Source organism: Hymenobacter terricola (genome assembly GCF_017921975.2).
Taxonomy (GTDB): Bacteria; Bacteroidota; Bacteroidia; order Cytophagales; family Hymenobacteraceae; genus Hymenobacter; species Hymenobacter terricola.
This window is the reverse complement of sequence record NZ_JAGEMO020000001.1, coordinates 457772-573114: the sequence shown is the minus strand read 5'-3', so window position 1 is coordinate 573114 and position 115343 is coordinate 457772. Positions and strand designations below refer to the sequence as shown.

Genomic DNA, 115343 nt, shown 5'->3' with positions numbered 1-115343 from the left:
GGTATCGTGCGGCGTGTAAGTGCCGGCCACGATAAGGTCAACGCTATCGGAGGCAAAGGCGGGAGCAGCGGCAAAAACAGCGCGGGTCGCGGCGATGGCCATGGTATTGGCATTCTCGTCAGGGCCCGCTTTGCGACGCTCCTGAATGCCGGTTCGCTCAATTATCCACTCGTTGGCCAGGCCGTTGAGGCGGGTGAAATGAGCGTTGGTCACGACTGCCTCCGGAAGGTAAGCAGCCACATGATGAAGATACACAGGTTGGTGTTGGGTGGGAAATTCTAACGCACCTTTCGGCCGGGCAAAGGTACGTTGCCCGGCCCGCGGCGGCCGGGGTGCCCGCCCAATATGCCCGAATTTTATACCGGAGGGCACTTGGTTGGTGGGTGGTAGTGGGTAGTTGTCAGTGGTCAGTGGTTGCTCGAAGCGCTAAAAACTACCAACTGACAACTAACAACCAGTTACTCCTTCTGAATGCGGCCGCTGCCGTGCACCACGCTGCTCAGCTGCGCGCCCCCGGCCACAAACACGCTGCCCGAGCCGGAAATAGTGGCTTCTGCCGTGCGGCTGGCGTACACATGGGCATCGCCCGAGCCGCTGATGCGCGCCTTGCACGTCTCCGTGTGCAGCTCATGCGCCTTCACCTTGCCCGAGCCGCTGATGCGGACTTCCTGCTGCCCGCAGCTGCCGCCCACTACCACGTCGCCCGAGCCCGATACGGCCGTTTCGACGCTGCTGGCTGTGAGCTGCGGCACCTGCAGGTTGCCCGAGCCCGACACGGCCAGGCTCAGGGCCTCGGTTTTCAGGTGCCCCTCCACTTCGAGCTTGCCCGAGCCGCCCACGCGCAGGGCCGTCAGGCTGGGCGCGGTGATGTACACGGTCACCGGGCCGTGGTCTTTGTGGTTGAACATATTGCCGTTGTCGCTGCGGTAGCCCAGGCGCAGCTGCTTGTCCTTCACAGCCGTCTCAAAATCGGCCAGGTCTTCTTTGCTGGCTTCTACCACCACGCTTTGGGGGCTGCCCTGCTTCACCACCACATGGGCCGAGCCGCCCAGGCTGATTTCGGTGAATGTGCCTACCGAGCGGGTTTCGCGGTCGGCCGTGGGACCGGCGTTGGTGAAGGACGAAAGCACGCCCACGGCCAGCACCATCAGGCTGGCCCACATCGATTTATTACGCAACTTGCTCATCAGAAAAAAGGGGAAAGGTGAATGATTTAAACCTGACATTTCAAAGATGCAGCTGCCGCCCCGGGGGTTGCCCGGCCGCTTTCTCCTTTCTTCTGCTGGCCAGCTGCGCAGTCGCAACCGCAACTTAATCGCCCTGCTTAAAACTCGACGTGCAGCCGCACGGCCACCACGTGCACCGGCCCGCTACGGTCGCGGTTATACGCCGGATTCACCACAAACTGGTAATCGGGGCTGATGCTGGCGTGGTATTTCGGCAAAGCAATGCTGTAGTACACCTCGCCAATCTGCTCGAGGCCGTAGTTCAGCGCGCCATCGCCCACAATGAAGCCGTAGCCCCCCGCCGCCAGGTAGGCCCGGTGCTCGGTGCTGATGCCGTTCACCACCACGGCCACGCCAAGGCGGTCGTCGGGCCGCTGCCAGCGGGTGCCGGTGCTCACCACGCCGAGGCTGGCGCTCTGGTCGATTTCGGTGAAGGCCCAGGTTTCGTTCTTGCCGTCGTTGTAGCTCACGCGGGCAAACAGGCCCACGTTTTTGCTGATTTCCTGCTCCGCGTTCAGGCCGAACCCTACTTTGGTGTGGCCGTCGCGGCGCACGTTCACCACATCGGGCTGCTCGCCGGTGGCCTGGGCCAGGGCCACGGCGCTGCGGTAGGTGGCCATGGCCGCTACGTTGCGGAAGCCCAGCACCCGCAAGGTGCCCTGCCGCCCGCCCAGGTGGTAGGTTTTGGTCAGCTCCAGCGTTTCGGCGTGGGCCGTGCCGTAGTGGAAGTCCAGCACTGGGCCGTTGGCCAGGGTGGGCATCAGGGTAGAGGCGAAGCGCAGGGCGAAGTCGGGCGTCACGTATTCGAGCACGCCGCCCACGGTGTAGCCGCGGGTGTTGGCGGCATAGTCCCAGCCGCCGGCGCTCATCAGGCTCCAGTTCAGGAACTGCGTGCGCGGGTCGTGCGAGTAGCTGTTCTGGTCAAAAAAATCGGCGGTACTGAACTTGCCCAGGTTGATAGCGAAGTAGTGCGTAGGGCGCGGGCCGGCCAGCTGGTTGAAATCGTCTTCGTCCACATCGGTGCCGCTGCCCAAGGCAAATACCTGCCGCAGGTACAGCCGGGCCAGGTACAGGTTCGGGGCCGGGTCGCCGATGCGGAACGTTTCGCCGTTGGTGAAGCCCGCAATGCCCCGCGCCCCGCTCAGGCCACTGCCGCCGGCCACCTCGGGGTTGAAATAAAGGGCCGCGCCCTTCCACAGCCGCCGCCCGATAAAGAGCGTGGTGGTGAGCGAGAGCTTCGCCGATTCGCGGTCGGCCAGGCTGTATTCCCCCGAATACGGCGTGGTCAGGTTGTTGTGCCACTGGTCGATGAGCGTCTGCTGAAAGTGCAGGCTCCAGTTGCGGGGCTTTTCGGGCGTGTCGTTGGGCTGGTGAATGGGCTCCTGGGCAGGAGCCGCGTTAGGTGGCGTAGCCGGCGGCGTGGTGCCGGGCGGAGTGACCTGGGCCAGAGTAGCAAGCGGCAACGCCGCGAGCAGCAACGAAAGTAAGGATGAGCGCAAAGTGAGCTAATAGAGTGAAAAACAAAGACAACCACGAAATGTAAGGCCTTGCACTACACTCGAAGATAAAAACAAACCCCAAAGCAAGAGCTATGGACATGACAAATGTATGAATTTTTAGATTAGTCTAAAAATTAATTTAGATTACACGAAAAGCAAATCCCGAATTGTTGTTGTCCGTTTATTGAGGCGTGATGTTCCTGCCTTTCCGGCCCGGCCAGAAAGGCATTCGCTATTTTTGCCCCATGCCTTTGCTCCATTACCTCGACCAAGGCCAGGGCCCGCCCTTGGTTATCCTCCACGGCCTGTTCGGCACCCTCGACAACTGGCAGACCCTGGCGCGACGCTGGGCCACCGAAGCCGGCCTGCGCGTCATCAGCGTCGATTTGCGCAACCACGGCCGCTCGTTTCACAGCCCCGAGCATACCTACGCCCTTATGGCTCAGGATGTACTGGCCCTCTTCGACCACCTGCAACTGGGCCCGGAAACCACCCTGATGGGCCACAGCATGGGCGGCAAAGTGGCCATGCGCCTCGCCCTCGACCACCCCGAGCGCCTGGCCCGGCTCATTATTATAGATATTGCCCCGCGCTTCTCCAATATGGAGCATCAGGACAATATTCTGGCGGGCCTGCGCGCGGTGAACCTGGCCACCCTCACCAATCGGCAGGAAGCCGATGCCGCCCTTGCCCAATACATTGACAACGTGGGCACCCGGCAGTTCCTGCTGAAAAACCTGTACCGGCAGGAGGATAACAGCTTCGCCTGGCGCATCAACCTGCCGGTCCTGGCCGAGGACCTGGCCGCCGTTGGCGAAGCCACCACCAGCGCCACTCCGTTTCTGAAACCAACCTTATTCATCCGGGGCGGCCTGTCGGACTACATCACGGCCGATGACAAGTTGACCGGCATTCCGGCACTGTTTCCTAACTCGGAAGTAGCCACGATGGTCGACGCCGGCCACTGGGTGCACGCCGAAAAGCCCGAGGAAGTATTTGGACTGGTGCAGGCTTTTGTGCAGCAGTAAGGCGGCGTTCCTGCTTGGTTCAATCGCCCCGCACGATATAAGAAAGCGCGGCTATTTTTCAGATATAATACGCTTATTTTCTGCATATTACTCAGATAATTTACTTTATTTTTTTGGCTTTAGTTTCTGGCTGATGCCTGACCAAATCACCGGCAAGGCCTGCAGTTACGAAGAATATTTGACTATACAAAACGGACCCAGTCTATAAAATAATTTATAAATAAAATTGAAATATTTATTTTGTGATAAAACAACAATTATCATAATAAAAAATATTCATTATACAAAATATTGAAATCGGTTTTAAAACTTAAATTTTAACGAAATTTCATAAAATTGCTCAAAAAATTAAAAACAACGCAGCCCAAACAGTAGTTATTTTAATATGATTAAACCAACAATAAATAATAAGGTGACGTCATAAAAATAAATCTCGCTTAGGATTGAGCTGGATTAAAGAAATAATATTGTGCCCTTCTACGGAAGGATTCATATTCATTCTTTTTTCAACCCTTTTTTCAATTCCTGAATGAGAACTCAACTACCTCTTGGATTTCTGTTGAGGCTTGCATCCGTTGGGGTGATTATGTCGATTCCCATGTTGGGCCACGCCCAGACAGGAATTGGCACACGCACCCCCGACCCATCAGCCGCGCTCGATATATCGAGCAGCAATCGGGGCCTGCTCATCCCACGAGTGGCCCTAAAATCAGCTACCGACAACACCACGGTAGAAAACCCGGCCACCGGGCTCATGATTTTCAACACCAGCCCTGATTTGCTTGGCGGGCCGGGGCTTTACTACAATGCCGGGGGAGCCACGGGCGCCAAAGGAAGCAGCCCAACCAGCTGGGTTCGGGTTGTGACCACCGGAGCGCCCGTCGGGGTGGATTCCTGGAGTACCGTCGGAGTGGTTAAGATTCCCCAAACAGGTAGTACCCCAAATACGATAGGCAACAACAGTTCGTCATCGGCCCAGGCAGCCTACATTCTTAATCAAACTTCCGTACAGAACACCGCAGATTTTAATATCTCAGGAAACGGTACCCTTGGCAGCAATTTGCAGGTTGGCGGCAGTGCCACGGTTGGTTCGCTAGGACGAGGAACTGGAACGACCAGCAAAATAATATCCAACGCTGTGGGCAAGCTAATCGCCCAGCCGCTCGATGTACTGAGTGTAAGCGGACAACAGCTTACTATTGGCAATGGCGTAATAAACAGCACGGTAACGCTACCAACCACGACCATATCCGTTGGCTCAACCGCGACCGGAGCACCTGGCACGAATGCGTCTGTTGTCAATAGCGGAACCGCCACGGCCGCCGTTCTCAGATTTACAATTCCGGCCGGAGCAGCCGGAGCAACCGGGGTCCAAGGGGCCACGGGCCTGACCGGGGCCACCGGCTCGCAGGGCCCGATTGGCCTGACCGGCGCCCAAGGCCCAGTTGGTGCAATCGGCGCCCAAGGCGCAGCTGGCGCAGCTGGTCCTCAGGGGGCAGTTGGCTTAACCGGGGCCGCTGGCGCGGCTGGCGCGCAAGGCACAACAGGCTTAACCGGTGCCACTGGCGCGCAAGGCCCGATTGGCCTGACTGGCGCCCAGGGCCCAACCGGCCTGAATGGCGCGCAGGGCCCAAGTGGCTCAACAGGTGCTACCGGCGCACAAGGCCCGATTGGCTTGACCGGCGCGCAAGGCCCAACGGGCCTGACCGGGGCCACCGGCTCGCAGGGCCCGATTGGTTTGACCGGCGCGCAAGGGCCGATTGGCCTGACCGGGGCGCAAGGCCCCACCGGCGCTACTGGCGCCCGGGGCCTGACCGGCAGCACCGGCGCACAAGGCCCGATTGGCTTGACCGGCGCGCAAGGCCCAACGGGCCTGACCGGGGCCACCGGCTCGCAGGGCCCGATTGGTTTGACCGGCGCGCAAGGGCCGATTGGCCTGACCGGGGCGCAAGGCCCCACCGGCGCTACTGGCGCCCGGGGCCTGACCGGCAGCACCGGCGCACAAGGCCCGATTGGCTTGACCGGCGCGCAAGGCCCAACGGGCCTGACCGGGGCCACCGGCTCGCAGGGCCCGATTGGTTTGACCGGCGCGCAAGGGCCGATTGGCCTGACCGGGGCGCAAGGCCCCACCGGCGCTACTGGCGCCCGGGGCCTGACCGGCAGCACCGGCGCACAAGGCCCGATTGGCTTGACCGGCGCGCAAGGCCCAACGGGCCTGACCGGGGCCACCGGCTCGCAGGGCCCGATTGGTTTGACCGGCGCGCAAGGGCCGATTGGCCTGACCGGGGCGCAAGGCCCCACCGGCGCTACTGGCGCCCGGGGCCTGACCGGCAGCACCGGCGCACAAGGCCCGATTGGCTTGACCGGCGCGCAAGGCCCAACGGGCCTGACCGGGGCCACCGGCTCGCAGGGCCCGATTGGTTTGACCGGCGCGCAAGGGCCGATTGGCCTGACCGGGGCGCAAGGCCCCACCGGCGCTACTGGCGCCCGGGGCCTGACCGGCAGCACCGGCGCACAAGGCCCGATTGGCTTGACCGGCGCGCAAGGCCCAACGGGCCTGACCGGGGCCACCGGCTCGCAGGGCCCGATTGGTTTGACCGGCGCACAAGGCGCTACTGGCTCAACTGGCCCAATAGGGTTGACCGGCGCCAGTGGCGCCAAAGGCGACACCGGTGCAGCTGGGCCGATGGGCCCGATAGGCTTGACCGGTGCCACCGGGGTGAAAGGCGACACGGGTGCCACTGGCCTTGCGGGCACCAATGGCACTAATGGTGCCGTTGGTGCCACCGGGCCGATGGGCCCGAAAGGCGACACGGGCGCTAACGGTGCAGTTGGTGCAACTGGTCCGATGGGCGCTACCGGTGCCACCGGCGCGGCTGGCACCAACGGCACCAACGGCACCAACGGCGTTGACGGTGCGGTTGGCGCTACCGGTGCCACCGGCGCGGCGGGCACCACCGGCACCAACGGCCCCAACGGCGTGGACGGTGCAGTTGGCGCTACGGGCGCGGCTGGTCCGATGGGCGCTACCGGTGCCACCGGCGCGGCTGGCACCAACGGCACCAACGGCACCAACGGCGTTGACGGTGCGGTTGGCGCTACCGGTGCCACCGGCGCGGCTGGCACCAACGGCGTTGACGGTGCGGTTGGCGCTACCGGCGCGGCTGGCACCAACGGCACCAACGGCGTTGACGGTGCGGTTGGCGCTACCGGCGCGGCTGGGCCGATGGGCGCTACCGGTGCCCCCGGCGCGGCTGGCACCAACGGCACCACCGGCACCAACGGCGTTGACGGTGCGGTGGGCGCTACCGGCGCGGCTGGTCCGTTGGGCGCTACCGGTGCCACCGGCGCGGCTGGCACCAACGGCACCAACGGCACCAACGGCGTTGACGGTGCGGTTGGCGCTACCGGCGCGGCTGGCACCAACGGCGTTGACGGCGCCAAAGGCGACACCGGTGCGGCTGGCGCCGATGGCGTTGACGGAGCAACTGGTGCCACAGGCGCAACCGGCGACCAAGGTTTCAAAGGTGACAAGGGCGATACCGGCCTGACCGGTGCTCAGGGCGACCAGGGCGAGAAGGGCGATAAAGGCGACACGGGTGCCACGGGCCCCCAGGGCGGCCAAGGCATTCAGGGCATAGCGGGCGACGTTGGCGCAACTGGCGCAACCGGAGCCGCCGGTGCAACTGGCAGCCAAGGCATTCAGGGGACCAAGGGCGATATCGGCCTCACCGGTGACAAGGGCGATAAAGGCGACACGGGTGCCACGGGCCCCCAGGGCGGCCAAGGCATTCAGGGCATAGCGGGCGACGTTGGCGCAACTGGCGCAACCGGAGCCGCCGGTGCAACTGGCAGCCAAGGCATTCAGGGGACCAAGGGCGATATCGGCCTCACCGGTGACAAGGGCGATAAAGGCGACACGGGTGCCACGGGCCCCCAGGGCGGCCAAGGCATTCAGGGCATAGCGGGCGACGTTGGCGCAACTGGCGCAACCGGAGCCGCCGGTGCAACTGGCAGCCAAGGCATTCAGGGGACCAAGGGCGATATCGGCCTCACCGGTGACAAGGGCGATAAAGGCGACACGGGTGCCACGGGCCCCCAGGGCGGCCAAGGCATTCAGGGCATAGCGGGCGACGTTGGCGCAACTGGCGCAACCGGAGCCACTGGGCCACAAGGCATTCAGGGACTTAAAGGGGACCAGGGCGACAAGGGGGACACCGGCGCCATCGGATTGACCGGTGCTGCCGGCGCACAAGGCAACCAGGGCATTCAAGGCATTACGGGTGATATTGGCGCCACGGGGTCAGTTGGCGCTACAGGTCCTCAGGGCGCCCAAGGCCTCCAAGGGGCCCAAGGCCCTCAAGGCGACCAAGGTGAGAAGGGCAACCAAGGCGATATCGGAAACACCGGTGCGCAGGGCATTGCCGGGCCTCAAGGCATTCAGGGCATTCAGGGCGACATTGGCGCCACGGGGGCCACGGGCGCTACCGGACCACAGGGCAGCCAGGGCATCCAAGGTGACCAAGGTGACACCGGCGATACCGGCCCCCAGGGCCTTCAAGGTATTCAGGGCATCAAGGGAGACATTGGCGCGACCGGCCCTCAGGGAGCCAATGGATTGGATGGCTCCAATGGAGCAGTCGGTGCAACTGGTCCGATGGGCTTGACCGGCTTAACTGGTGCTAATGGTGCTGATGGCGCCGTGGGCGCTACCGGTCCAGCAGGTGCTAAAGGTGACACCGGCGTAGCTGGTGCCAATGGCGTTGACGGTGCGGTTGGCGCTACTGGCCCAATGGGTGCCACCGGCACCAAAGGCGACACGGGTGCCACTGGCCTCGCGGGCAGCAACGGCACCAATGGTGCTGACGGCGCAGTTGGCGCCACCGGGCCGATGGGCTTGACGGGTGCCACCGGCCCTAAGGGCGACACCGGCACTGCTGGTGCCACCGGAGCCACCGGCGCGGCTGGGGCCAACGGCACCAACGGCACCAACGGAATTGACGGCTCAGTTGGCGCCACCGGCGCCATGGGTCCTAAAGGTGACACAGGCATTGACGGCGCCACGGGTGCCACCGGTCCAATGGGTGCCACCGGCGCGAAAGGCGACACTGGCGCGGCTGGGGCCGCGGGCACTGACGGAGCAGTTGGTGCCACCGGCGCCACTGGCGCCACTGGTCCAATGGGGCCGATGGGTGCCACTGGCGTTAAAGGAGACACGGGCGCAACCGGCACCACCGGTGCTGACGGCGCGCAAGGTCCTACTGGCCTGACCGGCGCAACTGGGGCTACTGGCGCAACCGGCACGGCCGGTCCCCAAGGCCTTCAGGGTGCCACTGGGGCTACGGGTGACCAAGGTATTCAAGGCGTAGCCGGTGCTGCTGGTCCAATTGGACCTCAGGGCGCAACCGGCGCGGCTGGCGCCGCTGGGGCCAAGGGCGACCAAGGTATTCAGGGGATAAAGGGCGATACCGGCGCATCTGGCGCGAACGGGGTAGCGGCCACAATAGCAGTAGGCAGCACCACCACGGGCGCTGCCGGTTCGCAGGCCTCGGTGACTAACACCGGTACTGCTTCGGCGGCTGTGTTTGCTTTTGCTGTTCCAGCTGGTGCTACTGGCCCGCAAGGCCCAATTGGCGCAACTCCTGTTTTGAGCATAGGCACCACAACGACTGGACCTGCTGCCGTAAGCATCAACAATACGAATGCGGCCGCTCCCGTCCTGAGCTTTACCGTTCCTCAGGGCGCGACTGGTGCTACCGGTGCTACCGGCGCAGCCGGTGCAACTGGCACTACCGGTGCAGTTGGCGCTACTGGCCCAGCCGGACCAGTGGCCGTCACCGTCAATGCCACAAAATATGATGGCGGTCCATCTACCGGTGGCTCACTTGACTTAACGACTGCCATCGGGGCCGGCAATTATGTAGAGTTGAATCCCTCCTCGACCAATAAGGTAAATTATGTTTTGACTACCGGTAGCGGTACTACCGGGCGGTTGATTTACCTGCATAATTATAGTGCCGTTGCTGGGGCTACTATTTACCTGAATTCTACAGCCGGTATCACTGCCACTATCGGTATTGGCCTGACGCGCTTGTTCATCTTCGACGGAAGCTCTTGGTTTGCCCTTTAATCAGCACGTCATGACTCAGTCCTCTAAAATTCTTGAACTCCCCAAGGTCGCGCTTGCCTTGCTGCTGGTGTGCGGTGCTGCGGCACCACACACCAGCCAGGGCCAGGGCCTCTACAACGGGGCCGGCGGCCTCGTCGCCATCACTGACTCGGTGCGCTACGTGCGTGGCGATGTGGAGAACGCCGGCGAGCTCGACCTGACCACCGCAGCTGGTAGCTTATCCAACCGGCTCTTTATCGACGAAGGCAACCTGCTGAACACCGCCACCGGCAAGTGGGTGGCCAGCAAAAGCACGGTCGTGCTGATGGGCATGGCCCCCCACCTGCTCAGCATGAACGGCGCTTCGCTCTACACCCTGCGCCTCGACAACCCGGCCGGCACCACGCTCGGCTCGGATGCCACGGTAGCGGCGAGCCTGCGCCTGGCCGCCGGCAACCTGCTCACCACGCCGGCCTACAGCCTGCACCTGGGGCCCGATGCCACCGTGCGGGGCGCGGGCCCGGCCGGGGCCGAAGATGGCAGCCATTACGTGCAGGGCAGCCTCGTGCAAGCGAAAGCCGTGCACGGTACCGAAGCCGTCAGCTTTGGCAACATGGGCGTGGTGCTGAACCCGAACGGCCAGAGCCTGACCGTGACCGTGGACCGGCGCAGCGGCCTGCACCAGGTAAATTACTCGTACGGGCAAAGCCCGGAGTTCGCGGGCCGGCACGGCATCGACCGCATCTGGCAGCTGAGCACGGCCGCCGGGCAGAAGCCGACCGGAAACGTGGCCATTTCGCTGGCCTGGCTGGCGGCCAATGACTACGGCCTGGACTTTGGCAGCAACCTGGCCCAGGTGTGGCAGTCTACCACCCAGGGCCAGAGCTGGACCAAAGTAGGCGAGCCGCAAAGTGCCGGGGGCCGCGCCGTAACCGTGGCTACTACCGAGCTTAATGCCTGGTACACGGTGAGCCTGAGCAGCACCAAGGCCACCGGCCCCCTTGCCCAAACGCTGTTTGCCGGTACTGCCCGCCGGGCCGACGCCGTGCTGACCTGGTCGACGGCCACGAAGCCCGGCAATGGCTGGTACGTTATCGAGCGGTCGGTGGACCAGCAGCAGTGGCGGGAAATCAGCCGGCAGCCCATCGCCGACCAGCGGTGGTCGCCGGCCGCTTCCACCGCCGTTGATAAGGATGCCGGCGACCTTGCCTCCACGCTTTATTACCGGCTCCGGCAGCTCGATATCAATGGCAACAGCCAGTTTAGCAAAGTGATAACGATGGCCTTTACCGGGCCGGCGGTATTCAAGCTAGAGGCGTATCCGGTGCCGCTGCAGGAATACCTGACCCTCGACCTCGTGACGACCGAAACGGGCCTGGTGCAGATTGAGCTGTACGACATCGCCGGGCGCCTCATGATTAGCCGGAAGGAAACCGTTTCGGCGGGCGCGAGCCGGTTTCAGCTTGACGTTCGTGACCTGGCCAGTGGCGTGTACTCCCTGCGAGCCCGCCAAGGCGACCGGTACTTTACCCGCATGCTGAAAAGAGACTGATAGCTCCTGCGCAGCCAGCCGGCTGGCCCACCCAGGCTTATTGCTCCGCTTCCATTTTGGGAGCGGAGCTTTTTTTTGAGCCAGCGCGGCCGCTGGCTTATCCCGCATCCGGGCTCGCGGCACGGTCCCTGAACCGGTCAGGCCACTATTTTTTTTATGTCAATTCCAGCTCGGAAACGCCACTTAACAAAAATTAACAGTTGGCTTAGACAACGATTTATAGAAAAATACATCTTTGTGCATGTCTGGCCTAGGAGACGAAATTCTTTCTCATTTCTTTTCTGTGAAGCATCATGCAATTCAATGCAATTCCCCTGTGGGGCGGGCTGTGCCTGCTCTTCAGCGCCGGAGCGGCCACGGCTCAGGCCCCAGCTAATACATTTGCAGCCAGCACCAACCACTCCGCCTGTATTCGTCCCGATGGCAGCCTTTGGACCTGGGGCATGAACCTGCAAGGCCAGTTGGGCAATGGCACCACCACCGGCAGCCCGGCACCTGTGCAGGTGCTGCCGGACGCGCCGGACACGCACTGGGCCCAGGTGGCCGCCGGAATATCCCACACCCTGGCCATTACCACCGATGGCCGCCTCTACGCCTGGGGCTGCAACCACGAGGGCCAATTGGGCGATGGCACCACTACTTCCCACGAAAGCCCGGTAGCCATTGAGGTGCCCGGCACGGCGCACACCAGCTGGAAACAGGTAGCTGCCGGCTCGTCGCACTCCCTCGCCCTCACGGCCGATGGCCGGCTCTACACCTGGGGAATCAACACCAATGGCCAGCTGGGCAACGGCCTGGCCCGCGACTGCACCACTCCTATAGAAGTACCGCTGCCGGCCAGCGCCGCTACCACCACCTGGGCCCAGGTGGCGGCCGGCAACGACCACACGCTGGCCCTCACAGCCGACGGCCGCTTGTTTGCCTGGGGCGGCAACCTGCACGGCCAGCTGGGCAATGGCACCAACAATTCTACCCCGCAGCCGGTGGCCGTGGCATTGCCGCGAGGGCGGGGCGGCGCGCACTGGGCCCAGGTGGCGGCCGGCCGCTACCACACCCTGGCCGTGACCACCGACGGCCGCCTGTATACCTGGGGCTCCAATCGGTTCGGCCAGCTGGGCGAAACCCGCGATACGGGCCACAACGCGCCCGAGATGCTCGCCATGCCCGCCCGCCTGGCTCATATGGCCTGGGCGCAGGTGGCTGCCGGCGATGCCCATTCGCTGGCCCTGAGCGCCGACGGCCAGTTGGCGGCCTGGGGTAATAACTGCGCCGGCCAGCTGGGCAACGGCACTACTACTGCGCGGTTTCGCCCGGTGGCCGTGGCCCGGCCTCAAGCTTCGGCGGCCTGGACCGGCATTGCGAGCGGCGGCTTTCACACCCTGGCCCTCACCAAGGATGGCCAGCTATGCACCTGGGGCTGCAATTGTTTCGGGCAGCTGGGCAACGGCACCACCACCAACCACAACCGCCCGCAAAACCCGGAAACGCCAACCAGCTCGCGGGTGCAGCCCAATGCAGCGGACGGCCTCAGCCTGGCACCTACCGGTAGGGTAAGTTTACCGCACAAATCCCGGTATTAACGGCCTGGGCGCATGGCGCGGACTTGCCCACCCCAGGCAAACGGGCGGCTGGCCGCCAGGCATTATTTTCAACGGACCGTCCGGGGCAGGGCGGCCCGTTTTTTTGTGCGCTTCAGCGTATCTTTTTCCGAAGAACCAACCCGTAGAGCCGCCCACCGAGAAAAAGCCAAAGCTCCGCAGCCACTGGCTACGCCGTTCCTTTGTGCATCAATCGCAATGCCCATGCCCGGAACCCTGTACCTCATCCCCACCCCCCTCGCCGACGACACGGCCCCGCAGGTGCTGCCGCCACAGGTGGTGGCCGCCGTGGCCGCCCTCCCCTATTTCCTGGTGGAGAATGCCCGAACGGCCCGGCGCTTCGTGAAAAGCGTGGCCCCGTCCCGCGTGATTGAGGATATCCGCTTCACCGTCATCGACAAAGACAGCTCCGACGCGGAAGTGCGAGCGGCTTTGGTGCCGCTGGTGAAAGAGAGCATCGACGGCGGCATTCTCAGCGAGGCGGGCTGCCCGGGCATTGCCGACCCCGGCGCGGCACTGGTGCGCGAGGCTCACCGACAGGGCATCAAAGTAGTGCCGCTGGTGGGGCCGTCCTCCCTCCTGCTGGCGCTCATGGCCTCGGGGCTGAACGGGCAGCAGTTTGCGTTTCACGGGTACCTGCCCATTGAGAAAGCCCCCCGCATTGCCGCCATCAAACAGCTGGAAAAAGAGGCCTATCAACGGCAGCAGTCGCAATTGTTCATCGAGACGCCGTACCGCAACGGGGCGCTGTTTGCCGATTTGGTGGCGCACCTGCAGCCCGGCACCCGCCTGTGCGTGGCCGCCGATGTGACCGGTTCGGGCGAGTTCATCAAGACGCTGGCGGTATCGGACTGGCGCCGCCTGCCCGCCCCGGAGCTGCACAAGATTCCGACGGTATTCGTACTGGGCACCTGACCCAGCACGAAACTTTAGGCCTTGGCGAAATGCAGCGCAGTTGAAGGCATTGCCTCGGATTCGGGCGCCATGGGCAGCACCGTTTCGCCGTGCTGGCTCATGTCGAGGCCGTCGGCTTCGTGCACGGCATTCACCCGAATGGGAATGAGCAGGTTGGTGAGCTTGTAGAGCAGGAACGAGCCACCGAAAGTAAATACCGAGATGAAGGCCAGCGCCCCGAGATGGTGCAGCAGCAGCGTCCAGGAGCCGGTGGTGGCCAGGCCGCCTTCCTTGGCAAAAATGGCCGTCAGAATCATGCCCACGATGCCGCCCACGCCGTGGCAGGGGAATACGTCGAGGGTATCGTCCAGGGTGGTGCGGTTTTTCAGGTCGACCGCGCCGGCGCTGATGGCCGCGGAGATGACGCCGATAAACAGGGCCGGGCCGTAGCTCACGTAGCCCGCCGCCGGCGTGATGGCCACCAGCCCGACTACTGCGCCGATGGCTGCGCCGGCCGCCGAGGGCCGCTGCCCGCGCACGGCCTCAATCAGCATCCAGGTGAGCATGGCGGCGGCCGAGGCCAGGTGCGTGGTCATGAAGGCCTGCACGGCTACCGCATTGGCCGCCAGGGCCGAACCGGCGTTGAAGCCGAACCAGCCGAACCACAGCAGGCCCATGCCGATGAGAATGAACGGCACGTTGGGCGGCACGTGGGTGTGGCCTTCCTTGTGCACGTTGCGGCGGCCCAGGGCCAGCGCGCCGGCCAGCGCCGCGAAACCCGCCGAGATGTGCACCACCGTGCCGCCCGCGAAATCGAGCACGCCCCACTTCAGCAGGAAACCGTCGGGGTGCCAGGTCCAGTGGGCCAGCGGGCAATAGATGAGCAGGCTAAACAGGCTCATAAACAGCAGGTAGCCCCAGAACCGAATCCGCTCGGCGAAAGCGCCGCTGATGAGGGCCGGCGTGATGATGGCGAACTTCAGCTGGAAGGCGGCGAAGAGTACCAGCGGCAGGTTGGGGGCAATGCGCGGGTGCGGGGCCGTGCCCACGTGGTTGAACATGAAGAAGGTGAGCGGATTGCCGATGAGGCCGTGGATGCTGTCGCCGAAAGCCAGCGAAAAGCCCACCACGTACCACAGTATCGAAATCACGCCCAGGGCAATGAAGCTTTGCAGCATCGTGGAAATCACGTTGCGCTTGCTCACCATGCCGCCGTAGAAGAAGGCCAGGCCGGGGGTCATCAGCAGCACGAGGCCGGAGGCAGACAGCATCCAGGCAATATCGGCGGGCTCGAAGGCTTTGGGTTGGGCGTCGGGGTGGTCCTGCGGCAGGAAAGCGGCGAGGCAGGCCAGTAATAACATCAGGCCCAGAAAGGCAGTGGCTAAATATTGCTTACGATTCATAGTGGGGTAAATTTAAGGCTGGTTTGCGAAATTAATCAACAAATTCCAGCAAACCCCTCTATTAAATCGGGCCTTCTCATTCTGACTCTATATAATTTATCCATCCCGCCCATTCTTGCCAACACCACCCTAAACTCAGAATTCAATAACGAAGGCTGTGCGCCCGGCCTCATTCGTGGCCAGCCGGAACCGGAAGCCGTGGGCCAGCAGAATGTCGCGCACCAGCGTGAGGCCGATGCCCTGCCCGTCGCGCTTGGTGCTGAAGAAAGGCGTGAATAGCTGTTGGCTGACGGCGGGCGTGAGGCCGGGGCCGTCGTTTTCGATTACGAGGGTGGGCGGCTGGGCCGTGGTGCGCACCCAAATGTTGCCATCGTGCCCAATGGCTTCGAGGGCATTTTTGGTGACATTGAGCAGGGCCTGCTCCAGCTGCTGGGCATCAAAGGCAGCTACCAGAGGTATCGGGGGCAGCTCCAGGTGCCATTTCACCCCGCGCTCCTCGCTCTGGGGCTGGAGCAGCCGGCAGATGCCGCGCAGCAGGGCGTGCAAATCCGTGGGCTGGGGCGTGGGCGGCGGCAGCCGGACGAGGTGGGCGAAGTTGGCAATGAAATTGGCCAGCTGGGTATTGCGGGCAATGCTCACGTCGAGGGCCTGGGTGTAATCGGGCTGGTCGGCGGGCGTGAGCTGGGGGGCGTAGTGCTGGAAGCTGTGCAGAATGGAGTTGATGGCCCCAATGGAGTTGTTGATTTCGTGCGACATCATCCGAATCAGCTTGCCGTAGGCCTCTTTTTCCTGCTTCATCAGTTCCTGCGTCAGCTCTTCGAGCAGGATGAAGCGGCGGGTGAAGCCCCGGTCCAGGAAGGGCGTGGCGTGGGCCCGGTAGGTTTGCAGGCCGGAGAGGCGCAGGGCTTGTGGCTGGCCCTCCACGAGGCCGGCCAGGGCCGGGCCCCAGGCCGCGGGCAGTTGGGCCGGGGTTTGGCCCAGCAGCGCGGCGGCCGGTTGGGCCAGCATGCGCTCGGCTGCGGCGTTCACGCCTTCGATGCGGCCGTCGAAATTGAGGATGAGGATGCCGGCGGGCGAGGCTTGGATGAGGCGTTCGAGCAGGAAGCTTTTCTCGTGCTGGCTCACCCGCTCGCGGCGCAGGGCGTCAATCATCTCGTTGTAGACGTGGATGAGCTGGTCCATTTCCCGCTGGCCCACGGGCACGAATTTCATGCTGAAATCCTTGGCCTGGATGGCCGCCGTGCCCGCCGCGATGAGCTGGAACGGCCGCACGAAACCCCGGTACAGCTGCACGGCAATGGCACTGCTGATGAGCAGGAGGATTTCGCTCCCAAAGAACAACGGCAGATTGGTGGTGCGCAGCTGCCACGCCAGCGCAATGAGCACGGCGTGGATAATGGTGACGAAAAGCAGGTACTGGAGGCGGAGGGACATGCTATTGATGGCGCAGGGCTGTGCCCCGTGCCGGCTATTTGTGGGCCTCTGGCCCGCAATTGTTGAACAACTGGCGTTGAATGGCGACCGGCAAGCGGCTCAATGTACACCGCTCTGGCGGGCAGGCCAGAGGCCCGCGAATAATCGGCACGGGGCACAGCCCCGCGCCATCGGCCACCTACTCGTCGTACGGGATGCCGTGCTTTTCGAACCTGCGGTACAGCGCGCCCCGGCTCAGGCCCAAGGCCTTGGCTACGCGGCTGATGTTGCCTTCGTAATGCGCCAGGCTCTGCCGAATCATCTGGGCTTCCAGCTCATCCAGGGTCATGGTGCCGGGCGTGGGCAGCTCGCCGGGGGTGGGCATGTGGGCGGGCAGGCGCAGGGCCGTACCCGGCAGGGCATTGGCCTGGAAATCTTCGGGGCCCAGCTCTTCTTTGCCGCTGACGAGGACGGCGCGCTCCACCATGTTTTTCAGCTCGCGGATGTTGCCGGGCAAGGGCTGCTCGCGGAGCCAGTGCAGGGCGCGGGTGCTCACCTTGAGCGACGGGCGCTGGTAGGTGGCGCGCAGCTTGTCCACGAAGTGCTGGGTGAGGAGCGGGATGTCCTGGGGGCGTTCGCGCAGGGCGGGCAGGCGCACCGATATCAGGTTGATGCGGTAGAACAGGTCTTCGCGGAAGCGGCCCTGGCTTACCAGCTCGGCCAGGTTGCGGTTGGTGGCGGCGATGACGCGGATATCGAGCCGGCGGGGCTTTGAGTCGCCCAGCACTTCGTAGGTGCGGTCTTGCAGCACGCGCAGGAGCTTCACTTGTGACGCCAGCTCCAGCTCCCCGATTTCATCAAGAAAAATGGTGCCGCCGTTGGCCAGCTCGAAGCGGCCCACGCGGTCGGTTTTGGCGTCGGTGAAGGCGCCCCGGCGGTGGCCGAACATCTCGCTTTCGAACAAGCTGCTGGAAATGCCGCCCAGGTTCACCTTCACGAACGCCTGGTTTTTCCGTTGGCTGTTGCGGTGGATGGCTTCGGCGATGAGCTCTTTACCGGTGCCGCTTTCGCCTTCGATGAGCACGGCGGCATCGGTGGCCGCTACCTGGCCCACCTGGCGCAGCACGTGCAGCAATTGCGCATCCTGCCCGATAATGTCCTTAAACTGAAACTGCTGGTCGAGCTGGCGGCGCTGGCGGGCGGGCGCGTCAGCGGGCTCGGTTTCGGGCGGAGTTTCGCGCACGGCCAGCACCGTGCGAATGGTCTGGAGCAGGGCCTCGTTGTGCCAGGGCTTGGTCACAAACTCGGCCGCGCCGGCCTTCATGCCTTCCACGGCCAGCGCGATGCTGCCCCAGCCGGTGATGAGAATGACGGGCACCTCGGGGGCCAATGCCTTCACCTGGCGCAACAGGGTCAGGCCGTCGTACCCGCTGGTGTCGAGCGAGAAATTCATGTCCATCAGCACCAGCCGGGGCGGGGTGTCGCACACCACAGCCAGCGCTTCGGCGGGCCCGGCCGCAGCCTGCGCGGGGTAGCCGGCCTGCTTCAGCAGCAGCTTGAGCGACGTGCGGATGGCCAGGTCGTCATCGACAATGAGTACCATGATTGCAGAAAAAAAGCAGGTGCGAAGAACGGGATAAATCAGGAGGTACAGGATGGCAGCCAATCAGCCGGGAATGCCTTCCTTTTTTGCGGGAATGCCTTCCTTTTTCAGAGGACGGCCTTTCTGGTTCACTAGCCGGCCCTTCTGATTAACCGGCCAGCCTTTCCGGTTTACAAGACGGCCCTTCCGATTAACCGGCCGGCCTTTCCGGTTTACAAGGCGGCCCTTCCGATTAACTGGTCGGCTTTTCTGGTTTATGAGCCGGCCCTTCTGGTTCATGAAATGGCCTTTCTAATCCATCAGCCGGCCTTTCTACTTGTAAAGCAGAGCGCCCTAATCTTCCCGCAGGGCCACGGCCGGATGAATGCGGGCGGCCAGCCGACTGGGCTGCCAGGCACAGAGCGCCGTGATGACGTACACCGCCACCGTGGCCGCGCCAATAGCCGCCGCATACAAGCCCGTCGGCATCCCGAAGGCTCCGAGCAGCGGAAACTGTGCCGCCAGCAGCACCCCCAGCAGCACGCCCAGGGTGGTCACCACCATCATTTCGCCCAGAAACTGCGCGCTGATGGCACCAGCCGAAGCCCCCATGGCCCGGCGCAGCCCAATCTCGGCCCGGCGCTGGCTGATGTTGTACCACAGCACCCCAAACAGGCCCAGCGCCACGTTCACAATCAGAAACAGGCTCACCAGCGACAGCGCTATCACCGGCACCAGGGTGTAGCGGCGCTTGCTGAGGCGCTCGTCCTCCAGGGTGCGCACTTCGGTGGACCACTGGCGGGTGACACCGGCCACGGTGCGAGCTATTTTTTCCTGGAGTGCGCCCCCCTGGCCGGCGGCCACGCGCACCATCACATTGGCCGTTTCCCAATGGGTGGTATCGAAGGGTTCCAGGCGCTTCCACAGGGCGGGCTCAGGGGCGGCGAAATCGTGGTCCATCCGCACGGCATCGACCACGCCTACCACGCGGTACTGGTCGGTTTTGGGGTCCACGGCCGGGTTTCCCCCGGTGATGGCCCGGCCCACGGCCGGTCCTTTTCCGAACATAATTTCCCGAAAATCCTGGCTGATGACGATGGGGCGGGCTTTCGAAGCATCATCTATCGGCTGAAACCAACGGCCCTCGCGCAGGCGCAGGCCCATCACGCGGGCATAGGCATCGTCGGCGTCGTAGTTGTTGGTGATGGGCGATTGCAGGCCGTGGTTGTAGTAGCGGGTATTGTTGTTGTTGAAGGAAAACGGCGTGTTGTCGCTGGTAAGGGCCACCGCCTGCACACCCGGCAGGGCCTGCACCTGGCGCAGCACGTCATCGAGCTCGGCGCGGGGCATTTTCTGGCCCTGCCCCGCCCGGATGGCCAGCCGCCACACCGGTCCGGAGTCGAACCCGAACGGCAGCCGGTAGTTCCGCCCGAAGTTGATGAGCAGCGTGCCCACCCCAAAGAGCACGACGAAGGAGAAGAAGATTTCGGAAATCAGCAGCAGGTTGGCCCGCTTGCGGTTCCAGATGAGTTTGAAGAGGTGGCGGAGCATAATGATTGAAGAAAAAAGGGTACTACTGAACGTCATGCTGAGCTTGCCGAAGCATCTCTGCCGCTTCGTTGTCTCGATTGAATGACTCACCCGGTAGAGATGCTTCGACTGCGCTCAGCATGACGTTCTCTTATCCCGGCTTGCGCTATTTCTGCTCGCCGCTGCCGCGCAGGGCGGCCACGGGGTTGAGGCGCGACATTTTCCAGGCCGGGTACACGCCGCTCATCAGCCCAAAGGCCAGGGCCAGCACCAGCGCCCAGCCAAATACGCTGCCGCTGAGCGCAAAATTGGCGTAGGCCAGCACATGGCTCTCGTTCACCAGGGCCAGCGCCCCGGCCGCCAGGCCCAGGCCCAGCAGCCCGCCCACCACGGCCAGTACCACGTTCTCGACCAAAAACTGGCTTACCAGATGCGTGCCCGTGGCCCCAAAGGCCTTGCGCACCCCAATCTCGGCCGAGCGCTCCAGGATGCGCGTCACGTTCAGGTTCACCAGGTTCAGGGCCGGCAGCAGCATAAAGAGCAGCGCCAGGGCGGTGCAGATGAGATAGAACTGGGCCAGCCCGTCGCCATCCAGGCCGTGCTTCATGGGCATCAGCTCGCGCGAGATGCTGGCCATTATCGGGTCGGCGTTGGAGTAAAGGTTGGTGATGTGCTTGGGGTCGGAAATGGGCACGCGGGCCATTACCTGCTGGTACTCGTCGCGCACGGCCTGCACCTGGCCCGCCGAGGGCGCCAGCAGAATGGGAATGAAGCTCCCTTCGAGGCGGCCGGCCCCGCCGTAGTCCTTGCTCAGCGTGCAGGGCAGCCACACATCGGCGTAGGAGAACAGGTGCGCGGCAGCCACATTGGCCACCACGCCCGCCACCCGGTAGCGCTTCAGGTCGATTTCGATTTCGCGGCCCACCACATCGGTCGTGGTGCCAAAATAGGTCAGGGCCGTGGCCTCATTGAGCACGCACACGGGCGCGGCCTGCTTCACCTCGGCCCCCGTGAGGCCGCGCCCGCTCCGAAAGTCAAACTCCATAATTTGCCAGAAGTTGCCATCGGTGTAGCGCACATCCAGCGGCAGCAGCTTGTTGCTGGTGAAGGCCGTGGCATTGCTCACGATGGACGTGAGGCCCACCAGCGCGGGCGTGTGCATGGGCCGCACATACGTGTCCGTGAAGTAGCTGCTCACCGGGTTCATCATCCAGCCGTCTTCGCCGCGCATCTTCTCCGTGATGCGGCTGATGAACAGCATGCGGTCGTTGCGCTTTTCGGGCGCGTGGTTGCCCGTCAGCTGGTCGAACATGGCCATCACCACCAGCAAAATCATCAGCGTGAAGCTGACGCCAAACAGGTTGATGAAGGTGAAGAACTTGCGGCGCATCAGCACCTTCCAGGCAATTTTGAGATAGCTAAGTAGCATGGCTTTGCGTAATTTGATTGATGAGAACGTCATGCTGAGCGCAGCCGAAGCATCTCGCGTGCAGCAGTAATCCAATCGTAAAAGCGTCATTGATTAGTGAGCCGAGCGAGATGCTTCGGCTGCGCTCAGCATGACGTTCTACCGATTTTCATACCCCTCAGCCGACCTGGCTGCCGTCGAAGAACCGGATAACCCGCTCCGTTTTCAGCGCCTGGTGTTCGTCGTGGGTCACCATCACCACGGTCACGCCCTCCTGCCGGTTCAGGTCCAGCAGCAGGCCCATAATCTCCTCCCCCATCACTGAGTCGAGGTTGCCGGTCGGCTCATCGGCCAGAATGATTTCGGGCCCGCCGGCCAGCGCCCGCGCAATGGCCACCCGCTGCCGCTGCCCCCCCGAGAGCTGGCTGGGGAAGTGGCCGGTGCGGGCGCTCAGGCCCACTTTGTCCAGGGCGTCGACGGCGCGCTTGCGGCGCTCCTTGCTGCCCATGCCGGGCCGGTACAGCAGCGGCACCTCCACGTTGTCCACCACCGACAGGTCGTTGATGAGGTGGTAGCTCTGGAACACGAAGCCAATTTTCAGGTTGCGCAGCCCCGCCAGCTCCCGGTCGGAGAACGAGGTCACGGCGCGGCCATCCACCTCAATCACGCCGCTGGTGGGCTCGTCGAGCAAGCCCATCAGGCTGAGCAAAGTCGACTTCCCGCACCCGCTCGGCCCCATAATGGACACGAACTCGCCGCGATTGATGGTCAGGTTCACCCGGTTCAGCGCCACCGTCTCGATGGTTTTGGTCTGGTACACCTTTTCAATATCGGTGAGCCGCAGCACGGCACCGTGCAGTGCCACCGGCTGCGTACGGGGTTCGGAGGAGTTGGCAAGTAGGTTTTCCATAAGAAAAGCGGGAATGATGGATTGGCGATTAAAACTCCCCTCCTCAGCTGAGGAGGGGACGCTGCCGCGAAGCGGCAGCTGGAGTGGTTGAAGTCGTTGAACGACTAGCGGCAGAACTATGAGGAGGATATCGTTCGGGTGTCGTTCAACGAGTTCACCCCCCCCCGTTCGCGCCTCTTCGGCGCTCGCATCCCCTCCTCATCTAAGGAGGGGAGTTTGTCGTTCAAAGTCATATAAAGTCAACGCCCGCAGGCGGTAATAAGCCACCCAGCAGGCGCGCAGGGCAAAGATGTAGCCGCGCTTGGCCCCGTCCTTGGCCACCGAGGCCAGCGTCAAATCGGTGAGGCTGATGCGGCCCAGCAGGTAGGTGGCGCGGGCAATGTCGTAGCGCCGCTGGGCCAGCGAGTCGGCCCGGCCGGCGAGGGCCAGCTGCTCGCTCAGCGCCGCCACCTGGCTGGCCTGGGCCACCACCATCTGCTCGAAGCTGCGCTCTTCCTGGGCCACGGCGTGCTGGGTTTGGTCGCGGTTCAGCTCAGCAGTTTTGATGATGGCCTGGCGGCGGCCCCAGTCCACCAGCGGCAGGCTAAAGGCCAGGCGCACCTGCTGCTGATTCTGGAGGTTCAGGTAGGTATTGCCCAGGCTTTCCGCCTGGTTTACGTAGCCCAGGTTGGCCGTGAGCGCCGCCTGGAGGCCGGTGGTGCCGTGGGCTTGCGCCACGTCGCGCTCGGCCAGCAGCAGCCGGCGGCGAAAGGCCAGCGTGGCGCTGCGGTTCTGGCGGGCCTGCTCCAGCGCCACGGCGGGCAGCACGGGGGGTTGCGGGGCGGGCACGGGCACGGCCAGGGCGGGCGCTTCGGTGCCGGGCAGGCCGGTGTAGGCCTGCAGGTTCACGGCCGCGTTCTGGGCATCAAGCCGGGCCTGGGTCTGGGCCTGCCGGGCGTCCAGCAGGTTCAATTCCAACTGTAATAAGTCGCTTTGCGAGAGCCGGCCCAGCCGGTACCGCTCCTGGCCGATGCGCAGCAGCTCGGCGGTGGCCTGGGCATTCTGGCGGGCCACGTCGGCGTTCACCTGTTGCAGCAGCACATCAAAATACAGCTCCGTGACGCGCTGGGCGATGGTTTCCCGGTCTTCCACAAACTGGCGCTGGCTTTCCTGGTAGCGCAGCGGCTCGATGCGCCGCGCCCACAGCAGGCCGTTGAACTGGCCCAGTGGCTGCGTAAATCCTATCGTGAACGGCTGGTTGTTGTAGCGCTTCAGGTTGCCGTTAAAATCATCGAACCGCTGCACCACCGAGCTCACGTACACCTGCCCGCCGGTCAGGCCCAGGTTCTGGCTTAGCGTCAGCCCCAAATCAGAGTTATTGATGCGGACCGACTCGAAGCTGGTGGTGCCATCGGGCTGCACCACGGGCGTAATCACGCGGTTGAAATTGGGCAGCGTGCCTTGCAGGCCCAGCTGCGGCCGGTAGTTGGCCTGGTAGCCGCGCCAGGCCCAGTAGCTGGTTTCGCGGGTGGTGACGGCTTGCTGGCCAATGGCCGAGTGGCTGAGGGCCTGGGCAATAACCTCAGCCAGCGTGAGAGCGGGAGCCTGCGCGGCCACGGGCTGCCACAGCAACCCCAGCAGCGGGAGCAACGAAAGGGTACGGAGTTTCATAGTCGGGCCGCGTTAGTCGTGAAGAGTAAGCTCCGGCGTGTCCACATGGTCCTTCATGTCCGACACCACAATTTCCTCCCCGGCCCGCAGGCCGCTCACAATCTGCACGTAGTCGAAGTTGCTGTCGCCGAAGCGCACCGCGCGGCGCACTGCCCGGCCATTCTGCACCACAAACACCGGCTGCTCCTTACCGCCCGAGTAGTACGGCCCGTTTTTTACGCGCAGCACGCCGTGGTGAGCGCGGGTTATCACAAATACATCGGCCCGCAGGTTGGGCCGCAACGCCGGGTGGTGCGGGTTGTTGAGCTGGGCATAGAACGTCACCACGCCCTTTTCCACCGCCGGGCTGATGCTGGCCACCGTGCCGCGCAAGTCGATGTCATTAATACGCACCACCACCGAATCCCCCTGATGCAGCTGGTCAGCGTAGCTGTCCGAAATCGTGGCCCGCACCCGGAAGCTGTTCAAATCGGCCACCCGCGCCAAGGCGTCGCCGGCCTGCACGGTGGTGCCCAGGTTGTCGTTCACCCAGGTCAGCACGCCCGGCTGCTGGCTGCTGATGTTGGCCTGCCGCAACTTGTTGGCCAGCTCCGAAATGCTGCGCTGCTGCATCGAAACCGTGTAGCCCAGCTCGCGCACATCGGCCGCGTTGGAGCGCTGCTGGGTCTGAATCTGGCGGGCCAGGCGGCTGGCTTCCAGCCGGGCCACGGTCAGGTTCAGCTCGGCCTGGCGCACGTTTTCAGCCGTACCGCCGCCTATTTTCAGCAGCTGCTGTTCGTCGCGTAGGGCCGATTGCAGGCTGCGCACTTTCACGGCCTGCACCTGGGCCTGGGCGCGCAGGTCGTTCAGGCTGCGCTCCAGGTTCAGCTGCAGCTGCGAGTTCTTGTTCCGGTTGCGCAGCTGCTCGTCGTCCAGCTTGGCCAGGGCCGAGTTGGTCAGGTCCTTGTCCAGCTCCAGAATGGTTTCGCCGGCTTTCACCCGCGCCCCCACCACCACCGGCACCCGCCGGATGGTGCTCTGAATGGGGCTGGTAATCACCGCCTCACGGCCCGGAATAATGGTGCCGGCCGCCGTCAGCGACGCTTCCACATTCCCCGTTTCCACCGTGGCCGTCAGGATATCGCTGTGGCGCAAGCCAGGTTTCAATGCCGTCCGGAAAGCCAGAATCCCCGCCAGCAGCAGCCCCAGCAGGCCAGCCGCCAGGAGCCAGCGCCGGCGCTGGCGGTGGGCTTGAATAGAATCGGCAATAGCTCTGTCCATTTTCGTGCAGAAATCAGGGAGGTTTCTACACAGAAGGCCAAGCCGTGTGCCAGATTAATAATGCATTGATTTTTAATAAATTATCTTCAAAACCCGATTTGAGCGATGGCAAAAACTGTCCGGTTCCGGACGTCTTGCCCCAAACCGGACAACTCATGCCCAGAAACGACACACCGTTAAACTGGCCTTGCCAGTCCGTTGGGGCACAATGGCGGCACGGGGCCTTAACTACCGCCAAAGACTACTCAGCCACCTGAGTTGCGGCCACAACGCGCCCAGCCCTTGCCTCCCCGCGAAGCAATTATCAACTCTGCTTTCATCACAAAATAATATGCATATATTTCACATACCATTCACATAACCTTTTCACTTATGCACGCCACCACTACCGACGTCACGGCCGAAATCCGGCGCGTCAACGACCAATTTGAAGCCAATTTTGAGCGGGGTGACGCCGCCGCGATGGCCAGCCTGTACACGCCGGGGGCAGTGCTGCTTCCCACGGGAATGGAATCCATCCAAGGTACGGAGGGCATTCAGGCCTTCTGGCAGGGGGCCATGCAAATGGGCATTAAGCATGTGAAGCTGCAAACCCAGGAGGTGGAGCAACTGGCCGACACGGCCATCGAGCTGGGTCATTACACGCTACTTGGCCCCGATTTGCAGCCCGTAGACCAAGGTAAGTACCTCGTGGTCTGGAAAGAGCAACAAGGACAGTGGCACCTGCATCAGGACATCTGGAACAGCAGCTTGCCCACGCCCGCCCCTTGACCGCCCCACTGGCCGATGCCGACCCGTGGCCGGAACCTGTTCCGACGCGGGACGGCCCGCGCTACGCCAGCACCTGGTACACCACAAAAGCGGCCACATACGCCAGCCCCGTCATGTAGAGCAGCTGCCCCAGCGGCCATTTCCAGCTTTTGGTTTCGCGATAAGTCACGGCCAATGTGCTCATGCACTGCATGGCAAACACGTAGAACACCAGCAGCGAAAACGACCGCGCCGGCGTGAAGAACGGCTGGCCATTCGCGTCCTTCTCGGCCTTCAGCTTCTGTTGCAGCGTGCCCATATCAGCATCCTGCCCCACGCTGTAGATGGTGGAAATAGTGCCCACAAACACTTCCCGCGCCGCAAATGAGGTGAGCAGCGCGATGCCAATCTTCCAGTCGTACCCCAGCGGCCGGATGGCCGGTTCCAGCGCGTGCCCAAACGAGCCCGCGTAGGAATTCTCCAACCGGGCCGAAGCCACGCGGCGGCTGATTTCCGGCGCGTCCCAGTTCTGAGCGGTGGCTTCCTGCCGTACCTGTGCTTCGGCCGCCTCCTGCTTTTGGCCCGGCCCGTAGCTGGCCAGCACCCACAGCAACACCGAAATAGCCACAATTACCCGGCCGGCCTGCAAAACAAACGCCTGCACCTTCTGGTAAATCGTCAGGCCCACGTTCTTCCAGCGCGGCCACTGGTACACAGGGAATTCCATAATGAAATAGCTCCGCTCGCGCGCCTTCAGCACCTTTTTCAGCACCCAGGCCGAGCCCAGCGCCGAGAACAAGCCCAGCAGGTACAGCGACATCAGGGCCACGCCGCGCAGGTTGAAGATGCCCCACGCCGCCTGGTCGGGCACCACCAGCGCCACCAGCACCGTGTACACCGGAATGCGCGCCGAGCAGGACATGAGCGGCGTCACAAAAATCGTAATCATCCGGTCCTTCCAGCTCTCAATTGTGCGCGCCCCCATAATAGCCGGCACCGCGCAGGCCAACCCCGAAATCAGCGGCACCACGCTCTTTCCGCTCAGCCCAAATGGCCGCATTAACTTGTCCATCAAGAAAGTAACGCGAGCCATATAGCCCGTTTCCTCCAGCACCGCCAGGAAGCCGAAGAGTAAGGCAATCTGCGGAATGAATATCAGCACCCCGCCCAGGCCGGCCAGGACGCCCTCCGTGAGCAGCCGCACCAGCGGCCCCGAAAAGTTGGCCTGAATGGCCGCACTCAGCGCCGAAATCCCCTGGTCAATCCAGTCCATGGGGTACTGTGCCCAGGCAAAAATGGCCTGAAACAACAGGAACAGAATGGCCAGAAAAATGAGGTAGCCGCCCACCCGGTGGGTCAGCACTTTATCAATGCGGTTGGAAACCGGCTCGCGGGTTTCGGTGCGCACCACCGTCACCGTTTCCAGCAGAATTTCGTTGATGCGGTCGTAGCGGCCAATGGTTTCGGCCGCTTGCTGGGCCGTGGCATCGAAGCCGTATTGCTGGGTCAGTTCCTGCAAATGCGCTTTGTCATCGGCACTCAGAAAACTAATGTGGCGGTACTGCTGGGCGTAGTGCAGCGCCAGGTAGTCGTTGTGCAGGTCGAAGTAGTAGCGAATTTGCCGCACCAGCGGCAGCAGCTTTTCGTCGGGTTGCCAGAAGCGCACGGGCGGCGCATCCAGTCGTTGCGCCATCACAATTTTAAGGGCGGCGATGCCAATGCCATTGCGGGCATTCATTGGAATAATGGGCACGCCCAGTTCCCGCTCCAGCGCCGGCAGGTCAATATTGACGCCGTGGCGCTCGGCCACGTCCATCATGTTCAGGGCCAGCACGGCGGGCAGCCCCAAGTCGCCCAGCTGAGTAAACAGCAGCAGGCTGCGCCGCAGGTTGCTGGCATCCACGGTCACCACCACAAAATCGGGGTAGCTGGGGGCGGCCCGGTCGTAGAGCAAGTCCGTTATTACTTTCTCATCCAGGCTTTTAGGGTAGAGCGAGTACGTACCCGGCAAATCCACGATTTCGGCTCGTTGCGCTGGCGTCAGCTGCGCAAACCCCGACTTGCGGTCCACGGTCACCCCCGGGAAGTTTCCAACCTTTTGGTTGAGCCCGGTCAGTTGATTAAATAATGAAGTTTTGCCGCTGTTGGGGTTACCAATCAGGGCAATGCGCAAGGGCCGGGGGCCGGTCGCCGGGCCAGTTTGCGGTGCGAGAGGCACCGCCGTCGCCGAATTACTCACGATTGCCGCCATCAGTTGCGCCTATTCTTTCAGCAAAATGGTGGCCGCTTCGCTGGCCCGTACCGACAGCGTGTATTCCTGGTCGCCGAGCACCAGCATCAGCGGGTCGCCGAAGGGCGCCCGGCCGCTCAGCCGCACCTTCACCCCCGGTACACAGCCCATTTCCAGCAGCTTAAGCGCCATTTCGGGGTCTTCCAGGCAGCAGATGGTGCCGGTTTCGCCCACGCGCAAGTCCTTGGCCGAGCGTCGGGCGGCAACCCCAGCGGCAATAATTTGCGAAGAACGGCGGAATAAAGACACGAGTTGGAAGGGGTGAGAAGCTTATTTAGAAAGAATACAAACAAAGGTACACTACCAAAAGCTTTTCGGCCATCGCTCTTTTTTCTTGTGCGGCCCAGGCCGCCTCAAGGCGCTTGCGCAGGGAATCCGCACCGGCCCTTGAGGCCGAAGATTGTATCTGCTAATATTTTCTAATAACTTTCCGTCCGGGAATTTGTAATTTTGTTCGTTCTATCCCTCTTCCTATGTGTACACGTCTACTTTCCATAGCATTATTTATAGTTGCCACAGCAACTTCCGGTTGGGCCCAGCAGGTTCAAATCAAGGGAGTTATTGTTGACAAAGACACCAAAGAGCCGCTCCCTTTCACCTCCATTGGCCTAAAAAACGAGCAAATTGGCGCGCTTAGCAACGAGCATGGCCAGTTTATTGTGCCCGCGCCCACCAAAAATGCCGATGACTCGCTCGTCGTCGTCGCCCTCGGCTACGCGCGCCGGGCCGTGCTGGTAAAGCGCGGTACCGCGGTGCCCAATCTCACCATTGAAGTACCCAAGCGGGCCGTCGAGTTGGGCAATGTGGTGGTAAAAGCTGGAAAAATTAAAAACCTCGGTCTTGGCGCGCGTTCCAACGCCCCCGGCGAAGGCATGATTCAGGGCTTGCCCGGCAGTCAATATGCTTTTTTCGTCAAAAACGACAAGAATAAGCGCCTCGGCAACGTGCGCACCGTGTCGTTCTACATCGGCGAAAACGGCTTTCCCCGCGAGCCCTTCCGCGTGCGCCTCTACAAAGCCGACGGCAACTACAACGCGCCGAACACCGACTTGCTCACCGAAAACGTCGTCGTGTCGGCGCCACAAGGCGGCCAGTGGTACACCGTCGACCTCACGCCGTACAACATCGTCGCGCCGGAGGAAGGCTTCTTCGTGGCTATGGAATGGGTAGTGAGCGGCGACAAGTTTTTCGCCACCAACTTCATGGACGACTACACGCCCTACGGCCAGATTATGCGCCCCACCTTCGAATTCAAGGAAAGCCGCACCTGGAACTACTCCATTGGCAAGGGCTGGAGCCTCATCACGGCCGCCAACAGCCAGGGCCTGCGCTACAACGCCATGATTAAGGCCGAGGTAGACATGATTAAATAAATCGCCGGTTATCGCGGAGTATTTTTCACCCACAGCCCGGTAATCCATTCCCGAATGGTTTCCTGAGCAACCGGCGAAATCAACGGCTTCATCTCGCCATTCATCAGCGTCCACTCCGTTTTAGGCGGCTGCAATAAGTGGTTAACGCCGGGCAGTCGCCGGGCCGTCGTGCTGTGGTTGACGCTTCTTAGCTCCTTTTCCAGGGCCGTCTGGTGCAAATCTATCGGGGCCTCCGTGTCTTCGGTGCCGCTAAGCAGGAGCACCGGGCAACGCACCTGGTCGAGGTCAGCCAAAGGGTCGAAAGTCAGAAAATAGCGCCGCCAGGGCGTGAGCAGTTGGATGGCCGCCGCTTGGGCCGCTTGCGGGTCGAGGCCCGGCTGGTCCTGACGCAACATGTTACTCACAATGGCCTGGGCCTGGGGCGGATTGGTCTGGCGAATGATGTCGTACATGGTGCGCTGGCGCTCGTATGCGGCCTGCACCACCACGGGGTCCTCCTTCCTGGCCCGCTGCTGCGCCACTTGCTGCTGCAAAAGCGTTTGCTCACCCGTCAGGCCATAGCCTGCCAGCGAAACCACAAAAGCGGGCGGCAGTGGCTGGCCCGCCGCCAGCAAGGCCACGTTGGCACCCTCGCCGTGGCCTATTACGCCGATGTGGCCAATGTTGATTTCAAGCCGGGCCCGCAGAAAATTCAGCGCCGCCTGCACGTCGCTCACCAGCACGGCGGTGGTGGCCGAGGCCGTGCTGCCGCCCGACTGGCCCACGCCGCGGTCGTCGTACCGGAGCACGGCAATGCCGCGGCGGGTGAGATAGTCGGCCAGGGAGCCCATCAAATGGAAGTCGCCCACGGTGCCGTCGCGGTCCTGCGCGCCCAGGTCGCTCACCAGCACCACGGCGGGAAATGGCCCCGGGCCGGCGGGCACGGTCAGGGTACCGCCCAAATTCAGCCGTGAAGTAGGGTTATTGAACACAACTTCTTCTTCGCGATAAGGGGGCGCCAGGCGCGTGCCGGGCCCGCTCGCGGCGGGCATGGGCGAATACCGCAACAGCACCGGCGATTTCACCCCGGCCTGGGTCCATATGCCACTTAACTCGTGCTTGGCGGCATCGAAATGCGCCGCATAGTGGCTACCAGCCGCTGGCATCCACAGCAGCACTGAGTCGCCGCGCACGGTAACTTCTGTCGGCATGCGGCTGACCTTCTGGGCCGGCACGTCAAGCGCCGCGAAATATTTCCCATCCGCCAGTAGCACCACGCTGATGGTCAGGTCCAACTGCCCGCCCAATACGGTCAATTCCCCTTTCCATAACCCTCCCAGCGGCAGCACCTCCTCAGTCGATGAGCAGGCACCCGCCCAAACGTTATCATTGCTGAACAGGTACGACAGCAGAAGAACCCAAAGTACACATCTCCTCATCATGCCGGTAATTAAATTCCATTTATGGGACCCGAAAGATAAGTATTTGCAGGCCGCATATAGTAAATTGACAATAATTTCTTTAGCAGGGCAATTGTCCAGTAGTAGCGCTAAGTTGCAGATAACCAATCATGACACAGGCCTGATTATTATATTATCACTTACTGGCAATCGCTCACCCCAAAGCACCTTTGGTTTTCGAAGCCCACACCTTGGGCAAACTGAAGCCACAAGGAAGCCGATGCAATGGGGCAAAAAGAAACCCCTGCAACCATGGGCAGGGGTTCTTTTTGTCATTCGTATCAGCACCAGCCCGGAACAGTTCCAACCGCGGGCTGTGGGGGTCCGCTCCTTTACTTGGTGCGCACCGCGATTTCTACCCGCCGGTTTTCCTGGCGGCCAGCCGCGGTCGCGTTTGACGCCACGGGCATGGCTTCGCCCATTGGTTCCACGCTTACGCGGGCAGCCGCGATGTTTCCATTGGCTACCAAATAGTTTTTTACGGCTTCGGCGCGCTTCCCGCTGAGGTCTTTATTATACCCTTTATCACCGCGCGAATCGGCAAAGCCCATCACCCGCACCTGGTTGGCAGCATAGCGTTGGCCAATAGAACTGGTAATCTGCTTCAGCGTTTCGGCGGCGCTGGGCTTGATGTCGGCCTTGTCGGTGTCGAACAACACGGCTTCGTCGATGCTGTACACGTTGTAGGTGCTGTCGCCGCGCACGCGCACCCCTGGCAGGGTGATTTCCTTAAATTTCACATCGGCCAGTTTGGCTTTGGTCAGGTCCCAGGCATCGGCGGCGGCGGTAGCGGCCTGGTCAGCAGCGGCGCCAACTGTTTTACCATCGCGGTATACTACGGCCGTATCGGCGGTTGCTTCCTGGGGCTGGTCTTTGGTTTCAGGCTTCTTCAGGTTGTCGCAGCTGGCAAGCATAGAGGCGGCAGCCAAAAGTGAAAAAATGGATTTTTTCATGAATATGAGAGGTTAGTACAAGAATTGTAATCTGCTCTGATACGTAAAATCGCCAGCTATGTTATTTTTTTTAGAATCGGATATTTTTATAAATAGCGCCCAAACGACCCGGCCAAAGCAGCCCGGAACCTATTTTAACAGCAATAAACCCACTTCGGCCACGTTACGCGGCCGAAATTAATTTGCATTAAGCCGGCTCGATATTGCGCTCACTAGATAACAATAACGATTGTATGACTCGGAATTTGTAAATTTGCCAGTCAACCATCCATTATATTATTTTTGGCGATGATGAAACGCTTACCTTTTCTCGCTCTATGGGTTATGTTGCTGTTGCCGGCGCTAAGCTGGGCGCAGGAAAACCGCATTACCGGCCGCGTCGTGGATGCTAAAACCAAGGACCCGGTGCCGTTTGCCTCTATTGGCTTACGGGAAGAAGGCACTGGTGCCCTCACAAATGAATATGGTTATTTTCAGCTAGCTGGCCTGGAAAAGACAAGCCAGGACTCCCTGATTGTCATGACATTAGGCTACGAACGCAGCGCCGTATTTATCAAGCGCGGCAGCACGGAAGACCTGATTGTCGAACTGAAAAAACGGGTGATTGAACTGGGCAATGTGACAGTTAAAGGCGGCAAGCTCAAGAACCTGGAGCTAGGGTCGAAGTCCAATAACCCTGGCGAAGGCATGATTCAGGGCTTGCCCGGCAGTCAATATGCTTTTTTCGTGAAAAACGATAAACAAAAAAAGCTCGGCAACGTGCGCACCGTGTCTTTCTACATCGGTGAAAACGGCTTTCCCCGCGAGCCCTTCCGCGTCCGGATTTATAAGGCTGACGGCAATTACAACGCGCCGAACACCGACTTGCTCACCGAAAACGTCGTCGTGTCGGCCTCGCGTGGCGGCGAATGGTACACCATCGATTTGAGCACGTACAACATTCCCGCACCGGAAGAAGGCTTCTTCGTGGCCATGGAATGGATTGTGGGCGGCGACAAGTTCTACACCACCAACTTCATGGACAACTACACGCCCTACGGCCAGATTATGCGTCCCACCTTTGAATACAAGGAAAGCCGCACCTGGAGCTACACCATCGGGAAGGGCTGGAACCTCCTCACGTTGGCCAACGGCCAGGGACGGCGCTACAATGCCATGATTAAGGCCGAAGTAGACATGATTAAATAAATCGCCAACTGCCGCAGATTAACCGTGGTTTCCTGAATTAAGAAAAGGCCCCGACTTGCCAGTCGGGGCCTTTTCTTTGTCGGTTTCAGGGGCGGCGGTTATTGAGTTACACAGTGCATTCTGGCAACCTGTATTGACTGAAAACCGCGACACCACCCTGGCCAACTGGCTGCCGATGGCAGCGGACTGGATTATGCAAAAAAAGCCCCGGCTGGTGAGCCGGGGCCTTCTGACAATCAGCAATACCATTGCGGTCAGACTGCTTTAAGCAGCGAGTTATTTCTTGGCCTGCGCCATAATCCACTCGCGGATGGTTTCCTGGGCTTCGGGCGAAAAGTTGGGCTGCTGCTGGCCGTTGATGATGGGCCACTTGGTGGGGTCGGGCTGGAAGAGGTGGTTAACCCCAATCAGCTTCTTGACAACGACGTTTTTGTTCAGGTTCAGGCCTTTTTTCAGGGCGTTGAGGTTGGCGTCGGCGTTGATGGTGAGGTCGGAAGTACCATTGAGCAGCAACACGGGGCAGTTGACGCCAGTGAGCTTTTCGACGGGGTTGAAGGCCAGGAAGTAGCGGTAGCGGGGCGACGTCATCTCGGCGGCGCTGGACTGAGCCGTAGCGTTGTCGATGGCCGCGTTGTTCTGCTTCAGCATGTTGGCCACGATGGCCTGAGCCTGGGAATTATCGGTAGTTTGCCGGATGATTTCGAGCATGGCCTGCTGGCGCTTGGTGGCGGCTTCGATTTGAGCCGTTTCGGTGCCCAGCGTGCGCAGCGTGGTGGCCTGCTGCTGCACCACAATGTCGCGGCCCGGCAGGCCGTAGGCCGCCAGCGTTACCACAAAAGCCGGAGGCAGGGGTTGCGCGGCGGCCAGCAGGGCCACGTTGCCGCCTTCGCCGTGGCCTACAAGGCCCAGGTGCGATAAATCGATTTCGGGGCGGGTACGCAGGTAATTCAGGCCCGCCTGAGCGTCGCTGACGAGGTCGGCGGTGGTAACGGCGGGAGTGCCGCCGGACTTGCCCACGCCCCGGTCGTCGAAGCGCAGCACGGCCACGCCGCGACGGGTGAGGTAATCGGCCAGGAGGCCCAGCGGGGCAAAGTCGCCCACGGTGCCGTCGCGGTCCTGCGGGCCGCTGTCGCTGAGCAGCACCACGGCCGGGAAGGGGCCGGGACCGGCCGGAATGGTGAGCATTCCACTCAGCCGGGCGTTGACGGTGAGGTTGCTGAACGTGGCTTCTTCTTCGCGGTAAGGCGGCGTGAGGCGCACGTTTTTGGCATTCATTGCCGGCAGAGCGCTGAATGTGAGCGTCATCGGCACCTTGAAGCCGGGCGACTGCCAGGTGCCGGCCATCTGCTTGCCATCGGCTGAAACGCGGCCCACGAAGCGGGTGGCGGCTTCCTCGGCGTACAGGCGCACGGTGTCGCCGCTCACTTCGGTTTTCACGTTCATGCGGCTCACCTTTTGCAGGGGCACGTCGAGGGTGCAGAAATATTCGCCTCCGGTGAGCTTTACAAACCGGAAAATAACTTCGAGCTGGCCGCCGGGCACCTTCAATGGGCCTTTCCATAAGCCGTCGAGGGGCGGGGCATCCACCACGGCCACTACGTGCGCAGGATTGGCCATTGCCGAAGCAGCCAAAGCCAGGCAAAGAAAGAGTCCGCTCACGAAGCGGGATAAATAGAACGTATTGATTTTCATACTAAAAAAGAGCGTCACAGGGCACTTCGGCACCCCAAAGTTATTCGGGACGAATTACACCAACTGTAAAGTAGCAAAATAAATACCTTGCCAACATTACGCGAATGCGCGAACGCACAAAAAAAGCCCTCGTTTCGGCGTCGAAATGAGGACTTAGCCGGACAAAATGGATGATTTACAGAGCGAAGCTATACGAAGCCTTCAGGTAAAAGAAGGCGTCTTAGCTCCTACTATGCACCATTTGGTAGGGCAGGATGTCGTGGTCGTGGGGTCCGAAGACCTTAGAAAGCAGCTAAGCTGCCCGCACGCAGCTTCGGCGGCGAACCACTCCGACGGAATTTCATTCGCTTACGAATACCCGCTTCACTCTTTCGCTCACGTTGGTGAGCAATTCGTAGGCAATGGTGCCAATGCGGGCGGCCAGCCCGGCCAGCGGCAGTCCCTCGCCGAAGAGCAGGGCCACGTTGCCGGCCCGGGCCTCCGGAATATCGGTCACGTCGACCATGCACATATCCATGCACACCGAGCCCACCAGCGGCGCCGGCCGGCCGTGGATGAGCACCGTGCCCACACCGTTGCCAAAGCGGCGGTCGTAGCCGTCGGCGTAGCCAATGGCCAGGGTGGCAATGCGGCGCTCGGCCGGCGCGGCCACGCCCCGGCGGCCGTAGCCCACGGTGTAGCCGGCGGGCAGGGTTTTGATTTGGGAAATGGTGGTGCGCAGCTGGCTCACCGGGAGCAGGTCGGTGGGGCTGGCGGTGTTGCTGGCATCCACGCCGTAGAGGCCGATGCCGAGGCGCACCATGTCGAGCTGCGCCTCCGGGAAGCGCAGGATGCCGGCCGAGTTGAGGGCGTGCTTGAGCACGGAGTGGCCGAGGGCGGCCTCCAGAGTAGCGGCCATGCGGCGGAAAACGGCCAGCTGCTGCTGCGTGAAGTCGTCGTGGGCGGAGTCGTCGGCGGCGGCGAGGTGGGTCATGATGCTGGCCACCGGCAGGTGGGCGGCGTGCTCGCGCAGCAGCGCCGCGAGGGCGGGCAGGTCGGCTTCGTCGAAGCCGAGGCGGCGCATGCCAGTGTCCAGCTTGAGGTGGATTTTGGGGGCGGGAAGCGGGGTATCGGCTGCAATATCGAACGTGGCGAGGTACTCGCGTAGCATGTCGAAGGAGTAGATTTCGGGCTCCAGGCGGTAGTGGCGCAGGGCATCGAAGGCATCGGGGGCGGTATTCATCACCATGATAGGCAGGCTGATGCCGGCTTCGCGCAGGGCCACGCCTTCGTCGGCATAAGCCACGGCGAGGTAGTCGGCCCGCTGGAATTCGAGCAGGCTGGCCACTTCGTAGGAGCCCGCGCCGTAGGCGAAGGCCTTCACCATCACCATGAGCCTGGTGCCGGGGCGCAGCTGGCGGCGGTAGTGCTGCAGGTTGTGGCCGAGGGCGTCGAGGTTGACTTCGAGCACCGTGCCGTGCTGCTGGGCCTGCAGGGCGGCCACAACGCGCTCGAACCCAAAGCGGCGGGCGCCTTTGATGAGGATGGTTTCGTGGGCGAAATCGGCGGGGTCGAGCTGGGCGAGGAAGGCCTCGGTGCTGGGAAAGAATTCAGTGAGCAGTGAGCAGTGAGCGGTGAGCGACGAGCCGGCTTCTTGCCTCGCATCATTCTCAGCTTCCCAAACTGCTGATTGTTCACTGCTCACTGTTAACTGCTCACTGATTTCCGGTCCGATGCCGACCAGGCGGCTGACGCCGGCGGCGGGCAGCAGGGCGGCCACGCGGGTGTAAAGCTCCAGACTGCTCAGGCCCGATTCGAGCACATCGCTGAGAATGAGGGTGCGGCGACCGGGGCGCGACTGCCGGCCCAACGACTCCAGGGCCAGGGCCAGGCCGGCCAGGTCGTTGTTGTAGGTGTCGTCGAGCAGGTAGCTGCCGTGGCGGCCCTGCTTCATTTCCATGCGCATGGCCACCGGGTGCAGGCGGGCGAGGCGGCGCTGGATTTCGGCCGCTTCCACGCCGCGGGAAAGCAGCACGGCCACGCAATGCAGCACGTTCTGGCGGGTGGCCTCGTCGGGCAGCACGGCGCTGAATGGGTGGACGCGGCCTTGATAGTGCGCTTCGATGAGGGCGCTTTCGCTGGGCACCAGGCCGGGCAGGGTGAATTGAATGTCGGCCTCGGGGTGGCCCTGGCACGTCCAGCCGAAGCCCGGCAGGCCCAGCTCGGCCACGGCGGCGCGCACCGGCACGGCGTCGTAGCAATAAAACAGCCGCTCGAAACCAGGCTGCTGAAACAGCTTAAGTTTTTCGAGCAGCTTGGCTTTCGGCGAGGCAAAGCCGGCATCGTGCGCCGAGCCGAGGGTGGTGAAAATGCCTGCGGTGGGCCGGATGATTTTGGCCAGCCGGGCCATTTCGCCCACCTCCGAAATGCCGGCTTCGAAGATGCCGAGGGTGTGACGCGCGGGGTTCAGCTCCCACACGCTGAGCGGCACGCCGACCTGCGAATTGTAGGAGCGCGGCGAGCGGCAGATGTCTTCATCGGGGCTCAAAAGCTGGGCCAGCCACTCTTTCACGATGGTTTTGCCGTTGGAGCCGGTGATGGCGATGACCGGGCCGGTGAACGCGGCGCGGTGGGCGGCGGCCAGGGCTTGCAGGGCCGCCAGGGGGCTGGCTACTTCGATGATGCCGGCTTCCGGGTAGGCGGCGAGGGTGCCGGGCAGGGCGGTATTTTCTTCGACGATGAAGAGGCGCACGCCCTGGGCGTAGAGGTCGGGCAGGTAGCGGTGGCCGTCGTGGCTGGGGCCGCGCAGGGCGAAGAAGGCCGCCCCGGCGGGCAGGTCGGCCCGGCGGCTGTCGAGCAGCAGGTGGCGGACTTCGGCCGTGGCGTCGGCGGGGGCCTGGAGCAGGCGGCCGGCCAGCAGCGCCGGCAGGGAGAGGAAGCGGGGGAAGGGCATGACGCGGCAAAGGTCCGGCAAAAAATGGCGCGGGCGGGCTCCGCGACTGGACGGCTTTGGGCGGCGTAGCCCCGAAAGTGCAAGCTGGGCGGACCGGCAGCGTGTATCTCCGCGCTAGGGCGGCTGGTGGAGTGCAACCCCGAAAGAGCAATACGGTACTCGGGCTGAAATATATCCTGCTCGGGCTGAAATAATTTATAGTAACTGTGGCTGAAAAGGAACCCGGGGTTGAATATATCCTACTCGGGCTGAAATAATTTATGCTCTGCATGAAATAATCTTATCCTGGCCCCGCAGATATCCTACTTGGGGCGGCAGCAGGCGGGGCGGCAGGCGAAAGGAATGGGCCGGCGGCGTACCTTCCCGGCTCACTTCATTTTCCCATCCAACTTTACCTATATGACGGCCGAAGAAATCAATTTCCAGGGCATGGCCCTGAACACGCTGGGGCTGCTAACCACCTGGCGGGCGGAATGGGAGGCGCTGTACAAGAAGCTGCTGCCCGACTACACGGCGCTGCAAACGGCGCTGGGCCAGGTGGACGAGAAGGCGCAGCTGCGCGGCGGCCTGGGCAGCGCGGGCTACACGCAGGCCAAGGACCTGGCGGAGGTGAAGGCGCTGGACGCGGCCATGACCGTGCTGAACGGCATAAAGGCGCTGTATATGGACGGGGAGCACCCCGGCCTGGCCACGCTGGCGCGGCACACCCGCTCCAGCCTCGACGAGATGCGGGGCCTGCCCCAGGTGGCCGCGCTGGAAGAGCTGCACAAGCAGGCCCTGCCCCTGGCGGCGGCCCTGGCCGAGGAGCTGGTGACGGCCGACGACCTGCTGGCCCTGCACGACGCGACGGCGGCATTCAAGCCCCTGCTGGGGACGCCGCGCCAGCAAACGGTGGCCGGCTCGCTGCTGCGCGAAGACGCGGTGCTGCACCTGGGCGATGCCCGCAAGGCCCTGCACCGCCTGGATGTGCGGGTGCCGAACCTGGGCGGCCAGCTGCCGGATTTGGTGAAGGAATATTTCCGCCTGCGGGAGATTGTGGACGCCGGGCACGGGCACGGGGCCGCGCTGCCGGGCCTGCCGCCAAAGGCGTAGCGGGCGGCGGTCAGGCCGGTTGTTGGGAGCACGTTCCGGTAAACAACGACGACCGGTCGGACCGCCTAGGGCGGTCGGACCGGGACAACGCGGAGAAGGCCCGGCCACGGTGGTGGACGGGCCTTCTTTTTGGCGGCGAGGGGTGATGGGCCGGCGGCTACCGGACCACCAGCTTTTTGGTGAAGGTGGCCCCGGCGGGCAGGCACACTTGCACGGCGTAGAGGCCCGGCGGCAAGCCGGGGAGCCCGAGCCGCGCCGCGCCGGTGCCATCGGCGGCGATGGGCACCGGCAGCGCGGGCCCCACGGCCTGGCCCAGGGCGTCGCGCAGCTGCACCGTGACGGCCGCGTGGGGCGGCAGGCCAGCCAGGGCCAGCGTGGCCTGCCCGCCGGGGGCGGGGTTGGGGAACACAGTGGCCTGGGCGGCCAGGGCGCGGGCCTGCTGGGCGGCCGTGGGCGTGCCGAAGGGGTAGAGCGTGAGCGTGGCCGAGCAGCCCAGGTTGTTGGTGACGGTGAGCGTAACGGCGGCCCCGACACCGGGCAGGGCGGCGAAGCGGTGCGGAGGCGGGGCGGGCCCGTCGTAGAAGGTGCCGTCGGGGAAGTGCCAGCGCCAGCGCACGAGCTGGGCGAAGCGCGGGCCGGGGGCGGAGAAGTCGACCAGGCGCAGCGTGTCGCGGCCGGGGCTCAGGGCGAAGCCGGCCAGGGCCGTGGGCGGGCGGGCGCAGTAGGCCGGGGCGTAGGGCGCGCCCAGCCCGGCGAAGCGGGTGAGCAGGCCGGCCGGGTCCTGGCTGGTGACCCCGCCCACGGTGTGGGGGATGAGGCGCTGCTCACCTATTGCCAATGTGCCATTAGCTTGCAGGGCCGTTTGCTGTTGGAGCCCATAGACTGAGGTGGCAAAGTATGTTTCCCATATCGCCGCCCCCGTATTATTGGGTGCATATGAAGCTAAATAACTGGTATTTGGGTCGCTGAGAGACGCTCGGGTGCGCCCCCCAGTCACTAGGTACTGCCCGTTAGTAAGTACCTGCACATGGTTCAGACTAGCGCTGGGGTATTGCGTATTCAGGCCGCTCAGACGCTGCTCCCATTGCATCACGCCCAGGCTGTCGAATTTTGCCAGGAAGCCCCGCGGGTTGGGGCAGCAGTTGAAGACGGGTAGGTAGTTGTCGGGATATACCCTCCCTACCACCACATACCCTCCGTCGGCTGTGGCCTGCACGTCGGCAGGGTAATACTGTTCGGAGATAGTGCCGAAAAACTCATTAGCCAAGCGGACGGTGTCGCCATTGGCTTTAAGCCGCTGCGCCCAGCCGCTGCCCACCACAATGGGCGTGCTGGCGTAGGGGGGCTGGAAGCCCCGCCCCTTCTGGCCCACCAGCACGTAGGAGCCGTCGAGCAGCACGGTCGCCGCAGTCAGGGAGGTGCCGGCCACGTTGGGCGTAGGGCCGGGGTAGCGCCGCTGCCAGACCACGTGCTGGGCCGAGTCGAAGCGCACGACCTGGGCCTCGCCTATCTCAGCCGTAAACTGGCCTGGCACAAACGGACGCAGGTTGACGGCGTGGGCCCATAGAGCTGCTCCGCCTGGCAGGGGAAGCAGCGCCGTGGGGGTGCTTGCGGCCCCATAACCGGACAGGTAGTGCACCCGGCTGCGCCGGGTCCCCAGCGAATCCGTACGCACGTAGAACAACGTGGGATTGGACGTACCGGGCACGTACACCGAGTCGGCGGCCCCGGTCAGCAGCAGGTCGCCCCCTGGCACGGGCAGCACGTTGGTGTACCCGCCCAACATGGGGTAGGGGCGGGTCAGTACCGTGTCGCCGGCGTTGTTGAACAGCCAGAACCCGGCCTGGCCGTCATAGGGAAGCGTGCTGGTGAAATGCACCGTACTGCCCACCACCGCCAGCCGGCTCGGCCGCACCTGGCGCATCCGGATGGGGTTCGCGCTGGTCGAAAACGCGTCCCCGAAGGTGCGTTGCCACACCAAGGCAGGCTGGGCCATGGCGGGGGCACCGAGGGCTACCCCCAGCACCACCAATAAAAAAAGTCGCATAGACAGAAAATAAAAGCGTCCTATTCTACTACCAACCGGCGGGTGGCGACGGGCAGCCCGTCGACGACCAATGTATAGAAATACGTCCCGGCCGGGTAGCCGGCCAGCTTCATCTCACAATGCGAGGCCGCCACTCCCACGGGCAAGGAGGTCATTAGTCGCCCGTCCAGCCCACGGCGCACGAGCAAGGACGCGGTTTGCGCCCCTTTGGGAACGTGGTACGCAATGCTGGCCGTGCCCTGCGTCGGGTTGGGGGCGTTTTGCTCCAGCTGCGGGGCATCGGCCGTTGCGGGCGAGCCGGTTGTTGGGACGGCTGTACGTTGCAGGCCGTTGAGGCTGATGCCCACGCACGCCGTGCCGTTCACATAGTTTGGGGCAGGACCAATGCCCGATAGTTGCACCCGTGGCGCGTTGGTGAGGGGCAAAAGTTGTTGACTGTAGTTGTTATAGCTGTAGTAAGTCAAGGAGGTACTGCTATTGGCATTGTAGAGCGCATAAAAACCCGCGGTCCCAGTCCCCATGTCATCAAATAGGTTCTTGAGGATAAGGTCACCCCCAGGAGCCGGATTAGCCAGGGTGACCTTGGAATAGCTCTCGTTGTAGATGCCGTAGCTCACGCCGCTGCGGGTGGCCGCGTTCACGCCGCGCACGAAGCTGTTGCAGCTCAGGTAGGCCGTGCCCGTGGGCGTGGCCGGGTTGCTGGCCGGCTCCACCGGCACCAGGTCGTAGCCTTTTTCGCAGGCCGTGAACCCGTTGCCCCGCACTTCGGTGTTGGTGTCGCCGTCGCGCAGGCGGTGGGCAATGCCGATGGCCAGGCCCTGGAAGGTGTTGTCGAAGGCCTGGGTCAGCTTGTGGCTGGCGATGCCGACCTGCCGGGGGCGGTAGTCGGTGTAGTGAAACGTATTGTAGAGAGCAGTGCTGGGCTGCTCAAAGACGGTGTTGGTCACGACGGTGGGCATGAATAGTGGGGCCAGGCCCACGGTTTCGTTGGTGTTTAGCGTGAAGCTGCTGCCCACCGTGAGGGCCACCTGTGAGGTGGGGGGCAGGGCCGTGCCCGCCGGAAAGGTAAAATGGCTGTTCTGCACGGTGAGGCGGGCATTGGGGTCGGGGTGATAATCGTCGTTGAAGACGATGCCCGCCAGGTACAGCTCCCCAAATTGGCAGCTGTCGACCTTCAGCACCGGCAGGCCGTCCTTCAGCAGCGCGATGCCCAGCATGGCGTGCTGCAAGGAATTGGCCGCGAAGGTGAGCAGCCCCGCGTCACCGCGCAGGCTCACGTGCTGCTGGCTGAACCAGTAGTCGGAGCCGGTGGCTTTATAGGGCGCTTTCAGCAGGGCCGGGTCCGAGTCGAACCGGCAGTTCTTGACGAAATCAGTGTTGTGGGCCGGCACCGTCACGAAGTTCATCGCCAGGCTCTGGTAGTTGTGCATAAAATCCATTTAGCTGAGCTGGAGCCGGCTGCTGTTAAGCAGCTTGTCTTCCTGCACCAGCCCGCCCAGGCTGTGCATCAGGCGGGGGCGCAGGGCTTGCACGGGGCCGGCCACGATGCCGTGGCCGTTGTTGAGCTCGTGCACGCGGCCCCACATCTCGTCGCAGGCGGCCGTGATGGTGACCCCGTTCAGCACCAGCCGGGCGTCGGTGAGGACGAGGTCGGCCCCCGCGTCCATCAGCAGCACGCTGCCCGTGGGCGGCTGAAACATATTGTTGTCGAGCGTGACGGTACCCGCCGCCAGGTGGAAGTACGTACCGGGCGGGTAATCCCGGAACGGGTCGCCGGTGTTGGGCAGGCTGGGGTTGTAGCCGTAGTAGTTACTCGTCAGCTCCACAATGTTTTTGGCAGTGGTTTGCTGGCAGCAATGAGCCTCTACCGTGACAGTGACGCTTTTCTGAAACGCCGGCCCGCTCGGGGGCGTCACGGTAACCGTGTAGGTGGTGGCCTGGCTGGCCAATAAGCTGGCCTGGCAGGGGTCGACCGGGGGCCCGCTCCGAGAGAGAAGCTGCGCGTGCGCCGGACCGAAGGATAGCACCCCAATGAAGAGCAGGGTAAAAAAGTGTTCCATAAGCCCGGATAAGAAGGGTTTGGGAAGTGAGAAAAACGGGAATGTGACAACCGGTAAAGGCAGCCGCACCAATGGGCACGGGCAAACGGGCCGGTTTGGAATGGCCGGCACACGGGAAAGCAGCTGGCGAAAAACGTGACGGAAGAAATGCGGGGAAATGCATTCGCTCGGCGGGACACCGGCCCGGCGGGTGGCGGGAGCGGCAGTGGGGGCTTGGGAGGAAGCCCCGGTGGGGTGGTGGAAAGGAGGAGCTTAAATGTACGGGCTGCCAGTGCCGGTTACCAACTATCGGCTATATAAATAAATTGCTGCCTGTTAGCGTCTTTTTCAGGTTGGTTACCTGTAGCGCGGATGCTGCAGTCCGCGCTACTGCGCCGCCAGGGTGGTCCAACTGGCGCGCGCGGGGCGTTAGCCCTGGTCGTTTTCACGTCGCGCAAGGGCTAAAGCCCCTGAAAACAGAACCAACCATCCCAATCCCGGCGCTAAAGCGCCGGGCAAAATCAAGTAGCCCTTTTGGTGCGCAAGCCCTGCACTGATGAGGGTGGCAGCGGTGGTGCGGGCCCGACCAGAAAACCAACAAGCTGGCCCAGAGCGGCATCAGCCAGGCCACGCTGGATTTGGCAATGGTGAAAATTCGCTCGGCGTTTTACGACCAGGTGAGCGGGGCGACCAATTTTGGGCGGGCCGATTTGCTGGCCGCGTTCGCGCTGTTCGACAACGACCCGGCGCGCATCAACCGGCTCGAAAGCGAGTTCCGCAAGGTGACGCCGGAGCTGATGCAGAAAACCATCCGCGAGTACCTGCGGCCGACCAACCGCACCACCATCATTACTGTCAACCCGCTGGCCAGGAGCTAGCCTTCCCTCCTATCGCCAGGAACAAGCTAGTTATCGGGCTGCTCAGCGCCGCCCTGGTTGCCACGGCCACGAGAGCATCAATAAGTGTGGGGCAGTCGCGGTCACCAAGCTTTTGACCATTGTCGACCGAAGTCGTGCCGATAACTGCTTAACCCAACTGCCCCACACTTATTGATGCTCTCCAATACGCATCAAGCCGACGGGTCCGATTTTGTCGCAGCGCGGTAAGGCTGCGGCAAAATCGGACCCGTCGGCTTATTGGCCGGGCGCCTTTGGCGCTACTTTTGCCTCGGCAGCCAGCATCTAACCCGGCCTCCTGCCTCTTCTGCTTTTTATGAAAACCTTCACCCGCACCCTCCTCCTCGCGGCCCTCACTACCGCTACCGGATTCTTCGCCGCCTGTTCGCAAGACGCGCCCGCCCCGGACCTCTCGCCCGCCTTCGAAATGACCAGCCGCTTTGAGTTCGCCGTCCCGGTTACCACGGGCGGCACTTCGCCCGGCAGCCGGGTCCTCGACTTCACCCCTGCCGCTATAAAAGGGCAGGCCTTGCTTACGGCCCCGCTACTGTCGCTGGATTTTGCGTGCTCAGGGAATACTGTCCACTTTGAGGTCGACCGCAACCAACTGCCAGCCAAGTGGCTGGGCACGTATGCAATGCGCTGCCAGGCCCGGCCCACCGCCCCGGTTGGGCTGTCCTTCGTGCACAATTGGGCTGGCGACGTGGTTGCTTTCCGTTTCAGCGACACTGTTCCGCAGTTGGCTGGCAACCTCGTTATTACGGCTTATGATTCCAAGCGGCAGCTTGTGAGCGGCCGTTACGAAGTGACCGCCCCCGACCAGCTGGCCCCGTCGCAAATCGCCAGGCCCGGCATTCCCCGGTGCGACGTCATTCTCACCGGCCGGTTCACCAACCTAAACGTGGCAGTGCAGTAAATACCCTTGGTCAGCCAACAGAAAAGCCCGTTTCGATTGCTCGAAACGGGCTTTTCTATTCAAAACAACAAGCTGATTACACGGCCAGCGAGGGCTCGGGCAGGTGCTGAGCGGGCATCTCCACTTCCACGCCCAGGCCCTTGGCCACGGCCATGCCCAGGCGGATATCGGCGCGGAACCAGTGGCACAGCTGGCGCTGGGTGATGAGGTCCTTCTTGGGGCCTTCGATGCCGGACATGGCACCCACGATGTTGTGGATGAGGTCGCGCTGGGCCTCGGGCTTCATCAGGCGGAACAGGTTGCCGGGCTGAGTGTAGTGGTCGTCATTGCCGGGGCCTTCGTTGCGGTCGTAGCGGTCGGCAAAGCCGTCGAGGGCCTCGTGGGGCTCCCCTTGGGTTTTGTCCTCCACGGGACCGTCGAACGAGTTGGGGAAGTAGTTCGGGCCGGGGCCGCCGTTGTCGCCGAGGGCCATGCGGCCGTCGCGCTGGTAGTTGGAGAAGCCGAAGGGGCAGGCGTTCACGGGCAGGTGCTCGTAGTTGGCCCCGAGGCGGTAGCGCTGGGCATCGGGGTAGCTCAGGATACGGCCCTGCAGCATTTTATCGGGCGAGTAGCCGACGCCGTCCACGACGTGGGCCGGGGCGAAAGCGGCCTGCTCGACGTGGGCGTGGTAGTTTTCGGGCACCGCGTTCAGCTCCATCGTGCCTACTTCCTGGAGCGGGAATTCGCCCTGGGGCCACACTTTGGTCAGGTCGAAGGGGTTCCAGCGGAAGTCGCGGGCTTGCTCCTCGGTCATGGTCTGGATGAACATCGTCCACTTCGGAAAGTCGCCCTTGTCGATGGCATCCACCAGGTCGTGCTGGGCAAAGTCGGCATCCTGCGCCTTCATGTGCTTGGCGTCCTCGTCGGTGAAGTTTTTCACGCCCTGCTGGGTGCGGAAGTGGAATTTCACCCATGTCCGCTCGTTGGCGGCGTTAATCAGCGAGAAAGTGTGCGAGCCGTAGCCGTGCATGTGGCGGTAGCCGTAGGGCGTGCCCCGGTCGCTCATCAGGATGGTGACCTGGTGCAGGCTTTCGGGGTTCAGGCTCCAGTAGTCCCACATCATGGTCGGGGACTTGCGGTTGCTGCGCGCCTCCCGCTTCTGGGTGTGGATGAAGTCCATGAACTTAATCGGGTCCTTGATGAAGAACACCGGCGTGTTGTTGCCCACCAGGTCCCAGTTGCCGTCCTCGGTGTAGAATTTCAGGGCGAAGCCGCGGGGGTCGCGCTCGGTATCGGCCGAGCCTTTTTCGCCGCCCACCGTGCTGAAACGGGCAAACATCCTGCACTCGTTGCCCACCTTGGCAAACAGCTTGGCGCGGGTGAGGTGCGTGATGTCGTGCGTGACGGTGAAGGTGCCGTAGGCGCCGCTGCCCTTGGCGTGCACCACGCGCTCGGGGATGCGCTCGCGGTTGAAATGGGCCGACTTCTCGTGAAAGAAGTAGTCTTGCAGCAAAAGCGGGCCACGCTCGCCGGCCGATTGCGTGTTCTGATTGTCAAAAATCGGGCGCCCCGAAGCGGTGGTCAGCTTCTTCGGTTGGGTTGATTCTTCCATGATACGGGTTGAGATTGGGGGATGGAACAAGCCCGGAAAACCGGGCTTAGAACAAAGGTCCCACTTACCGATTCATAATCAAAATTGATTTAGTTGATAATTTTATAAGCACAGGTTATATTTGAGTTATGAACCTGCAACAGCTCACTTACCTCGTGGCCCTGGACACGCACCGCCAGTTCGGCCTCGCCGCCGAGAAAAGCTGCGTGAGCCAGCCCGCCCTCAGCGTGCAGGTGCAGAAGCTGGAAGAAGAGTTGGGCGTGCTGCTCTTCGACCGCAGCCAGCGCGGCGCCGAGCCCACGGCCGTGGGCGTGAAAGTCATTGCCCAGGCCCGGCGCGTGCTGCGCGAAGCCCAGCAATTGCGCGAATTGGTGCAGGTAGAAAAAGGCGAAGTGGTGGGCGACCTACGCCTGGGCGTCATTCCCACGCTGGCGCCGTACTTGGTGCCGCGCTTTTTGGTGGGCCTCACCACGGCCTACCCCAACCTACGCGTGCACATTGAGGAGCTGCGCTCGGAGGAAATCATGCAGCAGCTCAAAGACCACCGGCTGGACGTGGGCCTGCTGGTAACGCCCCTCGACGACCGGCAGCTGCACGAGGTGCCCTTGCTGGATGAGCCCTTCCTGCTGCTGGCCTCCGAAAGCCATCCCCTGGCGGCCCAGCCCACCGTGCGCCCCGCCGACCTGCAACAGCCCGGCCTGTGGCTGATGCAGCAGGGCCATTGCTTTCGCAACCAGGTAATTAATTTATGTGGGGCAGCCTCCCCCACCGGCGCCATCACTTACGAAAGCGGCTCGATTGAAACGCTAAAAGAATTGGTGCGGCGGCAAAACGGCTATACCCTTGTGCCCGAATTAGCCGTATTGGAGGAAGTGGAAACCAATCCGCTGCTAAAGCGGTTCGTGGCCCCGGAACCGGTGCGTGAGGTGAGTCTGGTCGTGCATCACGGCTTCGTGCGCACCACGCTGCTGGGTGCCCTGCGCGACTTGATTCTGGCCAGCGTGCCCGCCCGGCTGCACGCCGGCAAAGCCGGCGAAAAGGTGCGCTGGCGCTAATTCCGGCCGCTGCCACCCACCACCTAAACCGCTCGGGCCCGCAAGGCCCGGCACCTACTGCCTACCCACCTCAAGTTGAATAATCGACCCGTACCATTCGTTGGGTGGTGGTTTTCCCTGGTATTGCCCACTACCTGCTACTCGCCAAGAATCGAACCCCAGCATCTCCTTTCCATTCCACGCCCAACCATGCCCGCCGCTGCCATGCGACTGTTGCTGCTCGTGTGGCTGCTGAGTGGCGGGGCAAATGCCGGTGCCCAGAACCCGGCCACCGATAGCCTGCGGCACGCGCTGGCCCGCACGCCGGCCGACTCCAGTCGGGTGTTGCTGTTGCTCGAGCTGGCGCGCACCTACCGCGCCTCCAAGCCCGATTCGACGATGTACCTGGCCCAGCGCGCCTGGCAGCTGGCCCGCCGGGTCGAATTTGACAAAGGCCGGGGCCGCGCTCAGAGCATGGTGGGCATGGTGCTGCGCGAGCGGGGCGAGCTCCCCAAAGCATTCGCCAACCAGCTGATTGCCCGCCAGGTAACCCGCCAGAGCCACGATTTAGAGGGGGAAGCTTACTGCCTGAACGCATTAGGAAATATCAGCCTCGACCTGCGCCAGTACCCGCAGGCCATCACCTACTACCGGCAATCGGAAGCCATTTATAAGCACCTCGGCCTGCCGCACTGGGTAGCGGGCTCGCTGACCAACATTGGCAGCTGCTATGAGAAGATGAACGTGCTCGACTCGGCCCTGGCACTGCAGTGCCGGGCCGAAATCGTTATCGCGCAACACCCGCGGCCCCGGGTGGCGGCGGCACTGGCGCTGCGCAACATGGGCATGGTGCAGGCCCGGCTGGGCCATTACCCCACGGCCTTTGCCTACTACCGGCGGGCGCTGCAGGAAACGCGCACCAGCAACGACCTGCGCAACCGGGCCATGGCGCAGTTCCACCTGGCCATGCTGTTCAACACCTTGCACCAGCCCGATTCCAGCCTGCGGTATGCGCGCCAGGCGCTGCGCACGGCCCAGGCAGTGTCGTACCGCCTGACGGTGATGGAAGCCGGCGGCCTGTTGGCGCGCCTGCACCGGGCGCGCCACAACGTGGACAGTGCTTTCCGCTACCAGGCCTTAGCGGTGGCGGCGCAGGACAGCCTGTTTGGACCCGAGAAATTCCGGCAATTGCAGCTGCTGGCCTTCACGGAGCAGCAGCGGCTGTCGCAGCAGCGCGAGGAACACAAGCTGCAAGCCGCTCATTACCAACAATTGGCCTTGCTGGTGGCCCTGGGCTTTATCCTGATTATTGCCTTGCTGCTTTGGCGCCTCACGCGCCAGCAGCGCCGGGCCAATCGGACCCTGAACCAGCGCAACGCCCAAATTGAAACCCAGCGCAACGAGCTCAACACAACGCTCACGGAGCTGCGCGCGGCCCAGGCCCAGCTGGTGGCCGCCGAAAAGTGGGCGTTTGTGGGGGAGCTGTCGGCGGGCATTGCCCACGAGCTGCAAAACCCGCTGGCGTTCATGCAGAATTTTGCCGAAGTGAGCGTGGCGCTGCTCAACCAGGACGGCGCGGGCACCCCCCAGCCCGCCAACCTGGAGCAAAAGATTATGGCCGGCCTGAAGCAGAACCTGCGGGAAATAAGCCACCACGGCCAGCGCGCTTCGTCCATTATCAGCGACATGCTGGCCCACGCCCGCACCGGCACCGGCCAGCACCAGCCCACCGACCTCAACGCCTTGGTTGAGGAAAGCCTGCGCCTTGCCAACCGCGCCGCGCCAGCCCAGAACGGCGCCCTGGCCGTGGCGCTGCGCACCGATTTTGCCCCCGACCTGGGCCTTGTCACGGCAATGCCCAGCGAGCTGGGCCGGGTATTTCTGAACCTGTTTACCAACGCCTTATATGCGATAAAGCGCCGCCAGCAGAACGACAAGAGCAGCTACCAGCCCGTGATGAGCGTGCGCACCCGACGCGTGGGCGAGACGGTGGAAATCCGGGTGCGCGACAACGGCACGGGCATGTCCGAAGCCGTGGCCGCGCAGGTGTTCCAGCCCTTCTTCACCACCAAGCCCGCCAACGAAGGCACCGGCCTGGGCCTGTCGCTCGCGCACGACATCATTACCAAAGGCCACCGCGGCACCCTGACCGTCGAGACGCGGGAGGGCGAGTTCACGGAGTTCACGGTAATCATCCCCGCATAACTTTGCCGCTGGCAGCTCGCCTTTACTTCCCGCATGAAATTACGCCTACTTCTCTTCGGCCTGAGCACGGCCGCGCTGCTCACCAACTGCGCTCGCCGGCCCACCAAGCTAAAGATATACGACGTGGTTATCAACCACGTAACCGTGGTGGACGTGGAAAGCGGGCAGCTTCGGCCCAACCAGGTAGTGACCGTGTCGCGGGGCAAGATTGTGGAAATTGAGCCCGCCGACCAGGACAGCTACGCCGCCAAGCAGTACGTGAACGGCAACGGCCGCTACCTCATCCCCGGCCTGTGGGACATGCATGTGCATTTCCGGGGCGGCGACAGCCTCATCGCGGCCAACAAAAAAAGCCTGACGCTTTTCCTGGCGCACGGCATCACCACGGTGCGCGACGCCGGGGGCGACCTCACCCCCAGCGTGTTCCGCTGGCGGCAGGAGATGGACGCGGGCCTGTACGCCGGCCCGCGCATCTTCACCTCCGGCCCCAAGATTGACGGCCCCGGCGCCTACTGGCCCGGCTCGCTGGAAGTAGAAACGCCCGCCCAAATCAGCAAGGCGCTGGACTCGCTGCAGCGGCTGCGGGTGGACTACGTGAAGATTTACGACAGCAGGATTTCGGGCGCGGCCTACCTCGAAACCATCCGGCAGGCCCAGCGGCGCGGCCTGAAAACCACCGGCCACATGCCCTATTCCGTGACGCTGGGCGAGGCCGTGAAGCGTGGCCTCGATGCCACTGAGCACCTGTACTACGTGTTCAAGGCCTGCTCCGGCAAGGAAGACAGCCTCACTGCCCTGGTGCGCAACAGCCTGGGCACCAGCAAGCCGCTGGGCCTGTTTGCCGTGCTGCCGGCCGTGTACGACACCTACAGCCCGGCAGCGGCGGCCCGCATCTTTAAGCTGATGGCCAAGCACCACACGGCCGCCGTGCCCACGCTCTACATCCAGAAAACGCTGGCTGAGCTGCCCGAAAACGACCACGCCCAGGACACCCTGCGCGCCTACATCGACCCCAAAATTCAGGCAACCTACGCCCGGCGGCTGGCCAGCGCCCGCCAGCTGTCGCCCGCTGCCAGTGCCTTCGGCCAGAAACTGAATACCAAATTCATGAGCCTGGTGCCGCAGATGCAGGCCGCCGGCGTGATGCTGCTGGCCGGCTCCGACAGCGGGCCGTTCAACTCCTTCATCTACCCCGGCGCCTCGTTGCAGGAAGAGCTGATTATGTTGGTGCAAGCCGGCCTCACTCCGCTGCAGGCGCTCCAGGCCGCCACCATTAGCGGCGCCAAATTTATGGGTGTGGCCAGCCGCACCGGCACCATCGCCCCAGGCAAATACGCTGACCTTGTGCTGCTTACGGGCAATCCACTGGAGGACATTGCCAATATTAAGAAGATTGACGCCGTGATTTCGAGGGGCAAAGCCTACCCGGCCGCCTCGCTGGCCAATCTGATGCGGGCCGTTCGGAACCGGTGATTCCGGCTTCTTGCGCTCCCTAAAAACCACCACCGGAGCAGCGGCATAACCGCCTCCTGCCTTTACATGTACGGCCTTGGGCCCCGTCGTTCCTGAGCAGCGTCAGGCACGGCGGGGCTTTTCTATGCCCGGCAAGCCTCACACGGCGGAGGGGTTGAATCGCAATATTAAAAAATATTATTTGCGAAACATACAAACATTTGTTTAATATTTAATGTCTAAAGATTAAACAATTCCCATCCCAAAAACCCTAGAAACCCATGACCACATTACTCACCAACATCGTCGACATTCGGGTTGATGACCCCATTGCCTTCACCTTCTTCACCGGGTACATGGCCATGCTGGCCGCCTCGGTGTTCTTTTTCGCCGAGCGGGGCGTAGTGGAAGGCAAATGGAAACTCTCCCTGCTGGTATCGGCCCTGATTACGGGCATCGCGGCCGTGCACTATTACTACATGCGCGACTACTACCTGGCCACGCACCACACGCCCACCGCCCTGCGCTACATCGACTGGACGCTGACCGTGCCGCTGATGTGCGTGGAGTTCTACTTGCTCACCAAAGCGGCCGGCGCTAAAATCGGCTTGCTCTGGAAACTGATTGCCGCGGCGGTGCTGATGCTCGTGGCCGGCTACATCGGCGAAGCCTTCGCCGACGGCTCAACCAGCCATTCCGTGCTGTGGGGCACCATTTCCACAGTGGGCTACGTCTACATTCTGTACACCGCCTGGGCGGGTGAGGTGGCACAGCTGGCCCGCGCCTCGGGCGATGCGGCGGTTATCAAGGGCATTCGGGCGCTGGGTTGGTTCGTGCTGGTGGGCTGGGCCATTTACCCCATCGGCTACATGTGCATGAAAGGCGGCTGGCTGAACACCGGCCTGGGCTGGCAGGCCTCGAGCGTCGACTTGTTCTACAACATTGCCGATGCCATCAATAAAATTGGCTTCGGTCTGGTCGTGTACGGCATTGCCGTATCGGGCAAGAGTGCCGCCGCAGTGCACGAAACCATGCCCACGGCCGACCGGACGGCGGTACCCGCGTAAGTCCCGGGCCCGGCCGCGGCCGGGCCCACGAGTCCATTCTACTTATTCCCGCTCTCCATTGGCACTTGGCGGGGCGGGAATACGCGTTTTGGCGGTACCGGACCGGCCGGGTTGCTGCTTTGGTTATGCGCCTGGGAATGCTCCCACCACTGCTATGCTACCGCTTACTTCTTTTGTTGCCGATACCTGGCGCGCTGCGGCGGAGCCCCGGCACTACGCCTACGCGGCAGTGCTGGGCGCGGTGGCCATCGGCTGGCTGGCCCCCGGCACCGTGGCCTGGCTGCTGGGGCCGGCGCTGCTGGGCGGCATGGTGCTGCTGGGCGTAGCCCACGGCGCTTGCGACCAGTTTGTGGTGCCGGCCACGCACCCCGCGCTGGCACGGGGCAAGGGCCGGTACTGGGCGGGGTTTCTGGCCGGCTACCTGGGGCTGGCGGCGGCCGTGGCCGGGCTGTGGTGGTGGCAGCCCACGGCGGCCGTTGCGTTGTTTTTTGGGCTCACGGCCTGGCACTGGGGCTCAGCCGATGCGCCCGCCCAAACGCTGCACCGCAGCCAATGGCTGGCGCATAGCCTGTTGCGCGGGGGGTTGCTGTTTGCGGTGCCGCTGTGGCACTGGCCCACCAAAACCCAGGGCATCGTGAGTGGCCTGCTGGCCCTGACCGGGGGCGCGCCCATGCGCGCGGCCACCGTGACGCAGGCGGCCAGCCTGCTGCTGCCGATAGTTGCCGGAGGCCTGATATTACTCTGGCTCAGCTACCTGTGGCAGCAGCAGGCCGCCCTGGCCCGCACCGATGCCCTGGAAACGCTGCTGCTTATGGCCTTGCTGCTGGTGCTGCCGCCAGTGCTCTCGGCGGGGGTGTATTTCGTGTTCTGGCACAGCCTGCGGCACGTATTGCGGATGAACCAACTGATGGACCGCCGGGCTACTGCCCCGCGCGGACTCGGGCACGAGCTGCGCTTTTTCCTGCGGCGCTCGGCCCCGCTGTTGCTCATCAGCGTGGGTGGGCTGGCGGTGTTGTTCGGCCTGGCCTGGGCGCGGGCAGCGAGTGGCCCGGTCCTGGTGAGTCTGGCGTTGCTGGCCGCCTCGGTTGTGACCCTGCCGCACGCCCTGCTCGTTACCCTGGGCATGGACGCCGCCCGTTGGCGACGGAAGAGTGAGCAGTGAGCAGTGAGCAGTGAGCAAAAAACGGTGGTTTTGAACTAGTGAGTTCACTAAAAGCCCACGCCTACCCGGAAGCCCGTGCCCAGCCGCTGCCCGCTTTGCAGGGCGGTGTAGAAATCAACTCGGATTACCTTGAAGATGTGCTCCACCCCCGCGCCCAGCTCCACGTAGTGGCCGGCCTGGGCGGTGGTGAGGTAGTTGAGCGAGACAACTTCCTGCCACTTCAGCTGGCGAAAGAGCGGGACTTTGTTGAAGATGAAGCCGTTGAAGTGGTGGTCGTAGTGGGCTTCGAGGTAGGTATTGTCGGTGCTGAAGCGGTAGTAGTCCAGCAGCTGGAAGTTGCTGAAGTTGCCGGAAAGCAGGGTCTGGTTGCCCGAAAAGTGGCGGTAATCGATGAAAGTCACGCCTTCCTGCTTGCCCACGAAGCCACCCACGTTTACCCGGAAACTACTGGTACCCAAGAGGCCCAGCGAAATATTGTCGCGCACGCCGGCTTGCAGCAGCAGGTAGCGCACATCGGCCCCAAACAGGTGCGGAATGGCCAGCCGGCCCTGCACATTGAAGGTGGGCCACTTTGAGCCGAGGTTGAATTTGCCGTCGGGCCGGCTGATGTAGCGGGTGCCCGGCCGGTAGTCGAGCGACAGTCCCACGGTGGCCACCCGGCTGCGGCCGAAGCCGGTATCGGCCAGCTCGTCGCTCACGGGCTGGTTGGGGGTGAAGGCGCGGCCGGGCACGTCGTGCAGCAGCTTGTCAGTTGCGTTGTACAGCTGCCGGCGGTCGAAGTAGCCAGCGGTGGCGCGAAGGTTCAGGCCGTTCACCGGCTCGGTGAGGTAGGTGAATTCGGCCCCGTCGCGCCGGTAAAGCTTGGCGTAGTTGCGGTTGTCGAACAGCGTATAAATGGTGTTGATGGCCGGCGTGAGCTGCGAGTTCTTGTCGAAATTCTCAATAGTCCGGCCGGCCACCACGCTGATTTGCTGGCGCTTGGCCGGGTGCAGCTGCCAGGTAGCCTCCAGGCTGGGGTTCAATTCCTGGCGGCTGAAGCCGTAGCGCAGCGTGGGCGTGATGGTGAAAAAGCGCCGGTCGTCGGTGCGCTTGCTGAAGATGGCCTGGGCATTGAGCACGACCCCCTCCACGGTGTTGTACTGAAAAATCTGGGACACGGGCAGCACCGTCACCGAGCGTTTGCGGAAGGTATTGAGGTGCGTGTAGCCGCCCAGCACCAGGTTGATGGGCTCAAACGCGTTGCGCTTGCGGTCCATCGAGTCCTGATAGGGGCGCGAGCGGCGGATGACTTCGGTGCTGTCTTTGACGTGGTAGTCCTTCTTTTCTTCCGCCGACAGCGGCACCGGGCGGATGGCGTCCCAGTAGGCCGAGTCGCGCTCGTTCACGCCTTTTTCCACCAGCTGCACCTCGCCACGCGGCATCCGGGCGAAGGGGTCGTTTTTGAGCGAGTCACGCTGAGCCCGCTTCACCTGCTTGCGGACCTGGGCGTTGAGACCGCGCAGGTCGGGCTTGCGCTTGCGGATTTGGGCGGCGGTTTCCTGGCCCACGGGGGGGGCGTCCTTGCCCTCGGCCACCACGGGCGGCGCGGCTTTGGCCACGGGCGGCGTGGGGTAGGTGGGCACCACGTTGGCGTAGTTCGAGAGCAGGGCCGTGATGTAGCCGGAGCCTTTGAAACCCAGGCCCGATAAATTGGCCGTAACCTGCTGCGACTGAATGAGCCAGACGTTGGGATTGCCCGGTGCGGGCGCGTATTGCTGGGCCAGGTGCAGGTTGTCGACGTAGTCGAGCTGCGCGTCTTTGTCGAGGGTTAAATCGACGGAGTGAATGCGCCAGGAACCGTCCACGATGTAGATGTAGCCGGCGAAAACGGGGTCGGTGCGGCGGCGCGGCAGCACCCTTATTTTGTGCACCAGCACGCCGCCCTGCGGGGAGCTGCCCACCAGCTCGTACTTGTAGAACAGCATGGCGTTGGCCGCGATGGGCGACACGAAACCACGTTCCGAAAAGCCGGGATTTATCAGGTTTTCGTAGAAGCTCAGGTTGCGCCCCGCGCTGGCCCGGTTGAAGCTGATGCCCCGCGAGTCGCCACTTATCCGGCTCGAAATCATGTGCTCCTTCACGATGTTGGGCTGGGTGAAGCTGAAATCGGACAGGCTTTCAGACAGGTAAAAAATACCTTTCTTGATGTCCGGGCCCAGCTTGAAGAGGCCCATGATTTTGGCCGGCGTGTCGGTGATGCGGCCCAGGGCTTTGATGTAGATGCGGGCCCGGTAGGCGGCCACTTCGCGCTTGTGGTAGGCCCGCCATTGCTGCGCCTGCTGGATGATGGCGTAGGCCGGGTCGCGGTCGGTGGATTTTACCAGCACTTCGCCCAGGTTGTAGGCCTCGGGCTGCAGGGTCACGTTCACGGTCAGAAGCGAGTCGCCGCCGGGCACGCGCACCGGTTCGATGTGCGGCCGGTAGCCCACGTATTGAAACACCAGCTCGTATTGCCCGGCCGGCAACCGCAGCTGAAACTGGCCCTGCTCGTTGGCGCCGGTGCTGGTGGCGGCGCCGCGCACGGCCACGTTGGCAAAGGCCAGCCCCGCCTTATCCGCCCCGCTCACCGTGCCTTTGATGACGCCGGCGCGGCTGAGCATCGGCAGCAAGCTCAGCAGTAGGCCCAGACCGAACAGGCGAAATGAAATCAATGACATAAAATAGCAAAACGCAGAAAAGGGCCATGCCAAGTTACGGCCCCATTCTAACTGATGCCAGTGGGCAGGCAAATAGTTGCCTGCGGCCGTAGCGGCACGGCGCGAAAGCCCCGCAAAAAATGCGCCTCGGAGGTGGTAATGAACTACCCGGCGCGTTGTTCAGTGTTACTTGCCTTTCGAAACCCCCATCTCATGTTCAAAAGCCCCGACAAAACGCCCAGGCAGTACACGCCCGGCGAAGCCCTGCAAAAAATCGGCGCCTTCTGCGCCTACCAGGAACGCACCCAGAAAGACGTCGAGCAGAAGCTGAAATCCTACGGCCTGGACGAGGACGAAGCCGGCGAAATCATCATCCGCCTCAGCCGCGAAAAGCTGCTGGACGAGGAGCGGTTTGCCCAGGCTTTCGTGCGCGGCCACTACCGCCAGAAGAAGTGGGGGCGTCGCCGCATCGTGCAGGACCTCAAGCAGAAAGGCATCAGCGAATACTGCATCAAATCGGGCCTGAAGGAGATTGACGGCGAGGAGTATTACCAAAACCTGGTCGACATCATGGAGAAAAAAGACCGCCAGGAAAAGGAGAAGAACCCGCGCGTGCGCCGCATGAAAATATCCCAGTACCTCACGGGGAAAGGCTACGAGCAGGACCTGATAAAAATCGCACTCGATGACCTGGGCAAGGTTCCGGAGGACGAGGATTAACTCCTCCAGCCCGTCATGCTTATCTGGCGTCCGCGCAGCCGAAGCATCTACTGTTTCGGGCCCACCTTCGGCATCAGCAGCTGCTGGCCCACTACTACGCGGCGGCCGGTGAGGGTGCGCAGCATGGGCACAAGAATCTGCTCGGCGTTGCGCTGGGTTTCGGCCAGGATGCCGGACTGCAGGGCCGCGTTGCGCACCTGCTTTTCGGCGTACTTGTACCCTTCATCCACGAGGTCGGCATCCTGAAAAAACCCGTTTTCGGTGCTGAAAACACGGCTTTGGTCGTGGTTTACCTGGAAGGAGCACAGCTCGGGCGCGGGCAGGAACACGCGCACCACGGTGTCGCCTTCAAATACCACGTCTTGGGGGCGGATTTTGCGCAGGTCGAGGCAGCCCACGGCTTCGCCGCCCACCACGAGGGCCACCTTGGCATCGGGCAGCAGCGGGTAGCGGCTGGCCCGGCGGTATTCCACCACGTCTTTGAAGCGGTAGCGCACCAGCTCCAGCTTGCCCAGGGCCTCAACCTGGGTGAGCACGGTATTGTGCGTGACGGTGACTCTGGGCTCGGCGTTCAGCGGGTTGAGTCCGGCGAGCGTGGGGCCTATCTTCCGCCACAGAAACCAGCCCAGCCCCACTAAAAACAACAGTGGCAACAAGCGACGCAACAGGCGGACTACATTCATATGCGGTAAAGTACGGGCCCGGAGCCGCAGCGTTGGGCCGGGCTACGGCCTAGCTTTGCAGCCGATGCGCATCCCGCCCTTATTTTATTCCTTCGGCCAACGCCTCTGGCGGCACCATCCGGCACTGCTGGCGGGGCTGTGGGTGCTGCTGCAACTGGCGTACCTGCGCAAGTTTCACGGGCCGCACTTTGCCAACGACAGCGCCCGCTACCTGCTCTACGCCGCCGGCATTGCCGAGCGCGGCTACTTTGAGCCCGGCCACAACCTGCGCTACGTGCTCTACCCGGTTTTTATGAGCCTCTGGCTGCGGCTGGGCCTGGGCTGGTGGGGCATCGTGGCGGGTCAGGTGGCGGTTTCGGCGCTGGCCACGCGGGCCCTTTACCGAGGCACGCGGCGCCTGACTGACGGCCGGCGCGGCGCGGCGGCGCTGGCCACGCTGCTCTTCATCGCCTGGCCCGATATCCAGCAGTTCAACGTTTTTCTACTTACCGAGTCGTTGTTCATCAGCCTCACGGCCTTGTCGTTCGGTGCTTTCACCCGCGTGCGGGGGGGGCAAACGACTGATTGGTCCTGGTTGATTGTGGTGCTGATATTGACGGCCCTGGCCCGGCCCAATGGCTTTATGGTGGGCCTCGCCGCCGGGCTGGCGGGCCTCGATGCGCTGCGCCGCCGGCCCGGCCGCCGGGCGTGGCGGGCGGCGCTGCTGGCGCTGGCGCTGCTTTCGCCGCTGCTGTGGGCGGCCCTCAACCACCAGCTCGCCACCTATTACCTGATGGATACCTACCAGCGCGGCGAGCTGATTTTCCGCTACCAGCTCTGGGCTGTGCATCAGGCCGCGCCGCTGAATATGCCGCCGCCCGGCACCGGGCCGGCGGCGCGGGTACTCTATTTCGGTGTGCACAACCCCGTTTATCTGGGCCGTTTGATGCTGGGAAAGCTGTTTGTTTTCGTCAGCTACCTCAAACCGCATTATTCGCTGGCGCACCGCCTGCTGGGGGCGTCGGTGCTGTGGCCGGCCTACTGGCTGGCGGCGCGGGCCACGCGGCGGCACAGTGTCTGGCGGCCGGCGCGGGTGTTTCTGGCGGCCATTTTCCTGCTCCAAACCGCCATCATCATGCTCACGGTTGATGATTGGGACGTGCGGTTTCTGGCCCCGGTACTGGCCGCCGTATTTGTGCTGGCGGCGCTGGAGCTGACTGCCTGGCTGGCTCCCCGCGCCGCCTCATGGCTGCGGCCACACCAGTCCCCGGTCCTCGCCGAACCGCTGTCGCCAGCCCGCCCACGCCTGTAAGCCGCCCGTGTGGACGGCCACCACGGTGCTGCCCTGCGGGAAATGTCCCTGGCCAATCAAGTCCCGCACCCCGAATAGCAGCTTACCGGTATAAACCGGGTCGAGCAAAACCCCGTGCCGCTCCCGAAACTCCCGAATAAATGCCAGCAGCTCGGCCGAATACTTGGCGTAGCCGCCGAAGTGATGAGTGGTTTGCAGCGAATAGTTACGGAATATTTGTCCCCGCGCCTGCTGCGTCAACTCATCGATTTCGGCCCGCAGGAAGCCGCCGTTTTTCAACGCAGCCACGCCCACAGCTTGCTCCTGGCTGGCCAGGCCGGTCAGGAGCCCTGCCAAAGTGCCGCCCGTGCCCACGGCCACGGCCACCGCATTAAAAGCCACTTGCTGCCGGATTTCGGCTGCCAGCTCAGCACAGCCGGGCAGGGCCAGGGCATTGGTGCCACCCTCGGGCAGCACGTAGGCCGGGCCGAAACGGGCCAGCAGTCCGGCAATAAACTCCGGCTCGGAGCGGCGGCGGTAGGCGCTGCGGTCCAGGTAATGCAGGGCCATGCCGTCGGCCGCCGCTTGGGCCAGCGTGGGGTTGAGTGGAGTGCCAGCCGTCGGCGCATCGCCCCGAATCAGGCCAATGGTGTTGAAGCCGAACAGCCGGCCGGCGGTGGCCACGGCCGCAATGTGGTTGGAATAGGCCCCGCCAAAGGTGAGCAGCGTGCGGTGGCCCTGCTGCCGGGCGGCTTCCAGGTTGTATTTGAGCTTGCGGGCCTTGTTGCCAGGCAGGTCGGGGTTGGCCAAATCATCGCGCCACAGCAGCAGGCGCACGCCGCGAGCGGTAGCCACGGGCTCGAATAGCTCCTGTAGAAGAGTAGCGGAAGGCATGGAGAGTGCAGTTAACGCGAGTACCCCGAAATTTCATTTCGGCCCGTCGGAACAACCTTCGTTCAACGGCCGAAATGAAATTTCGGGGTACTCGCCTGGTTGGCTCAAGTTGCTTTTACGCCAGGGCTGGCTCGGCCAGCTCGTAGCCGCCGGGCTTGCGGCGGGCCACGTACACGCCCGTGCCTATCAGCGCCAGCAACAGCGCAATGCTGGCTGCCAGCGACACGCCGTTGCCCACGGCGTAGGCCTTGGGCTCAAACTTGAACTCGATGGTATGCGCGCCGGCCGGCACTTGCAGAGCCCGCAGCACGTAGTCGGCCCGGAGGTGCGGGGCCGGCTTGCCGTCGATAAAGGCCTGCCAGCCATCGGCGTAATAGATTTCGGAGAAGACCACCAGCCCGGCCTGGGTGGCGTTGTAGCGGTACTTCAGCTCGTCGGGGCTGTAGTTGGTGAGGGCGATGCTGGAGCCGGCGATGTCGTAGGTCGCGGCTTTTTGCTGCGGGAACTTGCTGGCGTCCACCACGGCCACGGTGGCGGGGCTGAGGGTGCCGAGGGCCGCCATCTCCTCGTCGGGACTCTGCACGGTTTTCACCTCGCTCACAAACCAGGCATTGCCCAGGGCGCCGGGGTTACGCTGCACCGGCTGCTTGGCGTCGCCGGTGATGAGGTAACGGGTGTTCAGCATGTTGAGCACCTGCTGGTTGTTGTTGGAAATCTGGCGCTCGATGAGGTCCTGGTAGCGGCGCAGCTTGGCGCCGTGGTAGCCGCCAATGCTCTTGTGGAAGTAGGATGTCTGCGCCTCATTGAAGGGGTTTTGCATGTTGAGCACGCGGTAGCTCAGGTCTTTATCCTGCAAAATCAGCTGGTCGGCCGGGGTGGGCTGGAACTCCTCGGCGATGGTTTCGCGCTGGAATTTATTCTCGCCGAGGTAGCGCTTGTCCACGCCCCACAGGTCCACCAGCACCAGCAGCACCATGATGGCCGCCGCCGGCAGCACCTTCAGCTGGCCTTTGAGGTGGAAATACAGCACGCCCAGCGCCGCCCCAATGAACAGCAGCCCGCGCCACACGTCGTTGCGCAGCAAATCAGCTCGGTCGGCGCGCAGGGCGCCCAGCAGCTGCGGCGTAAAGCCCTGTTTGGTCAGCTCTCCATCAATTGGAGCTGAGAAATCGAAGCTGAAGCTGGCCAGGTAAGCCAGCACGCAAATGCCCGCCGCAATGGCCCCGGCGTACAGCACCTTGGGCAGCAGTTGCATGGCATCGGCGGTCAGGGCCGGCTTGGTGCCGGGCAGCACCGGCGCGGCAGGCCCCACGGCGCGGGGCCGCAGCACCCGGCTCAGGGCCAGCGCGCCCAGAATGGGCATGGCCAGCTGCGCGATAACCAGCGCCATGCTCACCGCCCGGAACTTGTTGTAGCCCGGCAGCAGGTCGAAAATCAGGTAGTTAAACGTCTCGAAGTTCTTGCCCCAGGCCAGCAGAATCGACAGCACCGTGCCGGCCAGCAGCCAGTAGCGCGTGCGCTTCTCCACCACAAACAGCCCCAGAATGAACAGGAAGCACACCACCGCGCCCATGTACACCGGGCCGGCCGTGTAGCTCTGCTGCCCCCAATAGGTGGGCATGGCCGATAGATATTCGGCCGGCAGCCCGGCTTTGGCCAGGTTAGAATCAGTGCTAAGCGGCATCTGGCTGGCCCCGCCGTAGAAGTTGGGAATCAGCAGGGTAATGGTTTCGCCCACGCCGTAGCTGTACTGGAAAGCGTAGTCGCGGTCGACGCCCGAGCCTCCTTCTTCAGCGTTAGCAGCAGCCGGGGCCTGGCCGGGAGCCGTCGGAGCGGCCGACTTCAGCTCGCTCGGGCCGCGGTTGCTGTACTTGCTGTATTGGGCTGTGGTGTAGAGGCGGCCGAAGCTTACGCCCACCGCCAGCGCCGCGCCCAGGGCCAGCAGCGCCGTGCGCTTGGCAAACTCCGGCAGCCGCCCGGCGCGGGCCGCCGAAACCAGCTCGATAACGCCAAAAATGGCCACCAGCAGCAGCAGGTAATAGGTAATCTGGAGGTGGTTGACGTGCACGTTCAGCGTGAGGCCGACGGCGAACAGGGCCGCCCCCAGCCACTTATCGCGGCGGTACGTCACCAGCAGGCCGCCCAGCACAAGGGGCGCGTAGGCCAGGGCCAGGCTCTTGGTGTTGTGGCCGGCCGCCAGAATGGCGAGGTTGTAGCTCGAAAAGCCCAGCGCCACGGCACCGGCCACGGCTATCAGGGGCCGCACGCCCAGCGCCACCAGCAGAATGTAGCCGCAGAGCAGCGCCAGAAATAGGTTGGCCACCACGGCGGGCAGGCCCAGGGTCATGGCCTTCTGCAAATACCCCGACCAGTCGCCCGGAAAGTGCAGGCTGATGAGGTAAGTAGGCATGCCCGAGAACATAGAGTTGGTCCACAGCGCCTCTTTGCCCATGGTGGCTGCGTATTGCTGCGCCTCGTGCGCGCCGCCCTGAAACTGGGTGATATCGTGCTGGGCCAGGGTTTTGCCCTCGAACATGATGGGCGAAAAATACACGCAGGCCAGCACCACGAAAAACAGCACCGCCAATACGTGCGGCAAGGCCCGTTGCCACCACGGCGCGGACGAAACAGGGGCAACAGAAGCAACAGCAGCCATCAGGGCAATTTTGGGGAAAATGAAAATGGCCCCGAAGGTACTGTAGAACCGCGCGAAGGTGCGAGCTACCGGTAACAGAACCTCATGCTGAGCGGAGCCGAAGCAGCTCTACCGCACAAGTGACTCATTTACTTCTGCGGTAGAGCTGCTTCGGCTCCGCTCAGCACGACGACCACGCTTCGTTTGCGGCCCTTGCGTTCTTATTCTTATTTCACCTCTTCAAAGTCAACGTATTCGCCACCCTTAAAACCCTGCGGCTTCTCCCGCTCCGGAGCCACGGGCGGCACGTAATCGACGCGCACCTGGCCGGGCGCGGGCGGCGGGCCACCCGGCCCCTGCGGCGGCACCACGAAGCCGCCGTTACGCATCTGCTTGCGCACGAAGCCGCTCAGTGCCAGGCGCAACACGATGGGCAGCACGTAGCGCACCGCAAAAAAGATAAGAATGAAGATGAGCCAGAAACGCATAAAGTCAATAACGTAAATGCCGCCGCAAGGTACAACCCGCCTCCGTTGACGGCTGAGCGGCGCGTTTATTTCAGGCAAACGATGCGGCGGTTGCTATCGTTTCCGCCGGACCCGGACGGCGGCGCGGATTGGGCTAATTTTCACCGGCTACAGGCATTAGCCCGCCTGCAAATGCAGGCCGGGCGGCGGGGCTGCTAAATTTTTCTGAGGCGGTGGTTGTGCCACTTCCGGCGCATTGCCTATCTTTGCAGCCCTTCCAAAACCGTTGGTTGGGCACAAGCCGCTTTAGCTCAGTTGGTAGAGCAGCTCATTCGTAATGAGCAGGTCGTTGGTTCGAGTCCAATAAGCGGCTCCATTCTTACGCCCGAAAAGTTACTTCTCGTTGAATGGAAGCAGCTTTTCGGGTTTTTTTATGTCCCAGTTGGCCGAACTTCCCGCTCTTTCCATGCACGTACCCGGCATTATCATTGGTGGAGGCATTGCCGGGCTCACGGCGGCCGTGGCCCTGCAACAGCGGGGCATCGCCGTGAAAGTGTGCGAATCGGCCCCGGAAATTCTGCCGCTCGGCGCGGGTATCTGGATGGCTCCCAACGCCATGCAGGTATTTCAGCGCCTGGGCCTGGCCGAAAAAATCAACGCCGCGGGCGTGCCCTTGCACAACATTCAGATTGTGGACGGGCAAATGCGGCCCATCCTGCGCACCAGCCAGGAGCGCATCCGGCAGCGGTTTGGCCACACCACCACCGCCATCAAGCGGGCCCGGCTGCAGGCCCTGTTGCTGGCCGAAATTGCCCCGGCCGACGTGCTGCTTGCCAAAACCTGCGTCTCGCTGCGCGAAGTACCTCAGGGAGTGAACGTCGCGTTTGCGGATGGCACCACCATCACCGCCGGCTTCGTCATCGCCGCCGATGGCATCCACTCGGCCGTGCGAGCGCAGCTTTTTCCAAGCGTGCGGTTTGCCGGGACCGGGCACGTCGTGTGGCGGGGCATGACGGAAATTCAGCTGGCCCCGGTTTATAAAAGGTCCATTACGGAGGCGTGGGCCGGGGGCGTGCGCTTCGGGTTTTCGGAAGTGGCCGATGGGTTGGTCGACTGGTTTGTGGTGGTGAAGGCCACCCCGGCCGATGCCGACCATCACGGGTTGAAATCCCGCTTACATACTATTTTCCAGGGCTTTGCCTATCCTATTCCGGCCATTTTGGAAGCCACGGACGAAACCCGGATTATTCGCAATGAAATAGCCGACTTCGACCCCATTCCGCAGTGGAGCCGCGGCAGGGTTTGCCTCATTGGCGATGCCGCGCACGCTTCCACGCCTTACATGGGCCAGGGCGGCTGCCAGGCCGTGGAAGATGCTTATGCCATTGCCCAGTGCCTGCACCACGAGCCCACGCCGGAGCTGGCCTTTGCCGCCATGCAGCGGCTGCGCCGCCCAAAGGCCACCAGCATCGTAAAAAAATCTCGCCTGATGGGGCAAATTGGCTATTGGACCGGAGCGGCGGGCGCCCTGCGCAACGGCCTGATGCGGGCGGCCCCGGCCCGGCTGGTGGAGCAGCAGTTTTACCAGGTGTACCGGCTCAATTATTAAGCAGCTGGGTTGTTAGCTATTGGTTTTTGGTTGTTAGTTGTTAGTTGTCAATCAGGAAGTTGTCAGTACACTAACAACTGACAACGAACAACTAGCAACTGACAACTAGCAACTACTGGCCAACAACTGACAACTTAGATTATCCGGTAGAAGGCCTGGATTCGGCGCTGCACTTCGGTGGGTTGCGCAACCACCATCCAATGGCCGGCGTGGGGAATGATTTCCAGCTGCGCCTGAGGAATCTGGGCCTGCAAATCGTGGGCGTGGGCGACGGGAAAATGCTTGTCCTCGGCTCCCCACAAAATCAGGACCGGGCACTTTACCTGCTGGTACCAGGCGGGCAGGCGCGGCAGCTGGGCTTCGTAGCCCGCGCACATCCGCACGATGAACTGCCGCACCCGCGGCTGCCGAAACGTGGCCCACATATCCCGGTGCACGGCGGGTTCGAGCCCCTCCCCGGCCGGCAGAAACGTATGCAGCGCCCGCCAGAAGATAAGCCGCGGAAAATGCCGCAACAGCAGCCGGTTCACCCCAAAGCGGCGCAGCCAGTTTATTTCCCACGACGTTTTCGCGGTGCCGCTCACCAGCGAATTCATCACCACCACACTGCGCACGCGCTCGGGGTACACGGCCGCGAACACCAGGGCGGGCTGCCCACCCATGTCCTGGCCCACGAGGTGCGCCCGGTCAATCTGCCACGCGTCCAGGAGCTGCAGCAAGTGCCTGGCTACCAGCAGCGGCGTGGCCCCGCCCGGCCATTCTTCGCTGTGGCCCATGCCGGGCCAGTCGAAAGCAATGACCTGCTTATCAGCCGCCAGTCCGGGCGCGAGGCGGGCAAATACCTGAAGGTTTTCGGGGTAGCCGTGCAGCAGAATCACGGCTTCGCCGTGGCCGAGCCGGGCCACGCGCACCCGCTGGCCCCGGTACGATTCAAAGGTGGTATCAAGCATGGGCCGGGTAATCCTGGGCCAGGCAATCGGCGGCCAGTACGCCCGAGATGGCGCAGAAGCTGACCCACTGGCCCGGATGCGTGGAGCTGCCGGTGAGGTAGAGCCCGCGCACAAACGGGCTGCGGTGGGCAATGCGGCCCTTAATCATGAATTTCGCCGTCATCACCGGGTTCATGCTGTCGTGGTACAGCGTGTATTCGCGGCCCCACTCGAAGGTGGTGCGCCGGTGCAGCACCCGGTAGGCGCTGATATTTTCCCGCCACCACGGGTCGGCCAGCAGCTCGTCCATCAGCCGGTGCTGCCCGGCTTCTCCCAGCGCGGCGGCCGTGGCGTGGTCGAGCGGGGCAATGAGCCGGGCGGGGTACCACCCGGCCTGCTCTAAACCGGGCTCCAGCAGCCCCGGCTGCACAAAAGCGGTGCAGCCCGTGCCATTCAGCTTAAAGCGAATGTAGTACGGCGGGTTGCGGCCCTGCACCGCCAGGTACACGCACACGCCCGGCGACTGCAGCGGCAGCCGCTCCAGCTTGGCTTTTTCGGGCGCCGGGAAGTTCTCCACCAGCTCCGTGTACGTCCCGATGCCGTTGGAATTGGAAATAACCGCCTCGGCCGCAATGAATTCGCCGGTGGCGGTTTGCACCCCCGTCACCGCCTTACCAGCCGTGCGAATGGCGGCTACCCTGGTGCCGTAGCGAATGCTGACGCCCGCTGCCAGCGCCGTGGTTTCCAGCAGGGCGGCCACGGCCCGCATGCCGCCTTCGGGATAATACGCGCCAATGTGGTGGAACAGGCCGGGCACAAACGCCATCGGGCTGGGCGCCTGGGCCACCGGCTGCCCGGCCACATGCGTCCAGATGCTGATGCCCTTGCGCAGCGGCAGCGGCAGGCCGGAGCTTTTCAGCACCGAATCGAGGGAGCTGAGCAGGAAGGGCACGTACCGCAGCGAGCCGTTGCGCAGCACGTCCCACACGTTGGGGTGGGTTTTGAACGTAAACGGCTTCAGGTTTTGATGAATCCGGAACGTCTTTACCACCAGGGCTTTGTACTGCCTTCCGCTGCCGGGGTGCGCGGCTTCGAACCGGGCCGCCGTGGCATCCAGGCTCCGGTCGAAGGCGGTGGTGGTACCGTCTTCGTGCAGCACGTGGTATACCGATTCGATGGGCGTCAGCCGCAGGGCATCGGGGGCAATGCGCAATTGCTGAAAAGCCCAATCCAGCCCCGGCTTGTCGAGGAGAATATACGGGCCCGCATCGAACGCAAACTCCGCCGCCGCCACCCCCGAAGCCAGGCCGCCCGCGCTGGCCCGCGCTTCCAGCACCTGCACCCGATACCCCAGGCGGGCCAGGCGAATGCTGGCGCTCAAGCCGCCTATGCCGGCGCCGATGATGAGAACAGAAGGTGGTTGCAAGGGTTAAATAGTCGGGTTGCTCGTTATTAGTTGCTCGTTGTTAGTTGTCAGGCAAATGCTTATCAACCAACGAGCAACTGACAACTTAACGGCGGATATTTCCAGTGTACATCGTTATTCGGGCGGCGCAATTACTCGTTTCAGCCTGCACGTAATGAACGCATTGCCCGGCTCAGCCGGCCAGCTCCCGCGCGTGGGCCAGCTGGTTGAACGATGCCACCACGCCCACCACTTCGGCCAGGAATTCCGGTGCGGCTTCGATGTGGTTACCCACCACGATGACATCGGCCCCGGCGGCCAGGGCGGCGTATACTTTCTCACCCGAGTTCAGCCCGCCGCCCACGATAATGGGCGTGCTCACGGCCTCACGCACGGCCGCAATCATGGCGCCGGACACCGGGTTCTGGGCCCCGCTGCCGCCGTCGAGGTACATTAGCTTGAGGCCCAGCTGCTCGCCGGCCAGGGCGGTGCAGGCGGCAATGCCGGGCTTGTCGTGCGGCATGGGCGTGGTGCCGCTCATGTACGAAGCCGTAGTGGGCCGGCCCGAATCGACCAGCATATAGCCAGTCGATAGCAGTTGCAGGCCGCTGGCCTTGAGGCGCGGCGCAGCCACCACATGCTGCCCAATCAGAAAATCAGGGTTGCGGCCCGAAATGAGCGAGAGCAGCAGCACGCCATCGGCCGGCCCATCGAGATGCAGGCTGTGGCTCGGAAACAGCAGCACGGGCACGTCGGAGTGCTCCTTTATCAACGCAATGAGGGCAGCCTGGTGCGAGCTTAGCACCAAACTGCCCCCCACGAAAAAGTAGTCGACCGGATGCGCCTGGCTCAGGCGCAACAGGTGCAACAGGCTGGTTTCATCTAAGTTATCGGGGTCGAGCAACACGGCCAGCGCCTTGCGGCCGTGCTGCTGACGGGTGCGCAGCGCGTCATAGAGACTGGGGGGGGTAAGACGCATCCGAGGGAACAGGAGAAGCAGACGAGGCGACGGGAGAAAACCCGTATTCGGCCGAAGCCGGAGCGGGGGAAGCCGCAAGGTCGGAATTTTTGGTGGCCGGGAAAAACTCACTCACCTTTTTTGTCACCAGAGCCAGGGCCACGGCGGCCGTTTGGGCCACCAGCATCTTGCCGGTATCGGACTGCAGGAAGGCTTGCAGCACGGAGCCAATCATGCGCGAGCGCGAGCTGGCGGCCGGGGCCCGCACGTTGTCGTCGAACGCGTGCGAGGTGGGCAGGCGCCGGCTGTCGTCGTAGGGAAGGTCCTGAAATGGGTCGTCCTCAAACTCTTCCGGGTCGTAGCCCGATTGCTCGTGCTGGTCCGCCGGCTCAGGCGAGTAGCTCTTAATGTACGCTTCGGGATGTTCCGCCACGGGCGTGGCGGCCGTGGAGCCAAAACCCAGGTCGTCGGCTTCGTGGGTGTGCTCGTGGTGCTCGTTGAACACCCGGGCCGAATCGGCGGCCGACTTGTAGGAAGCCGCGCTGTCGTATGGCTTGCCGCTGCTGAAGTACCCGGTGCCAAACTCGTAGTCGTGGTCCGATTCGCGCTCGTCGTGGTCGGCGGCGTGTCGGGGGTCGTATTTACCGGCTTTGCCTTTGGCGGCGCGCTTGTGTTTTTTGCCGCCTAATGCCTTAGCAATGAGCCAGATACTGCCAATTAAGCCCGCGCCCACCATCGCCACTTTGCCCACCATCACCGACTGGTCTTTGATGTGCTCGACGTCGCCGCGCAGGGCGCGTTCGTATTCCAGTTTTTTGCGCTCGAGAAATTCTTTTTCTTCGTCGAACAGGGGGTTTTGCAAGTCACTCATAGCAGGCTACGCTTGGCGTTTGTCAGATTTGTAAATGGTGTCCTTGAGCACCTTGTTGGCAAGGCCCTGGAAAGCGGCTTTGTCCACGCCCACCAGCACCAGCACCAGCAGCACCAGGTAGACGCCGGCCACAATACCGAAGCCCCAGAAAGGGCTATCCAAGGCCGAATTAAGGGCCAGACCGGCAAATATGCTGACAAAGATGATAAACAGCAGCCCCAGCGTGGCCAGGGTAGCGCCGTGAATCGTGCCGACGAGCATCGTGGATGCTTTCTGTTGGATTTCCAACCGCACCAGGTCGATGCGCGTGTCGAGGTAGCCAGTTAAATTGCCAATCAGGCTGTCGTTGCGAGGGGTTTTGGAGGTGTCGTCGTCGGTGACCATACGGCGCGAAAAAGGAGTGGCAAGAAAGAAAAAGAATAGTGGCGGGCCGGTTTCTTATTAAAAAGAGCAGCGGACCGCGCCGGTTCTACGGAAAATTTCGGCGCGTGGCTGACTTTTGTAAGGTCCTTTGTGTTTGCTGCCCAGCGTGAGTCAAAATCATTATCAAGTCCTTGGAGTGGCCACCGATGCCCCGGCGGCCGACATTAAGCGGGCCTACCGCCAATTGGTGGTACGCTACCATCCGGATAAGCACGGCGGCGACGTGCGCTACGAGGACCAGTTCAAGGCCGTGGCTACGGCCTACCGCATTCTGAGCGACCCCGAACGCCGCGCCGGCTACGATTTCCAGCTGGCCCAGGCCGCCCGGCGGGCCGAGGAAGCGCGGCGGCTCCAGCAGAACCGGCCGGCCACGCAGCACGTCTACGGCGTGCCCATGCCGCCCGCTGCCCCGCTCCGCACCCGCCCGCCCGCCGGCAGCACCGAGCGGCACTACCAGCGCATTCCGCGCCAGCCCACCCGTTTCAATCGCCGCGACTGGACGCTCACCGTGCTGCTCCTGCTGGGCATCGCCCTGTTCACGATGGCCGTGAAAGTGACCATGGACCGCGTCACGGCCAACAGCAACTACGCCGATGGCCTGCGCGCCTACACCCGTGGGCAGTGGGCGGCCGCCTACAGCTTTCTGGACGAAACCCTGCACTTCCGGCCCGACTACGCCCCGGCCCTGCGCCGCCACGGCGAGCTGGAGCAGCTGATAAACCACGACCCACGGGCTGCCCGTGCCGATTTTCAGGCGGCGCTGTTGCAGCCGCAGTCCCGCCGCGTGGCGGCCGACATTCTCTACCACCTCGGCCGCTGCGAAGCCGACCTGGGCCACCCCCACGCCGCCGAGCTCAGCTTCAACCGCGCCCTGCTGCTCGACAGCACGCTCAGCGCCGCCTACCTGGCGCGGGGCGAAGCCCGCCTGCTCGACCTGCACCAGCCCAACGAAGCCCTAACCGACCTCAGCACCGGCCTTGCCCAGCGCCGCCGGGCCGAGGCGGCCACGCCGTGGCATTACGTGCAGGTGCGCGGCGTGGCCCTAACGGCCCTGGGCCGCTACCAAGAGGCCCGCGCCGACTACTTCCACGTGCTGCAGGCCCACCCCAAAGACGGCCGCACGCACTTCCTGCTCGGCCGCCTGGCTGCGCACACCGGCGACTCCACGGCCGCCTGCGAGTTCTACCGCCGCGCCCTCCGGCTGGGCTACGAGTACGCCCGCACGGCCCGGGAGGCCTGCAAATAGGCTGGCGCTATTTCACCAGCAGCTCGGTGGGAGGGCTTTTGCGGCCGTTTGGGGCAATGGTGACGGCGCGCACGGTGAGGTGGCGGTTCAGGGGCACGGCCAGGGACTTGGAGTAGCGCTCGGTGGTTTCGTCGGGCAGCAGGCCGTCGAGGGTGTAGTGGATTTGGGCGCCGGGCACCAGGGTGCGGAGCGTGAACACGGCTTTGCCGCCCTGCCGGGTCATGCTGAGGCTGTCGAGGCCCAGCGGCTCGGGCACGCGGTAGTTAATGTTGTGGGCATCGAGGCGGGCAAACTGCTGGCTCATGCGGGGCAGGAATTCGGCGTAGTTCTTTTGGGCAGCGGGCGTCCAGGCCACTTCCGAAATGGCCAGCAGGCGAGGGAATAGCATATACTCCACCTTTTCGGGCGTGGTGATGTACTCGGTCCACATGTTGGCCTGGGGGCCGAGAATGTGCTTCTGCTGCTCCGGATTCAGTTCTTTGGGAAGCGGGTTGTAGTTGTAGATTTTGTCGAGCGGCAGGTAGCAGCATATCATCAGCGGCTCGTTGGGGCTGTGGGGCGTGGGGTTCTGGCCGGCGTCGATGTAGAGGAAGCCGCTGGGCGCCATTACCACGTCGTTGCCGTGCCGGGCGGCTTCGATACCGGCTTTTTCGCCGCGCCAGCTCATAATGGTGGCATTGGCATCGATGCCGCCTTCCAGAATCTCGTCCCAGCCAATGAGCTTCTTGCCTTTGCTCCGGAGGAATTTCTCGATGCGGTTGTTGAACCAGCCCTGCACTTTTTCCACGTCACTGATGCCTTCCTTTTTCATGATGTCCTGCACGGCGGCGCTTTCTTTCCAGCGCACTTTCGGCGCTTCATCGCCCCCGATGTGGATGTATTTGCCCGGAAACAGGGCGCTCACCTCGGTCAGCACGTCTTCGAAAAAGCGGAAGGTTTGCTCCGTGGGACAGACCAGGTCCTCGGTCACGCCCCATTGCGTCCAGGTTTGGTAGGGGCCGGGCTTGCAGGCCAGCTCCGGATAAGCGGCCAGCACGGCCACCGAATGGCCCGGCATCTCAATTTCGGGCACGATGGTGACGTAGCGCTTTTGGGCATAGGCCACCACGTCGCGGATTTCTGCCTGGGTATAAAAGCCGCCGTAGGGCGTGGCGTCAAACTTGAACTCGGCGGGCGTTTTGAACAGCTGCTGGGCCCCAATGAGCGTCTCCTTGCGAAAGGCGCTAACCTGCGTCAGCTTGGGGTATTTCTTAATTTCGATGCGCCAGCCCTGGTCGTCGGTGAGGTGCCAGTGGAAGGTGTTGAGCTTGTAGGTGGCGAGGCAGTCGATGTACTTCTTCACGAAGGAAACCGGGAAAAAGTGGCGGCTTACATCAAGCATCGCGCCCCGCCAGCGGAACGCCGGCTCGTCGGTGATGCGCACGTAGGGCACGCGGGCGGGGGCCGCCGCCCGCGCCGGCAGCAGTTGCACCAACGTCTGGCTGCCATAAAAAAGCCCCGCGCCGCTGGCCGCCGTAATGCGCACACCGGCCTTGTCGACCACCAGCTGGTAGCCCTCGGGATTGGGCGTGGCGGCCGTGAGCAGCGTAATCTGGGCAGCGGGGCGGCTGGTGGTCAGCGTCACGGTTTTGCCCAGGGCGGTGAGCAGTTCTTTCAGCAAGCCGGCCACGTTGCGCTCATCCGCGCTGGCGGCGTAGATGCTGATTTTCTGGGGCAGGGCGTAGGTGGCGGCGTAGGTTTTCACCTCGCGGGGCAGCGGCACGAGGCCCAGGCGCTGGGCCGGAATTTCGGGAAGCTGCGCCAGCGCCGGGCCGGTGGCCAGCAGGCCGGCAGCCAGCAGGGTGGAAAGCCGGAATTTGAAAGAAAGGAAGAAGGGCATAAGGGGTTTCGGAATGGGAGGGAGTTGTAAGGGGAAGTGAGCCTGACGGTCCTTCGCCCGAAAACCAAAAGAAGCTTCCACTTTGCAGCGAAGCCCCTTTTGGTTCTCAAGCTCAGAAAGGAAGGACAATTAAGTTGTCAGTCATTAGTTGTCTGTTGTTAGTACCCTGACAATCACCTGACTGACTACTAACAACGAGCAACTGACAACCCGTTTACTTTTGAACGGCTACTTAGGTTAAATATCCCACCACACGCGGCCGCTCAGGTTGTCGCCGCCGGGCACGGTGGAGCTGGCCGAGCGGTAGTTCTCCGGGTTGCTGGTGATTTCCGACGTGGGATAGGGGAAACGGCGCGGAATCTGGCCGTTGGTGGCGTTGTTGGGGTACACCACGGGCGTGAGAACGGGGAAGCCGCTGCGGCGCCAGTTGGCCCACGATTCGTAGAAATCGAGCATCGTGTTGGTCAGCACCCAGTACTGCGTGTTAATCTGCTGCAGGCCGGTGCCGGCGTTGTAGGGGTTGGCCGTGAGGTAAGTGGCCACGTCGGCCGGGGCCACGGTGAGGGCCGCGTCGTATTGGCTGAGGTAGGTGCTGGCGGCCGTGACGCCGGCGGCGTAGTGCTGCGAAGCGCTGCCCAGGCTCCAGCGCTGGGCGGCCTCGGCCAGCAGCAGCTCCGACTCGGCGTAGGTGAGCACGAAGGTGGGGCCGTCGCGCTTAATCAGGCCGGGGCTGGGCGAGGAGTAGGCGGGGAACGTGGTGTAGTTGGAGGCCGTCGAAATGTCGTAGGCGGCCCGGCCGCTCAGGTCGCGGCCGTTGGGCATGCCCTTTTGCGCGGCGGCGGCGGAGATGGCGGCCGGGTTCTGGGCCTTGGTCACATCCGTCAGGTAGAGCTGCGTGACGGCGATTTTGGAAAGGCGCGGGTCGTTGGTCGCTTGCAGGTAGTCGATGAAAGTCTTCGACCATTTCACGTAGTAGTTTTCCTGGCCGCCGTCGCCGAGCAGCACCTGGCTGTTGCGGTTTTGGGTGACGCGGGCGCCGGAAACATCGTGCGTCACCAAGGCGTTATCGGCGTTGTTCTGCATGGTTTTGCCCTGCACTTTGGTGGCGTAGGCCTGGGCCTTGGCGGCGTCCACCTTGGTGAGGCGCATGGCCATGCGCAGCATCAGGGTGTTGCCGAAGCGCTGCCACTGCGCAATGTTGCCGTGGTAGTACACGTCGCCGGTGGGGATGTCGGCGGCCGGGTCCAGGGCGTTGGTGGCTTCTTCCACTTCCTTCAGCAGGTCGTTGTAGATGTCCTGCTGCCGGTCATACTTCGGCGTGATGATGCCCTTGTAGTAGCCCATGCCGGCCTCGGAATAGGGCACGTCGCCGTACAAATCCGTAATCCGCTCCATAATCAGGGCGCGCATGATGCGGCCAATCTGGTGCAGGTTCTTGTAGCGGTCCTTGCCGGCGGTCGATTCCACGAGGTCGGTGATGGGCTTCACCTGCTCCACGTAGGCGCCCACGGTGGTGCCGCCCCAGTAAGCGGCCGTGTAGGCCTCGTTGAGCAGGTATTTGTCGCCGGCCCAGTAGCTCACCACCGTCGACAGGCCCTGGATGAGGGTGGAGCTGTAAATCAGGTTGGCGCGCCAGGTGTCGTAGGCGAAGTCCGAGCTGCCGGTGTAGCCCAGCTGGGCGGTGGTCAGCAGGTAGTTGGCGTCGAAGGTGGCCTGGCTGTAGGTCGACGGGTTGGTGTTGATGTCGTCGAATTCCTTGGTGCAGCCGCTGGCCAGGAGCAGGCCCATCACGGCCAGGGCGCGGTATTTGTTGAGGACGGTTTTCATGGAGAGGCAGGTTGAAAATAACCGGGTGGAAAGCATTAGAATTTGGCGCTCAGGTTGAGGCCGTAGGTGCGCACCGGCGGCACGCCGCCCAGCTCCAGGCCCTGGGCGAAAGCGTTGTAGCTGCCCTCGGGGTCGATGTTATCGGTTTTGCGCGAGATGAAAAACAGGTTCCGGGCCACCAGGCTCAGGTTGAGGCGCTGGATTTTGTTGTTGAACAGCGCGCTGGCGAAGGAATAGCCCAGCGTCACCTGCCGCAGCTTGATGAAGCTGGCGTTCTGCACAAAGTCCTTCGAGACGTTGTTGGCCAGGGTGCTGTAGTAGGTGGCGGCGTCCACTTTGTCGGCCCCGAAAGTGCCTTCGCGGTTCACCAGGGTTTCTTTGCGCAGCCCGAACACCGTGCCGTAATAGTCGGTGGCCGAGAAGATTTTGGCCCCGAACTTCCCGTCAATCAGCACGCCCAGCGTGAGGCGCTTGTAGTTGAAATCGTTGTTCCAGCCGCCGGTCCAGGGGTGGAAGGCGGTGCCGAACGAGGTGAGGTCGCCGCGCACCGGCACGCCGTTGGTCGTCGTCGCGATGCTGCCGTCGGCGTTGTACTTGTAGTCGTACGCCAGCACCTGCCCGAAGGGCTTGCCCACAATCTGGCCCACAAAACCCACGCCGGAGCGCGAGGTGGCATACACCGATTGGGTTTGGCCGGCAGCCAGCGAGAGCACCGTGTTCTTGTTGTAGGCCGCGTTGAAGGACGACGTCCAGGTGAAATCGTTGGTTTTCACGGGTACGAACGTGAGCAGCATTTCCACGCCTTTGTTCTCCATTTCGCCGGAGTTCAGCACTGCGCCCTGGTAACCCGAGCTGATGGAAGCCGGCGCGTACACAATCTCGCCCGACGACTTTTTCTTGTACACCGTCAGGTCCAGGCGCACGCGGTTTTGGGCAAAGGCCAGCTCCGTACCAATCTCGAACTCGGTGGCTTTCGAGGCCATCAGGCTGCTGTTCGGGATGTTCACGTTGTCGGGGCTGATGGTGCCCAGCGGCAGGCCGTTGAGCGTGGTGGGCAGGAAGGCGTAACTCAGCTGCGTCTGGTAGGGGTTGGTGGCCTGGCCCACTTTCGAGTAGCCCGCCCGGATTTTGCCGAACGACAGGAAGTCCGGCTTCCACAACTCAGAGAAGACAAACGAGCCACTCACGGCCGGGTAAGTCACGCTTAGGTCGTTGGTTTTGCCGGGCGAGGCCAGCGTCGAAAACCAGTCGCGGCGGGTTGTGGCCGTCAGAAACAGGAACTCCTTATAAGACAAATCCAGCGAACCGTAAATCGACTGAATTTCCTGGTCGCTCACGAAGGACTGCGCCGACTTGTTCTTGGCGTTGCCAATGGTGTTGACGCCAAATACGGCCAAATCAGAACCGATATTCTGGAACGCCTCCGACTTGGTGCGGCGGTAGCTGGTGCCCAGGTTCGGGGTGATGGCGAAATCGTTGCCCACCTTGAAGGTTTTGCCCACCAGCCCGTCCGCGTTCAGGTCCGTAACCTGGGTGGTCACCTCCGTCACCTTGCCCGCCGGCAAATAGGCCGTGCCCGAAGGCGTGACGGCCGTAAACCGGTCGGTGTAGCCGTCGCGCCCCACGCGGCCCTGCAAAAACAAGCCGTTATCCAGCGTGTAGCGGGCGCTTACCGACGAAAGCAGCCGCTCGCGTTTCGTGTTGTTGACGAAGTTGTTGGCCGCGAAATAGGGGTTCGTGTTGTACGGGTTGCCCGTGTTGTACTGCAGCTCGGTGCCGTCAGCTTTCGTGCCCGGCTGCAAGGTGCGCACGTCGAGGCTGGTGGGCAGGAAAGCCACGTTGAAGTTGGCATTGCCTGCGCCGTCGGCCAGGATGGGTCGGTTTTTGGCCTGCTCCAGGATGTAGTTGGCCCGCGCGTCAATGGTGAGGTGCTTGAACGGGTCGAACGTGCCAGCGAAGTTAAACGTCTGACGGTCGAGGCCCGAATTGGGCACCACCGCGTTGTTGTTCAGGTTGCTGGCCGACAGGCGCACCGAGCCGCCGGTGAAGCTCTTGTTGAAGGCAACGGTATTGGTCCAGCTGCTGCCCGTGCGGTAGAAGTTCTTCAGGTTGTCTTTCTGGGCCACGTAGGGCCGCGTGGTGCCGTCGAACTGGATGACGTTGGAGCCGTCGAGCTTGCCGCCCCAGCTGGAGTTGCCCACCTGCGCCGCTCCCACCGCCGTGGTCGGCTTGAGGGTGTTGGCGCCCTGGCCGTACTCGTACTGCCAGTCGGTGAGGTTGTAGATTTTCTCGGCCACGTAGTTGCTGTTGAAATCCACGCCGTCGTTGCCTTTGGCGCTTTTGGTCGTAATCAGAATCACGCCGGCCTTGGCGCGGTAGCCGTACAGGGCCGAGGCCGCGGCGCCCTTCAGCACCGAAATGGTTTCGATATCGTCGGGGTTGATGTTCGAGATGGCGTCGCCTAAATCGGGCGAGTTGTCGTACTGCCCGCCCGTATTCGACACGCTGGGCTGGCTCTCCACCGGAATGCCGTTGATGACGTACAGCGGCTGGTTGGTTTGGTTCAGGCTCGACACGCCCCGGATAATGACGTTGCTGGAAGCCCCCGGCCCGCCCGAAGTCGAGTTCACATTCAGGCCCGCCACCTTGCCCACCAGCGAGTTGGTCACGTTGGTTTCCCGCGCCTGCGTCAGCGACTCGCCCTTGATTTCCGTCACCGAGTAGCCCAGCGTTTTCCGCTCTCTTGATACGTTCAGGGCCGTTATCACCACCTCGTTCAGTGCCTGCGAGCTTTCGCGCAGCGTCACGTTGATGACGGATTCCGAACGCACCGAAACGGTTTGCGCCTCAAAGCCCACCGACGAAAACACCAGCGTGGCCGTGTCGCCCACAGCCACGGAATAGGTGCCCTCGGCATTGGTACTGATGCCCTGATTAGTGCCTCTCACGAGGACCGTAACGCCTGGCAGCGCGCTGCCTTTGGCGTCGGTGACTTTGCCAGTCACCGACTTGGTTTGCGCTTGTGCCAGGCCCTGCAAGCCCAGTAAAAGCATGATAGTGAGCCAGGTAAATGTTTTCATGGGCTTCAGGTGATTGGTTAGGGGATGAAAAAAACACGGCAAGGCCACGGCAATAGCAAAATCCCACAAAGGATTTCGGCTATTCTTGATGATAAAACAGGCTAAAAATCCTGAAAATCAAGGTACTGTGAGATGGCTGAGGCGGTGCTGGAGACGGTGGACTATCAGCGGCGGGTCGGCAACAGAAGTGGGCGGCTTTCGCGGCCGGAGCCGGGCGGCAGCGGCCAGGCCGCACCACCCAGAGGAGATACTCAAGGGTAAATCACACCACGAATTTTAGGCCTGAACGATGTCGTGGCAGGATAAAACCGTGGAAGTCCTGGCCGTGCCGGGGGCACTGCGCCATCAGGCCAGGCCTGGTTGAACGCGTCATTCACAAGCTTACTGTTTGGCCTTGCAAAGGCTAACAAATAAGACTATTCGAACAGAAAGCAACTTATATAACCCAAACATACCTACCTGAAATATGTAAAGCAAGAAATTCGAGAAAAAAATGTGTGCGCACACGCAAAACATTCCAATGAGAGTGCCCGCACACGCAATTATTTTTTAGCCACTTCTGGGCATTGGTTGCTACGCGATGAGTCAAAATAAATAATTCAGTATTCAGTTTGAGCGGATATAACTTTTAGCAACTACTTAACCTGTGAAATAAGACGCGCCGCGGGACTGCTGCGCGGCCACCATACCTGGAAGTAGGCACTCGCCGCTAGCGCGCCGGTAGGGCGGCAGCCGCCCGCTGCGCCACCACCCGGCTAATAGCAGCGAGCAGGGAATTGGCCCCGGTAGCATCCTGCGTCAGTTCCCAAATCATCAGGCCACTGGCCTGGTCAAGCGCAAGGGTGGCTTTGCGCTCGATGGTGGCCAGCCCATTGTAGCCCACGCCGCCAAATTGGTCAGCTCCGGGCGGGGCACCCCGCGCCAGCAGCGTGGCAAAGGCTTCGCCGCCCGGCTGGCCGTAGAACGGCACCCCCAGCACGGCCTTGCTGGCGGGCAGGCCCCGCCCCTTCCAGTAAGCCAGCGATTGCGCCGCACCCGTATAGGTGGAGTGCGCCGGCGGGGCCGCATCGTAGGCCATAATATTCAGAAAATCAACGTTATCAAATACGCTGCGCTGGATGCCCGGCCCGGCCCAGGTGCCGCCGGCGATTGCGGCCGTCAGGAGCTTGCCCGCGCCATGCAGCCGGGCGGCGAGTTGCTGCACCAGGCCCGCGTAGCGGCTGGCTGTGCAAGTGTCGGGGTGTTCCCAGTCGAGGTCCACGCCATCAAGATGGTACTCGGCCACAAAATGCAGTAGATTGGCCGTAAATGCGTTGGTGTAGCCCGCGTTGGCGCCAATTGCATCGAAGGCACGGTGGTCGCCATCGTGCCAGCCGCCCACCGACACCAGCACCCGCACTCCCGCGGCATGAGCGGCCGCCACCAAGCGCCGTAGTTTTGCGGGGTTCTCGAGGGGCTGCAGGCCACCGGTGTCCGTGGGCAGCAGGAAGGCGTAGTTGACGTGCGTAAGCTGGGCGAGTTGGGCCGCGCTCACGTCGCCGCGCCAGGCCGGCAGGTAGCCCACCACCCGGAACTGGCACCACCCCGCGCCCGATGCCAGCAGCAGGACAAGCAACGTCAGACTCAGTAACCGCGGGGTTTTCATGAGGGCTGTTTTGAGATGACGGGCACGGCGTATTTCAGCTGCGCATTTGCGTGGTAAGCGTGGCCTTTCAAGGCAAAAAACAGGATATACAAATAGCAGGGCACCAAGATGATATAGGCATGCTGCAAGCCCAGCAGCTCGCCGGTTTTTCCGTATAGAAATGGCAACACGGCCCCACCCCCAATGCCCATTATCAGCAGCGCCGAGCCCTGCTCCGTGAACCCACCCAGCCCTTTGATACTCAGGGGAAAAATGGCCGGCCACATCAGCGAATTGGCCAGGCCCAGCAAGGCCACGCACAGCACCGACACGTAGCCATGCGTGAGCACAATGCCCCCGGCGAACCCCACGCCCACCACGGCGCAGATGCCCAGCGCCGCCTGCTGCGTCAGGTAGCGGGGAATGGTGACGGCTCCAATAAAATAGCCTGCCAGCATGGCAATCAACGTGAAGGAGGTGAAGTTTTTGGCAATGTCCAGGCTGATTCCCTGCAACCGGCCGTACTGAATGATGGTATCGCCGGCGATGACTTCCACGCCCACACAGCAGAAAATGGCCGCTATTCCCAGCAGCAAGTGCGGGAACTGCCAGATGCTTTTGGCGGGCTCGTTCGAACCGGTTTTCACGGCCTCCTGGTTGGCATCAATTTCCGGCAGGCCGGACAGCTTGATGAGCCCCGCCAGCACCACCAGCGCCCCCGCCATGATGAGGTAAGGCAGCACCACCCGGCGCGCCAGCTCGTTGAGCAAGGCTTCTTTCCCGGCCCGCGAAATGGTGCCGCCCAGCTGTTTTTCCAAAGCCGTAGCGCCTTTCAGCACCACCGCCCCGATGATGACCGGGCTCAGGGCGCCGGCTATCTTGCTGCAAATGCCCATGATGCTGATGCGCTGGGCGGCGCTCTCGATGGGCCCCAGAATGCTGGCGTAAGGGTTGGATGCCGTTTGCAGCAAGGCCAGCCCGGCCCCCTGCACAAACAGCCCCGTCAGAAACAGGCCGTAGGAGCGGGCTAGCGCCGCCGGCACAAACACCAGCGCCCCGGCCGCCATCACCACCAAACCCAGGGCCATGCCGTTCTTAAAGCCGGTTTTTTGCAAAATCAGCGACGAGGGAATGGCCAGGAAAACGTAGGCGATGTAGAACGCAAACGTGACCAGCAAGGCCTGCGAATACGTCAGCTCACACGCGATTTTCAGGAACGGAATCAGCGTCCCGTTGAGCCAGGTGATGAACCCAAAAATGAAAAACAGCGCCCCAATAATGGCCAGGGGCGGAACGACGCTTGCTCGGTTTCTGGCCATTTTCAATACGAGGATTTAGACGTTGACTGGTCCTGCTCATCTAGCGTCCGCACCGCCGAAGCATCTGCACGGCGGCCTTATTATATGGTTGAACCGGTGCTAAAACCGGTAGCGCACAAACGCTTCCATGGCCTCGTACTCCGTGAGGCCCAGCTGGTCGTAGAGCTTGGCGGTGGCGTGGTTGCGGTCTTCGGAGCGCTGCCAGAACTCGCGCTTGTCGTTGCCCGGAAACACCGCGCTGTCTTTCTGCGATTGGTGCTTGAAAATGGCTTTGCGCTTGCGCATCAGCTCCTCGGGGCTGATGGGCACGGCCATTTCGATTTCCTCCACGTCCCATTCCTGCCAGGCCCCGCGATAGAGCCACAGGTAGCAGTCTTCTACCCATTCTTCCTGGCCCTTTAGGCGCGCCAGGGCCGCAAAAATAGCGTCCAGGCACACGCGGTGGGTACCGTGCGGGTCGCGCAGGTCGCCAGCCGCGAAAATCTGGTGCGGCTGGATGGCCCGCAAAATGTCCACCGTTTCCTGGATGTCGGCCTCGCCCAAGGGCTTCTTTTTCACTTGGCCGGTTTCGTAAAACGGCATGTTCATGAAGTGCACGTTCGGCTCCTTCACGCCGCAGAAGCGACAGGCCGCCGCCGCCTCGCCCTTGCGAATCAGCGCCTTAATGTCCTGCACCAGCGCGCTGTCTTCCTCGCCCAGCTTTTTGTGCTTCAGAAACTCCACCACGTCGGCATGCTCCCGCCGCGTGCTTTCTACGCCAACGTTCAGCTTCTCGGCAAAATCCAGGGCAAAATCCGCGTAGCGACGGGCATCGTCGTCAAACACGGCGATGTTGCCCGACGTCTGGTAGGCCACGTGCACGTCGTGGCCCTGGTCGACGAGGCGCAGCAGGGTGCCGCCCATCGAAATCACGTCGTCGTCGGGGTGCGGGCTAAAAATCAGCGAGCGTTTCAGGGCGGGCACGGCGCGCTCGGGGCGCTGGGCGTCGTTCGAGTTGGGCTTGCCGCCCGGCCAGCCCGTGATGGTGTGCTGGATGGTGTTGAACACCTTGATGTTCAGGCTATACGCGCTGCCCGCTTCGGCCAGCAAGTCGCTCAGACTGCCGTCTTTGTAGTCTTCATCGGTCAGCTTCAGGATGGGCTTTTGCGTTTTCAGGCTCAGCCAGATTACTGCCCGCCGAATCAGGGCGTCGTCCCACACGCACATGCCCACCAGCCAGGGCGTTTTGATGCGCGTCAGCTCCAGGGCGGCCCATTGGTCCACCACCACTTCCGTGTGGGGATGCTGTTGCAGGAAAGAGGCCGGCACCTCGTCCGAAATGCGGCCCTCCACCGTTTCCTGAAGGATTTTGGCCTTGCCTTCGCCCCAGGCCATGAGAATGATTTTGCGGGCTTTCATGATGGTGCCCACGCCCATGGTCAGGGCCCGCAGCGGCACGTATTCTTCCTTGATAAAGTCCTTGGCGGCGTCGGTAATCGTGAGCGGGTCGAGCTTCACCAGCCGGGTGGCCGAGGCGATGGACGAGCCCGGCTCGTTGAAGCCAATGTGCCCGGTGCGGCCAATGCCCAGCAGCTGCAAATCGAGCCCGCCGCAGTCTTCAATCAGTTTTTCGTAGGCCTGGCAGTACTCCTTCACTTTCTCGATGGGCAGCGTGCCGTCGGGAATGTGGATGTTTTCGGGCAGAATATCGACGTGGTCGAACAGCTGCTCGTGCATGAAGTAGACGTAGCTCTGCAGCTCGTCCGGCGGCATGGGGTAATACTCGTCAAGGTTGAACGTAACCACGTTTTTAAAGCTCAGCCCGGCTTCCCGGTGCAAACGAATCAATTCTTTGTACACTCCGATGGGAGACGAGCCGGTGGCCAGGCCCAGCACGGCTTTCTTACCCTTTTTCTGCTTGTGGCGAATCAGCTCCGCAATCTCATAGGCGATGCTGATAACGGCCTCCCGGGATTCATCGAAAATCGTGACCGGCAGCTTCTCGAAGGTGGTTTCGGAGTAATTCAAGACTTCCATAGCGGGCTTTCGGAGGTAAAAGTTTGCGGAATGAGCGAGCGAGGCAGACGATTCAATTTGCAAGGCCTGCCGGGTACAGGAATCTTAAGATATACTTGATGATATTCTGCTACATTTTTATGAATTATTGCTCCTATGTAAATCTTTTCACTACTATTCTTTTGCCAATAAAATCACCCGTTTTGAAATAGGACTCTCCGGACAGCTGCTCATCCGATAGAATCAAACTTACAGACTCAATTCGGACAAAGCAAGCGAATTTGGAAAAAAATGTGTGCGCACACGCAAAAATATTCCTGCCAAGTGTGCGCACACGCAGAAGATTTATACGTTCGGGGCTCATACTCCCTAACCCGGCCGCCAAATATGAAAATGAACAGATAGGTCCCTGCCTTCACCCCAAAGAATGAAGAGCGCGCAACAGCTAACTTCGGTGCATTGATTCCAATTTACTTCCATAAACGAATCGGCTTCGGGAGGAAGTCGCAGTAAATAGTGAGTGACCGGGCAGGGCTTCCAGCGGGCCCGAACCGGGCTTTTCCCTGCTTCTTTCGGTCATACCTTTGAATGAATCTTCAAGCAGGCACTAAGGATAGTATTATGGCAAAAAGTGCGGTGCGCATCAAGGACATCGCGGCCAAGGCCAACGTTTCGGTAGGAACCGTTGACCGGGTGCTGCACAACCGGGGCCGGGTATCGGAGGACGTGCGGCAGAAAGTGCTGCTCATGATGCAGGAGCTTGACTATGAGCCCAACATGATTGCGCGCGCCCTGGGCTCGAACCGCACCTACGAGCTGGCCGTGCTCCAGCCCGACCATACCCTGGACCCCTACTGGCAGGCCCCCTGGAACGGCCTGGAGAAAGCCGCCCGCGAGCTGAAGCAGTACGGGGTGCACGTTACCATCCATTCCTACAACCTGACGGAGGTCGACTCTTTCCTGAAGCAGGCGGAAGCCGCTACGCTCTCTCAGCCCGACGGCATTCTGATTGCGCCGCTGTTCTACCGCGAGTCGCTGGCATTTTTTGAGCGTTGGCAGCAGCAGGGGATTCCCTATGTGCTGTTCAACACCTACATCGCCGAGTTGCAGTCGCTGAGCTACGTGGGGCAGGACTCGTACCAGAGCGGCTTTCTGGCGGGCAAGCTGGTGCACTTCGGGCAGTCGCAGCCGGGCACGTTCGTCATCGCGCACATTGCCGAGGACATTGCCAACTCGGTCCATATTTCCCAAAAGGAACGGGGTTTCCGCGACTACTTTGCCCAGTTGGCGCCCGCGCCGGATGGCCCCCCACCCCCCCCCTTCAACATCATCAGCATCGACCTGCCCCAGCCCACCGACCCGGCATTTGCCCGGCAGCTGAACCGGCTGCTCGACGACGAGCACACCCACCTCAAGGGGATTTTTGTGAGCACCTCCAAGGCCTACGAAATCGCGCCTTATCTGCAAGCCAACCACCGCGAAGACATTCGCCTGGTGGGCTACGATTTGCTGGAAAAAAACATTCACTTCCTGAACGAGAACGTCATTGATTTTCTCATCAATCAAAACCCGAAAAAACAGGGCTACTGGGGCATCTCCGCACTGGCCGACCTGTTGGTTTTCAAGAAGAAGGTCCCCGCGCTGAAGTATCTCCCGCTTGATATTATCACCAAGGAAAACCTGCAGTATTACGTCGATAAGTAAGAAGCCGGCCAGCACCTTCCTCAATAACCTATAAACGCAAACAACCGCCGCCGGCTCAGGGCCGACGGCGGTTGTTTGCGTTTAAGTAGCCGTTCAAAAGTAAACGGGTTGTCAGTTGCTCGTTGTTAGTAGTCAGTCAGATGATTGTCAAAATACTAACAACAGACAACTAATAACTGACAACTTAAGTGCGCAGAAAGCCTTACTTGGGCATCAGCACGGTGTTGACGACGTGGATAACGCCGTTGCTCTGCATCACGTCGGCGATGGTCACGGTCGAAATGCCGCCTTTCTCGTCTTTCAGCTCAATGGCTTTGCCTTTCATCATGGCCGTCAGGGTGCCGCCGCTCACGGTTTTGAGGGTAGCCGTGCCTTTGCCATCCTTGATGGCTTTCATGAGGTCAGCCGAGGTCATGCGGCCAGCTACGACGTGGTAGGTCAGGATTTTGGTGAGGGTAGCCTTATTCTCGGGCTTCACCAGGGTTTCTACCGTGCCGGCGGGTAGCTTGTTGAAGGCTTCGTTGGTAGGGGCAAATACGGTGAAAGGGCCAGCGCTTTCCAGCGTCTCAACCAGGCCGGCGGCTTTCACAGCGGCCACCAGGGTGGTGTGGTCTTTCGAGTTAACGGCATTTTCCACGATGTTTTTCGTAGGGTACATGGCCGCACCGCCCACCATTACGGTGCCGAGCATCTTCTTGGTCTGGGCCGAAACCGTGGTGGTAGCGGCAACGCTGAAGAGGGCTACGAAGGCGAGGGAGAACAAAGACTTTTTCATTGGTATAGAGGAATGGTTTGATGTTTTGAATGATGACCCACCTACGCCACTGGTTCGGCAGCCGGATTGCATCGGCAGTAAGTTTTCTGGAATAGCCCCGCTGGCCGGGCTCGCTAAGCGGCCGCTCAAGATGCCCTCGAAGGCCCCGAGTCGCTGATTATGAGCGAGTGCCGACGCCACCGCAGAAGTATTTACTCTGCGGCGCCAATCATCAGACTTTATCCGGTTGCGGTCGGGCTGGGAGGCAGCCCGGATAACTAATTGGAATGCGACCAAATCATGACCCAAGTATTAGGATTTAATTACCTAAAATACGGTTTGTAACGCATTGATTATCATTTCATGTAGTTAATATAAAATCAAGATAACAGCCTTACCTGGCGGGTACTTTTGGCCACTGTTAACCTGTTGGCTATGCTTCCTCTGTACCGTTCTTTTATCTATTGTGCGCTACTGCTGCTTTCGCTGCTGGCCTTGCCGGCGGCGGCGCAAAGTGGTGGCAGCACTACCCCGGCCACCCTGCGCGGCACGGTGCGCGACGCTGCTACCGGCGAGGTGCTCATCGGGGCCACGGTGCTGGTGCCGGCCACCCAGCAGGGCACGGCCACGCTGCTCGACGGCACCTTTTCGCTGAAAGGGCTGAAGCCCGGCGCGGCCGTGGCGGTGCAGGCCCAAACCCTGGGCTACGCCCCGCAGCTGCTCACGGTGGCGCTGCCGGCGGGCACCACGCAAACGCTGGAATTCAAGCTGGCCGCCACGGGCCGCGAGCTGACCGAGGTGCTGGTGGCCGGGCACATGGACCGCGAATCGGCGGAGCAGGCGCGGCGCTCGGAGCAGAAGGCCGACAACGTGGTGAACATCATCGCGGCCCGCACCATTGAGCTCTCGCCCGATGTGACGGTGGGCAACGTGGTGCAGCGGGCCTCGGGCGTGTCGGTGGTGCGCAATTCGGGCGGCGACGGGCAGTACGCCATCATCCGGGGCATGGACCGGCGCTACAACTACACGCTGGTCAACGGCATCAAAATCCCCAGCCCCGACCCCAAAAACCGCTACGTGCCGCTCGACATCTTCCCCGCCGAGCTGCTGGAACGGCTGGAAGTGGTGAAGGCCCTAACGCCGAACATGGAAGGCGACGCCATCGGCGGGGCCATGAACATGGTGATGAAATCGGCCCCCGACCATTTGGTGGTGGCGGCCACGGCGGCCGGCGGCTTCAGCGATTTGTTCGCCAGCCGCACGTTTGCGGGCTTTAGTACCAGCGGGCAGGCCCGGCAGTCGCCCAGCGAAACGCACCCGGCCGGCTACCAGGCCCAGCCGGGCGACTTCTCGAACAAGGCCCTGAACTACTCCAGCCTCAAACTGCCAGTGAACTCGCTGTTTGGCCTCACGCTGGGCAACCGCACCAAGGACGGCAAGCTGGGCCTGCTGGTGGCGGGCAGCTTCCAGAACACCTACCGCGGCTCGGACCGGCTTTTTTACCAGCCGCTGGGCCAGCCCAAGCCCGACCCGCAGCCTAACACCTTCACCTTCGATGAGATTCAGCGACGCGAGTATTCGCTGCTGCAAACCCGCGTGGGGCTGCACGCCAAGCTCGATTACGTCCTCAATGCCCGTAACCGCATCAGCTTGTATTCGCTGCTGGTGCGGCTCGATGATGCCCAGCACCGCCACATCGTGACCAACGATTTGGGCACCGGCGGCGATGTGCCGGTGCAGGACCAGTCGCGGTTCCAGCGCCAGCAATTGTGGTCCGAAACCCTGCAGGGCGACCACACGCTGCTGCCGCGCCTCAGCCTGAACTGGTCGGCGGTGTACGGCCGGGCCACCTTCGCCACCCCCGACCAGACCACCGTGGGCCTCGTGCGCGCCACCGCCGCCAATACCCAGCAGGGCACTTTCGTGCAGTCGAACACCCACCTCTGGCAGCGCAGCCTCGACCAGGACGTGGCCGGCTACGCCAACCTCAACTTCGCGGCCACCGACCGCCTCGATTTCACCGTCGGGGGGATGCTGCGCAACAAGGACCGCAGCAATTTCTACGACTACTACGACCTGGCGGGCGCCACCACCGGCACCGGCACCAACAACCGCCAAGTGTTCACGAGCTACGACCAGGCCCGCTTCGCCTTTAACAGCAGCTACGACGGCCTGGCCAAAACCACCGACGCCAACAACTACACCGGCACCGAGCGCATCACGGCGGGCTACGCGCAAGCCAAGCTGCTGCTGGCGCAGAAGCTGCAAATTCTGGGCGGGGTGCGGCTCGAAAACACGCGCCAACACTACGATTCGCAGCTGCCCACCTCTGCCGTGGGCAAGAGCGGCACGCTCACCTACCTCGACATTCTGCCCAGTGTGCACCTCAAGTACCTGCTCAGCGAACGGCAGAACCTGCGCGCTTCGTACTTCAAAGGCATCAGCCGGCCCAACCTCTACGAGCTGATTCCGGGCACTAATAACCTTGACAACGAATACTATACCTCGGCCGGCAACCCCTATCTCAAGCATACTCAGGCCGATAACTACGACCTGCGCTACGAGCACTACGGCCCGGCCAACTCGCAGCTGCTGGCGGGCGTGTTTTATAAGAACATCCAGAACCCGATTGAGTATGGCTTCAAGCAGGTGGGCAACAACAGCTCCTACTACCAACCCCAGAACTTCGGCACGGCCGTGAATTACGGGGCCGAGCTGGTGTTTATCAAGTACCTGGGGCACCTGGGCCTGACCGGCAACTACACCTACACGCACTCGTCCATCACGACCACCAAGCGCGTGTACTACCGCGACGCCAACGGCAACCTGCAAAACGCCGATGCCGGCCAGCCCACTGCTGAATATCCCACCGCCCCCACCCAAACCCGCCCGCTGCAAGGCCAGAGCGACCACATTGCCAACCTGGCGCTGCTCTACCGCAACGAAACTTCGGGCTTCAACGCGCAGGTGGCGGCCGTGTACACCGGCCGGCGCATCATCGCTGTGTCGCCCTACAAGGACCTCGACCAGTGGCAGCGGGCCACCACGCAGCTCGATTTCTCGACTGAGCAGAAGCTGCCCCACCACCTCACGGCCTTCCTCAAAATCACGAACCTGCTCAACACGCCCACCGTGGTGGAGGTGATGCAGGCCCCCACCACCAGCCTGCTGTCCGCGCCCGAGCAAACCCGCACCGACCGCATTTTGGTGCAGCGCGACGAATACAACCGCACCTATCTGCTAGGCCTGCGCTACCGCCTCAACTAAGTACGGCACCTCATTTACTCTCTGATTTTGAAGCGGATTAATCGAATTTTCTGCCTGCTGCTCGCGGTGCTCAGCAGCGCGGCGGCGAGCGCAGCCGGTCCCGGCCGGCCGCCCAAAGCCAGCCCCGCGCCGGCCCCGTTCGACTTCGTGGCGCTCGGCGACACGCCCTACTTCCTGCCCGCCGACTACGGCCGCTTCGAAGCCCTCATCGGGGCCGTGAACCGGCAGCGGCCGCGCTTTACGGTGCACGTCGGCGACATCAAATCGGGCTCGACGCTGTGCACGGAGGAGCTGTACGGCAAGGTGCTGGCGGAATTCCAGCTGTTTGAGCAGCCGCTCATCTACACGCCCGGCGACAACGAGTGGACCGACTGCGGCCGCGAAAAAGCCGGCCGCTACGACCCCGAGGAACGGCTAGCCGTGGTGCGTAAGCTGTTCTTCCCCGACCACAACTCCTTCGGCAAAACCAAGCTGCCACTCACCTCGCAGGCCCTGCGCCCGGCCTTCGCCGCCTACGTCGAAAACAACCGCTGGGCCAGCGGCAACGTGGCCTTCGCCACCGTGCACCTGGTGGGCTCGAACAACAACTTCGTGCCCAACGACGCCAAGGGCCAGAACCACGAGTTCTACGACCGCATGAAGGCCAACGTGGCCTGGCTCGATGAGGTGTTCGCCGACGCGGCGGCCCAGCACCGGCTGGGGGTGGTGCTTTTCACCCAGGCCGATATGTTCAGCCCGGACAAAAACGCGAAGGACGCCGACGGCTTCACCGAAATCATCGCCGCCCTGAGCCGGCACGCGGTCGCCTTTGGCCGGCCCGTGCTGCTGGTAAACGGCGATTCGCACCGCCTGCTCATCGATAAGCCGCTGCCCAACCCCGCGTCGCCCAAGCAGGTGCTCCAGAATTTCACCCGCCTGCAAGTGCCCGGCGAAGCCGACGTGGTGGCCGTGCGCGTGAGTGTGGACCCCACCCAGCCCGCCCTGTTCCAGTTTCAGGAGCTGGGTGCCACGGCCCCTCAACCCTGATTTTCCCCAACCCTCTTTTTTCAACACCCCTATGAAATTATTTACAACTGCCCTGCGCGGGACGGGCCTGGTGGCGCTGGCCGCACTGGGCCTGCTGGCCTCCTGCAACAAGTCCAACGAGGAAGTGGAGCTGTCCACGCCGCCGCTGTCGGTGGGCCACCCGGTCAACAATTCCGCGCCGATTGGCGGTCCCATCAAGGGCACCATGCAGCAGGATTTGGAGTACAACGTGACGGCCGACGTGTTTGTGAATGCCGGCGATACGCTCGTGATTCAGCCCGGCGTGAAGGTTAACTTCCTGGGCAACTTTAACTTCATCATCAAAGGCACCCTGCTCTCGCTGGGCTCGCAGGCCAAGCCGGTGTATTTCCGGGCCAAAAACGCCACCACCAACACCGTGGTGGCCCACACCGACCAGGTGAGCGCCGACCCCGCCACCGACCCCGCCTACCAAGGCCTCTGGGGCGGCATTCTGGGCGACGTGACCTGCCCGCTGATGGTGCTGAAATGGACGCACGTCGAGTTCGGCGGCGGCACTGTGGTGGTGTCGCCCGTATCGGCCGGCATTGCCAACAACAAGAACACCTATCCCATTTTCTTCCAGAATCCCTTGGGCGCGTTCATCCTCGAAGACTCGTGGGTGTACGGCGCCACCGACGACCCGATTCGGGTGCTTGGCGGCCGCATTCAGGTGATGCGCAACACGTTTGAGAAAGGCGGCAAAACCGGCGGCGAGAGCCTCAACATCAAGTCGGGCACTACCGGCAACATTGCCTACAACCTGTTCGTCGGCACGGCCACCAACGGCTCGAAAGCCTCGAACAACGGCGGCAAAAACCCGCAGACCAACATCTACATGTACAACAACACGTACATCCACTGCGGCTTCCGGCGCAACTCGGCCGGGCGCGGCGGCTCCATCAACTACGAGGAGGGCTCGCGTGGCGTGTACTACAACAACCTGATGGTGAACTGCAAATACGGCCCGCGCGTGGTGGGCTCGGGCAACTACCTCGGCAACGTGCTGGTGGTAGCCGACACCGCCAACCTGCGCTACGGCTACAGCCTGAACTACGTGGACTCGCTGGCCCTGGCCAACGAAATCTACCCCACGGCCTTCCTCACCAAGCCCCAGGCTACCGATATTCCCTTGCCCAGCTCCTGGCTGCCGGCTGGCTACCGCCTGGGCCAGGTATACACCGCCCCGCAGAGCCTGCTCCGCGCCAACAACCCGCAATTCGTGAATTTCCCGCTGCCTGCCCCGGTGCGCCGCCTGGCCGATGTGAACACCGTGGGTACCTACAACTTTCACCTGCTGGCCAGCTCGCCGGCCCTCGGCAAGGGCTACACCGGCTTCCAGCCCCTGGCCACCTCCCCCGCCATCCCGGTGAATGCCAACTTCGGCGCTACGGCCATCACGCTGCCCAGCCGCGACCTGGGCGCCTACCCCAGCGACAATTCGGGCAACCAGCACTAATTATTCGTCAGCCAGGCAGCTGTCCCTCATCGGGCCATCATGCTGAGCGTAGTCGAAGCAGCTCTATCGCGCAACTAATCTGATTTAGTACTGCGGTAGAGCTGCTTCGACTGCGCTCAGCATGACGTTTTTACAGCCCTTTCCGGTTTACGGCCCATCCCAAACCACCATGAACAGAATCATCCGCCTGCTGCTCCTGCCGCTGGCGAGCCTGCTGGCCCTGCCGGCCTGCCATCCCGAAACCGCCACCCAGCCGCAGCCCGCCCCGCCCACCAGCGCCGTACGCGACACGCTGGCGTACTCCTTCGCGGTGATGGGCTGCAACCGCGTCGACAACTCGGACGCGAACCTGGCCACCAACCCCAGCACGGCCAACGTGCCCCAGCTCACCCGCACCTACGCCGACCTGGCGGCCCTGCGGCCCGTGCCCGACTACCTGTTTTTTATGGGCGACATGGTGCTGGGCTACTCGCCCGACACGGCCGTCATCGGCCGCGAGCTGCGGGCCTGGGTGGCTCTCTACCGCGCCGCGCCGCTCAGCCGCACCAGCATCCGGATGGTGGCCCTGCCCGGCAACCACGAGGTGATGAGCGGCAAGAACCAGCCCGCCTTCCTGGGCGCCGAGCAGGCGTGGCGGGCGGCCCTGCGGCCCTACCTGGCCGGCAGCAACGGCCCCACCGCCGGCGGTCCCGACCGCCTGGCCACCGACCAAAGCCAGCTTTCCTATTCCTTCGATTTCAAGCAGAGCCACTTCGTCATCCTGAACACCGACCCGGTGGGCACCGAGGGCACTGCTCCGCTCGACTGGCTGGGCCGCGACCTGGCCGCCGCCCGCGCCCGGGGCAGCAAGCACCTATTCGCCCTGGGCCACAAGCCCGCGCTCCCAGCTCCCGCCGGCGACGGCCTCAGCAATGGGGGCAGCCTGTGGAGCATCCTCGATGCCAACCATGCCGAAGCCATGCTGGCCGCCCACAACCACCTCTACTACCGCATTCAAACGCCACCATTCCACCCGTGGCAGCTCATTGCCGGCAACGGCGGCAGTCCGCTCGATGCCAGCGCCTCGCCCAACAAGCTGTTTTTCGGCTTTATTCTGGTCAAAGTCTTCACCAGCGGCCGGGTGATGGCCTACAGCTACGGCCGCGACCTGCCCGCCAGCGGCTACCTGGGCCCCACGGCCGGCATTGCCACCACCATCCGCGACTCGGTGGACATTACCTGGAAATAGCCCTGATACGCGCTACTAACGCCCAAGCCTGAAACACCTGTCCTGCGCCAGTTGGCTACCAGAACCGAACTATCTCAGGCCGTATATTGCATAGCTGGCAGCCGCTTGGGAAACCGGCCTTGTCCTGTAGTTCAGGCACAAATAAAAAGGCCCTTAGCAGTGCGCTAAGGGCCTTTTTTGTGGCAACAGTTGGAATCGAACCAACGACACCAGCATTTTCAGTGCTGTGCTCTACCAACTGAGCTATGTTGCCGTTTCCCCGCCGTAGTAACCTGCTTTGGGGACCGCAAAGGTACGAAAGCAGCGCAATGCCGCAAGATGTGGCGCAAAAAAAGTCGAATAGCTGGCTGGTTATTTTTAAAAGTAGTCGGCATGCCGAGTATATTGCATCCCCAAACGTTCCCGCCTTCTTACCTTTACCGCATGTTGCAACCCATCCTCTTTGCGCTGCTGCTGGTCGCAGCCTTCGGCTTTTTCACCTGGCAAGTCCGGAAAATCCGCGCCAACATCCTCGTCGGGCGAGACCGCGATATGAGCGGCCACGCCGCCGAGCGCTTCCAGAAAACCCTGCTCGTCGCTTTCGGGCAGCAAAAGATGTTCAAGCGCATGACGCCGGCCCTGCTGCACCTGGTGGTGTACGTGGGCTTTCTGGTCATCAACATTGAGGTGCTTGAAATTGTGGTCGACGGCCTGTTCGGCACCCACCGCTTTTTGAGTTTCCTAGGGCCGGTATATAGCCTGCTGATGGCGACCAATGAGGTGCTGGGCGCACTGGTTATCATCGCCGTGGCCGCGTTCTGGTGGCGCCGCAACCGCAAGCCGCCGCTCAAGCGCTTCAGCGGCCCCGAGCTGCGCGCCTGGCCCAAAATGGATGCCAACATCATCCTCTACGTTGAGGTAATTCTGATGGTGGCCCTGTTCACAATGAATACCTCGGACCTGAAGCTGCACCAGCTGCGGGGCGAAAACCTGCCCGGCGCGTTCCCCATCAGCAGCCTGCTCATGGGCCTGCTGCCGGCTAATGCGGGCATGCTGGAAATTATGGAGCGCGTGGGCTGGTGGGCGCACATCACGGGCATCCTGCTGTTTCTCAACTACCTGCCTAGCTCGAAGCACTTCCACATCATCATGGCGTTCCCGAACGTGTGGTACTCGCGGCTGGTGCCGCAGGGCCAGTTTTCGAACGTGGAAAGCATCACCAACGAGGTGAAGGCCATGATGGACCCCAGCTTCGTGGTGCCGCCCGCGCCGACTGCGCCCGATGGCTCGGCCCTGGCCCCCACGCCCTTCGGCGCCAAGGACGTGGACGACCTGCCCTGGACCAACCTGCTGAACGCCTACTCCTGCACCGAGTGCGGCCGCTGCACCTCGGTGTGCCCGGCCAACCTGACGGGCAAGCTGCTTTCGCCGCGCAAAATCATCATGGACACCCGCGACCGGATGGAGGAGAAGTATAACTCGCCCCTCATTTTCCGGCCCAACCTGTACGGTGAGGAAGCGAAGCACGAGCCCATCACCGACCTGATGGAAGCCACACTGCTGCGCGGCAAAGTGACGCCCGAGGAGCTCTGGGCCTGCACCACCTGCAATGCCTGCGTGGAAAGCTGCCCCGTGAACATCAACCCGCTGGAAAGCATCATCGAAATGCGCCGCTTCCTGGTGCTGGAAGAGTCGGCCGCCCCGAACTCACTGAACGTGATGTTCTCCAATATCGAAAACAACGGCGCGCCGTGGGCTTTTTCGCCATCGGACCGGTTCAACTGGGCCGATGACTTGTTTGCGGTGGAGAAGGCGGTGAAAGTAGCAGTGTCCTAAGAAAAAAAGCCATGCTGAGCGAAGTCGAAGCATCTCTACCGCAATACTAACTAATGACTTATACGGTGGAGATGCTTCGGCTTCGCTCAGCATGACCGTCCTAGATAACCCTTCCTTTATGACTCCTGAAGCTCCCACCAAAAAGCAAATCAACGTTCCCGTCATGGCCGATTTGGCGGCCCGCAACGAGTCGCCCGAAATCCTGTTCTGGGTGGGCTGCGCCGGTGCTTTTGATGACCGGTACAAGCGCGTGACCCGTGCTTTCGTGCGCATCCTCGACCACGTAGGCACCAAGTACGCCGTGCTGGGCCTGGAGGAAAGCTGCACCGGCGACCCCGCCAAACGGGCCGGCAACGAATTTCTGTTCCAGATGCAGGCCATGCAGAACATCACGACGCTGAACGGCTACGGCATCAAGAAAATCGTGACGGCCTGCCCGCACTGCTTCAATACCATCAAGAATGAGTACCCGGCGCTGGGCGGCGACTACGAAGTCATTCACCACAGCACCTACCTGCAGCAGCTCATCAACGAGGGCAAGGTGGGCGTGACCGGCGGCGAGAGCTTCAAGGGCCGCCGCATTACCTTCCACGACAGCTGCTACCTGGGCCGCGCCAACAACATTTACGAAGCCCCGCGCGACGTGCTGGCCGCCCTCGACGCCGACCTGGTGGAGATGAAGCGCAGCCGCGCCAACGGCCTGTGCTGCGGCGCGGGCGGCGCCCAGATGTGGAAAGAAGCCGAGCCGGGCAAGAAGGAAATCAACATCGAGCGCACCGAGGAAGCCCTGGCCACCCTCAGCGGCAAGGCCGACGCGCTGGCCAACCTGACCGGCGTGGAAACCGAAACCAGTGCCCCCGGCCCGCATGATTTGCAGGGCAGCATCATTGCCGTATCGTGCCCCTTCTGCATGACGATGATGAGCGACGGCGTGAAAAACAAGGAGCAGGAAAGCAAGGTGCAGGTGTTCGATTTGGCCGAGCTGGTGGCTTCGGCCGAAGGCATCAACGCCTGATTCCTTCGCAGGAGTTAACTTATGGGGGTAAACGAAGACAAGAAAATCTGCTTGGCTTCGTTTACCCCCATAACTTTGGGGCAGGCCCGCTGTGCGAGGCTTGATTAAATTTCCCGCCGTTAACTCCCCGATATTATGTACGTTGCTTTTGACCAGCTGCCCCCCGAAGCCCGGGTGTGGATTTATCAGGCCAGCCGCCCGCTCACGGGGCCGGAGGCGGTGTCCATCCTGCCGGGCCTGGCCCGCTTTGCCGAGGAATGGACCAGCCACGGCCGCACCCTGCACGCCTCGGCGGAAGTGCTGCACCAGCACTTTCTGGTCATTGGCCTCGACGAAGGCATTGCCGGGGCCAGCGGCTGCTCCATCGACGCGTCGGTGCGCTTCGTGGCCCAGCTGGAGCAACTACTGGACGTGGAGCTGCTGGATAAATCCCGGCTGGCTTTTTTGCAGGCAGGCACTGTTCAGCTGCTGAAGCGCGGCGAACTGAAGGCCGCCGTGGCAGCCGGGACCGTAGTTTCCGATACGTTCTACTTCGACAATACCTTAGCGACTAAGGGCGAATTGGATACCAAATGGCCCCGGCCCGCGGGCCAAACCTGGCTGGCCCGCTACTTCGGACAGGAAGAAAAAAACCGGCAGCTTGCGTGAATCCTACCTAAACGTAGTATTATTGCTAACCCAAAAATGCCAAATCGGGAATATTTCCCGGTTCCCCCCTCCCTCTCCACCCCCCCCCATCACACCACCTATGAGGAAACTATTATTCGTCTGCACTGCGGCTGGTTCTGTTGCGCTATTGAGCAGCTGTGCCACCACGGGCAGCATGAGCAAGGGCGACAAACAATTCGCCCGAGGCCAGTATGAGCTGGCCATTCCCCTGTATCAGGCCGATGTGGCCAAGGGAAAAAACGCCGCCATTGCAAATTTCCGGCTTGGTGAAGCGTACCGGTTGTCCAACCGGATTGAGCAAAGTGAACCCTTCTATAAGGCCGCCCTCGATGGCGGCGTGAAAAACGCCGACGCTGGCTTCCGCTACGCTGAGGCGTTGAAAGCCAACGGCAAATACGACGAAGCCGCCACCCAATTTGCAACCTACGCCAGCAGCGGGGGCAACCGCACGCTGGCTGCCCGCGCCGACGCTGAAAGCAAGAACGCCACGGCCAGCAAGGCCGTAGCCGCCGTTAAAAACAAGTACGATGTGATGCCGGTGGACGCCCTGAATTCGGCCGGTTCGGATTTTGGTGGCACCATGCTGGCCAGCACCGGTGATTTCATCTTCACTTCGGGCCGCGACGGCAAGAAGTTCCTCGGCAACGGGGAGAACTTCGAAGACCTGTACGCCATCAAGTTTGACAACGCGGCGGCCATGAGCGGCGGCACCGTGCGCAAGCTCGAAGGCCCCTTCAACACCGAAAACAAGCACGAAGCCAGCGCCACCTACACCCCGGATGGCAAGACGATGGTGTTTGCCCGCTCGAACGACGGCAGCAAAAAAGGCTACCTGAGCGTCGACCTCTGGATTTCCTACTTCAAAGCCGGCGCCTGGACCGAGCCGGTCCTGGCCAACATCAACGACCGCACCGCCGACGACTTTTCGCCGGCTTTCGCCCCCGACGGCACCACGCTATATTTTGCTTCCTCCCGCAAGGGCGGGCAGGGCGGCAACGACCTGTACAAATCCACGCTGGGCCCCAACGGCCGCTTCTCGCCGGCCGAAAACCTGGGCGAAAGCATCAACTCGGCAGGCAACGACAACTTCCCCGGCGTAGCCCCCGACGGCACGCTGTACTTCGCTACCGACGGGCGCCCCGGCCTGGGCAAGCTCGACCTCTTCATGGTGAAAGCGGGCCAGCCCGTGAACCTTGGCGCCGATGTGAACAGCACGGCCGACGATTTCGCCCCCGTGCCGATGGCCGACAACACCGGCCTGTTCAGCTCGAACCGCGCCGGTGGCAAAGGCTCGGACGACGAGTATATGTTCAAGAAGAAGCCGCTCAAGCTGGTGACCTTCTACGCTGACGGTACCGTGCTGGAGCACGACGACAAAGCCAATACGACGACGCCCATTGCCGGTGCGACCGTGACCGTGGCCAGCGCCAACGGCCAGTCCCAGACTGCCACCAGCGGCGCCGATGGCAAATTCAGCCTGAAGCTGGACTCGGTGACGAGCTACACGGTGCGCGCCGAGCGCCCCGGCGACTTTGCCGCCCGCACCACCGTGAGCACCGTGGGCCGCAAGCCTACCCAGGACCAGCTGCCCAACCTGACGAACGACATTCAGCTGCCGGTATCGCTCACACTGAACAAAATCATCCTCGCCCGGGCCATCGAAGTCAAAGACATTTTCTACGACTACAATAAGTACGACATCCGTCCGGATGCCGCCATTCGCCTCGATACGCTGGTGCAGACGCTGGTGGACAACCCCAAAATCTCCATCGAGCTGAGCTCGCACACCGACTCGCGCGGCAAGGATGCCTACAACATGAAGCTCTCGCAACAGCGGGCTGAAGCCGCGGTGGCCTACATCGTGAGCAAGGGCGTGGACAAGGCCCGCATTACGGCCAAGGGCTACGGCGAAACCCGCCCGGTGGTGCTCAATGCCAAGACCGAAGAAGAATACCAGCGCAACCGCCGCACCGAGTTCAAAGTGACGAGGGTCGCCAAGTAAGTTCACTTGCCGCCTCCAAAAAAGCCCCCGCAACTTCGGTTGCGGGGGCTTTTTTTGCGCCTTATCCTTTCAGAGGAGACAGGAAAAGAACGTTCATACCACGCTTAGTCGAATACGCTAACAAGTTGGTCGATTGGAGCCGAGCATCGCGGGAGCGCGCCGCCAGGTTTGGGCTGGGTGCTGGCGTGGCAGCGTGCCCCCTCATGGGCACATTTTTTTGCCGCTGGCCGCTAAACCTGGCTTGTCTGCCACGGTCTAGCGACTAGCATTTTTGGCAAATAGGCCAATGTTGCGCTTTTCCACTCTCTCCTTTTTTACCTATGTTGAAACACCTTTCCCTGCTCTCAATAGGCATCTTTATGACTTGCCTGAGCAGTTGCCGCAAAGACGATGTCGTGGTGCCGGTGCCCACCGTACAGTCGTCTCCGATTCCCCGCAGCACCCTCCTGCTCAATCCGTCGGGCTACGCGCCACTTTCGGCCCAGCTCACCTTTAGTACCACCGGGGCGGGGACTACCACGGTGGTCGTGCACGGTAAACACGGCCCCGCATCCGATATCACGCAGCACATCCACGACGCGGGCCCGACGCATGTGGCGCCCATCCTGGGCTTGTATGCCAACTGGGCTAATTTCGTGACAGTTACCTTCACCGCTGACAATGGCCAGACCGTGCTGACCGACACACTAACGGTGCGAACCGGCTTCCTGCCCGCCAATCTGCCCACGGCCATCACCGTTACCACGCCGCCCGCAGCCGCGCTGGGCGGCGCGCTGAGCCTGGTGAGCAATTTCAGCCGCACGGACCCTTACGTGCCTTTTGTGGTGGATAATTACGGCGACATCCGCTGGCTGCTGGATTTTTCGACCCATCCCACCCTCAACCACCTGGCGTACGACTGCGGCATCAGCCGCCTGAAGAATGGCGATTATTTTTTCGGCGACAAAACCACCGGCAAGCTTTATGAGGTGGATGCCTTCGGCAAATCGGTCGCGACCTGGGACCTGCCCGGCTACACGTTCCACCACGAAGCGTACGAAAAGCCCGACGGCAATTTCCTCGTTACGGTGAGCAAAGACGGCAGCACGAACCTCAGCGGCGGGCCCACCGTGGAAGACTTCGTGATTGAGCTGAACCGCACCACCGGCGCCGTGGTGCACGAATGGGACCTGCGGGCGCTACTCGACGAGGGCCGCACCGCGCTGGAAAGCGACCCGCAGGATTGGCTGCACATCAACGCCGTGATGTATGACCCTGCCGATAATACCGTCGTGATTTCGGGCCGCTTCCAGGGCGTGGTGAAGGTGAGCTACAGCGACCAGATTGTCTGGATTCTGGCCCCGCACAAGGGCTGGGGCACCAACCGGCGCGGGCAGGACCTGAACAACTACCTGCTGACCCCCCTTGACGCCAACGGCGCGCTCATCACCGATACCGACGTTTTGCTGGGCAACACCAACCGGCCCGACTTCGAATGGAACTGGTACCAGCACTCGCCCACGAAGATGCCCAACGGCGACTGGATGCTGTTTGACAACGGCACGCATCGCAACTTCGGCCTGACGAATGCCGTGTACAGCCGGGCCGTCGAATACCGCATCGACCCGGTGCACATGACCGTGCAGCAAGTGTGGGAATACGGCAAGGAGCGGGGCGCCGACACGTTTTCGTCCATTGTGTCGCGCGTGCAGTTTCTGCCCGGCACCAACCATGTGCTGTTTTGTCCCGGCTACCAGGTGCCCACCGCCAGCGGCCAGGGAGGCCGAATCATTGAAGTTGACTACACCTCCCGGCAGACGCTGTTTGAGATGAGCCTGACCGTCGCCAACGGGTTTGGATTCCACCGGGCCGACCGCACCACGCTGGGGCAATAAACCGGCTTGCGAAGGCCCCTAATCCGACCTATTGGAACGTGGCACACCTTTTGAAATCAACGTAAATACCCGCCGGAATCACCGGTAGGTATTCCCCTTTAGTGCCATGAAAAAGGCCTTACTTCTTGCCTTGGCCGGTTTGTTTGCGGCGGTGGCCCCTGCGCTGGCGTACCCGCCCGCGGTTGCCAATGTCAATTTTACCTCGGAGCGCGGCCTGCCGTTTGGCCTCGTGCTCGACGGGCGGCCGCTCACGCGCGGCCTGGCCCGGCAGGTGCACCTCGACCAGGTGTTGCCCGGCCAGCACTGGGCCGAGTTTACCCTGCCCGCTGCCTACGGCCGGCTGGTGCGTTTTCGTAGCCAGGTGTGGCTGCAGCCCGGCCTCGAAACCACGTTTGTGCTGGTGTCCAGACCCGGCTGGCCGCTCGACCTGCGGCAGGTGAGCGCGGTGCCGCTGTATGGCCGCGGCGGCTATGGCCCCGGCTACCCGGGCCAGGGTGGCGGCTACAACAGCCCCACGCCTTACCCCCAGGCCCCCCAGGGCGGCTACGGCAGCAATGACCCTTACTACGGCGGCCCCAATGGCGGCTACGGCAATGCTCCGGCCCCCGGCCCCAACAACGGAGGTGGCTACAACAACGGACCCCAGGGCGGCTATAACAACGCCCCGAACAACCCCAATGGCGGCTACAACAACGCCCCGAACAACCCCAACGGCAGCTACAACGGCCCCAATAGTGGCCCGGGCAATTACCCCGGCGCTCCGGCGGGCAGCTACCGCATGATGGACCCGCAGGACGTGAACGCCCTGCTGCAGGACCTGCGGCAGCAGCCCGATGAGGCCAGCAAGCTGGACCTGGCCAAGCAGGCCCTGGACCAGAGCTCCATTCAGGCCGACGACCTGAAGCGCCTGCTGCTGCTGCTGAATTTCGACGCGGCCCGCGTGGAGCTGGCCAAGTTTGGCTACGCCCACGTAGCCGACGTTCAGAATTTTAGCCGCGTGTATTCGGCCTTCAGCTTTGAGGCCAGCAAGCGCGAGGTGCAGCAGGCCGTGAGCGCCGAGCCCCGCAATTAACCCCTGGCCCTGCTACCAAAAAGGCCGCCGAGATGTTCTCGGCGGCCTTTTTGGTGGTTGGTGCGGCGGGATTACCGCAGGCGGTCCATGCTGCGCACCAGCTGGTCGTCGCGGCGGATGAAGCGGTTGGCCAGCAGGTTCAGCACGAGGGCCAGGGTGGGCAGGTAGAAGCCGGCCAGGAAGCCTCCTTCCAGCTTGAGGTTGAGCAGCTGCTCGCCTTTGTTGGAGAAATAGAACATGGCCCCGAGCGTAGCCACGATGAGCAGCAGGTTGACGGAGCCCAGCAACAGCTGCCGGGCCCGGCTGCGGAACTGGAAAATCTCGAACGCGGCCACGGCGGCCGATGCGGCGGCCAGCAGACCAATCACCCACACCGGGCCGGTTCCGGCCGGCACTTGCAGGCCCTGGGCCTGGAAACCGAAGGCGGTGAGGGTAAGCTCCTGGTGGGTGAGGCCGTCGACTTTGTGCCACAGCGGCAGGGCCAGCACGCTGAGCATGGCCAGCGCCAGCAGGAGTAAAAACACGCTTTGGATTCTTTGTATCATCTTTGTTGTAATGTAGAAAAGCCTCGGACCTGTGCCGGGGCTGCAAATTTAATCCCATCCGGCGCTTGCGCCGCACCTGATACCCTCTTACTAATGCCAACTGCTTATATCGTGGACGCGGTGCGTACCCCGATTGGAAAATTTGGCGGTGCGCTGAGCAGCGTCCGCCCCGATGATTTGGCCGCTCACGTTCTGCGTGAGCTCCTGCGCCGCAATCCTTCCGTTGATAAAAGTGCCGTGGAAGACGTCATCATTGGCGCCGCCAACCAGGCCGGGGAAGACAACCGCAACGTGGCCCGCATGGCCGCGCTCCTGGCCGGCCTGCCCATCACCGTGCCCGGCAACACCGTGAACCGCCTCTGCGCCTCGGGCCTGCAAAGCATCATGGACGCGGCCCGTGCCCTGAAATGCGGCGAAGGCGACGTGTTTCTGGCCGGCGGGGCCGAGAGCATGACCCGCGCCCCGTTCGTGATGGCCAAGTCGGAATCGGCCTTCGGCCGGGAGCTCACGGCCCATGATACGACGCTGGGCTGGCGCTTCGTGAACCCGCGCCTGAGCAAGATGCACTACCCCTACGCCATGGGCCAGACGGCCGAGAACGTGGCCAAACAGTACGGCGTGACCCGCGAGGAGCAGGACGCCTTTGCCTTCGAAAGCCAGCGCAAATACGCCCGGGCCCTGGAAAAAGGCCGCTTCCGCAAGGAAATCGTGCCCGTGTTCATCCCGAGCCCCAAGGGCGACACGGCCCTGTTCGATACCGACGAGCAGCCGCGCTTTTCGTCGATGGAAAAGCTGGCCACCATCCGGCCCGCTTTCCAGCCCGACGGCGGCACCGTGACGGCCGGCAACTCGGCCGGCATCAACGACGGGGCGGCGGCCGTGCTCATGGTGAACGAGGACGCCCTGGCCCGCTACAACCTCAAGCCCCTGGCGCGGGTGGTGGCCTCGGCCGTGGTCGGCGTCGACCCGTCGGTGATGGGCCTGGGGCCGATTCCGGCCACCCGCAAGGTGCTCCAACGCGCCGGCCTGACGCTGGACGACATCGACCTGATTGAGCTGAACGAGGCCTTTGCGGCCCAGAGCATCGTGTGCGTGCGCGAGCTGGGCCTCGACATGGCCAAGGTGAACGTGAACGGCGGCTCCATTGCCATGGGCCACCCGCTGGGCAGCTCGGGCGCCCGCATCACGGCCACGCTGCTGCACGAGATGCACCGCCGCGAAGGCATGCGCTACGGCCTGGCCGTGATGTGCGTGGGCGTGGGCCAGGGCGCGGCCGTGGTGTACGAGAAGCTGTAGGCGTAGAGAAACGGGAGACGGGAAAAGCAGAACGTCATGCCCCGGCTACGCGCGGCATGACGTTCTGCTTTTTTCTCGTTCAGCCGAAACTACCCTTGCACAGTAGCCTTGGCCGTCTCGGCCGGGGCGGGGGCTTGCAGCAGGCCCACGCGGAAGTAGGCGGCGGCGCGGGCTTCGTCGCGCGGGAACTGGGCGGCCACCAGCTTCACGGCATCGGAGAGGCGCAGGGTGAGGTCGGCGCGGTGGTGCTGGGCTTCGGCGCGGGCCTTGGCGCTCTGCTCGTCGCCGGCCCCGGTGCCGTCGCGGGCGTTCTTGAAGGCGGTGTAGAAACCGGTGTAGAGTGTGGCGTCGAACTCGGCCCCCAGGGCGTTGGCGTGGGTGGTGGCGGCTTCGGCGGCGCGGGCAAAGAGCAGGTCGGCGGTGAGCAGGGTGGCATGGCCGTATTCCTGGCGGCCGTTGGGAAAGAAGGCCAGGCGGATGGCCGGAGTCTTTTTGCTTTTGTAATCGATGAGGGCTTCGTCTTCTTCGAGCTGGTGCTGGAGGTCGGCCACGGCACCCCACATGAACTGGGCGCTGGTGCGGCGCTGGCTGATACCAGCGTCGCCATCGGTGACCGCGCCGAACAGGGCGGTGTAGTAAGTGGTGAGGTCGGCGGTGAGCTTGGTAAACGCGCCATCGGGGTTATCCAGGGTGAGGCGCTGGATGACGTCGAGCGTAAATTTTTGCAGGCGCGGCAGCGTCACGTCCTTGGTGGCAAAGAAATCGGGAGCAAAAAAGGGGGTAGGGTCCTGCATAGTAGATGGCGCGCCAGTGAAGAAGGGTGATAAGTTGAAGCGTTGGCAACTGACGACGCACAAGAATACAACTATTTAGCAATACCTGCCCCGGCCCGGCCATCCGAGCCGCTCCCATGGGCCCGCCACGCCGCTTCCGGCTCGTCGGGGGGCTGTCGCCCCAGCCACGGAGGTGCTGCGGGGGCGTAGGACGGTCTTCGCCGACGACGAAAGGCCCCTTACGTCCCGTAACCACCCTTTCGCCGGTGCCGACGGGCCCCTTACGGGCCGTCGGCACCGTTGCGGTAGTGGCGAAGGGCCGGGTACGGCTCGTCGGGGGCCTTTCGCCTGCCGGGCTGCGGGAAAACTCCTCAAGAAGCCCTGCCACGCCCGTATCTTGGGCGGCCCAACGGCTGCTTAAATGCTAACCCTTACAATTCTTTTCCTTCGCATGAAACACGTTTTCCTTTTTTCTACCAAGCAGTTGTTGCGTTTCACCCGGCGCGGCGCGCTGCTGCTGGCCCTGGGCGCGGCGGGGCCGGCTTCCCGGTCGAAACCACGGGGCTGGCGCCCGGCGTGTACACCCTGCGGCTGATGCTCACAGGCGGCACCGTGGCCCGGCGCGTGGTGGTAGAGTAGCGCGGACTTTGTAGTCCGCGTCCCAACGCCGTCCCAACGACTTGTTCGGGACGCGGACTACAAAGTCCGCGCTACAGCGCTGCTTCCCGGCCGTACTTTTGCGCCTCATGCGCTACTTCTTTCATTTTGCCTACGACGGCACGCGCTACCACGGCTGGCAGGTGCAGCCCAACACCCTCACCGTGCAGGCCGAAGTGGACCGCTGCCTGAGCCAGGTGCTGCGCCAGCCCATTCACTCGCTGGGCAGCGGGCGCACCGATACCGGCGTGCACGCCAGCCACCAGGTTGCCCATTTCGAGGCCGACCTGCCCGAGAACCTCACCCTGGACCTGCTGCTCTACCGCCTGCGCCGGGCCCTGCCCACCGACATTGGCGCCCTGCGCCTGCACCCGGTGGCCGCCGAGGACCACGCCCGCTTCTCGGCCGAGGAGCGCACCTACGAGTATTTCGTGGTGACCCAGCCCGACCCTTTCCGGCGCGACCACGCCCTGTACATCGACCGGCCGCTGGACGTGGCGGCCATGAACGAAGCGGCCGCCTGCCTCATCGGGCAGTTCGATTTCACCTCCTTTTCCAAAGTCAAGGGCGGCGTCGACCACTACGTGTGCTACTGCTACGAGGCCGGCTGGCACGCCGCGCCGGGCGGCTGGGTATTCCGCATCCGCGCCAACCGCTTCGTGCGGGGCATGGTGCGGCTGGTGGTGGGCACCCTGCTCGACGTGGGCCGGGGCAAGATGACGCCGCGCCAGTTTCAGGCGCTGCTCTGGGCCCAGCGCCGGGTAGATGCCGGCGGCGCGGCCCCGGCCCGCGGCCTGTTTCTGAGCCGGGTGGAGTACGCGCCGGGCCTTGTGCCGGAGATGACAAACGGGCTGGGGTAGGGTGCGGGGGCTTGCCCCCGCCCGTCGTTGAACGACTGGTACCGGATTCGTTCAACGACGGGCGGGGGCAAGCCCCGCCCCCTACATTCAAGAGGGGCAGGTTAAAGCAAGGCACTGTTTTTGCGCAGGGCACGGTGCCGCTTCCGGCCTCCTTTCCAATCGTGTGCTTATGCGTCCAACAGCTACTCTGTTGCTCCTGCTGCTTGTGTCTTTTTCCTGGCCCCTGCGGGCACAGGAAGCGGCTCGTACCGTGGAGTTTGTTGAGAACAAGGGCCAGTGGGATGCGCGGGCGCACTACGCGGCGCATGTTGCGGCCGGGGCCCGGCTTTTCGTCGAGCCGACTGGCCTGACGTACGCCCTCACCGCCGGCCTGCCCGACCACGCACCCCACCCGCGCGGCGAGGCCCGGCCTGCGCCCGGCGGCCAGCTCGCCAGCCACGCCCTGCGAGTCGAATTCGTGAACCCCGGCAAAGCGCTGGCCCTCCTGGCCGAAGACGCCACGCCCACCCGCCAGCACTACCTGCGCGGCTCCGACCCCGCCCGTTGGGCCACCGATGCCCGCGCCTTCCGCCAGCTGCGCTACCAGCAGCTATGGCCCGGCACCGATTTGGTGCTGAAAGAAAACGCCGCCCACGAGCTGGAATACGACCTGTTGCTGGCCCCCGGCGCCAACCCCCACCGCCCGCGCCTGCGCTACGCCGGGGCCGATGCCCTGCGCCTCGACCCCGCCACCGGCAACCTGCTGGTCCAAACCTCGGCCGGCGTGCTCACCGAGCGGCAGCCCCGCGCCTGGCAAACCGACCCCGCCACCGGCCACCCCCAGGCCGTGGCCTGCGCCTTCCAGCTGCGCGGCACCGAGGTCAGCTTCCGGCTGGGCGACTACGACCGGCGCCGCCCGCTGGTCATCGACCCGGTGGTGCAGTTTGCCAGCTACACCGGCTCGCCGGTAGAAAACTGGGGCTTCACGGCCACTTCCGATGCGGCCGGCAACCTGTACACGGCCGGCGTGGTGTTCGAGCCGCGCTACCCCACCACCACCGGCGCCTACCAAACCAGCTTCAGCGGCAGCACCGACATGGCCATCATGAAGTTCAACACCGGCGTGGTGGGCGCGGGCGCACGGGCCTGGGCCACCTACCTGGGCGGCAGCGGCCTGGAATTTCCGCACAGCCTGCTGGTGAACGGGCGCGGCGAGCTGCTGCTGCTCGGCACCACGTCGTCGACCGACTACCCCACCACGGCGGCAGCGGTGACGCGCACGTTTCAGGGCGGCACCAGCATCGCACCCTACGGCGTGGGGTCGGCCTTTGTGCTGGCGGGCGGGTCCGATATCGTGCTGAGCCGGCTGAACGCCAGCGGCGGCCGGCTGCGCGCCAGCACCTACCTCGGCGGCACGGCCAACGATGGCCTGCTCGACCCCGCCGCGCCCGCGCCCAACCTCCGCTACAACTACGGCGACGCCTTTCGCGGCGACCTCGCCCTCGACCCGCAGGGCAACGTGTACGTGGCCAGCGTCACGGGCTCGGCCAATTTCCCCGGCTTGGCGGCCGGCGCCACCTACCGCGGCGGCCTCACCGACGGCCTCGTCACCAGCCTCGATTCCAGCCTGAGCCGGGTGCGCTGGACCACGCTGGTGGGCGGCTTTGGGGCCGATGCGGCCTACTCGCTGCAGCGCGACGAGGCCAGCGGCGACTTGCTGGTGGCCGGCGGCACGGCCAGCTCCAACCTGGCCGGGGCCATTGGCGGGTACCAGCCCAATCTGTCGGGCGGGGTCGACGGCTTTGTTTCGCGCCTCACCGCCGGCGGGGCCATCACGCAGAGCACCTACCTGGGCACCAGCACCTACGACCAGGCCTACTTCGTGCGCCGGACGGCGGGCGGGCAGGTGTACGTGCTGGGCCAGACGCTGGCCACGGCCTGGCCCCGCCAGACGGGCAGCTTGTACGCCAATCCCAACGGCCACCAGTTCATTCAGCAGCTGGCCCCCGACTTGCGGACGGCCGGCTTTGCCACCGTGTTTGGCAGCGGCCGGGCCATGCCCGACATCTCGCCCACGGCGTTTGAGGTGGACTGCTACGGCCGCCTGTTCGTGGCCGGCTGGGGCGGCGGGCTCGACCCGCACAACGGCTCCACGGTGGGCCTCGACGTCACCCCCAACGCCTTCCAGACCACCACCGACGGCATGGACTTCTACCTGATGCAGCTGTCGGACGGGGCACGGGTGCTCGACTACGCCACCTTTTTCGGCACCTCGGCCGATGACCACATCGACGGCGGCACCTCGCGCTTCGACCCGCAGGGCACCCTCTACCAGGCCCTGTGCGCCTGCAACCAGGGCAGCGGCGGCGGCCTGCCCATTCCGCCCGGCGCGGCCTACTACACCGCCACCAACGGCTCGGCCCACTGCAACAACGCGGCGTTCAAATTCGCTTTCGGGTCTGGCAGCACCCCCGCCGGGCCCGATACCCTGACGGTGTGCGCCCGCACCAACGCCATCCGGCTGGGCGGCTCGCCCGCGGGCGGCGTCTGGACGGGCTCCGGCGTGACGGGCTCGGTGGCGGCGGGCTACGTTTTCACGCCCGATACCACCCGGCTTGGCACCTTCGTGCTCACCTACACCAGCCCGCTGCTGGGGCTGTGCGCGGGCACCAGCACCCGGCGCATTACGGTGGTGGCCCAGCCCCGGGCCCGCATCACGGCGCCCAGCCGCATCATCTGCCTGCAGCCCCGTGGCCCCGCGCCGCCGCCGGTGCCGCTGACGGGCACGCCGGCGGGGGGCTTTTTTGCCGGTGCGGGCATCGTGCCGGGCACTTCCTCTTTCAATGCGGTGCTGGCGGGGCCGGGCGTGCACCAGGTGTATTACGTCACCGGGGGGCGCTGTCCGGTTAGCGCTTTCCTCTTGATTACGGTGCAGGGCCTGCGCGTCATCGACCTCGGCCCGCCCCTGACGGTGTGCGCCAACGACCCGCCCGTGTCGCTGACGGGCAGCCCCGTCGGCGGCGTCTGGACGGGGACCGGCGTGAGCGTTTCGGGCAGCGGCTACGTGTTCACGCCCAGCCCCGCGCTGGTGGGCCACCACTTGCTCACCTACGTTTTTGCCGGCACCCCCGACTGCCCCGGCGCGAGCGACACCCTGAGCGTGACGGTGCGCCCGGTGGCCGGCACGGCCACGGCCCCCGCCGATACCGTGATGTGCTCCATTGCCGCGCCCTTCCGGCTGCGCGGCGGGCTGCCGGCGGGCGGCGTCTGGTCGGGGCCGGGCGTGACGGGCTCGGTGGTGGCGGGCTACACGTTCACGCCCAGCCCGGTGCTGGCGGGCACCCAGGCCGTCACGCTCATCACCCTCACCTACACCGGGCCCGTCACGAGCCCGAACATCTGCCCGCCCCGGGCCCGCCGCGTCGTGCGCCTGAACTCGGGTTCGGTGCAGCTCGGCGCGCCCGCCCTCGTGGTGTGCCCCACGGCCGGCCCGCAGGTGCTGCAAGCCAGCCCGGCGGGCGGCACCTGGACGGGCCCCGGCGTGGCCGGCGCGCCGGCGGCGGGCTACACCTTCACGCCCAGCCCGGCGCTGGTGGGCATGCAAACGCTGTCGTACAGCGGGCCGCCGTCCACCGACCCCGCGCAGTGCCCCGGCTCGGGCCAGCTGCAATTGGAAGTACGCGCCGGCCCCGAGCCCTACCTCGACCCCGTGCCGCCCGTCAGCTTCTGCACGGCGGTGCCGCCCCACGGCGAGGTGCTCACGGCGCAGCCTGCCGGGGGTGTGTTTGGCGGGCCGGGCGTGGTGGGCAACCGCTTCAATCCGGCGCTGGCCGGGCCGGGCCGCCACACGCTCACCTACACCATCCGGTTTCTGACCTGCACCATCGTGGCCACCCAGGTGGTGGAAGTGACGCAGCTGCCCCCCATTCGCCTGCCCGCCGACACGGTGCTGTGCGCCGACCAAACGCCGTTTCGCCTGCGGGCCACCCCGGCGGGCGGCACCTGGAGCGGGCCGGGCGTGACGGCGGCCGGCATCTTCACCCCGCCCAGCACCGCGGGCACCACCGTGCTCACCTACACGCTGCCCGGCGGCTGCGGCGCGGCCCCCTACCGCGTCACGGTGCCGGTGCAGCCCACTTTCGCCGCCGGCTGGACGGTGCCCGACTGCCCCGGCAACCTGCTGGCCCCGCGCCGCCTGCGCTTCGAGGCCACGGGCCCGGCCGCCGGCCAGGTGCAGTGGGACTTTGGCGATGGCAGCGCGCCGGCCACCGGGGCCGTGGTGCTGCACAGCTACGCCGCCGGGCACTACCTGCCCCAGGCCGCGCTGCCCGCCAGCAGCGGCGCGACGGGCCCCTGCCCGCGCCAGTTTGCCCTGCCGCCGGTGGAGGTGCTGCCCGGCAACGTGCCCAACATCATCACCCCGAATAATGACGGGCAGAACGACACGTTCGCGCCCGCGTTGGGGGGCTGCCCCGGCCGGCTCCAGGTGTTTTCGCGCTGGGGCCAGCCGGTGTTCGACAGCCCGGTGTACCACAACGAGTGGGGCGGCGAGGGCCTGGCCGCCGGCATCTATTACTACCTGCTGGGCGGGGCCGAGGGCACGGCCAAGGTGAAGGGCTGGGTGGAAATCGTGCGGTAGTTACCCCTGGCTATCCTGCTTGCTGCGGGGCTATGGTTTCGGGCGCGGGAGACACGGGACAATACATCTCCTTGGGAAGCATGGGTAGGATTCATCCAACGGCCGGTCTAAGTAGTCGGGCAGAAGGAAGCGTAGGCTCTGGTCTGACCGGTTGTCGGGGGAACAATTCCGCCCTGACGACAACCGGTCGGACCGCCTGGGGCGGTCCGACCGGAACCTGCGCTCTGCATGACGGTCTTCTACTCGTTCACTTTGGCACGACTGCTTAACCGAGAGCAGACATTTCACCTGCACCACTATAATCAGATATAAGTCGGGGTTACTCGCGCGGCGCTTACATTTGGCGCATCCGGTCTACGGCAGCGTGAGCCCCGGCAGTGTCCATCCTTACTTTTTCCGTTTTACCGATGCAGTACCAATCCTACTACCAGAACTTTTTTCTGGCCCTGGCCGCCTCCCTCTCCGATGATGCCTTTATGGCCTTCGTGGAGCAGACCTACCGCAACCTGGCGGCCGACCCCGCCCGCGCTGCCGAAGCCGCCCTGCTCCAGCCCCTCTACAATGCCCAACGCCAGGCCCGGCAGGCGGCCGGCAGCGGCGGCCAGAGCGGCAAAGTGGCTACCCTGGGCACCACCATCCGCGAGTTTCTGGCCTGGGTGCGCCTCACCAACGCGACCACCGTCTTCGCCAAATTCCCCAACCCCGGCGCCGAGGAGCGGCTCACCATCCTGCCCCACGGGGCCACCGGCCTCTACGATGCCGACCACGGCGAGCTGCTCACCGAAGCCACCACCTACGTCGATGGCCTCAAGCTGTATCAAGACACCCTGGGCAAAACCGCCGGCGAAGAAGGCGACGCCTGGCTGCTGAAACTCAGCAATGCCCTGAGCGGCCGGGGCACCGAGGTGAAAACCGGCAAAGTGGCCAGCTCCGCCCTCGACACGGCCGAGCACGCCACCTGCGTGGTGCTGTTCCGCCTCCACGGCCGCCTGCTCGATGCCTTTGCCGCAACCCCGGCCCAGGCGGCGGCCTTCTTCCCCTACCCTGATTCCGACCACCCGGCGGCAGTGGCCCCCGCCACCCCGGCTTAGACGAAACCAAGCCGGGCTATTTGTTTTTTGATACCGGCTGGGCCGGGAGCGTCGGGAAATCGATTTCCGAAGGCTCCCGGCGCGGGCGGAGGGGGAGAAATTGATTTCCCGCTGGTGCGGGGCGGGGCGGGGCGTTGGGGAATTGATTTCTGGCGGCTTCGGGCTGGGGCGGAGGGGGGGAGAAATCGATTTTCTGGCGCCCCGGGCTTGGGCAAGGAGGTGGGAAACCGATTTCCTGCCTTCCCAACCGGCACAAGCACCCACTATAATGCGCTGGTCAGGCAGTCTTCGGACCGGCACCTGCCCCAGGTTGCGGCTACTTCGCAACTTGGGGTACCTGATTATTGTAGGACCACCGCCGTCGAAAAAGCCGCAAAGCGGCGGCACCCCCTGCACGCCACCGGGGCCGCCGCTTCGCGGCTATTCAGCCGCATAAATCCTATATTATTTAATTCCATCGCAAGGATTGCGCGTGGTCAAATACCCTTGCTTTCCAGCACCTTGCCGGCACGATTGCTCACCTTGCCTTTTTCCGTTTGGTTGCACATGAAAAATTCTACCCCTCCCAACCCCGGCACGGGTACTACTCGTTTTTCTTATACGGTACCCAGCACGGTGCACCAAGCAACCTTGCGTATTTACCGCGCCTTGGATGGGCAACTGGCGGCGACAATACCCCCGTCCCCCGGCAATCAGTACGGCGACCTGTCACTCGGGGCTTACCCGGCTGGCATCTATTTCTGTTCGCTCATTGTTGATGGCTGGCCTTTGGTAACGCGGCGGCTGGTGGTACAATAGCGGCCATGATACGCTTTTTAACATTGGTGGTGCTGGGGGTAGCCCTTAGCACGACCGCCAGCGCCCGGCCTACCCAAGTCTGGCAACGAACGTTCGGAGAAGAGCCTCGGGCAACAGTCGGGCTAGTAGAATTGCGGCAGGTACGCGCCAACCGGCTAGCGGGCATCGGTAGCCGGGTGAGACCACTCGGTAATTATGTCACCCGCAATGCTCGGTTCTGGTGGTTCAACGGGCAAGGTGATACCATTCAAAGTCAGGGCTATACGCTCAATAATGGTAGCTACCTGAACATGCTGCCCTTACATGGCGGCGACTGGTTGCTGACCGGCTACGCCGATACCGCGTCGGTAGCAAATTCATTTGATGAAGCCCTTTTCTACGTCCGTACCGACTCGTTCGGTACATGGCGCAGCCGCCCCCGGTATTTGGGTCAGTACCGTTTCGGCCAAGCTCCAGCAGGTTTGCTGCCGTTGCCCAGCGAGGGGCTTTTATGGGCGCATACCATCAATTTGCAACCATATGTGCAAGGAGCATATGGGGGTTTGAACGCGGTGCAAGTAGTACGCTTGGACTCAGCGCAACGGATAGTATGGCGGCGACAATACCCTGGCAACACACCTGCTGCCGATGGAGTGAACGTAGCCGCGATGACTGTTTTACTCGACGGTTCTTACGTGCTCATTGGCCAGAAGGGCCGCGCCTGGCAGGCCCCGTACCCACCGGGGGCCATTGTGGTGCGCAGCGGCTGGGCCCAGCGGCTCAAAGCCAACGGCGACACCCTCCGCCTGGCCAGCGAGTACTTCGGCAGCATCTCCGAACTCTACGAGCCCGCCGACGTGCAGGCCACGCCCGACGGCGGGTACGTGGTGGTGGGCAGCGTCTACCCCGACAAGTACCTGCCCGTCTTCAACTGCTGCCCCAACCCGCGGGGCTTCCTGGCCAAGTTCGACAGCCTGGGCGTGGTGCAGTGGGAGCAGCGCCTCAGCGGCCTCAACGCCCAGTACCCCAGCGCCAGCCTGAACCACGTGCAGGTGCTGGCCAACGGGCAGTACCTGGTCAACGGCTTCCGCACCCGTGTCCCCCTGAGCGACCCCAACTCCGGCTACCTGGCCGCCTACGCGCCCACCGGCACGGGGGCCGCCCCCGTCTGGGAAACGTATTTTGCCGGGGCTCAGCAGCAAACCGCCCTGCAAGCGGATGGCACGCTCACCCTGGCCGGGCAGCGCCTCATCCCCCACACCGTGGGCGGGGTCACCAGCCAGGACCCGGCCGGCCTGCTCACCCGCTTCGCCAACGCGGGCACGCCCTACGCCCCGGCCTACTGCGCCCACCCGCCCCTGCCCAGCTTCGGCTTCGCCCTGAGCCCCGCCCGCGACACGCTGCGCCTGGTCGACTTCTCCGCTCCCGGCCCCCGCTTCGCCCAGCTCCTGCGCTGGCGCTGGCACTTCCCCGACGGCGCCTTCTTCGAGGGGCCCTCGCCCCCGCCCCACCGCTTCGCCACGCCCCCCGCCCCCGGCAGCCCCCTCACCCTCACCGTCACCAACAACCTGGGCTGCTCGGCCACGCTCACCCTCTACCCCTTCGGCGCGCCCACCGCCGCCCAGCAGGCCCGCGCCCTGGCCGCCCTGGCGAGCGTGTTTCCCAACCCCGCCGCCGGCGGCACGGCCACCCTGGCCCTGGCCGGGCTGCCGCCCCGCGCCCTAGCCACGGCCCAGGTGCGCGACGCCTTGGGCCGCGCCGTCGGGCAGGCGCGGCCGGTGCCCGTCGGGGCCGACGGCACCGGGGCCGCCCGCCTGGACCTGGCCGGCTGCCCGCCCGGCCTGTACGTGGTGTTCGTCCAGGTGGGCACCACTGCCTTCACCCGGAAACTCGTCCTGCAGTAGCCCGGCGGACCGGCCCGACTTTCTCACCCGAACCGGCCCGTCAGCACTGCTGGCGGGCCGGTTTGGCATTTGGCCGCCAGGTACGGCCCCGACCGCAGACTTTTTCGGTCCCGCCGCTGTTTACTCCCGACCTTTGCCCCACTTATGGACCCCACCACTTCCGCCACCAAAACCGGCCAGGTCTTCGACTGGGCCGTGCTGCGCCGCCTGCTCGGCTACGTGCGCCCCTACCGGCGCGTCTTCATCGGCCTGATTGTGCTCACCGTGGCCACGGCCGTGCTCGGCACGCTGCGGCCCTTTCTCATCCAGCGCATGGTCGATGTCAGCATCGAGCAGGGCGACCTGAAGAGCCTTAATTCGATGTTCCTGCTGCTGCTGGTGCTGCTGGTAGCCCACGCCGGCGTCAGCTATTTGCAGACGTACTACGGCGGCTGGCTGGGCCAGTACATCGTGCGCGACATCCGCACCGACCTTTACCGCCACCTGCTCGGCCTCAAGCTCAAATTCTTCGACCAGACGCCCATCGGCGTGCTCGTCACCCGCAACATCTCCGACGTGGAAACCCTTTCCGACGTCTTCAGCGAAGGCCTTGCGGCCATGGTGGGCGACATTCTGCAGCTGCTCTTCATCATGGCCTTCATGTTCTACATCGACTGGCGGCTGACGCTGGTGAGCCTGTCCGTAATTCCGCCGCTGCTCTTCTCCACCTACGTGTTCAAGGAAAAAATCAAGGGCTCGTTTCAGGACGTGCGCACGGCCGTGGCCAAGCTCAACTCCTTCGTGCAGGAGCACCTCACGGGCATGAACGTGGTCCAGATTTTCAACAACGAGGAGCGCGAATACCGCAAGTTCGAAGCCATCAACCAGGAGCACACCGAGGCCAACATCCGCTCGGTGCTCTACTACAGTATCTACTTTCCGGTGGCCGAAGTGCTGGGGGCCGTCGGCGTGGGTTTGCTGGTGTGGTACGCCGCCCAGGGCCAGATTGAGGGCTCGATTTCCAAGGGCGCGCTCATCGCCTTCATCATGTACAACGCGCTGTTCTTCCGCCCTATCCGGCAGATTGCCGACCGGTTCAATACCCTCCAGCTGGGCTTGGTAAGCACCGAGCGCCTGCTGAAATTGCTCGACAACCAGGACCTGGTGGCCACCACCGGCACCTACGCTCCCGCAGCGCTGAAGGGCGACGTCGAATTCAAGCACGTCAAATTTGCTTATAACGAGCCCGACTGGGTGCTCAAGGACATCAGCTTCCACGTCAGGCCCGGCCAGACCATTGCCTTCGTGGGGGCCACCGGCGCGGGCAAAACCAGCATCATCAACCTGCTGAGCCGCTTCTACGACATTCAGGAAGGCAGCATCTGCATCGATGGCCGCGACCTGCGCGAGTACGACCTCAGCCTGCTGCGCCGCCAAATCGGCATCGTGCTGCAGGACGTTTTTCTGTTCGCCGGCAGCATCCGCGACAACATCACGCTCGGCAACAAAACCATCACCGACGCCCAAATCTGGGAAGCGGCCGACCTCGTGGGCGCCCGCCGCTTCATCGAGCGCCTGCCCAACGGCCTGGGCTACCCCGTGATGGAGCGCGGGGCCACGCTCTCCGTGGGCCAGCGCCAGCTCATCAGCTTCGTGCGGGCCATGGTGTACCAGCCCCACATCATCGTGCTCGACGAAGCCACGTCCTCCGTCGACTCTGAAACCGAGGAGCTCATCCAGGAAGCCATCGAAAAGCTGATGCAGGGCCGCACCTCGCTCGTCATCGCCCACCGCCTGAGCACCATCCAGAAAGCCGATAAAATCATCGTCCTCGACAAGGGCGAAATCAAGGAAACCGGCACCCACGAGGAACTGCTGCGCATTGAAAACGGCTACTACGCCCAGCTCTACCGCATGCAGTACGTGGTCAGTGAACAGTTAGCAGTGAACAGTGAGCAGTTAGGAGAGGGGAAAACTGCTGACGATAGCATTTGAGCAGAACCTCGAACTACCACTGCTAACTGTTCACTGCTAACTGCACACTAAAAAAATGCGTTACCTCTTCCTCGCCATCATCCTGCTCACCCTGGTCGCGGCCGGCACCTACGTCTACCTCGGCGGCACCCGCGAGCCCAAAGTATCCCTCGAAACCACGGCCGCGCCGCTGTACTTAGCCGGCCAGCCCTTTCACGGCGCGGTGCGTGGCGAGGCCTTTGGCCAGCTTTTCCGCCAGGCCAAGGACGCCCAAACCCGCCTGCACGGCGACCTCGCCAACCTCTACCTCAACGACCCCGAATCGGCCCACGACACCATCCGCGCCTTCATCGGCCTGGCCCTGGCCGATACCGCGCAGGCCCTGCCCGCCGGCTTTCGCTACCGGCTGGTGCCGGCCGGGCAGCGCGTCATTGCCGCCCGCCTCCGCGGCGTGAGCTACCTGCTGTCGCCCAACAAGCTTTACCCCGCCGCCCTGGAGGCCATCAAAGCCCAAAAGCTCGCCCAGCGCGGCGATTTCTACCTGGAGCGCTTCGGCACCGGCGATGAGTCTGAGGTATGGATTGGGGTGAAGTAGTGACGCTTATTTCCGCTTAGCCGGCGCATCGGGCATGGTCACGCCCACACTCACCACATAAGCCGAAAACTGGTTGAACGTCCCGAACGGCACCGCGCCATTCCATTGCCGGTAGCCACCGCGCACGGTCAGCCACGGCCCCTCCACGCGCTTGAGCTTGTAGGTGGCGGCCAGGCCAGCTTCCGTCACCGGGGCCGTGGCCGAGGCAATTTTCTCCGCTTCCGTGCAGCCGCAGCTGCCTTTGGTGGGCACCTGGCGCGCCTGGTCGTACAGGTTCACACCGCCCAGGCCCGCGCCTACCTCCAGCGCCAGCCGCCACCGGGGGGTATCGGTTAGCAGCAGGTGGTTGTTCCAGGTCACACTGTAAAGCAGCAGGCGGGGCTTTTCCACGCCCGCGTACCGCTCGGCCGAGGCGGCGGCCGGCATCTCGCCCGTGACGGTGCCGCGCAGCCCCGTGCCCCAGCGCGGCCGCAGCCAATAATAACCCTGCACCTCGCCGCCCGCGTAGGGAGTGCCTTACCGGTCGCTAATCCCCAGCAGGCCCATCCCCACGGCCCACCGGCCCGGCACAAAGGGCTTCTGCACGGCGCAGGAATCGCGGTGGTGGCAGCAGGCTTGATGAACGGACGGCACATGGACGAAATGGCATTGCGCCTGTACGGGTTGCGGAACCAGTAGCCAC

General features: G+C 63.1%; 82 protein-coding genes and 2 tRNA genes (2 of these 84 running past the window's edge). 41 read left to right on the top strand and 43 right to left on the bottom strand.

The features are described from left to right. The 3 genes from J4G38_RS02195 to J4G38_RS02185 form a co-directional block, all read right to left on the bottom strand. Positions 1–255, bottom strand: the beginning of a protein-coding gene (locus J4G38_RS02195) for a 3-oxoacyl-ACP synthase III family protein (RefSeq protein ID WP_210518138.1). It extends 693 nt beyond the left edge of the window; the window shows 255 of its 948 coding nt (coding positions 1–255); its start codon is at positions 253–255; its stop codon lies off the left edge, out of view. A 203-nt stretch (positions 256–458) separates the two neighbouring features. After that, complete coding sequence (locus J4G38_RS02190; protein WP_210518136.1) at positions 459–1187, bottom strand: head GIN domain-containing protein; 729 nt, start codon at positions 1185–1187, stop codon at positions 459–461. A gap of 137 nt (positions 1188–1324) precedes the next feature. Beyond that, entirely contained in the window at positions 1325–2725 is a 1401-nt protein-coding gene (locus tag J4G38_RS02185; protein ID WP_210518134.1) for a carbohydrate porin, read from the bottom strand. A 245-nt stretch (positions 2726–2970) separates the two neighbouring features. Here J4G38_RS02185 and J4G38_RS02180 point away from each other — a divergent pair, with 245 nt between their 5' ends. From J4G38_RS02180 to J4G38_RS02160, 5 genes are all read left to right on the top strand, one after another. After that, positions 2971–3753, top strand: a complete 783-nt coding sequence (locus J4G38_RS02180) for an alpha/beta fold hydrolase (RefSeq protein ID WP_210518132.1) — start codon at positions 2971–2973, stop codon at positions 3751–3753. Positions 3754–5428: 1675 nt separating this feature from the next. Further along, the gene (locus tag J4G38_RS28855) at positions 5429–9883 is read left to right on the top strand and encodes a collagen-like protein (RefSeq protein WP_317198167.1); all 4455 of its coding nucleotides are present in this window, start codon (positions 5429–5431) and stop codon (positions 9881–9883) included. Positions 9884–9893: 10 nt separating this feature from the next. After that, the gene (locus J4G38_RS02170) at positions 9894–11414 is read left to right on the top strand and encodes a T9SS type A sorting domain-containing protein (RefSeq protein ID WP_210514818.1); all 1521 of its coding nucleotides are present in this window, start codon (positions 9894–9896) and stop codon (positions 11412–11414) included. Between the two features lie 293 nt (positions 11415–11707). Beyond that, positions 11708–12994, top strand: coding sequence for an RCC1 domain-containing protein (locus J4G38_RS02165; RefSeq protein WP_210514815.1), 1287 nt, complete (start codon positions 11708–11710; stop codon positions 12992–12994). A gap of 222 nt (positions 12995–13216) precedes the next feature. Beyond that, positions 13217–13927, top strand: a complete 711-nt coding sequence (locus J4G38_RS02160; RefSeq protein ID WP_210514812.1) for an SAM-dependent methyltransferase — start codon at positions 13217–13219, stop codon at positions 13925–13927. A gap of 14 nt (positions 13928–13941) precedes the next feature. On the opposite strand, the gene J4G38_RS02155 is transcribed toward J4G38_RS02160, so the two are convergent. The 8 genes from J4G38_RS02155 to J4G38_RS02120 all read right to left on the bottom strand — a co-directional run bounded on the left by J4G38_RS02155 (position 13942) and on the right by J4G38_RS02120 (position 25062). Next, a complete protein-coding gene (locus J4G38_RS02155; protein ID WP_226163064.1) occupies positions 13942–15309 on the bottom strand; it encodes an ammonium transporter in 1368 nt (455 codons plus the stop codon). Between the two features lie 135 nt (positions 15310–15444). Further along, complete coding sequence (locus tag J4G38_RS02150; RefSeq protein WP_210514809.1) at positions 15445–16743, bottom strand: sensor histidine kinase; 1299 nt, start codon at positions 16741–16743, stop codon at positions 15445–15447. Positions 16744–16921: 178 nt separating this feature from the next. Next, a complete protein-coding gene (locus J4G38_RS02145; protein ID WP_210514806.1) occupies positions 16922–18325 on the bottom strand; it encodes a sigma-54-dependent transcriptional regulator in 1404 nt (467 codons plus the stop codon). A gap of 333 nt (positions 18326–18658) precedes the next feature. Beyond that, complete coding sequence (locus J4G38_RS02140; RefSeq protein ID WP_210514803.1) at positions 18659–19855, bottom strand: ABC transporter permease; 1197 nt, start codon at positions 19853–19855, stop codon at positions 18659–18661. Positions 19856–20000: 145 nt separating this feature from the next. Beyond that, complete coding sequence (locus J4G38_RS02135; RefSeq protein WP_210514800.1) at positions 20001–21263, bottom strand: ABC transporter permease; 1263 nt, start codon at positions 21261–21263, stop codon at positions 20001–20003. A 157-nt stretch (positions 21264–21420) separates the two neighbouring features. Next, positions 21421–22089 carry an ABC transporter ATP-binding protein gene (locus tag J4G38_RS02130; protein ID WP_210514896.1) on the bottom strand — a complete coding sequence of 223 codons (669 nt, stop codon included), beginning with the start codon at positions 22087–22089 and terminating at the stop codon, positions 21421–21423. Positions 22090–22350: 261 nt separating this feature from the next. Next, entirely contained in the window at positions 22351–23802 is a 1452-nt protein-coding gene (locus J4G38_RS02125; RefSeq protein WP_210514798.1) for a TolC family protein, read from the bottom strand. A gap of 12 nt (positions 23803–23814) precedes the next feature. Beyond that, positions 23815–25062, bottom strand: a complete 1248-nt coding sequence (locus J4G38_RS02120) for an efflux RND transporter periplasmic adaptor subunit (RefSeq protein WP_210514796.1) — start codon at positions 25060–25062, stop codon at positions 23815–23817. 372 nt (positions 25063–25434) lie between these two features. Here J4G38_RS02120 and J4G38_RS02115 point away from each other — a divergent pair, with 372 nt between their 5' ends. Further along, entirely contained in the window at positions 25435–25833 is a 399-nt protein-coding gene (locus J4G38_RS02115) for a YybH family protein (RefSeq protein ID WP_210514794.1), read from the top strand. 61 nt (positions 25834–25894) lie between these two features. Here J4G38_RS02115 and feoB read toward each other — a convergent pair whose 3' ends face one another. Both feoB and J4G38_RS02105 read right to left on the bottom strand, forming a co-directional pair. Beyond that, positions 25895–27985, bottom strand: a complete 2091-nt coding sequence (gene feoB / locus J4G38_RS02110) for a ferrous iron transport protein B (protein ID WP_226163062.1) — start codon at positions 27983–27985, stop codon at positions 25895–25897. Between the two features lie 87 nt (positions 27986–28072). After that, positions 28073–28351, bottom strand: coding sequence for a FeoA family protein (locus J4G38_RS02105; RefSeq protein ID WP_226163060.1), 279 nt, complete (start codon positions 28349–28351; stop codon positions 28073–28075). Positions 28352–28575: 224 nt separating this feature from the next. On the opposite strand from J4G38_RS02105, the gene J4G38_RS02100 reads away from it, so the two are divergent. Further along, positions 28576–29475, top strand: coding sequence for a carboxypeptidase-like regulatory domain-containing protein (locus tag J4G38_RS02100; RefSeq protein ID WP_210514788.1), 900 nt, complete (start codon positions 28576–28578; stop codon positions 29473–29475). An 8-nt stretch (positions 29476–29483) separates the two neighbouring features. Here J4G38_RS02100 and J4G38_RS02095 read toward each other — a convergent pair whose 3' ends face one another. Both J4G38_RS02095 and J4G38_RS02090 read right to left on the bottom strand, forming a co-directional pair. Beyond that, entirely contained in the window at positions 29484–30770 is a 1287-nt protein-coding gene (locus J4G38_RS02095; protein WP_210514785.1) for an alpha/beta hydrolase family protein, read from the bottom strand. Between the two features lie 476 nt (positions 30771–31246). Continuing rightward, on the bottom strand, positions 31247–31867 hold the full coding sequence (locus J4G38_RS02090) for an OmpA family protein (protein WP_210514782.1): 621 nt from the start codon (positions 31865–31867) through the stop codon (positions 31247–31249). 324 nt (positions 31868–32191) lie between these two features. Between J4G38_RS02090 and J4G38_RS02085 the strand changes: the two genes are divergently transcribed. Continuing rightward, positions 32192–33055: a carboxypeptidase-like regulatory domain-containing protein gene (locus J4G38_RS02085; protein ID WP_210514779.1), complete on the top strand. Its 864-nt coding sequence runs from the start codon at positions 32192–32194 to the stop codon at positions 33053–33055. Positions 33056–33331: 276 nt separating this feature from the next. Here J4G38_RS02085 and J4G38_RS02080 read toward each other — a convergent pair whose 3' ends face one another. Then, on the bottom strand, positions 33332–34747 hold the full coding sequence (locus tag J4G38_RS02080; protein ID WP_210514776.1) for an alpha/beta hydrolase family protein: 1416 nt from the start codon (positions 34745–34747) through the stop codon (positions 33332–33334). Between the two features lie 340 nt (positions 34748–35087). Then, entirely contained in the window at positions 35088–37679 is a 2592-nt protein-coding gene (locus tag J4G38_RS02075; RefSeq protein WP_210514773.1) for a bifunctional UDP-N-acetylmuramoyl-tripeptide:D-alanyl-D-alanine ligase/alanine racemase, read from the bottom strand. A gap of 399 nt (positions 37680–38078) precedes the next feature. Between J4G38_RS02075 and J4G38_RS02070 the strand changes: the two genes are divergently transcribed. Beyond that, positions 38079–38771, top strand: a complete 693-nt coding sequence (locus tag J4G38_RS02070) for a hypothetical protein (protein WP_210514771.1) — start codon at positions 38079–38081, stop codon at positions 38769–38771. Positions 38772–38928: 157 nt separating this feature from the next. Here the strand turns inward: J4G38_RS02070 and J4G38_RS02065 are convergent, their stop codons facing one another. From J4G38_RS02065 to J4G38_RS02055, 3 genes are read right to left on the bottom strand one after another with little or no spacing between them, the layout of a single operon-like run. Continuing rightward, on the bottom strand, positions 38929–40818 hold the full coding sequence (locus tag J4G38_RS02065) for a hypothetical protein (RefSeq protein ID WP_210514768.1): 1890 nt from the start codon (positions 40816–40818) through the stop codon (positions 38929–38931). 20 nt (positions 40819–40838) lie between these two features. Continuing rightward, positions 40839–42257 (bottom strand): hypothetical protein, encoded by a 1419-nt coding sequence (locus tag J4G38_RS02060; RefSeq protein WP_210514765.1) that lies wholly within the window; start codon positions 42255–42257, stop codon positions 40839–40841. Beyond that, entirely contained in the window at positions 42258–42878 is a 621-nt protein-coding gene (locus J4G38_RS02055; protein ID WP_210514761.1) for a hypothetical protein, read from the bottom strand. 623 nt (positions 42879–43501) lie between these two features. On the opposite strand from J4G38_RS02055, the gene J4G38_RS02050 reads away from it, so the two are divergent. Both J4G38_RS02050 and J4G38_RS02045 read left to right on the top strand, forming a co-directional pair. After that, positions 43502–43735: a hypothetical protein gene (locus J4G38_RS02050; protein ID WP_210514758.1), complete on the top strand. Its 234-nt coding sequence runs from the start codon at positions 43502–43504 to the stop codon at positions 43733–43735. A gap of 334 nt (positions 43736–44069) precedes the next feature. Then, entirely contained in the window at positions 44070–44669 is a 600-nt protein-coding gene (locus J4G38_RS02045) for a hypothetical protein (protein WP_210514756.1), read from the top strand. Positions 44670–44745: 76 nt separating this feature from the next. Here the strand turns inward: J4G38_RS02045 and J4G38_RS02040 are convergent, their stop codons facing one another. Next, a complete protein-coding gene (locus J4G38_RS02040) occupies positions 44746–46260 on the bottom strand; it encodes a catalase (protein ID WP_210514753.1) in 1515 nt (504 codons plus the stop codon). A gap of 128 nt (positions 46261–46388) precedes the next feature. Between J4G38_RS02040 and J4G38_RS02035 the strand changes: the two genes are divergently transcribed. The 5 genes from J4G38_RS02035 to J4G38_RS02015 all read left to right on the top strand — a co-directional run bounded on the left by J4G38_RS02035 (position 46389) and on the right by J4G38_RS02015 (position 53180). Next, the gene (locus J4G38_RS02035) at positions 46389–47315 is read left to right on the top strand and encodes a hydrogen peroxide-inducible genes activator (protein ID WP_210514750.1); all 927 of its coding nucleotides are present in this window, start codon (positions 46389–46391) and stop codon (positions 47313–47315) included. A gap of 189 nt (positions 47316–47504) precedes the next feature. After that, on the top strand, positions 47505–49499 hold the full coding sequence (locus J4G38_RS02030) for an ATP-binding protein (RefSeq protein ID WP_210514748.1): 1995 nt from the start codon (positions 47505–47507) through the stop codon (positions 49497–49499). A gap of 33 nt (positions 49500–49532) precedes the next feature. Beyond that, entirely contained in the window at positions 49533–50972 is a 1440-nt protein-coding gene (locus tag J4G38_RS02025; RefSeq protein ID WP_210514745.1) for an amidohydrolase family protein, read from the top strand. Between the two features lie 260 nt (positions 50973–51232). Continuing rightward, positions 51233–52018: a bacteriorhodopsin gene (locus J4G38_RS02020; RefSeq protein ID WP_210514742.1), complete on the top strand. Its 786-nt coding sequence runs from the start codon at positions 51233–51235 to the stop codon at positions 52016–52018. Between the two features lie 154 nt (positions 52019–52172). Further along, a complete protein-coding gene (locus J4G38_RS02015; protein ID WP_210514740.1) occupies positions 52173–53180 on the top strand; it encodes a Brp/Blh family beta-carotene 15,15'-dioxygenase in 1008 nt (335 codons plus the stop codon). Between the two features lie 47 nt (positions 53181–53227). Here the strand turns inward: J4G38_RS02015 and J4G38_RS02010 are convergent, their stop codons facing one another. Next, positions 53228–55876: a DUF5686 and carboxypeptidase regulatory-like domain-containing protein gene (locus J4G38_RS02010; protein WP_210514737.1), complete on the bottom strand. Its 2649-nt coding sequence runs from the start codon at positions 55874–55876 to the stop codon at positions 53228–53230. A gap of 192 nt (positions 55877–56068) precedes the next feature. On the opposite strand from J4G38_RS02010, the gene J4G38_RS02005 reads away from it, so the two are divergent. Next, a complete protein-coding gene (locus tag J4G38_RS02005) occupies positions 56069–56575 on the top strand; it encodes a regulatory protein RecX (RefSeq protein ID WP_210514734.1) in 507 nt (168 codons plus the stop codon). A gap of 47 nt (positions 56576–56622) precedes the next feature. Here J4G38_RS02005 and J4G38_RS02000 read toward each other — a convergent pair whose 3' ends face one another. Next, the gene (locus J4G38_RS02000) at positions 56623–57258 is read right to left on the bottom strand and encodes a DUF4230 domain-containing protein (protein ID WP_210514732.1); all 636 of its coding nucleotides are present in this window, start codon (positions 57256–57258) and stop codon (positions 56623–56625) included. Positions 57259–57322: 64 nt separating this feature from the next. Between J4G38_RS02000 and J4G38_RS01995 the strand changes: the two genes are divergently transcribed. Next, entirely contained in the window at positions 57323–58549 is a 1227-nt protein-coding gene (locus J4G38_RS01995; protein ID WP_210514729.1) for a hypothetical protein, read from the top strand. On the opposite strand, the gene J4G38_RS01990 is transcribed toward J4G38_RS01995, so the two are convergent. The 3 genes from J4G38_RS01990 to J4G38_RS01980 form a co-directional block, all read right to left on the bottom strand. Further along, positions 58481–59422, bottom strand: coding sequence for a 1-aminocyclopropane-1-carboxylate deaminase/D-cysteine desulfhydrase (locus tag J4G38_RS01990; RefSeq protein WP_210514727.1), 942 nt, complete (start codon positions 59420–59422; stop codon positions 58481–58483). The genes J4G38_RS01995 and J4G38_RS01990 overlap by 69 nt on opposite strands. 115 nt (positions 59423–59537) lie before the next feature. Next, on the bottom strand, positions 59538–62078 hold the full coding sequence (locus J4G38_RS01985; protein ID WP_210514725.1) for a YfhO family protein: 2541 nt from the start codon (positions 62076–62078) through the stop codon (positions 59538–59540). Between the two features lie 206 nt (positions 62079–62284). Next, a complete protein-coding gene (locus J4G38_RS01980; protein ID WP_210514723.1) occupies positions 62285–62545 on the bottom strand; it encodes a hypothetical protein in 261 nt (86 codons plus the stop codon). A 279-nt stretch (positions 62546–62824) separates the two neighbouring features. Here J4G38_RS01980 and J4G38_RS01975 point away from each other — a divergent pair. Both J4G38_RS01975 and J4G38_RS01970 read left to right on the top strand, forming a co-directional pair. Next, positions 62825–62900, top strand: a tRNA-Thr gene (locus J4G38_RS01975). A 57-nt stretch (positions 62901–62957) separates the two neighbouring features. Continuing rightward, positions 62958–64133 carry an FAD-dependent monooxygenase gene (locus tag J4G38_RS01970; RefSeq protein WP_210514721.1) on the top strand — a complete coding sequence of 392 codons (1176 nt, stop codon included), beginning with the start codon at positions 62958–62960 and terminating at the stop codon, positions 64131–64133. Positions 64134–64267: 134 nt separating this feature from the next. Here J4G38_RS01970 and J4G38_RS01965 read toward each other — a convergent pair whose 3' ends face one another. The 5 genes from J4G38_RS01965 to J4G38_RS01945 all read right to left on the bottom strand — a co-directional run bounded on the left by J4G38_RS01965 (position 64268) and on the right by J4G38_RS01945 (position 68680). Then, a complete protein-coding gene (locus tag J4G38_RS01965) occupies positions 64268–65083 on the bottom strand; it encodes an alpha/beta fold hydrolase (protein ID WP_210514718.1) in 816 nt (271 codons plus the stop codon). Continuing rightward, entirely contained in the window at positions 65076–66488 is a 1413-nt protein-coding gene (locus J4G38_RS01960; RefSeq protein WP_210514715.1) for a phytoene desaturase family protein, read from the bottom strand. The genes J4G38_RS01965 and J4G38_RS01960 overlap by 8 nt, the downstream gene beginning before the upstream one ends. 172 nt (positions 66489–66660) lie before the next feature. Then, the gene (locus J4G38_RS01955) at positions 66661–67446 is read right to left on the bottom strand and encodes a geranylgeranylglyceryl/heptaprenylglyceryl phosphate synthase (protein WP_210514714.1); all 786 of its coding nucleotides are present in this window, start codon (positions 67444–67446) and stop codon (positions 66661–66663) included. Beyond that, positions 67418–68296, bottom strand: coding sequence for a hypothetical protein (locus tag J4G38_RS01950; protein WP_210514712.1), 879 nt, complete (start codon positions 68294–68296; stop codon positions 67418–67420). Before J4G38_RS01950 ends, J4G38_RS01955 begins: the two co-directional genes overlap by 29 nt. Before the next feature lie 6 nt (positions 68297–68302). Beyond that, positions 68303–68680 carry a phage holin family protein gene (locus J4G38_RS01945; protein WP_210514709.1) on the bottom strand — a complete coding sequence of 126 codons (378 nt, stop codon included), beginning with the start codon at positions 68678–68680 and terminating at the stop codon, positions 68303–68305. A 145-nt stretch (positions 68681–68825) separates the two neighbouring features. Here J4G38_RS01945 and J4G38_RS01940 point away from each other — a divergent pair, with 145 nt between their 5' ends. Continuing rightward, positions 68826–69965: a DnaJ domain-containing protein gene (locus tag J4G38_RS01940; protein WP_226163059.1), complete on the top strand. Its 1140-nt coding sequence runs from the start codon at positions 68826–68828 to the stop codon at positions 69963–69965. A 7-nt stretch (positions 69966–69972) separates the two neighbouring features. On the opposite strand, the gene J4G38_RS01935 is transcribed toward J4G38_RS01940, so the two are convergent. The 6 genes from J4G38_RS01935 to nagB all read right to left on the bottom strand — a co-directional run bounded on the left by J4G38_RS01935 (position 69973) and on the right by nagB (position 81710). Then, the gene (locus J4G38_RS01935; RefSeq protein WP_210514705.1) at positions 69973–71844 is read right to left on the bottom strand and encodes a beta-N-acetylhexosaminidase; all 1872 of its coding nucleotides are present in this window, start codon (positions 71842–71844) and stop codon (positions 69973–69975) included. 237 nt (positions 71845–72081) lie between these two features. Continuing rightward, complete coding sequence (locus tag J4G38_RS01930; RefSeq protein ID WP_210514702.1) at positions 72082–73671, bottom strand: SusD/RagB family nutrient-binding outer membrane lipoprotein; 1590 nt, start codon at positions 73669–73671, stop codon at positions 72082–72084. A 35-nt stretch (positions 73672–73706) separates the two neighbouring features. Further along, positions 73707–76751, bottom strand: coding sequence for a SusC/RagA family TonB-linked outer membrane protein (locus J4G38_RS01925; RefSeq protein ID WP_210514700.1), 3045 nt, complete (start codon positions 76749–76751; stop codon positions 73707–73709). A 709-nt stretch (positions 76752–77460) separates the two neighbouring features. Further along, a complete protein-coding gene (locus tag J4G38_RS01920; protein WP_210514698.1) occupies positions 77461–78396 on the bottom strand; it encodes a glycosyl hydrolase family 18 protein in 936 nt (311 codons plus the stop codon). Next, a complete protein-coding gene (locus J4G38_RS01915) occupies positions 78393–79694 on the bottom strand; it encodes a sugar MFS transporter (protein WP_210514696.1) in 1302 nt (433 codons plus the stop codon). The genes J4G38_RS01920 and J4G38_RS01915 overlap by 4 nt, the downstream gene beginning before the upstream one ends. A gap of 99 nt (positions 79695–79793) precedes the next feature. After that, positions 79794–81710, bottom strand: coding sequence for a glucosamine-6-phosphate deaminase (nagB, locus tag J4G38_RS01910; protein ID WP_210514693.1), 1917 nt, complete (start codon positions 81708–81710; stop codon positions 79794–79796). A gap of 600 nt (positions 81711–82310) precedes the next feature. On the opposite strand from nagB, the gene J4G38_RS01905 reads away from it, so the two are divergent. Beyond that, positions 82311–83393, top strand: coding sequence for a LacI family DNA-binding transcriptional regulator (locus J4G38_RS01905; RefSeq protein WP_210514691.1), 1083 nt, complete (start codon positions 82311–82313; stop codon positions 83391–83393). A 202-nt stretch (positions 83394–83595) separates the two neighbouring features. On the opposite strand, the gene J4G38_RS01900 is transcribed toward J4G38_RS01905, so the two are convergent. After that, the gene (locus tag J4G38_RS01900; RefSeq protein ID WP_210514688.1) at positions 83596–84168 is read right to left on the bottom strand and encodes a fasciclin domain-containing protein; all 573 of its coding nucleotides are present in this window, start codon (positions 84166–84168) and stop codon (positions 83596–83598) included. Positions 84169–84582: 414 nt separating this feature from the next. On the opposite strand from J4G38_RS01900, the gene J4G38_RS01895 reads away from it, so the two are divergent. The 4 genes from J4G38_RS01895 (at position 84583) to J4G38_RS01880 (ending at position 91145) form a co-directional block, all read left to right on the top strand. Next, positions 84583–87414 (top strand): TonB-dependent receptor, encoded by a 2832-nt coding sequence (locus J4G38_RS01895; protein ID WP_210514685.1) that lies wholly within the window; start codon positions 84583–84585, stop codon positions 87412–87414. Positions 87415–87441: 27 nt separating this feature from the next. Continuing rightward, entirely contained in the window at positions 87442–88440 is a 999-nt protein-coding gene (locus tag J4G38_RS01890; RefSeq protein WP_210514683.1) for a metallophosphoesterase, read from the top strand. A 31-nt stretch (positions 88441–88471) separates the two neighbouring features. Next, the gene (locus J4G38_RS01885) at positions 88472–89917 is read left to right on the top strand and encodes a hypothetical protein (protein ID WP_210514681.1); all 1446 of its coding nucleotides are present in this window, start codon (positions 88472–88474) and stop codon (positions 89915–89917) included. 169 nt (positions 89918–90086) lie between these two features. Beyond that, complete coding sequence (locus J4G38_RS01880; RefSeq protein ID WP_210514679.1) at positions 90087–91145, top strand: metallophosphoesterase family protein; 1059 nt, start codon at positions 90087–90089, stop codon at positions 91143–91145. Between the two features lie 180 nt (positions 91146–91325). Here the strand turns inward: J4G38_RS01880 and J4G38_RS01875 are convergent. Continuing rightward, positions 91326–91398: transfer RNA gene (locus tag J4G38_RS01875), tRNA-Phe, on the bottom strand. Positions 91399–91568: 170 nt separating this feature from the next. Between J4G38_RS01875 and J4G38_RS01870 the strand changes: the two genes are divergently transcribed. From J4G38_RS01870 to J4G38_RS01845, 6 genes are all read left to right on the top strand, one after another. Then, positions 91569–92960, top strand: coding sequence for a (Fe-S)-binding protein (locus tag J4G38_RS01870; RefSeq protein WP_210514678.1), 1392 nt, complete (start codon positions 91569–91571; stop codon positions 92958–92960). Positions 92961–93123: 163 nt separating this feature from the next. Next, a complete protein-coding gene (locus J4G38_RS01865; RefSeq protein WP_210514890.1) occupies positions 93124–93975 on the top strand; it encodes a (Fe-S)-binding protein in 852 nt (283 codons plus the stop codon). 135 nt (positions 93976–94110) lie between these two features. Further along, on the top strand, positions 94111–94623 hold the full coding sequence (locus tag J4G38_RS01860; protein WP_210514676.1) for a hypothetical protein: 513 nt from the start codon (positions 94111–94113) through the stop codon (positions 94621–94623). A gap of 100 nt (positions 94624–94723) precedes the next feature. Next, positions 94724–96646: an OmpA family protein gene (locus J4G38_RS01855; RefSeq protein WP_210514674.1), complete on the top strand. Its 1923-nt coding sequence runs from the start codon at positions 94724–94726 to the stop codon at positions 96644–96646. A gap of 320 nt (positions 96647–96966) precedes the next feature. Continuing rightward, positions 96967–98520 (top strand): aryl-sulfate sulfotransferase, encoded by a 1554-nt coding sequence (locus J4G38_RS01850; RefSeq protein ID WP_210514672.1) that lies wholly within the window; start codon positions 96967–96969, stop codon positions 98518–98520. A gap of 106 nt (positions 98521–98626) precedes the next feature. Continuing rightward, positions 98627–99592, top strand: coding sequence for a DUF4476 domain-containing protein (locus J4G38_RS01845; RefSeq protein ID WP_210514670.1), 966 nt, complete (start codon positions 98627–98629; stop codon positions 99590–99592). A 71-nt stretch (positions 99593–99663) separates the two neighbouring features. Here J4G38_RS01845 and J4G38_RS01840 read toward each other — a convergent pair whose 3' ends face one another. Beyond that, positions 99664–100137: a DUF4293 family protein gene (locus J4G38_RS01840; protein WP_210514667.1), complete on the bottom strand. Its 474-nt coding sequence runs from the start codon at positions 100135–100137 to the stop codon at positions 99664–99666. Between the two features lie 93 nt (positions 100138–100230). Between J4G38_RS01840 and J4G38_RS01835 the strand changes: the two genes are divergently transcribed. Then, positions 100231–101433, top strand: a complete 1203-nt coding sequence (locus tag J4G38_RS01835) for a thiolase family protein (protein ID WP_210514664.1) — start codon at positions 100231–100233, stop codon at positions 101431–101433. An 89-nt stretch (positions 101434–101522) separates the two neighbouring features. On the opposite strand, the gene J4G38_RS01830 is transcribed toward J4G38_RS01835, so the two are convergent. After that, positions 101523–102227 carry a hypothetical protein gene (locus J4G38_RS01830; protein ID WP_210514661.1) on the bottom strand — a complete coding sequence of 235 codons (705 nt, stop codon included), beginning with the start codon at positions 102225–102227 and terminating at the stop codon, positions 101523–101525. Between the two features lie 430 nt (positions 102228–102657). Between J4G38_RS01830 and J4G38_RS01825 the strand changes: the two genes are divergently transcribed. The 8 genes from J4G38_RS01825 to J4G38_RS01790 all read left to right on the top strand — a co-directional run bounded on the left by J4G38_RS01825 (position 102658) and on the right by J4G38_RS01790 (position 114661). Beyond that, complete coding sequence (locus tag J4G38_RS01825; RefSeq protein ID WP_210514658.1) at positions 102658–102801, top strand: hypothetical protein; 144 nt, start codon at positions 102658–102660, stop codon at positions 102799–102801. 151 nt (positions 102802–102952) lie between these two features. After that, positions 102953–103723, top strand: a complete 771-nt coding sequence (gene truA, locus J4G38_RS01820; RefSeq protein ID WP_210514655.1) for a tRNA pseudouridine(38-40) synthase TruA — start codon at positions 102953–102955, stop codon at positions 103721–103723. Positions 103724–103928: 205 nt separating this feature from the next. Continuing rightward, entirely contained in the window at positions 103929–108341 is a 4413-nt protein-coding gene (locus J4G38_RS28850; protein ID WP_210514652.1) for a DUF7948 domain-containing protein, read from the top strand. 407 nt (positions 108342–108748) lie between these two features. Then, positions 108749–109432 (top strand): hypothetical protein, encoded by a 684-nt coding sequence (locus tag J4G38_RS01810; RefSeq protein WP_210514649.1) that lies wholly within the window; start codon positions 108749–108751, stop codon positions 109430–109432. Positions 109433–109978: 546 nt separating this feature from the next. After that, on the top strand, positions 109979–110230 hold the full coding sequence (locus tag J4G38_RS01805) for a hypothetical protein (protein WP_210514647.1): 252 nt from the start codon (positions 109979–109981) through the stop codon (positions 110228–110230). 647 nt (positions 110231–110877) lie between these two features. Then, positions 110878–112113 carry a hypothetical protein gene (locus J4G38_RS01800; protein WP_210514644.1) on the top strand — a complete coding sequence of 412 codons (1236 nt, stop codon included), beginning with the start codon at positions 110878–110880 and terminating at the stop codon, positions 112111–112113. A gap of 144 nt (positions 112114–112257) precedes the next feature. Then, entirely contained in the window at positions 112258–114087 is a 1830-nt protein-coding gene (locus J4G38_RS01795) for an ABC transporter ATP-binding protein (protein WP_210514640.1), read from the top strand. A 55-nt stretch (positions 114088–114142) separates the two neighbouring features. Continuing rightward, positions 114143–114661 carry a hypothetical protein gene (locus J4G38_RS01790; protein WP_210514637.1) on the top strand — a complete coding sequence of 173 codons (519 nt, stop codon included), beginning with the start codon at positions 114143–114145 and terminating at the stop codon, positions 114659–114661. A 6-nt stretch (positions 114662–114667) separates the two neighbouring features. Here J4G38_RS01790 and J4G38_RS01785 read toward each other — a convergent pair whose 3' ends face one another. Continuing rightward, positions 114668–115153 (bottom strand): hypothetical protein, encoded by a 486-nt coding sequence (locus tag J4G38_RS01785; protein WP_210514633.1) that lies wholly within the window; start codon positions 115151–115153, stop codon positions 114668–114670. Positions 115154–115177: 24 nt separating this feature from the next. Beyond that, positions 115178–115343 carry the 3' portion of a hypothetical protein gene (locus J4G38_RS01780; RefSeq protein WP_210514631.1) on the bottom strand. Its footprint extends 41 nt past the window's final position, so only the last 166 of its 207 coding nucleotides appear in the window; its start codon lies off the right edge, out of view — the gene reads right to left on this strand; its stop codon occupies positions 115178–115180.

Bases quoted from the DNA above. Each gene is read 5' to 3' on its own strand.
- J4G38_RS02090 (WP_210514782.1), bottom strand. From the start codon at position 31,867: ATGAAAAAATCCATTTTTTCACTTTTGGCTGCCGCCTCTATGCTTGCC.
- J4G38_RS02010 (WP_210514737.1), bottom strand. From the start codon at position 55,876: ATGTCATTGATTTCATTTCGCCTGTTCGGTCTGGGCCTACTGCTGAGC.
- J4G38_RS01925 (WP_210514700.1), bottom strand. From the start codon at position 76,751: ATGAAAACATTTACCTGGCTCACTATCATGCTTTTACTGGGCTTGCAG.
- J4G38_RS01865 (WP_210514890.1), top strand. From the start codon at position 93,124: ATGGCCGATTTGGCGGCCCGCAACGAGTCGCCCGAAATCCTGTTCTGG.
- J4G38_RS02060 (WP_210514765.1), bottom strand. From the start codon at position 42,257: ATGGATTTTATGCACAACTACCAGAGCCTGGCGATGAACTTCGTGACG.
- truA (WP_210514655.1), top strand. From the start codon at position 102,953: ATGCGCTACTTCTTTCATTTTGCCTACGACGGCACGCGCTACCACGGC.
- J4G38_RS01990 (WP_210514727.1), bottom strand. From the start codon at position 59,422: ATGCCTTCCGCTACTCTTCTACAGGAGCTATTCGAGCCCGTGGCTACC.
- J4G38_RS01845 (WP_210514670.1), top strand. From the start codon at position 98,627: ATGAAAAAGGCCTTACTTCTTGCCTTGGCCGGTTTGTTTGCGGCGGTG.
- J4G38_RS02070 (WP_210514771.1), top strand. From the start codon at position 38,079: ATGACGGCCGAAGAAATCAATTTCCAGGGCATGGCCCTGAACACGCTG.
- J4G38_RS01885 (WP_210514681.1), top strand. From the start codon at position 88,472: ATGAAATTATTTACAACTGCCCTGCGCGGGACGGGCCTGGTGGCGCTG.
- J4G38_RS02065 (WP_210514768.1), bottom strand. From the start codon at position 40,818: ATGCGACTTTTTTTATTGGTGGTGCTGGGGGTAGCCCTCGGTGCCCCC.
- J4G38_RS01920 (WP_210514698.1), bottom strand. From the start codon at position 78,396: ATGAAAACCCCGCGGTTACTGAGTCTGACGTTGCTTGTCCTGCTGCTG.
- J4G38_RS02045 (WP_210514756.1), top strand. From the start codon at position 44,070: ATGAAAACCTTCACCCGCACCCTCCTCCTCGCGGCCCTCACTACCGCT.
- J4G38_RS02165 (WP_210514815.1), top strand. From the start codon at position 11,708: ATGCAATTCAATGCAATTCCCCTGTGGGGCGGGCTGTGCCTGCTCTTC.
- J4G38_RS01835 (WP_210514664.1), top strand. From the start codon at position 100,231: ATGCCAACTGCTTATATCGTGGACGCGGTGCGTACCCCGATTGGAAAA.
- J4G38_RS02145 (WP_210514806.1), bottom strand. From the start codon at position 18,325: ATGGTACTCATTGTCGATGACGACCTGGCCATCCGCACGTCGCTCAAG.
- J4G38_RS02160 (WP_210514812.1), top strand. From the start codon at position 13,217: ATGCCCGGAACCCTGTACCTCATCCCCACCCCCCTCGCCGACGACACG.
- J4G38_RS01870 (WP_210514678.1), top strand. From the start codon at position 91,569: ATGTTGCAACCCATCCTCTTTGCGCTGCTGCTGGTCGCAGCCTTCGGC.
- J4G38_RS01970 (WP_210514721.1), top strand. From the start codon at position 62,958: ATGTCCCAGTTGGCCGAACTTCCCGCTCTTTCCATGCACGTACCCGGC.
- J4G38_RS02050 (WP_210514758.1), top strand. From the start codon at position 43,502: ATGGTGAAAATTCGCTCGGCGTTTTACGACCAGGTGAGCGGGGCGACC.
- nagB (WP_210514693.1), bottom strand. From the start codon at position 81,710: ATGGAAGTCTTGAATTACTCCGAAACCACCTTCGAGAAGCTGCCGGTC.
- J4G38_RS01825 (WP_210514658.1), top strand. From the start codon at position 102,658: ATGAAACACGTTTTCCTTTTTTCTACCAAGCAGTTGTTGCGTTTCACC.
- J4G38_RS02125 (WP_210514798.1), bottom strand. From the start codon at position 23,802: ATGAAACTCCGTACCCTTTCGTTGCTCCCGCTGCTGGGGTTGCTGTGG.
- J4G38_RS02020 (WP_210514742.1), top strand. From the start codon at position 51,233: ATGACCACATTACTCACCAACATCGTCGACATTCGGGTTGATGACCCC.
- J4G38_RS02155 (WP_226163064.1), bottom strand. From the start codon at position 15,309: ATGAATCGTAAGCAATATTTAGCCACTGCCTTTCTGGGCCTGATGTTA.
- J4G38_RS01955 (WP_210514714.1), bottom strand. From the start codon at position 67,446: ATGCGTCTTACCCCCCCCAGTCTCTATGACGCGCTGCGCACCCGTCAG.
- J4G38_RS01935 (WP_210514705.1), bottom strand. From the start codon at position 71,844: ATGCCCTTCTTCCTTTCTTTCAAATTCCGGCTTTCCACCCTGCTGGCT.
- J4G38_RS01945 (WP_210514709.1), bottom strand. From the start codon at position 68,680: ATGGTCACCGACGACGACACCTCCAAAACCCCTCGCAACGACAGCCTG.
- J4G38_RS02030 (WP_210514748.1), top strand. From the start codon at position 47,505: ATGCCCGCCGCTGCCATGCGACTGTTGCTGCTCGTGTGGCTGCTGAGT.
- J4G38_RS01985 (WP_210514725.1), bottom strand. From the start codon at position 62,078: ATGGCTGCTGTTGCTTCTGTTGCCCCTGTTTCGTCCGCGCCGTGGTGG.
- J4G38_RS01900 (WP_210514688.1), bottom strand. From the start codon at position 84,168: ATGAAAAAGTCTTTGTTCTCCCTCGCCTTCGTAGCCCTCTTCAGCGTT.
- J4G38_RS01790 (WP_210514637.1), top strand. From the start codon at position 114,143: ATGCGTTACCTCTTCCTCGCCATCATCCTGCTCACCCTGGTCGCGGCC.
- J4G38_RS02040 (WP_210514753.1), bottom strand. From the start codon at position 46,260: ATGGAAGAATCAACCCAACCGAAGAAGCTGACCACCGCTTCGGGGCGC.
- J4G38_RS02005 (WP_210514734.1), top strand. From the start codon at position 56,069: ATGTTCAAAAGCCCCGACAAAACGCCCAGGCAGTACACGCCCGGCGAA.
- J4G38_RS01995 (WP_210514729.1), top strand. From the start codon at position 57,323: ATGCGCATCCCGCCCTTATTTTATTCCTTCGGCCAACGCCTCTGGCGG.
- J4G38_RS01965 (WP_210514718.1), bottom strand. From the start codon at position 65,083: ATGCTTGATACCACCTTTGAATCGTACCGGGGCCAGCGGGTGCGCGTG.
- J4G38_RS01805 (WP_210514647.1), top strand. From the start codon at position 109,979: ATGAAAAATTCTACCCCTCCCAACCCCGGCACGGGTACTACTCGTTTT.
- J4G38_RS02170 (WP_210514818.1), top strand. From the start codon at position 9,894: ATGACTCAGTCCTCTAAAATTCTTGAACTCCCCAAGGTCGCGCTTGCC.
- J4G38_RS01810 (WP_210514649.1), top strand. From the start codon at position 108,749: ATGCAGTACCAATCCTACTACCAGAACTTTTTTCTGGCCCTGGCCGCC.
- J4G38_RS02190 (WP_210518136.1), bottom strand. From the start codon at position 1,187: ATGAGCAAGTTGCGTAATAAATCGATGTGGGCCAGCCTGATGGTGCTG.
- J4G38_RS01980 (WP_210514723.1), bottom strand. From the start codon at position 62,545: ATGCGTTTCTGGCTCATCTTCATTCTTATCTTTTTTGCGGTGCGCTAC.
- J4G38_RS01895 (WP_210514685.1), top strand. From the start codon at position 84,583: ATGCTTCCTCTGTACCGTTCTTTTATCTATTGTGCGCTACTGCTGCTT.
- J4G38_RS01930 (WP_210514702.1), bottom strand. From the start codon at position 73,671: ATGAAAACCGTCCTCAACAAATACCGCGCCCTGGCCGTGATGGGCCTG.
- J4G38_RS01855 (WP_210514674.1), top strand. From the start codon at position 94,724: ATGAGGAAACTATTATTCGTCTGCACTGCGGCTGGTTCTGTTGCGCTA.
- J4G38_RS01915 (WP_210514696.1), bottom strand. From the start codon at position 79,694: ATGGCCAGAAACCGAGCAAGCGTCGTTCCGCCCCTGGCCATTATTGGG.
- J4G38_RS01950 (WP_210514712.1), bottom strand. From the start codon at position 68,296: ATGAGTGACTTGCAAAACCCCCTGTTCGACGAAGAAAAAGAATTTCTC.
- J4G38_RS02140 (WP_210514803.1), bottom strand. From the start codon at position 19,855: ATGCTCCGCCACCTCTTCAAACTCATCTGGAACCGCAAGCGGGCCAAC.
- J4G38_RS02180 (WP_210518132.1), top strand. From the start codon at position 2,971: ATGCCTTTGCTCCATTACCTCGACCAAGGCCAGGGCCCGCCCTTGGTT.
- J4G38_RS01850 (WP_210514672.1), top strand. From the start codon at position 96,967: ATGTTGAAACACCTTTCCCTGCTCTCAATAGGCATCTTTATGACTTGC.
- J4G38_RS02075 (WP_210514773.1), bottom strand. From the start codon at position 37,679: ATGCCCTTCCCCCGCTTCCTCTCCCTGCCGGCGCTGCTGGCCGGCCGC.
- J4G38_RS02015 (WP_210514740.1), top strand. From the start codon at position 52,173: ATGCTACCGCTTACTTCTTTTGTTGCCGATACCTGGCGCGCTGCGGCG.
- J4G38_RS02080 (WP_210514776.1), bottom strand. From the start codon at position 34,747: ATGAAAATCAATACGTTCTATTTATCCCGCTTCGTGAGCGGACTCTTT.
- J4G38_RS02115 (WP_210514794.1), top strand. From the start codon at position 25,435: ATGCACGCCACCACTACCGACGTCACGGCCGAAATCCGGCGCGTCAAC.
- J4G38_RS01860 (WP_210514676.1), top strand. From the start codon at position 94,111: ATGTACGTTGCTTTTGACCAGCTGCCCCCCGAAGCCCGGGTGTGGATT.
- J4G38_RS01830 (WP_210514661.1), bottom strand. From the start codon at position 102,227: ATGCAGGACCCTACCCCCTTTTTTGCTCCCGATTTCTTTGCCACCAAG.
- J4G38_RS02000 (WP_210514732.1), bottom strand. From the start codon at position 57,258: ATGAATGTAGTCCGCCTGTTGCGTCGCTTGTTGCCACTGTTGTTTTTA.
- J4G38_RS01905 (WP_210514691.1), top strand. From the start codon at position 82,311: ATGGCAAAAAGTGCGGTGCGCATCAAGGACATCGCGGCCAAGGCCAAC.
- J4G38_RS02120 (WP_210514796.1), bottom strand. From the start codon at position 25,062: ATGGACAGAGCTATTGCCGATTCTATTCAAGCCCACCGCCAGCGCCGG.
- J4G38_RS02135 (WP_210514800.1), bottom strand. From the start codon at position 21,263: ATGCTACTTAGCTATCTCAAAATTGCCTGGAAGGTGCTGATGCGCCGC.
- J4G38_RS02100 (WP_210514788.1), top strand. From the start codon at position 28,576: ATGTGTACACGTCTACTTTCCATAGCATTATTTATAGTTGCCACAGCA.
- J4G38_RS02085 (WP_210514779.1), top strand. From the start codon at position 32,192: ATGTTGCTGTTGCCGGCGCTAAGCTGGGCGCAGGAAAACCGCATTACC.
- J4G38_RS02025 (WP_210514745.1), top strand. From the start codon at position 49,533: ATGAAATTACGCCTACTTCTCTTCGGCCTGAGCACGGCCGCGCTGCTC.
- J4G38_RS02150 (WP_210514809.1), bottom strand. From the start codon at position 16,743: ATGTCCCTCCGCCTCCAGTACCTGCTTTTCGTCACCATTATCCACGCC.
- J4G38_RS01795 (WP_210514640.1), top strand. From the start codon at position 112,258: ATGGACCCCACCACTTCCGCCACCAAAACCGGCCAGGTCTTCGACTGG.
- J4G38_RS01880 (WP_210514679.1), top strand. From the start codon at position 90,087: ATGAACAGAATCATCCGCCTGCTGCTCCTGCCGCTGGCGAGCCTGCTG.
- J4G38_RS01800 (WP_210514644.1), top strand. From the start codon at position 110,878: ATGACTGTTTTACTCGACGGTTCTTACGTGCTCATTGGCCAGAAGGGC.
- J4G38_RS01840 (WP_210514667.1), bottom strand. From the start codon at position 100,137: ATGATACAAAGAATCCAAAGCGTGTTTTTACTCCTGCTGGCGCTGGCC.
- J4G38_RS02055 (WP_210514761.1), bottom strand. From the start codon at position 42,878: ATGGAACACTTTTTTACCCTGCTCTTCATTGGGGTGCTATCCTTCGGT.
- J4G38_RS02035 (WP_210514750.1), top strand. From the start codon at position 46,389: ATGAACCTGCAACAGCTCACTTACCTCGTGGCCCTGGACACGCACCGC.